91 protein-coding genes and 6 pseudogenes (2 of these 97 cut by a window edge) are annotated in these 115,343 nt (G+C 55.0%); 60 read left to right on the top strand and 37 right to left on the bottom strand.

The window, feature by feature from the left end:
- On the top strand, positions 1-729 hold the 3' portion of the coding sequence (gene kdgD / locus HB779_RS23400; RefSeq protein ID WP_188346783.1) for a 5-dehydro-4-deoxyglucarate dehydratase. The gene continues 192 nt to the left of window position 1, outside the view; the window shows 729 of its 921 coding nt (coding positions 193-921); its start codon lies beyond the left edge, outside the window; its stop codon occupies positions 727-729.
- Between the two features lie 77 nt (positions 730-806).
- Here the strand turns inward: kdgD and HB779_RS23395 are convergent, their stop codons facing one another.
- From HB779_RS23395 to HB779_RS23385, 3 genes are read right to left on the bottom strand one after another with little or no spacing between them, the layout of a single operon-like run.
- Entirely contained in the window at positions 807-1,820 is a 1,014-nt protein-coding gene (locus tag HB779_RS23395) for a hypothetical protein (protein WP_188346782.1), read from the bottom strand.
- Positions 1,817-2,176, bottom strand: coding sequence for a hypothetical protein (locus HB779_RS23390; RefSeq protein ID WP_188346781.1), 360 nt, complete (start codon positions 2,174-2,176; stop codon positions 1,817-1,819). Before HB779_RS23390 ends, HB779_RS23395 begins: the two co-directional genes overlap by 4 nt.
- 54 nt (positions 2,177-2,230) lie before the next feature.
- Positions 2,231-3,094, bottom strand: coding sequence for a rhamnan synthesis F family protein (locus tag HB779_RS23385; RefSeq protein ID WP_188346780.1), 864 nt, complete (start codon positions 3,092-3,094; stop codon positions 2,231-2,233).
- Between the two features lie 117 nt (positions 3,095-3,211).
- Between HB779_RS23385 and HB779_RS23380 the strand changes: the two genes are divergently transcribed.
- The 4 genes from HB779_RS23380 (at position 3,212) to HB779_RS23365 (ending at position 7,337) form a co-directional block, all read left to right on the top strand.
- Positions 3,212-3,376 (top strand): hypothetical protein, encoded by a 165-nt coding sequence (locus HB779_RS23380; RefSeq protein WP_188346779.1) that lies wholly within the window; start codon positions 3,212-3,214, stop codon positions 3,374-3,376.
- A 698-nt stretch (positions 3,377-4,074) separates the two neighbouring features.
- Complete coding sequence (locus HB779_RS23375) at positions 4,075-4,740, top strand: response regulator transcription factor (RefSeq protein ID WP_188346778.1); 666 nt, start codon at positions 4,075-4,077, stop codon at positions 4,738-4,740.
- Complete coding sequence (locus HB779_RS23370; RefSeq protein ID WP_188346777.1) at positions 4,737-6,104, top strand: HAMP domain-containing sensor histidine kinase; 1,368 nt, start codon at positions 4,737-4,739, stop codon at positions 6,102-6,104. Before HB779_RS23375 ends, HB779_RS23370 begins: the two co-directional genes overlap by 4 nt.
- 195 nt (positions 6,105-6,299) lie before the next feature.
- Positions 6,300-7,337 carry an ABC transporter ATP-binding protein gene (locus tag HB779_RS23365; protein ID WP_188346776.1) on the top strand — a complete coding sequence of 346 codons (1,038 nt, stop codon included), beginning with the start codon at positions 6,300-6,302 and terminating at the stop codon, positions 7,335-7,337.
- Positions 7,338-7,364: 27 nt separating this feature from the next.
- On the opposite strand, the gene HB779_RS23360 is transcribed toward HB779_RS23365, so the two are convergent.
- Positions 7,365-9,116, bottom strand: a complete 1,752-nt coding sequence (locus HB779_RS23360; RefSeq protein WP_371823973.1) for an ABC transporter permease — start codon at positions 9,114-9,116, stop codon at positions 7,365-7,367.
- A 6-nt stretch (positions 9,117-9,122) separates the two neighbouring features.
- Positions 9,123-10,097: an ABC transporter substrate-binding protein gene (locus HB779_RS23355; RefSeq protein WP_188346775.1), complete on the bottom strand. Its 975-nt coding sequence runs from the start codon at positions 10,095-10,097 to the stop codon at positions 9,123-9,125.
- Between the two features lie 322 nt (positions 10,098-10,419).
- Between HB779_RS23355 and HB779_RS23350 the strand changes: the two genes are divergently transcribed.
- The 6 genes from HB779_RS23350 (at position 10,420) to HB779_RS23325 (ending at position 16,285) form a co-directional block, all read left to right on the top strand.
- Positions 10,420-11,529 carry an ABC transporter ATP-binding protein gene (locus tag HB779_RS23350; protein ID WP_188346774.1) on the top strand — a complete coding sequence of 370 codons (1,110 nt, stop codon included), beginning with the start codon at positions 10,420-10,422 and terminating at the stop codon, positions 11,527-11,529.
- Between the two features lie 75 nt (positions 11,530-11,604).
- Positions 11,605-12,741: an extracellular solute-binding protein gene (locus HB779_RS23345; RefSeq protein WP_188346773.1), complete on the top strand. Its 1,137-nt coding sequence runs from the start codon at positions 11,605-11,607 to the stop codon at positions 12,739-12,741.
- Positions 12,742-12,803: 62 nt separating this feature from the next.
- Positions 12,804-13,625: an ABC transporter permease gene (locus HB779_RS23340; protein ID WP_188346772.1), complete on the top strand. Its 822-nt coding sequence runs from the start codon at positions 12,804-12,806 to the stop codon at positions 13,623-13,625.
- Positions 13,622-14,434, top strand: a complete 813-nt coding sequence (locus tag HB779_RS23335) for an ABC transporter permease (RefSeq protein ID WP_188346771.1) — start codon at positions 13,622-13,624, stop codon at positions 14,432-14,434. Before HB779_RS23340 ends, HB779_RS23335 begins: the two co-directional genes overlap by 4 nt.
- A 10-nt stretch (positions 14,435-14,444) precedes the next feature.
- Complete coding sequence (locus HB779_RS23330; RefSeq protein ID WP_188346770.1) at positions 14,445-15,488, top strand: LacI family DNA-binding transcriptional regulator; 1,044 nt, start codon at positions 14,445-14,447, stop codon at positions 15,486-15,488.
- 23 nt (positions 15,489-15,511) lie between these two features.
- Entirely contained in the window at positions 15,512-16,285 is a 774-nt protein-coding gene (locus HB779_RS23325; RefSeq protein ID WP_188346769.1) for a phosphodiesterase, read from the top strand.
- 32 nt (positions 16,286-16,317) lie between these two features.
- Here the strand turns inward: HB779_RS23325 and HB779_RS23320 are convergent, their stop codons facing one another.
- The 3 genes from HB779_RS23320 to HB779_RS23310 form a co-directional block, all read right to left on the bottom strand.
- A complete protein-coding gene (locus tag HB779_RS23320; RefSeq protein ID WP_188346768.1) occupies positions 16,318-17,550 on the bottom strand; it encodes a Hint domain-containing protein in 1,233 nt (410 codons plus the stop codon).
- 101 nt (positions 17,551-17,651) lie between these two features.
- A complete protein-coding gene (locus HB779_RS23315; protein WP_188346767.1) occupies positions 17,652-18,866 on the bottom strand; it encodes a Hint domain-containing protein in 1,215 nt (404 codons plus the stop codon).
- A gap of 156 nt (positions 18,867-19,022) precedes the next feature.
- Positions 19,023-19,991 carry a helix-turn-helix domain-containing protein gene (locus HB779_RS23310; RefSeq protein WP_188346766.1) on the bottom strand — a complete coding sequence of 323 codons (969 nt, stop codon included), beginning with the start codon at positions 19,989-19,991 and terminating at the stop codon, positions 19,023-19,025.
- 337 nt (positions 19,992-20,328) lie between these two features.
- Here HB779_RS23310 and HB779_RS23305 point away from each other — a divergent pair, with 337 nt between their 5' ends.
- From HB779_RS23305 to HB779_RS23295, 3 genes are all read left to right on the top strand, one after another.
- Positions 20,329-21,687 (top strand): dicarboxylate/amino acid:cation symporter, encoded by a 1,359-nt coding sequence (locus HB779_RS23305; RefSeq protein ID WP_188346765.1) that lies wholly within the window; start codon positions 20,329-20,331, stop codon positions 21,685-21,687.
- A gap of 534 nt (positions 21,688-22,221) precedes the next feature.
- Positions 22,222-22,875: a L,D-transpeptidase gene (locus HB779_RS23300; protein WP_188346896.1), complete on the top strand. Its 654-nt coding sequence runs from the start codon at positions 22,222-22,224 to the stop codon at positions 22,873-22,875.
- A gap of 715 nt (positions 22,876-23,590) precedes the next feature.
- Complete coding sequence (locus HB779_RS23295; RefSeq protein WP_188346764.1) at positions 23,591-24,739, top strand: NAD(P)/FAD-dependent oxidoreductase; 1,149 nt, start codon at positions 23,591-23,593, stop codon at positions 24,737-24,739.
- A 94-nt stretch (positions 24,740-24,833) separates the two neighbouring features.
- Here the strand turns inward: HB779_RS23295 and HB779_RS23290 are convergent, their stop codons facing one another.
- The gene (locus HB779_RS23290; protein ID WP_371823972.1) at positions 24,834-25,799 is read right to left on the bottom strand and encodes an NAD(P)H-binding protein; all 966 of its coding nucleotides are present in this window, start codon (positions 25,797-25,799) and stop codon (positions 24,834-24,836) included.
- Positions 25,800-25,891: 92 nt separating this feature from the next.
- On the opposite strand from HB779_RS23290, the gene HB779_RS23285 reads away from it, so the two are divergent.
- Complete coding sequence (locus HB779_RS23285; RefSeq protein ID WP_188346763.1) at positions 25,892-26,815, top strand: LysR family transcriptional regulator; 924 nt, start codon at positions 25,892-25,894, stop codon at positions 26,813-26,815.
- A gap of 35 nt (positions 26,816-26,850) precedes the next feature.
- On the opposite strand, the gene HB779_RS23280 is transcribed toward HB779_RS23285, so the two are convergent.
- Complete coding sequence (locus HB779_RS23280; protein WP_188346762.1) at positions 26,851-27,891, bottom strand: ABC transporter permease; 1,041 nt, start codon at positions 27,889-27,891, stop codon at positions 26,851-26,853.
- Complete coding sequence (locus tag HB779_RS23275) at positions 27,888-29,372, bottom strand: sugar ABC transporter ATP-binding protein (RefSeq protein ID WP_188346894.1); 1,485 nt, start codon at positions 29,370-29,372, stop codon at positions 27,888-27,890. Before HB779_RS23275 ends, HB779_RS23280 begins: the two co-directional genes overlap by 4 nt.
- Positions 29,373-29,765: 393 nt before the next feature.
- Between HB779_RS23275 and HB779_RS23270 the strand changes: the two genes are divergently transcribed.
- From HB779_RS23270 to HB779_RS23215, 12 genes and pseudogenes are all read left to right on the top strand, one after another.
- On the top strand, positions 29,766-30,809 hold the full coding sequence (locus HB779_RS23270; RefSeq protein WP_188346761.1) for a substrate-binding domain-containing protein: 1,044 nt from the start codon (positions 29,766-29,768) through the stop codon (positions 30,807-30,809).
- 440 nt (positions 30,810-31,249) lie between these two features.
- Positions 31,250-31,825 (top strand): FMN reductase, encoded by a 576-nt coding sequence (gene msuE, locus HB779_RS23265; protein ID WP_188346893.1) that lies wholly within the window; start codon positions 31,250-31,252, stop codon positions 31,823-31,825.
- A 27-nt stretch (positions 31,826-31,852) separates the two neighbouring features.
- A complete protein-coding gene (gene sfnG / locus HB779_RS23260; RefSeq protein ID WP_188346760.1) occupies positions 31,853-32,956 on the top strand; it encodes a dimethylsulfone monooxygenase SfnG in 1,104 nt (367 codons plus the stop codon).
- Between the two features lie 127 nt (positions 32,957-33,083).
- Entirely contained in the window at positions 33,084-33,986 is a 903-nt protein-coding gene (locus tag HB779_RS23255) for an ABC transporter ATP-binding protein (protein WP_188346759.1), read from the top strand.
- Positions 33,986-34,882 (top strand): branched-chain amino acid ABC transporter permease, encoded by an 897-nt coding sequence (locus HB779_RS23250; protein ID WP_188346758.1) that lies wholly within the window; start codon positions 33,986-33,988, stop codon positions 34,880-34,882. The genes HB779_RS23255 and HB779_RS23250 overlap by 1 nt, the downstream gene beginning before the upstream one ends.
- Before the next feature lie 2 nt (positions 34,883-34,884).
- On the top strand, positions 34,885-35,958 hold the full coding sequence (locus HB779_RS23245; RefSeq protein ID WP_188346757.1) for a branched-chain amino acid ABC transporter permease: 1,074 nt from the start codon (positions 34,885-34,887) through the stop codon (positions 35,956-35,958).
- A 65-nt stretch (positions 35,959-36,023) separates the two neighbouring features.
- Positions 36,024-37,358, top strand: a complete 1,335-nt coding sequence (locus HB779_RS23240; protein ID WP_188346756.1) for an ABC transporter substrate-binding protein — start codon at positions 36,024-36,026, stop codon at positions 37,356-37,358.
- 77 nt (positions 37,359-37,435) lie between these two features.
- Entirely contained in the window at positions 37,436-38,242 is an 807-nt protein-coding gene (locus tag HB779_RS23235) for an ABC transporter ATP-binding protein (protein ID WP_188346755.1), read from the top strand.
- A gap of 24 nt (positions 38,243-38,266) precedes the next feature.
- Positions 38,267-39,515, top strand: a pseudogene (locus tag HB779_RS23230) (SfnB family sulfur acquisition oxidoreductase).
- Positions 39,516-39,592: 77 nt separating this feature from the next.
- Complete coding sequence (locus HB779_RS23225; protein WP_188346754.1) at positions 39,593-40,495, top strand: recombinase family protein; 903 nt, start codon at positions 39,593-39,595, stop codon at positions 40,493-40,495.
- A 73-nt stretch (positions 40,496-40,568) separates the two neighbouring features.
- Positions 40,569-41,114, top strand: a complete 546-nt coding sequence (locus tag HB779_RS23220) for a hypothetical protein (protein ID WP_188346753.1) — start codon at positions 40,569-40,571, stop codon at positions 41,112-41,114.
- Between the two features lie 227 nt (positions 41,115-41,341).
- Positions 41,342-42,250, top strand: a complete 909-nt coding sequence (locus HB779_RS23215; protein ID WP_188346752.1) for an alpha/beta fold hydrolase — start codon at positions 41,342-41,344, stop codon at positions 42,248-42,250.
- A gap of 76 nt (positions 42,251-42,326) precedes the next feature.
- On the opposite strand, the gene HB779_RS23210 is transcribed toward HB779_RS23215, so the two are convergent.
- Positions 42,327-42,965, bottom strand: coding sequence for a DedA family protein (locus tag HB779_RS23210; RefSeq protein ID WP_188346751.1), 639 nt, complete (start codon positions 42,963-42,965; stop codon positions 42,327-42,329).
- A gap of 183 nt (positions 42,966-43,148) precedes the next feature.
- Here HB779_RS23210 and HB779_RS23205 point away from each other — a divergent pair, with 183 nt between their 5' ends.
- Positions 43,149-43,499, top strand: a complete 351-nt coding sequence (locus HB779_RS23205) for a CAP-Gly domain protein (RefSeq protein WP_188346750.1) — start codon at positions 43,149-43,151, stop codon at positions 43,497-43,499.
- 70 nt (positions 43,500-43,569) lie between these two features.
- Here HB779_RS23205 and HB779_RS23200 read toward each other — a convergent pair whose 3' ends face one another.
- The 4 genes and pseudogenes from HB779_RS23200 to HB779_RS23185 form a co-directional block, all read right to left on the bottom strand.
- On the bottom strand, positions 43,570-44,334 hold the full coding sequence (locus tag HB779_RS23200; protein WP_188346749.1) for an alpha/beta hydrolase: 765 nt from the start codon (positions 44,332-44,334) through the stop codon (positions 43,570-43,572).
- A 126-nt stretch (positions 44,335-44,460) separates the two neighbouring features.
- Positions 44,461-44,829 (bottom strand): response regulator transcription factor, encoded by a 369-nt coding sequence (locus tag HB779_RS23195; RefSeq protein ID WP_188346748.1) that lies wholly within the window; start codon positions 44,827-44,829, stop codon positions 44,461-44,463.
- A 108-nt stretch (positions 44,830-44,937) separates the two neighbouring features.
- Positions 44,938-45,560: pseudogene (locus tag HB779_RS23190) on the bottom strand (response regulator transcription factor).
- Positions 45,560-47,071 (bottom strand): ATP-binding protein, encoded by a 1,512-nt coding sequence (locus HB779_RS23185; RefSeq protein WP_188346747.1) that lies wholly within the window; start codon positions 47,069-47,071, stop codon positions 45,560-45,562. Before HB779_RS23185 ends, HB779_RS23190 begins: the two are co-directional and overlap by 1 nt.
- Positions 47,072-47,425: 354 nt before the next feature.
- On the opposite strand from HB779_RS23185, the gene HB779_RS23180 reads away from it, so the two are divergent.
- The 4 genes from HB779_RS23180 (at position 47,426) to HB779_RS23165 (ending at position 53,498) form a co-directional block, all read left to right on the top strand.
- Complete coding sequence (locus HB779_RS23180; protein ID WP_188346746.1) at positions 47,426-48,652, top strand: oxalate decarboxylase family bicupin; 1,227 nt, start codon at positions 47,426-47,428, stop codon at positions 48,650-48,652.
- Between the two features lie 105 nt (positions 48,653-48,757).
- Positions 48,758-49,612, top strand: coding sequence for a formate/nitrite transporter family protein (locus HB779_RS23175; RefSeq protein WP_188346745.1), 855 nt, complete (start codon positions 48,758-48,760; stop codon positions 49,610-49,612).
- A gap of 17 nt (positions 49,613-49,629) precedes the next feature.
- Positions 49,630-51,930 carry an FdhF/YdeP family oxidoreductase gene (locus HB779_RS23170; protein ID WP_188346744.1) on the top strand — a complete coding sequence of 767 codons (2,301 nt, stop codon included), beginning with the start codon at positions 49,630-49,632 and terminating at the stop codon, positions 51,928-51,930.
- A 680-nt stretch (positions 51,931-52,610) separates the two neighbouring features.
- Complete coding sequence (locus HB779_RS23165; protein ID WP_188346743.1) at positions 52,611-53,498, top strand: helix-turn-helix transcriptional regulator; 888 nt, start codon at positions 52,611-52,613, stop codon at positions 53,496-53,498.
- A 186-nt stretch (positions 53,499-53,684) separates the two neighbouring features.
- On the opposite strand, the gene HB779_RS23160 is transcribed toward HB779_RS23165, so the two are convergent.
- Positions 53,685-54,569 (bottom strand): LysR family transcriptional regulator, encoded by an 885-nt coding sequence (locus tag HB779_RS23160; RefSeq protein WP_188346742.1) that lies wholly within the window; start codon positions 54,567-54,569, stop codon positions 53,685-53,687.
- 427 nt (positions 54,570-54,996) lie between these two features.
- Positions 54,997-56,031: a GH25 family lysozyme gene (locus HB779_RS23155; protein WP_188346741.1), complete on the bottom strand. Its 1,035-nt coding sequence runs from the start codon at positions 56,029-56,031 to the stop codon at positions 54,997-54,999.
- Positions 56,032-56,560: 529 nt separating this feature from the next.
- Between HB779_RS23155 and HB779_RS23150 the strand changes: the two genes are divergently transcribed.
- From HB779_RS23150 to HB779_RS23130, 6 genes are all read left to right on the top strand, one after another.
- The gene (locus tag HB779_RS23150) at positions 56,561-57,712 is read left to right on the top strand and encodes a gamma-butyrobetaine dioxygenase (RefSeq protein ID WP_188346740.1); all 1,152 of its coding nucleotides are present in this window, start codon (positions 56,561-56,563) and stop codon (positions 57,710-57,712) included.
- A complete protein-coding gene (locus HB779_RS23145) occupies positions 57,712-58,305 on the top strand; it encodes an HD domain-containing protein (protein ID WP_188346739.1) in 594 nt (197 codons plus the stop codon). The genes HB779_RS23150 and HB779_RS23145 overlap by 1 nt, the downstream gene beginning before the upstream one ends.
- Before the next feature lie 430 nt (positions 58,306-58,735).
- The gene (locus tag HB779_RS25865) at positions 58,736-59,989 is read left to right on the top strand and encodes a caspase domain-containing protein (protein ID WP_371823971.1); all 1,254 of its coding nucleotides are present in this window, start codon (positions 58,736-58,738) and stop codon (positions 59,987-59,989) included.
- Positions 59,980-60,891 carry a hypothetical protein gene (locus HB779_RS25860; protein WP_371823970.1) on the top strand — a complete coding sequence of 304 codons (912 nt, stop codon included), beginning with the start codon at positions 59,980-59,982 and terminating at the stop codon, positions 60,889-60,891. Before HB779_RS25865 ends, HB779_RS25860 begins: the two co-directional genes overlap by 10 nt.
- Positions 60,892-61,024: 133 nt before the next feature.
- Positions 61,025-62,560 carry a DUF1800 domain-containing protein gene (locus HB779_RS23135; protein ID WP_188346738.1) on the top strand — a complete coding sequence of 512 codons (1,536 nt, stop codon included), beginning with the start codon at positions 61,025-61,027 and terminating at the stop codon, positions 62,558-62,560.
- 30 nt (positions 62,561-62,590) lie between these two features.
- Positions 62,591-63,778, top strand: a complete 1,188-nt coding sequence (locus HB779_RS23130) for a DUF1501 domain-containing protein (RefSeq protein WP_188346892.1) — start codon at positions 62,591-62,593, stop codon at positions 63,776-63,778.
- Positions 63,779-63,880: 102 nt separating this feature from the next.
- Here the strand turns inward: HB779_RS23130 and HB779_RS23125 are convergent, their stop codons facing one another.
- Both HB779_RS23125 and HB779_RS23120 read right to left on the bottom strand, forming a co-directional pair.
- Positions 63,881-65,227 (bottom strand): HAMP domain-containing sensor histidine kinase, encoded by a 1,347-nt coding sequence (locus HB779_RS23125; protein ID WP_188346737.1) that lies wholly within the window; start codon positions 65,225-65,227, stop codon positions 63,881-63,883.
- The gene (locus HB779_RS23120) at positions 65,224-65,898 is read right to left on the bottom strand and encodes a response regulator transcription factor (protein ID WP_188346736.1); all 675 of its coding nucleotides are present in this window, start codon (positions 65,896-65,898) and stop codon (positions 65,224-65,226) included. Before HB779_RS23120 ends, HB779_RS23125 begins: the two co-directional genes overlap by 4 nt.
- A 265-nt stretch (positions 65,899-66,163) precedes the next feature.
- Here HB779_RS23120 and HB779_RS23115 point away from each other — a divergent pair, with 265 nt between their 5' ends.
- Both HB779_RS23115 and HB779_RS23110 read left to right on the top strand, forming a co-directional pair.
- Entirely contained in the window at positions 66,164-66,751 is a 588-nt protein-coding gene (locus tag HB779_RS23115) for a class I SAM-dependent methyltransferase (RefSeq protein ID WP_188346735.1), read from the top strand.
- Positions 66,752-66,757: 6 nt separating this feature from the next.
- Positions 66,758-67,462 (top strand): DedA family protein, encoded by a 705-nt coding sequence (locus tag HB779_RS23110; RefSeq protein WP_188346734.1) that lies wholly within the window; start codon positions 66,758-66,760, stop codon positions 67,460-67,462.
- An 86-nt stretch (positions 67,463-67,548) separates the two neighbouring features.
- Here HB779_RS23110 and HB779_RS23105 read toward each other — a convergent pair whose 3' ends face one another.
- From HB779_RS23105 to HB779_RS23085, 5 genes are all read right to left on the bottom strand, one after another.
- Positions 67,549-68,274, bottom strand: coding sequence for a ribonuclease activity regulator RraA (locus tag HB779_RS23105; RefSeq protein ID WP_188346733.1), 726 nt, complete (start codon positions 68,272-68,274; stop codon positions 67,549-67,551).
- A gap of 13 nt (positions 68,275-68,287) precedes the next feature.
- Positions 68,288-70,024, bottom strand: a complete 1,737-nt coding sequence (gene araD / locus HB779_RS23100) for an L-arabinonate dehydratase (RefSeq protein ID WP_188346732.1) — start codon at positions 70,022-70,024, stop codon at positions 68,288-68,290.
- A gap of 42 nt (positions 70,025-70,066) precedes the next feature.
- Positions 70,067-70,936, bottom strand: a complete 870-nt coding sequence (locus HB779_RS23095; RefSeq protein WP_188346731.1) for an ABC transporter permease — start codon at positions 70,934-70,936, stop codon at positions 70,067-70,069.
- 4 nt (positions 70,937-70,940) lie between these two features.
- Positions 70,941-71,759 carry an ABC transporter ATP-binding protein gene (locus HB779_RS23090; protein ID WP_188346730.1) on the bottom strand — a complete coding sequence of 273 codons (819 nt, stop codon included), beginning with the start codon at positions 71,757-71,759 and terminating at the stop codon, positions 70,941-70,943.
- A gap of 65 nt (positions 71,760-71,824) precedes the next feature.
- The gene (locus HB779_RS23085) at positions 71,825-72,829 is read right to left on the bottom strand and encodes an ABC transporter substrate-binding protein (protein WP_188346729.1); all 1,005 of its coding nucleotides are present in this window, start codon (positions 72,827-72,829) and stop codon (positions 71,825-71,827) included.
- Between the two features lie 133 nt (positions 72,830-72,962).
- Here HB779_RS23085 and HB779_RS23080 point away from each other — a divergent pair.
- Positions 72,963-73,668, top strand: a pseudogene (locus HB779_RS23080) (GntR family transcriptional regulator).
- Positions 73,669-74,247: 579 nt separating this feature from the next.
- On the opposite strand, the gene HB779_RS23075 reads toward HB779_RS23080, so the two are convergent.
- Positions 74,248-75,468, bottom strand: a complete 1,221-nt coding sequence (locus HB779_RS23075) for an MFS transporter (protein WP_188346728.1) — start codon at positions 75,466-75,468, stop codon at positions 74,248-74,250.
- A 273-nt stretch (positions 75,469-75,741) separates the two neighbouring features.
- Between HB779_RS23075 and HB779_RS23070 the strand changes: the two genes are divergently transcribed.
- From HB779_RS23070 to HB779_RS23060, 3 genes and pseudogenes are all read left to right on the top strand, one after another.
- Complete coding sequence (locus tag HB779_RS23070) at positions 75,742-76,224, top strand: MarR family winged helix-turn-helix transcriptional regulator (protein WP_188346727.1); 483 nt, start codon at positions 75,742-75,744, stop codon at positions 76,222-76,224.
- Positions 76,217-77,026, top strand: coding sequence for an SDR family NAD(P)-dependent oxidoreductase (locus HB779_RS23065; protein WP_371823969.1), 810 nt, complete (start codon positions 76,217-76,219; stop codon positions 77,024-77,026). The genes HB779_RS23070 and HB779_RS23065 overlap by 8 nt, the downstream gene beginning before the upstream one ends.
- Positions 77,027-77,096: 70 nt before the next feature.
- Positions 77,097-77,213, top strand: a pseudogene (locus HB779_RS23060) (D-galactonate dehydratase); the annotation flags it as partial.
- A gap of 97 nt (positions 77,214-77,310) precedes the next feature.
- Here HB779_RS23060 and HB779_RS23055 read toward each other — a convergent pair.
- A complete protein-coding gene (locus tag HB779_RS23055) occupies positions 77,311-77,802 on the bottom strand; it encodes an acyl-CoA thioesterase (protein ID WP_188346725.1) in 492 nt (163 codons plus the stop codon).
- A gap of 552 nt (positions 77,803-78,354) precedes the next feature.
- On the opposite strand from HB779_RS23055, the pseudogene HB779_RS23050 reads away from it, so the two are divergent.
- The 3 genes and pseudogenes from HB779_RS23050 to HB779_RS23040 all read left to right on the top strand — a co-directional run.
- Positions 78,355-81,376, top strand: a pseudogene (locus HB779_RS23050) (M10 family metallopeptidase C-terminal domain-containing protein); the annotation flags it as partial.
- Between the two features lie 460 nt (positions 81,377-81,836).
- Positions 81,837-84,005, top strand: coding sequence for a type I secretion system permease/ATPase (locus HB779_RS23045; RefSeq protein ID WP_188346891.1), 2,169 nt, complete (start codon positions 81,837-81,839; stop codon positions 84,003-84,005).
- 86 nt (positions 84,006-84,091) lie between these two features.
- Positions 84,092-85,549: an HlyD family type I secretion periplasmic adaptor subunit gene (locus HB779_RS23040; RefSeq protein WP_188346890.1), complete on the top strand. Its 1,458-nt coding sequence runs from the start codon at positions 84,092-84,094 to the stop codon at positions 85,547-85,549.
- Between the two features lie 94 nt (positions 85,550-85,643).
- Here the strand turns inward: HB779_RS23040 and HB779_RS23035 are convergent, their stop codons facing one another.
- Positions 85,644-86,756, bottom strand: coding sequence for a hypothetical protein (locus HB779_RS23035; protein ID WP_188346724.1), 1,113 nt, complete (start codon positions 86,754-86,756; stop codon positions 85,644-85,646).
- Between the two features lie 120 nt (positions 86,757-86,876).
- On the opposite strand from HB779_RS23035, the gene HB779_RS23030 reads away from it, so the two are divergent.
- The gene (locus tag HB779_RS23030; RefSeq protein WP_244642918.1) at positions 86,877-87,860 is read left to right on the top strand and encodes a hypothetical protein; all 984 of its coding nucleotides are present in this window, start codon (positions 86,877-86,879) and stop codon (positions 87,858-87,860) included.
- A gap of 189 nt (positions 87,861-88,049) precedes the next feature.
- Here the strand turns inward: HB779_RS23030 and HB779_RS23025 are convergent, their stop codons facing one another.
- From HB779_RS23025 to HB779_RS23015, 3 genes are all read right to left on the bottom strand, one after another.
- On the bottom strand, positions 88,050-88,544 hold the full coding sequence (locus HB779_RS23025) for a hypothetical protein (RefSeq protein WP_188346723.1): 495 nt from the start codon (positions 88,542-88,544) through the stop codon (positions 88,050-88,052).
- A 284-nt stretch (positions 88,545-88,828) separates the two neighbouring features.
- Positions 88,829-90,946, bottom strand: coding sequence for an HlyD family efflux transporter periplasmic adaptor subunit (locus HB779_RS23020; protein WP_188346722.1), 2,118 nt, complete (start codon positions 90,944-90,946; stop codon positions 88,829-88,831).
- Complete coding sequence (locus HB779_RS23015; RefSeq protein ID WP_244642916.1) at positions 90,943-92,181, bottom strand: efflux RND transporter periplasmic adaptor subunit; 1,239 nt, start codon at positions 92,179-92,181, stop codon at positions 90,943-90,945. Before HB779_RS23015 ends, HB779_RS23020 begins: the two co-directional genes overlap by 4 nt.
- 39 nt (positions 92,182-92,220) lie before the next feature.
- On the opposite strand from HB779_RS23015, the pseudogene HB779_RS23010 reads away from it, so the two are divergent.
- Positions 92,221-92,571 (top strand): annotated as a pseudogene (locus HB779_RS23010) (LysR substrate-binding domain-containing protein); the annotation flags it as partial.
- A 325-nt stretch (positions 92,572-92,896) separates the two neighbouring features.
- On the opposite strand, the gene HB779_RS23005 reads toward HB779_RS23010, so the two are convergent.
- Both HB779_RS23005 and HB779_RS23000 read right to left on the bottom strand, forming a co-directional pair.
- Positions 92,897-97,135, bottom strand: a complete 4,239-nt coding sequence (locus tag HB779_RS23005) for a type III effector HrpK domain-containing protein (protein WP_188346720.1) — start codon at positions 97,133-97,135, stop codon at positions 92,897-92,899.
- Between the two features lie 460 nt (positions 97,136-97,595).
- Positions 97,596-97,823: a hypothetical protein gene (locus HB779_RS23000; RefSeq protein WP_188346719.1), complete on the bottom strand. Its 228-nt coding sequence runs from the start codon at positions 97,821-97,823 to the stop codon at positions 97,596-97,598.
- Between the two features lie 41 nt (positions 97,824-97,864).
- On the opposite strand from HB779_RS23000, the gene HB779_RS22995 reads away from it, so the two are divergent.
- Complete coding sequence (locus HB779_RS22995; RefSeq protein WP_188346718.1) at positions 97,865-98,530, top strand: TetR/AcrR family transcriptional regulator; 666 nt, start codon at positions 97,865-97,867, stop codon at positions 98,528-98,530.
- 51 nt (positions 98,531-98,581) lie between these two features.
- On the opposite strand, the gene HB779_RS22990 is transcribed toward HB779_RS22995, so the two are convergent.
- The 3 genes from HB779_RS22990 to aroQ are packed head-to-tail and all read right to left on the bottom strand — an operon-like array spanning position 98,582 to position 101,251.
- Entirely contained in the window at positions 98,582-99,877 is a 1,296-nt protein-coding gene (locus HB779_RS22990; protein ID WP_188346717.1) for an MFS transporter, read from the bottom strand.
- A gap of 40 nt (positions 99,878-99,917) precedes the next feature.
- Positions 99,918-100,799 carry a shikimate dehydrogenase gene (locus tag HB779_RS22985; protein ID WP_188346716.1) on the bottom strand — a complete coding sequence of 294 codons (882 nt, stop codon included), beginning with the start codon at positions 100,797-100,799 and terminating at the stop codon, positions 99,918-99,920.
- Complete coding sequence (gene aroQ / locus HB779_RS22980) at positions 100,796-101,251, bottom strand: type II 3-dehydroquinate dehydratase (RefSeq protein WP_188346715.1); 456 nt, start codon at positions 101,249-101,251, stop codon at positions 100,796-100,798. Before aroQ ends, HB779_RS22985 begins: the two co-directional genes overlap by 4 nt.
- Before the next feature lie 230 nt (positions 101,252-101,481).
- On the opposite strand from aroQ, the gene HB779_RS22975 reads away from it, so the two are divergent.
- Together HB779_RS22975 and HB779_RS22970 are read left to right on the top strand one after the other, a co-directional pair.
- Positions 101,482-102,324: a 3-keto-5-aminohexanoate cleavage protein gene (locus HB779_RS22975; RefSeq protein ID WP_188346714.1), complete on the top strand. Its 843-nt coding sequence runs from the start codon at positions 101,482-101,484 to the stop codon at positions 102,322-102,324.
- Positions 102,321-104,213 (top strand): bifunctional sugar phosphate isomerase/epimerase/4-hydroxyphenylpyruvate dioxygenase family protein, encoded by a 1,893-nt coding sequence (locus HB779_RS22970; protein WP_188346713.1) that lies wholly within the window; start codon positions 102,321-102,323, stop codon positions 104,211-104,213. The genes HB779_RS22975 and HB779_RS22970 overlap by 4 nt, the downstream gene beginning before the upstream one ends.
- Before the next feature lie 125 nt (positions 104,214-104,338).
- Here the strand turns inward: HB779_RS22970 and HB779_RS22965 are convergent, their stop codons facing one another.
- Positions 104,339-104,899 (bottom strand): DUF2867 domain-containing protein, encoded by a 561-nt coding sequence (locus tag HB779_RS22965; protein ID WP_188346712.1) that lies wholly within the window; start codon positions 104,897-104,899, stop codon positions 104,339-104,341.
- A gap of 428 nt (positions 104,900-105,327) precedes the next feature.
- Between HB779_RS22965 and HB779_RS22960 the strand changes: the two genes are divergently transcribed.
- The 8 genes from HB779_RS22960 to HB779_RS22925 form a co-directional block, all read left to right on the top strand.
- Positions 105,328-105,765 (top strand): DUF3617 family protein, encoded by a 438-nt coding sequence (locus HB779_RS22960; RefSeq protein WP_188346711.1) that lies wholly within the window; start codon positions 105,328-105,330, stop codon positions 105,763-105,765.
- Positions 105,766-105,767: 2 nt separating this feature from the next.
- Complete coding sequence (locus HB779_RS22955; RefSeq protein ID WP_188346710.1) at positions 105,768-106,973, top strand: acyl-CoA dehydrogenase family protein; 1,206 nt, start codon at positions 105,768-105,770, stop codon at positions 106,971-106,973.
- Between the two features lie 173 nt (positions 106,974-107,146).
- Entirely contained in the window at positions 107,147-107,362 is a 216-nt protein-coding gene (locus HB779_RS22950; RefSeq protein ID WP_188346709.1) for a hypothetical protein, read from the top strand.
- Entirely contained in the window at positions 107,359-107,973 is a 615-nt protein-coding gene (locus HB779_RS22945) for a class I SAM-dependent methyltransferase (RefSeq protein ID WP_188346708.1), read from the top strand. The genes HB779_RS22950 and HB779_RS22945 overlap by 4 nt, the downstream gene beginning before the upstream one ends.
- Positions 107,974-108,339: 366 nt before the next feature.
- A complete protein-coding gene (locus HB779_RS22940; RefSeq protein WP_188346707.1) occupies positions 108,340-108,681 on the top strand; it encodes a YciI family protein in 342 nt (113 codons plus the stop codon).
- 121 nt (positions 108,682-108,802) lie between these two features.
- On the top strand, positions 108,803-109,021 hold the full coding sequence (locus HB779_RS22935) for a hypothetical protein (RefSeq protein WP_188346706.1): 219 nt from the start codon (positions 108,803-108,805) through the stop codon (positions 109,019-109,021).
- Between the two features lie 249 nt (positions 109,022-109,270).
- Positions 109,271-110,566 carry a TIGR03032 family protein gene (locus HB779_RS22930; RefSeq protein WP_188346705.1) on the top strand — a complete coding sequence of 432 codons (1,296 nt, stop codon included), beginning with the start codon at positions 109,271-109,273 and terminating at the stop codon, positions 110,564-110,566.
- An 80-nt stretch (positions 110,567-110,646) separates the two neighbouring features.
- Positions 110,647-115,343, top strand: partial view of an autotransporter outer membrane beta-barrel domain-containing protein gene (locus HB779_RS22925; RefSeq protein ID WP_188346704.1) — the 5' portion only. 97 nt of this gene lie beyond the right edge of the window; 4,697 of the gene's 4,794 nt are visible here — the first part of the coding sequence; its start codon is at positions 110,647-110,649; its stop codon lies beyond the right edge, outside the window.

Here is a 115,343-nt window from a genome sequence, read left to right as displayed (position 1 = left end):
ATCCCGGATGTCATCCGTGCTGCCAAAGCCTCAGCCGGTAAGACGCCCATCATTTCCGGCACCGGTTACGGCACGGCGCTGGCCATTGAAATTGCTAAGTCGGCTGAAAAGGCGGGTGCTGACGGCCTTTTGCTTTTGCCGCCATATCTGATGTTTGCTGAGCAGGCGGGCCTGATCGCCCATGTCAAGGCTGTGTGTCAATCGGTCGGCATCGGCGTCATCGTATATAATCGCGACAATGCTGTTCTTACGGCGGACAGTATCGCAAGACTGTGCGATGAATGCCCAAATCTGATCGGCTTCAAGGACGGCGTTGGCGATGTCGACAAGGTCATCGAGATCACCACGAAGATCAAGGAGAGGCTTGTCTATGTCGGCGGTATGCCGACCCACGAAGTCTACGCCCAGGCCTATTTCGCCGCAGGCGTTACAACCTATTCATCAGCGGTTTTCAATTTTGTGCCGGAACTCGCCCAACAATTCTATCAGGCGCTGCGAACCGGCGACCAGAAAACCACCGATCAGATTCTGAACAATTTCTTCTTCCCGTTTGTCGCTTTGCGCAACCGCAAGAAGGGCTATGCCGTGTCGATGATCAAGGCAGGCCTTAAAATCATTGGTCAGGATGCCGGACCCGTACGGCCACCGCTGACAGACCTGACGGCAGAAGAAATGAAACTGCTTGAGCAGTTGATACAGGCAAACAATCGGGCAAAAATTGCCGCGTGAAATCCATACCGGCAGAAGGCCTATGTCGGTCTTCTGCCGATAGTCCTGTGGACGATGATCATAAGCCTGCCCTGTCGTTACTTCTGCGATTTATAAAGGGCGCTTTTACCGAGGATGTAAGACATCATCCTCGAACCGAGGCAAAGTGGCGCGGTGACGGCCCATGACCTGCTTTCCCTGATCCGATCTAAGGTTTCCTGCAAAGATTGCGTTTGTCTGCAGTACCCTTCAATGGCTTCCTTCTGAACTTTAATATCATTGCGGAAAGTCAAATTTTCTTGCCGCAACGTTTCATTCTCCCACTGGGTAGCTTGTGAGTTTTCCGCGATCTCCGCACTAGATTTTCTTACTTTCTTTATCTCACGCCGAAGAGCGGTGTTGTCGAGATCCTCAAGCGCAGGATACTGGACCACAAATTTCCCGGTGCGCTCTGACTTGTCAGGCGTGGATATTTCCGCATTTATCCTCACCTTGTCCCGGTCAAAAACCACGCGATGAGCATTCACGGCTGTGGGGTACGCAATGGATGAGGGCAAGCAATCATTCAGCGTGGAAAACAAATATGCCGGGTCTTCGGCAAATAACGGAAAAGCCAGCAAATAGACCGGAATCTGGGCTTGTGTTAAACGCTCGATGAGGTGATGAAACCCTACCGCGAGCAAGCGGGCCTGATCCAGTGGATTGAGCGAATAGATCGTTCCACCGGGTGTTGTTCCCCATGTTTCCCAGGACTTGCTCTCATCCGCGAGCAATGTGTGCGCGCGATGGATATGCTGCAGCTCCAGAACGGTCCGGCTGCTCGCCGCCTCCATCAAATTGCGAACCGGTATTATGACGCCGTCAATGGTGATATCGGGGTGTGCAAGAACTTCGTCGACAAATTCATGAAGCCAGGGTGATTTCACCACATAGGGGAGCCCTGCACCACCATGCAAAACTAGGTCCTTAAGACCGGCTTGAGCATCTTCATCCCAAAATACGGCGCCGTCAGAGGTGGTGACATGCGTATTTAAGCCAAGCTCGGCAAGATATTTGACAAGGACGCTTGTTCCGGCGCGTCCCGTTCCGGCTATGAGGAGGTGATGTTTCATTTAATGTCTTCGATCTGTTCGAGGACACTGCCGTTGTCCGCCAACTGAAGTACAACATAATGCATAGCTCCTTTGCGCCGTGCACCCAGCCTGTTTGAGTCAGGCAACCAACGTCTTGCTCTGCAACGTTCAGGAAATTTTCCCAACAGGTATAAAGGCCATTCAGGCCATTCTCTCCGTATCTTGACCCAATCACCATCGCGGCATGCGTTCAGAAAGGACAGTCCATTTGAACCGCCATGGTCAAGCGCAAAACCGATGGCTATTTTCAGGATTTCGTTGTTGTAGTTCGCTATTCTTGCTTGAGCGTCTCTTTTGGAGCGGCGCTTACTTTTGAAACCGTATAGCTGTCTCATAAAATTGGTATCCAACGGGATATGGGGCTTGGGCGGAAGGCGATGATGCGCCATCTAGATAATGCCTCTGTTGAACAGCAGGCGTTTCAGGATCGGAAGATGGTCACCCGGGCCCTTCTTTCGCATGTCGGTCAGTATTTCGTTGATGTGCATTTTTTCACCGGCATCGATCAAATGCTGCTCGATCTCGTAAATGCCAAACTGCAACCGGTAAAACAGATCGCGCTTCATCAGGGGACATTGCAGAAACTTGTTGTAGAGAAAGCCGCCGGTGTGGATTTGCGAGCGCACCGTCACCTGACCGCAAAACTCGTCAATCAAAGCGGATCTTGGAATATTCTTGAAGTCTTCCGCCGGGATGCGCAGTCCCTTGGGCAGACATGAATTCATCGACATCAGGCTCTCCGCCGGCAAGTCATTCAAACCGGCGCGCAACTTGTTCGGATTGTAAATCGTCTCGATCGAACGCGCGACGGGAACCATAGCCCGGGAGAGCCCGACCTCTCCCCGATTGATGGCCCACAACCGGGAATTGACCGGAAGATAGTCCAGCCAGAACTGGACGAACTTATCACTGTTGAAGACATGGCTGCTGACTGAAAAACAGAACGACTGGATGTGATAGTGAAATTCCCAGTTTTCGAATGAGCCGACGATATCGCTGTCGGAATCCGACAGTCTTCTCATAAGCTCAGAGAGCCCTTCTTTGAAGAAATAGACACTGTCATTAAGGTATATCGCGCGTTCAGGAGCTGCTATCCGGCGCAGAAATAACGTTGCATCCCGATACCCGCCGATATCGAAACCAGTATTGTCTCTTATCAGAACATGTGCGGACTGCGCCTTGAGTTCAGCCAGCCGATCTTCATCTAGGGAGTGATTGACGACGGCGACGACGTTGATTCCGTTCTCGCTCAATGCAGCAAGTGCATTCCTGACATACCATGGCAAGCCATTGGGTTGCCATATCAAGAAGATCGCATATTTGCCGCTAGGAAAGGCTAGATCACCACGATGCGCCTCAAGGATCGTTGCATGGCTGCTGAATTTGCGGCGGAGTTTTGCACTGAAAACGCGAGAGTCATGGTAAAAAAGCTTGGCGATCCTTATGAGTATGAGGGCCGCAAGACGACGACTGAGCCTAAGCATTGTTTGTTACGCCTATTCTTGATCAATGATACTGACGGTTGGGCTTGCTGAGGCTCTCCGTGCTTCGCGGACTGCAAGCGGAAGCGGAGATGTGATTGAATTGGTGATAATCGTGGACACTCCTCACAATGCTGAACGCAGCTTTTGGCAATAGGAAGCATGCCTAGCAGGGTCTGGCTGACAGGCCCGTGATGAACGTGTCAGCGAATTGTCAGCTTTGAGAAGGCATAATGGCCATCATGGAGATCTTACTGAAACCCCGGCTCATTTTGCTGACGGCCTTTTTCCTGTTGTCACTGACATCTGCATCTCTGGCACAAGGGCCGGGAGGCGGGGGGCCAGGAGGCGGACCGGGAGGTGGGCCCGGCGGCGGCCCTGGACATGGACCGCAAGGCGAGCGGCCAGGTGGTGGCCCGGGAGGTGTTGAAGCCGGTCCTCCAGGACCGGGCGCAGGGCTCCATGATGACAAAGGTCGCTCTGGCGGACGGGGATCGCGCCTAATTCTTCCCTGGACAGGTCAGCAGGATCAGGATGAGGCCCTCGATGCGGTTCGCTCAAACAGAGCGCTCCCACTGGAAAAAATCGTTGCCGCAGCAAGACGTTATACCCGCGGTCAAATTATCGATGCGAAGCTTGCGCGTGTTGACGGGACATTGCTTTATCGTCTTAAAATTCTGGAAGATGAGGGTTTTGTGCGGCAGTATGATTTCAATGCTCAAACCGGCCAGTTGGCCCAGCCCTGATACACCATGCGTATTCTTGTCGTAGAAGATGATCAGCGTATTGCCAATTCACTCAGCACCGCACTTGCCGCTGCGGGTTTCGTTGTGGAAACGGAACAGGATGGCGAGAATGCTTGGCATCGGGGTGATACGGAAACATTCGATACGATTTTGCTTGATCTTGGTTTGCCCTCTCTCGATGGCCTGACAATCCTCAAGCGCTGGCGCAAAGCCGGCCGGACATCCCCGGTCCTTATCCTTACTGCCCGCGGGAATTGGGATGAACGCGTGGAGGGCATCGAAGCTGGCGCCGATGATTATGTGATAAAACCATTTCGTATGGAGGAAGTCATTGCCCGTGTCAGAGCGATTATTCGCCGTACACACGGCTTTGCTTCTTCACGCATCGATATCGGCGATTTTGTTCTCGACACCAGGATCAAACAAATTACACGGCATGGCGTTCCGGTCAATTTGACACCGCAGGAATATCGCCTTGTCGCGTTTCTTGCCCATCAACGTGGACGCGTCGTCTCGCGGGCCGAGATAACCGAACATCTCTATTCTCAGGATTTTGAACGCGATTCCAATTCCATTGAAGTTCTGGTTGGACGGGTGAGGCGGCGTTTGGGGAATGATTTCATCAGAACACGTCGAGGCTACGGCTATTCGCTGGGTGGAGACCCCGTTTGAGAACGCACTCCTTAAGACTGCGCCTATTTCTGGGCGCCGCATTGTGGGTATCGCTTGCGTTGCTCGTCGCGGGCTTGTTGATCGGCTATCTCTTTACAAAAAGTGCGGAACAATCGGCCCGAACGGAACTGTCGGCCGGTCTCTCGAGGCTGATATCCCTTATCGATCCGGCGGCTGTACAGCCGGATATGGTTTCGCAATCCCTCTTCGATCCGCGATACAGCATCCCCCTGAGCGGGGTCTACTGGCAGATAGAAAATGTAACGGATCAGCAGATGTTCCGGTCCCGCTCACTATGGGATTTTGTGCTCGAGTCGAAAATTCCATCTGATGGTCGCGAGGATTTCAGAAGCATCAAAGGTCCGGACGGGCAGGTTTTGTCGTCATTGTCCCTCTCCACCAACTTTGTCACGACTGCCGGTGAAAAGAAATATCGCATCGTGATTGCTCAGGACCGTGCCATCCTGAACCAGTCCATTACCCGCTTTGCCAGGGAACTAACCATTGCGCTGGTTATACTTGGATTGGCGCTGGTTTCTGCGGCCTGGCTTCAGGTTCGCGTCGGGTTGAACCCGCTGCGAAAATTGCGCAAGGATCTTGAAGCAATCCGGCATGGGTCGTCCGATAGCGTCGCTGGGAACTATCCCTCGGAAGTCCTGCCTCTGATTGGCGAGGTCAATGAATTGCTGGCGTCACAGCAAAAGTCGCTTGAGTTTGCCCGTGCGCGCGCCGCTGATCTTGCCCATGGGTTGAAAACACCTTTGTCTGTTCTGGCTTCCATCGCGTATGGATTACGTCAGAAAGGCGAAACGGAAAACGCAGATCTCATAGATCAGCTGACCAGCGAAATGGATGGCCGAATTGATTATCAGCTTCGCCTGGCACGTTTACGGCACCGGCCAGTCAGCCATGTTCTTCATGCGTCACTGACAGACGTTTTAAGCCGTACCGTGGCGGTTCTCAAGAGAACACCTGATGGTGAATCGCTCAAATGGAATGTCGATATCGGCGACAAACTTTTCATTGATATCGACCAGAATGACTTGATTGAATTGGTCGGGGTGCTGTTGGAAAATGCCGCAAAGTGGGCCAGGTCGTCAGTAGAGGTTTCTGCAAAGCAGAAAGGAGACAATGCTGAACTATCAATAAGCGAAGATGGCCCGGGCCTCAGTCAGGCCGCCCTTCAGAAAGTCGGGACCCGCGGCCAAAGATTTGATGAAACACACTCCGGTTCGGGACTCGGCCTTGCCATTGCTTTCGAGATTATCGCGCTGAACAAGGGGACCATGACCTTTAAGAGCAGCCCGAATGGCGGCGTACTCGTTATAGCAACTTTACCTCTTGCCGCTGTGTCGCAGGATTAATTCCGGTTCCCACCGTGTTTATGAAGATGGTGAGACCCTATAGATAGATATGTGAAGGCAACCCCGCACCTCAGCGATCCGTCACATCGTTGTAACGGGTTTGGCGCATAGGCGGAGGAGAGTTTGACGCATCTCACTCTCGCAAGGCGGCTTGCATCCGCTGGCAAAGATCACAAAGCATTGTAAAAGTGGCGCATGACTGACATTCACATTCAGAACCTGACCAAGCGTTTTGGCGAGACAATTGCTCTCAACAATATCTCCATCGATTTTCCTGCGGGCTCGTTCACCTCGCTGCTGGGGCCATCCGGTTGCGGCAAGACCACTCTGCTGCGTCTGATTGCCGGGTTTGAAGCGCCCGACAATGGCGCCATCAAATTTGACGAAGAGCTGATCGCCGATGCGCACCGCCAGAAGACGCCGGAAGAGCGCGGTGTCGGTGTCGTCTTCCAGTCCTATGCACTGTGGCCGCATATGAATGCTGCAGAGAATGTCGCCTATCCCCTGAAGACCCGTAAGGTCGCCAAAGCCGAGATCGCAAGCCGCGTCGAAACTGTGCTGGACAGCGTCAGCCTTGGCGGTTTTGCCAATCGCCGGATTGAGGAACTGTCTGGCGGGCAGCGCCAGCGTGTGGCTCTCGCCCGCTGTCTGGTGGCCGATGCGAAAATCATTCTCTTCGATGAGCCGCTCGCCAATCTCGATATGCATTTGCGCGCTTCGATGATCGAGGCTTTTCGCGACATTCACCGGCGTACCCGTGCCACTATTGTCTATGTCACGCATGATCAGTCGGAAGCGCTGGCGCTGTCGGACCGTATCGCCGTCATGCATGCGGGCAACATTCTGCAGATCGCCCCGCCGGTCGATGTCTACCATTCGCCCGCTGATCAGCGTGTTGCCGGTTTCATCGGGCGCGGCACGCCGGTTTCCGGCACAGTGGTTGAACGGCACGCAGCTTCAGCGCTGGTGGATGTGGGCGGTTATCGCCTTTCGGCCCGGGGCGTGGTCAATGGCTCGAGCCATGTGCAATTGCTGCTGCGCCCGGAAGCCCTCAGCCTTGCCGACAAGGGGCTTCCCGCGAAAGTACAGGACAGCACCTATCGCGGCGCGATCTATGAAACACGGCTGAAACTGCCAAATGGTGAGCGCCTGACGCTCGACAGTGCCGCCGCATTGCCCGCAGGCACGACGGTACATATCGCCGTAACGGATGCCTGGATTATTCCGGACTGATCCAGAGCTTTCCTGTTCAAGCAGGCTCTAACGCCACGGCAAAACGCCGGGTGGCAGTTTTCTGCCAAGCCGGTCTAGGACGCCGAGCAGGGCAACGACGATGACAATCGTGGTCACGGCAATGGCCGCCGCATGGGTGCCAAGCCCCGCCTCTTCCAGACTGAACAGAACCACGCCCAGCGTTTCATGGCCACTTGACCAGAGAAGCGCTGAAACCGTCAATTCGTTGAAGGCGCTCATGAAAACCAGCAATGCACCGGCAATAGCGGCAGGCGCTGTCAACGGTCCGGTGATAGTCAACAACCGGCGCATTGGTCCGGCTCCGGATACGGCGGCAGCTTCATTGAGATCGCGCGACAACTGACCAATGGCCGTCGTGACAGGTTTCATTGCCAGGGCAAAGAAGCGCATGAGATAGGCGGCAAGAATAATCCAGGCTGTGCCATAGAGACTGCCGATCAACGGCAGCGGCCGCAGAAACAACAGTATGCAGGCAATGGCCAGCACAATGCCCGGCAAGGCATAGGGCAATTCGATGGCGCCGTGCAATATCCGTTGCGACAGGCGGGAGAAACGTTCGAGCCCGACGGCAACCGGAATGGAGCCGATGGCGAGGATCAGCGCTGCGCTGCCTGCCAGGGTTGCGGAATTCCAGAAAGCGCGGCTGGTCGAGGCTTGCCGGAACAGCACTTCCTCGAAATTGGCAAAGGTCAGGGTTGACCAGTTGAGGGGTACGCCGAATGAAGGGATCAGCGCAGTTGTGACCAGTGCCAGTACCGGCAGGATCAGCATAAATAGAATGGCGACCCAGCCAAGAATTGCCAGCGGCAGCCGGTACCCGCCAAGCGTGAACCGCGCCGGTATCCCGGCGGTGAAACGGTGGCTGACTTTCTTCAATGCCAGCCCTTGCAGAAGAACGCCAAGCAAAGCCAGCAAGGCAATCAGCACAGACAGCGCAGCTACCTGCGGCAGGACACTGGGGCCGAAACTGGCGATGCGCTGGTAGATCAGGGTGGTAAGCGTGAGATAATTGACCGGCATGCCGAGCAAGGCGGGAATGCCGAAATTGCCGACGCCGGAGACAAAGGCCAGCGCCGTTGCTGCAACCAGATGGGGCCGCACCATGGGCAAGACGATGGTCATCAGCACATGTAGCGGCGAAGAGCCGGACGAACGGGCAGCTTCGACCAGATCGCGCGGAACACGGGTGAGCCCGGCGCGCAGCGTGATGAAGACGATGGGGGCATGCTGGATCGCGTAAAGCAGGATAATGCCGTTGCGCCCCAGCAGGGGATTGGTGGTGCCGGGCGGTGGTGCAAGGCCGAATGCGCCGAGCAGGGTGCTCGATGGTCCGAACAGATGCAGCCACGACAGCGCCATGACTTGCGGCGCGATCATCAATGGCAGCAGCAGCAGAAAACCGAGGGTCTTGCGTCCCGGCAAATCGGTCATGGCGATACCGATGGCAAACGGTGCGCCGACCAAAAGCGCCAGCAGGGCACCGAAGAAAGCCGTTACCAGCGTGTTCAGTGTAGCCCGCATCACGGAGGCGCTGGAAAGCCGCTCCGCCATGGCGCCCAGATCAATTTCGCCGCCGGGCGCAATGGCTGTGACCAGCAACCGCAGCATAGGCAGGAAACTCAGGACAAAGATGATGGCCAGAACCAGCACAGCCGACAATCCGCCGTCCTGCCTGAAATAGCGCCAAACCCTGTAAAGGCGTGAGCCCGCACGGGTGGATGCGGGCCCGGCACTGGCTATGGAATGCGTGACTGCCAAGACGGCTTACTGTCCCATGACTTCGCTGAATTTCTCTTTGTTTTTCGTCTCGTTGGCGAGCGCGCCAGCCGCGTCAAATTTCATGACCTTGATCGACGCACGATCCGGGTAGCCGGCAGGCAGGGCAACATCGGCGCTTGCCGGGATATAGCCCATCTTGGCGGCGAGTTCCTGACCGTCCTTCGAGAGGAGGAAGTCGATGAAAGCTTTGGCTGCTTCAGGATTTTTTGCGGTGGAGAGGATGCCGGCAGGTTCGGTCACAGCAGAAACGCCTTCTTTCGGGAAGACGAATTCAACCGGTGCACCCTTGGCCTTCTCGCGGATCGGCATGTAGTCGACGATCATGCCGTACAGCTTGTCGCCGCCGCTGACGGCTTTGAGAATATCGCCGTTGCCGCCCGCCGCCTGCGCACCATTCTTGGCAAGCTCGGCGTAATAATCCCAACCCTGCTTGAGATTTTCAGTCAGCGTCACTGTGTGGATAAGCGCTGCACCTGAAGTCAGCGGGCTTGGCATGGTGACCAGTCCCTTGGCTTCCGGCTTCGCAAGATCGGCCCAGCTTGTCGGGACGAACGGCGCCTTGGTGTTGTAGACAATGCCTGTTGTGATCAGCTTGGTGGAAAAATAAGTGCCGTCCTTATCAACCAGGGCGGCGTCGATACCGGATGTCTTGGCATCCTTGAAAGGCAGCAGGCGGCCTTCCTTTTTCAAGCCTTCCATGGTGACCACGTCAGCGATCAGCAGCACGTCCGGCTGCGGCTGACCAGCTTCAATCTCTGCACGCAGTTTGGCAATGATCTTCGGCGTTCCGTCGCGCACCCATTCCACCTTGATACCCGGATTCTTTGCCATGAAAGCGTCGGCGGTCTGCTGCGCGTCCGTGTTGGGCTGGCTGGTATAAAGCACCAGTTTGCCATCGGCAGCGAAGACTGGCTGCAGGCCAGCGGCAAGCAAGATGGAAGCTGCGAGAAGTCGGCGCATGATAACCCCTTTTTGTCTGGACGAGACGGGCCCGCTCTGGTTTGGCGGGCTCACAATGATCGGTTACCCCTATACAAGCCGAATAACGGTTCTATGACACCATACAAAAGTTGCAGGACTTGGTCGAGTTTTCCATTGGCTGACGCCAGCAAATTGTATTGGCCTTCCGGCAATGGCACTGATCGATATGCCTCCTGAATTTCATGTTTTCACGCCGTGAATTGGTTGCGTGAAACCTGTCAAAATTTTTCACTTGTCATCCCGTTGTTATAAACAGACAGTACAAAGAAAAAAATTGCACAGCTGCGCAATGGGATGGAAAATGAACGATCAGGCCTTTCTCAAGGTCGAGAGGATGAGCGTCGGCTATGGCTCGACGACGGTTCTCGACAATCTGGACCTCGCAATTCACAAGGGTGAATTCGTCGCGCTTCTCGGCTCGTCCGGTTGTGGCAAGACCACGCTGTTGCGTACGATCGCCGGTTTTTCCAAGCCCTTCAATGGGTCCATCCACGTGGCGAACCGCGATGTCACGCAAATGCCGCCGGATAAACGCGGTATGGCACTGGTATTCCAGTCCTATGCTTTGTGGCCGCACATGACCGTGGCGCAGAATATCGGCTATGGGCTGAAGCTGCAGAAGCGCTCGAAAGATGTCATCGATGCGCGCGTCAACGAGATGCAAAACCTGCTCGGCCTGGGCGGCCTTGGTGCCCGTAAGCCGGCGCAGCTTTCCGGCGGGCAGCGTCAGCGCGTCGCGCTTGGCCGGGCATTGGCAATCGATCCTGAGATTCTGCTGCTGGATGAGCCTTTGTCCAATCTGGATGCGCGTATCCGCCTGACGGTACGCCATGAAATCCGCTCGCTGCAGAAGCGACTTGGCATCACCGCCATTCACGTCACCCATGACCGCGAGGAAGCCATGGTGATGGCTGACCGCATCGTCATCATGAATGCTGGGCGCATTGAACAGCAGGGCACCCCGGAAGAAGTCTATAACAAGCCCGCCTCGCCTTTCGTCGCGGCGTTCATGGGCGCGGAAAATCTTCTGTCCATGCAGGCACGCGTCAATGGCGACCAGATCGAACTGGCGGAGGGAGCATTCAATCCTTCGACGGTCACGGCCCGCTCCGGCCGTTCGCTTGCCAGCGGCCCGGTGCAATTGCGCTTCCGTGCGGAAGCCGCGCGTCTCGCCGGCAGCCGCGATACAGCCTCTGCCGAACCGGGTTCACTCGAATTGCGCGGACAGATCGCCAGCGTGAGCTATCCCGGCGGTCATTGGCGCCATGCGGTGCGGCTCGGCACGGACGAGATCCTTGTCGATGCGGACACCGCCTTTGCCGAAGGCGAAACGGTCAAGGTGCGTATCCCCGCGCAATCACTGTTCATTTTCAACGCGCCGCAGGGTTCTGCGGCTGCGCCTGCCCATTGAGGACAGAAGGTCAGAACAACTGGCCGCTGCCCCATAGACTGCCAAACAAACATCCATGCTCAACGGGAGTTCACGATGAAAACGTTTCTACAGGCTTCTCTTATCCTCGGGCTGGCGGCAACACCTGCCGCAGCCGGTGATCTCACAGTGTTGACCGCTGGCGACCAGAACATGGTCGATTATGTCAACGATTACCTCGCACCGATCTTCGAAAAGGAAAATCCGGGTACGAAGGTCCGCGTTGTCGGCACAGGCCCCGGCGATGCCGGTTCGCAGAAGATCGTCGAGCGTTTCGATGCGCAGTCTAAGGCCAATGTCGAAAAGTGGGACGCGGACGTAGCCGTGGTTCATGAAAAGTTCGCCGGTCCAATGGTCAAGGACGGTTATCTCGAATCCTACCGCACGAAGATCCCATCTGGCGCCTTGGTCACCAGCGATAAGGCAAAGATGGCGCTTGGCTCCAATGTTGACGGCTATGTCATGCCGATGTTTTCCAGCCAGACTGCTATCGCTTACAATCCGGCTCTGGTTCCCAATCCGCTAAAGACATATGAAGAGCTGGTCGCCTGGGCCAAGCAGAACCCCAAACAGTTCGGCTATAACGGCATCAAGGGCGGTGCATCGGGTGTGAGCTTCGTCATGGGCTGGATCTATGCTTTCGGCGACGGCGATGCCAAGACGCTGATGAATGGTCCGTTCGAGGAATCAGAAACCAAGAAGTGGGACAAGGCTTTTGCGGGTCTGAAGGATTTCACCACCAATGCGACGCTGACACCCGGCAATGCCGGCACGCTCGACATGCTGAGCCGCGGCGAGATCGCCATGGGTCCGGTCTGGGTTGATATGTTCTATTCGTGGAAAGCCGATGGCAAGCTGCCGCCCGAAATGAAGCTGTTCCTCCCGGCTCCTGGTATGCCTGGCCAGCCGATGCACTATGTCATTCCGGCCAAGAGCCCGAACACGGCGCTGGCCGAGAAGTTCGTCGCTCTTGCCACCAGCCCGAAAGTTCAGGCGGAAGGCATCGTCAAGCGCTTCAACTGGTATCCCGGTATTGACGTGAAATATGTGCAGCCGGAACTCGACAAGGCCAGCTGGGACAAGCTCTTTGTCGATATCTCCCCGGAAGATCTGGCCACCAAGGCCAAGCCCTTCCCGATTGCCAAATACAATTCGGCAATTCTCGAAGCATATGAGCGCAATGTAGCCAACTAATAGCCGAGTAGCGGGATCACCGGTTCAGGCCGGTGGTCCCTCCCCTCTTCTGGAATATCCCGATGCAAAAACGCCTTCTCGCTATTCTTCTCGTCATCCCCGCACTGGTGATGATCGTGCTGTTTTTCATCGTGCCGCTTGGCGCGTCGGTTGTGGGTGCCTTTGTCGTCGGCGACACCTACGGCCTCGGGAATTTTTCCAAATCCTTCGAACTCTATTCCAGCGACATGATTTTCACGCTGCTGATCGTTGGCGTCTCCACCCTGCTGATCGGCCTTTTCTCGATTGCCATTGGCGGCTATCTCACGCTTGGCGAAAATCAGCGCGCCGTCGCCGTGCTGCGCTGGCTCTATCGCTGGCCCATGTTCATTCCATTCATCGTTGTCGGTCAGATCCTGCGCACGTTTCTCGCCAAGAACGGCCTGATGAATAATATTCTTGTCAGCCTTGGCGTGCTGACCCCGCTGCAGACGGTCGGCTTTCTCGACTGGCGCGGCATTGTCATCGCTTTTGTCTGGAAGCAAACGCCTTTTGTAACGCTGCTGGTCGCCGGTGCGATGGCTTCGCTTGACCGCAGCACCATCGAGGCCGCGCGCAATCTCGGTGCCTCGCGCCTGCGCATCCTCATTGAGATTGTCCTGCCGCAGATCACCGGCACATTGCTCGTCGGTCTCATCCTGTCGTTCGTCACCATGATGTCGGTACTGTCGGTGCCGTTGATGATCAACGCCCAGTCTCCCACCATGCTGACGGCCGACATCGCCTTCCGCATCAATGCCCATGGCGATTACGGCGTTGCCAATGCGCTTGGCATGATTTCGCTGCTGCTGACTGCCGGTGTTGCGCTCATCTATCTGCGCCAGTCGGTAAAGGATCGCTCATGATGGCCCGGATCGATCTGTGGTGGCTGCCGCGCGCCCTTGTTCTGGGCCTGCTCGCCTTTGTCATTTTCGGCCCATTGACCAACCTGTTGCTGTGGACCGTGGCGGAGAAATGGTATTTTCCGCACATGCTGCCGCTGGAATACGGTTTCAGCTTCTGGCAGCGCGTGTTCTCACCGCGCGGCAATGCAATGGAATCGCTGATGACCAGCATTATCGTCGCTGTGCTGACGGTGATCCTCGCATTGGCGCTGGCGGTTCCTGCCGGTTATGCCCTGTCGCGTCTGAAACTGCCGTTCCGCAGCCTGATCCTTCTGGCATTCCTCATTCCGCAGGCATTTCCCAACCTGCCGGTCTATGTGAACATTGCCCGCTTCTTTTATCAGATTGGCCTGAACGGCACGATTTTGGGCGTGGTTCTCGTTCACGTCACCCACGGTCTCGTCTATGCGGTGTGGATCGCCACGGCCGCCTTCTCGTCCGTCGATATTGATCTGGAAGAAGCCGCACGTTCCATTGGTGCCGGTCCCTTGCGGGCTTTCCGTGATATCACGCTGCCCCTGGCCGCGCCGGGGCTGCTCGCCAGTGCAATTTTCGTCTTTCTGGAATCGCTGGATGAATTCACCGGCAGCTATTTTGTCGGCGCGCCCGATGTGAACACTTTGCCGCTGCTGCTGTACACGGCCGGGTCGGGTGGCAACTATCAGATTGCGTCCATCACCGCGCTCCTGCTACTCATCCCCTCTATTGGCTTTATGCTGGTGGTGGAGCGATTCTTGCGCGCCGATGTGCTGTCCAAGGTCGGGCACTAGAGGAAAGAGCATGAATTCGAAGGGCGATAAACCATCGAAGAAAACCCAGCACTATGTCAGTGCTGTGGAGGTGGCGAAGAAGGCTGGCGTTTCGCGCTCGGCGGTGTCGCGGGCATTTACCCCCGGTGCCAGCGTTTCAGCGAAGAAACGCGAGAAGATCATGGTGGCGGCGGAAGAGCTTGGCTATCAGGTCAATGATCTGGCGCGCGGATTGCTGGCGCGGACCAGCCGTCTTGTCGGTCTGGTCGTCACCAATCCGGAACTCGGCTACCGCTCGCATCTGGTTGCGGCCTTGACCAAGGCGCTGATCCATCGCGGCAGCGTCCCCATCGTCATCAATACCGGCCATACGGAAGAAGAGCTGGTCGCAGCTCAGAAAACCCTGTTCGGTTACCGTGCCGAAGCGACGATCATCCTCTCCGGTTCGCCCCCCTCCTCCTTCGTTGAGCTTGCCCGCCGCAATGGCCAGCCGCTGATCGTGCTTGGCCGTTCGGAGACGGGTGCCGATGACGTCAACATTGATAATGAAGGCGCTGGCCGTGAGGCAGCCCGGTTTTTCCTCGCCGACGGTCTCAAACGTCTGGCTTTTGCCGGGGCCCTTTCCCGTACCCCCACCACGATCGAGCGCGAGAGTGGCTTTTGCCGGGAAGCTGCATCGCACGGCGTGAACGTTGTCATCGGTCATGGCGACAACTCCAATTATGCGGGCGGACAGGAAGCGGCCCGCCAATTGTTCTCGGGCAGAGAGCGGCCGCAGGCGGTGTTCTGCGCCAATGATCTCGTTGCCTTCGGCCTTATCGACTATGTCAGACGCCACACCCAGCTTTCGATCCCGGATGACCTCGCCATCATCGGTTTTGACGATATTCCGGAGGCGGCATGGGATACTTACAATCTGACAACGTTCCGGCAGGATCCGGCAGTCATGGCTGCCCATGCAGTGGCGCTTCTCGACCGGCGGCAGGCCGAGCTTGAACATGCGCCCATGCATGACCGCTTGAGCACGAGCATTGTCCTGCGTGGCAGCACCCGTGCGTTGAAAAACAATTCCTGATTACCAACAGTCCGAGATCTCAAATGAAAATCATTCAGGTAACTGATCTGCATCTCGTCACTCCGGGTGACATTCTTTGCGACCTTGATCCGCTGCAAAATCTTCGTGCCTGTATCACCGACATCAATCACAACCATCCGGATGCGGAGCTCGTGGTATTCACAGGTGACCTCAGCGATACGGGAGGCGAAGATACCTACCGAGCGCTGGCCAAAGAGCTGGAAAATCTCGTGCCGCCCTACCGGCTATTAATGGGCAACCACGACAATCGCGATGCATTCTTACAGGTGTTCGATGCGATCAAACCGGAGGAAGGCTTTGTCCAAAGCGTTCTTGATACGGCAGAAGGCCGATTGATCTTCCTTGATACATTGGCGGAAGGCCGGGTTGATGGCTGCCTCGATGATGCAAGGCAGGCGTGGCTGAAGCGGCAATTGGTGGAAGCTGCAGATCGTCCCGTATTCTTGTTCCTGCATCATCCGCCCTTCCCGCTTTTTCTGCCATTGATTGACAGCTATTGGCTGGCGGATGCGGAAGCGCTGTACGCTCTGTTACGTGAACATGGCAATGTCAGGCATATTTTTGTTGGCCACGCACACCGGCCTGTCGCCGGAAGCTGGCGTGGTATTCCAGTCAGCGTTCTTCGGGGCACCAATCACCAGAATGCGCTGGATTTCAACCCGGACCGGATCATGACTACGCTGGAGCCACCCGCCTATGCCGTGGTCTTCATAGACCGCGATACTGTGATCGCACATTTCCATGACTTTCTCGACCGGACAGCCGCCTACCGCTGATGTTCCGGGTTGGGCGACTGTCCGGTATTGTCCTATTGCAACGCATGCGAAAACGGAAAGACATTGCTCGGGGTCCCGAGTGAATCGCGGTCCTGATGTTTGTGATAGCCAAGCTCTTCCGCGCGTTGTGCCAGAGTGTGACGGAATTCCTCCAAAATAGGCCCGGAGTAAAGCGGGGGGTAGCAATGGACAATTTTGCTTAGATCAATCGGCGCGCTGAACATGAGCGTGCCGGGCGCCAGAAACATTCCCCGATTGCCAAGATCGAGATAGCTTTCAGCATAAGCGCCATCTGCGACGAGCACCGAATGCTGTTCAAGTTCGATGTGGTAATAGGTGAAAGGCTCCAGCCTTACATCTTGCGTGATGGTTGTACCATTGATCAGAAGCTTTGCCGGGATCAGATAACCATCCAGAAACAGGCAATGGTCCGGAGACAGGTAGAGGTCTCGATGCGGCATATCTTCTTCAAGAGATCCGGGTCGAATGCGGATAGGCAGACATTCCCGTGGATTGGTCGCTTTTTTGGGAAAGATGGTGCGGTTTCCTACCCAGGTGACGGCCCGCGTTTCACCATTGAGGGTGTAGATCAGATCCCCTTTTTTCAGATACTCGACCCGAATTTCACCGCCCGGTGTCGAAATGAGGGTTCCCTCAAGAAAGCATGGTATTTCGACTGTGACGGTTCCATCAGCACTTATGCTGCTGAATTGCGCTGCGGCATCGACGTGAAAAACAGCAATGTCCCCATTGATGCCAAGGAAGTTGGGTTTCTGGAAATGCACCATACCGTCGCTGACATAATACGAAGTTGCGCCGGTAACTTCTATTTTGTCACCTTTGTGCAGATTGAGAAGTGTGGGCGATGGCCCGAGCTTGAGAGCAAATGTTGGTGGTGTGTATATGAGTGTTCCAGTACCACCGGACGGCTCGAAATCAATTGTTGTCGTATCGGCGATATCGAGGTCAATACTGCTTCCAATAATATGGAGAGGTGATTTCTCGCCGATTTCATAGGTGAAATTCTCGGCAATACCGATCTTTGCAAGCGAAGTGCCTGTCGTCAGTGTGGCTCCGTTGATCAGTTTAATTGTTGTGCTTGAAGCGACACTGGCACCAATAATGCTGTTCAGGGTGATGTTGACCCCATTGATGACAAGCGTACCGCTTTTGGCAAGGGTCAGATCAAGAAGGTCTCCATCCCTGTACTCGGTTGAATCAATGGTGTGCGTGGTATCATCGAGTGTAATGGATTTAGGGGCCATGGCCGCAGTTCCTTCAAAATAATTTGGTGATGAAATATGTCCTATGATTATGCGTTGAAGCCGGAATGGCTCAAAATGATCAGACGTCCAATCGGTTAAGGCTACGGATTAATACAGCTTGCCGGGCAAGATTGGACGGGCGGAATAGTCATTGTTTGGGCACTATCCCTGGCAATGGCCGCACGCTGTTCCAGCACATTGCGAACAGCATCCAGCACAGGTCCGGCATAGACAGGCGGAAAGCAATGTACGACTGTGCCTAGATCAACCGGCTTACAGAACATGAACATGCCGGGCTCCAGGAACATTGCTCTGTTGCCAAGGTCGAGATAACTTTCGGTGTAAGCGCCATCTGCGACCAGCACCGCATGCTGTTCAAGTTCAATATGGTAATAGGTGAAAGGCTCCAGCCTTAAATCCTGTGTGATGGTTGTGCCATTAATCAGAAACTTTGCGGGGATCAGACAGCCCGCCAAAAACAGACAATGGTCTGGAGACAGGTAAAGGTCCCGGTGCGGCATGTTTTCCGCAAGCGCGCCGGGGCGAATGTGGACCGGCAAGCACTCCCTCGGGTTGGCTGTTTGAGGAAAGATGGTGCGGTTTCCCACCCATGTAACGGCACGCGCTTCCCCATTGAGGGTGTGAACCAGATCCCCCTTTTTCAGATATTCAACCCGAATTTCACCACGTGGCGTTGAAATGAGCGTGCCTTCGAGAAAACAAGGCACCTCGATTGTAAAGCTTCCGTCTTCATTTGGCTGGCCGAGTTCAAGACCTTCCTCTACTTTGAAAGATGCGATAATGGCCCCACCTTTGCCATGAAAAAGTAACCTTTCGCCGTCTACTTCGGCAGACGTTGCACCATCAACCTGGATTTTGTCGCCCACGTGAAGATTGATGATCTTCATTGGACCAGAAAGGCGGAGGCCCACCCCACCGGGTGTGTAGTGGAAAGTTCCAGTTCCTTCGGGATCGGCGAAGTCGATTGTCTCGGAATTGAGTAACTTTACGTCAAGGAACGATTGTTTGAGATGGAGTAGCGACTGATCGCCAATTTTGTAAGTGAGGCCATTAAGAGCGTTGACGTCAAGTAGTGAACCGTCAACTGTCAGCGTTGCCCCATGAATGAGTTCGATCGTCGTGTTGGAAAGTGCCCCCACACCCAATAAGCTTTTGAGTGTTATATCGACACCGTCAATGACAAGGGTACTTCCCCCTGCCAGCTTTAAATCAAGCAGCTCGCCGCTGGAGTAATGTTCTTTATCGATGATAGTTTTACCATCATTAACAGTAGTAATCGGGGTAGGATCTGGCATTTTGTAATCCTTTTATAAAATGGCTGATACTGAAATGAATTTACAGATAACTTCTGTTATACAAACGTCTATTAAAAACGCATTTGCCAGCTTTTGTTTGGCTGATCATGAGCTTTAAGAGTTTAGAAATGCAGCAATTCGAGGCATTTCTGCTCTTTATTCGTTGCAATAGAAACGCATTACCGAGGATGGGGTTTTTCCATAAAGCTTGCGATAGATCACCGCAAAACGGCCTGCATTTGAAAACTGCAGGGCAGCCGCCAGATCAGTTACCGTTGTCGCCTGCCCGCTGATGATCGCTTCGTGCGCTTCTGCAATGCGATAGCGGAACAATATCTGGATGGGAGTAGCATCCCGGAATGACCGGAAAATACGCTGCAACGTTCTGGTGCTGCATCCGGCTGCGTTGGCGATATCCTGAATGTTGACAGCACGATAAAGATTCCGGCGCATGAATTCTTCCGCGCGGCGAAGCTGTTTTGGATGAAGTTGCTGTGGTGCTGATCGGATACCGCCGCTGAAATTATGCGGGGCAAGACTGTAGATCTGTGTGAGCAGCAGGTGTTCATAGCTTGCATCGAGCAAAGCGGAGTTTTTTGACCCCTCCCCTCTTCCGCGATTCATGCTGGCAAGTGTGTGACGAAGGGCCGTAACCGGGTGATTATGGAAATCGGGAACAATCGAAAACTGAAGCCCTGAACAGGTAAGGCTTTTTGAGCAAAATTCGAAATGCTGCTTCACCTGTTGCAAAGGCAACTGCAGTGCAAGCCATTCTGTGTTCTCGCTGAGCCTGAGGATGACTGCCGGATTGTTCACGACCGTCCCGGCATATCCCTCCAGCAGAAATTCAGACTGGCGCGTTTTCGTGTTGTAGATTTCAAACGATCCGCTCAGGACGAAGATATAGAGCAGCAAATCGGCCGCGCCGTCTGACAGCGAATGAATAATTGTTGGCGTCGTACCCTTGAGGATTTGCGCTTCCTTGAGGACGTGCGTTTTGTCCACGATGAGATTGGGGAAGCCGCTTTGGCGCGGCTGCTGCGCCGCTTGTATCTGTTCGGCTTTAATGGGCTGGTGAAGAGCATTCGCAAGGTGCAGACCACGGTCAACTGTGCCATTAAGCATTGCCTCAATCCTTGAATGAACAAATGTAAAATATGAACATTTTTAAAATCGATATGTGAAATCCACTGCGCAACTTTAAAGGGAGTTAGTATGAAGTATAATTTATGGTTGTGTTTATTAGCGCGATTGAGGAGATTTGAAAATTCGACTTTAGGCGGTCAACTATAGGCGTTGACGCAGAATATCCTTTGATCTGCGGAAAGAAATTGCGGGATAGTCAAGATGATCAGACTGTTGTGCGCTCTCGGTCTACACTCATAAGTGGTAATATTGCTGCAATCGAGCGAGTCGAAATGTTTTTGATTTCGCTCACTTGTCCCACTGCGAGACCATTGCCATGTCAAAAACATTGTCGCCCTCTGCCCCCAAACCCTTCTATCGGACCTTTGGTTTTCAAGTCATCGTCGCCATGATCATCGGACTGGCGCTTGGGTTGATTGCCCGCGACCTTGGACTGGATGCAGCCGGCAAGCCGAACTGGCTGAGCGTTACGCTTCAGACAGTCGGCTCGATTTTCGTCCAGTTGCTTCGGGCGCTCGTTCCGGCTCTGATCTTTACTGCTATCGTCGCCAGCATCAGCAATCTGCGCGCCCTGAACAATGCGGCGACGCTGGTCTGGCAGACGCTGCTTTGGTTTGCCATCACGGCACTCATAGCTGTAGCAATCGGCATTACGCTCGGGCTTGTCATCAAGCCTGGTATCAATTCTGCCGTGCTCGCGACTTCGGCCGCCGTTCCTTCTTCGACCGGGTCATGGCTGGATTTCCTCAAGGGTCTGATCCCATCCAATATGCTTGGCCTGCAGGCATCCACGAAAATGACCGACGGCGGCGCAAGCACGTCTCTCTCGTTCAACGTGCTTCAGATTGTGATCATCTCCATCGTGGTGGGTGTCGCCGCGTTGCGGGTCGGGTCCATTGCGGAACCATTCCTAGATTTCAATCGCGCGCTCTTGGCCGTGGTACGCAAAATTCTCTGGTGGGTTATCCGGTTGACGCCGATCGGCACAATCGGATTGCTTGGCACTGCCGTTGCACAATATGGCTGGGAAACGTTGGCCCAGCTCGGCTGGTTCTCTGCGGCGGTTTATATCGGCCTCGGCATCGTGCTTTTCGTTGTCTATCCCGTCGTGCTGCTCTTGCACGGGCTTAATCCGGCACGGTTCTTCGCCGGAGCCTGGCCGGCGATCCAACTTGGTTTCGTCTCGCGCTCTTCGATTGGGACATTGCCGGTGACCGAAGCCGTGACAGAAAACAATCTCGGCGTGCCGCGCGAATATGCGGCCTTCGCAGTGCCGCTGGGGGCGACGACAAAGATGGATGGTTGTGCCGCAATCTATCCGGCCATTGCTGCGATCTTCGTTGCGCAGTTTTACAATATCCCGCTCGGTCTTCAGGAATATGTTCTGATCGCATTCGTATCTGTGATCGGGTCTGCGGCAACAGCTGGTTTAACCGGCGCGATTGTTATGCTGACCTTGACCCTGTCAACCCTCGGATTGCCGCTGCAGGGTGTTGGCCTTCTGCTGGCGGTTGATCCCATTCTCGATATGGGACGCACGGCAGTGAATGTGGCCGGGCAGGCGCTGATACCAACGATCGTTGCCAAGCGTCAGGGAATACTCGATCAGGCGCAATATGACAGCACGGCAGGGATCGATGTGATTGATCCTTCGGGTGCCACTGCGACCGCCTGATATTGAATGCTGGAAGCGCGCTGGTGTGTCTCCAGCGCGCTTCCGCGGAGTTGACAGCTGTCAACTTGCTTTAGGTTCCGGGCTAGGGTGCACTCATAAAGTGTTGTTTGCGTCGATTGACGGGTATGTTGAGTTCCTCCGTTCCTCCGTTCCTCCGTTCCTCCGTTCCTCCGTTCCTCCGTTCCTTCGCGATATGCGCTTGCCCGTCGCCGATCTCCAAAAACCTGAACGATGCCGGATTGGGTCTGATTGAGCGCATCGAACGAATAGTTGAGCCATGGACGCCAAGCGAGGCTCCGGTTTGATTCAGGATCGGCTTGAGTTGACAGCTGTCAACTCGGCTCTCGGCATCGCCATTCTTGGTTAAAATGTCTCTGATGGGATTCACTCTTTATAAACCACATTTCCATAAGGTTTTAGTAATTGCCACAGTTGTAAGCGAGTACCGAGTTGTTCAAGCGTAATCAGGCAGCCATCACCAGTCTGCAAGCTCCCGCCATTTCCCGACGTCACCTGTTATTGGGCGCAGGCTCCATGGCCGTGCTCGGTGTTTCGGGTTGTTCGCAGACATTCGAACTCCCTGATATGGGGATCGATACGAATTCCACCGGCAGCATCCGCCCGCAAATCAGCATCGACAAAACAGTCACGGTTCCTGATGTGATGTACGCTGCGGTGCAGGAGGGCCCATATTCGCTTCCCGCTATTCCCTATCAGAAAGTGCCAGCACAATTCCGGCGTCAGATCGTTGTCGACCCCACCGGCGAGCAGCCCGGAACGATCGTCGTGCGCTTGCAGGAGCGTTTCCTTTATCTGGTTCAACCGGGAGGCGACGCGATCCGCTACGGTGTCGGTATCGGCAAAGCTGGCTTCCTCTGGAGCGGCCGCGCAAACATTCAGTACAAGAAGGAATGGCCGCGCTGGACGCCGCCGCGCGAAATGATCCAGCGCAAACCGGAACTCGTTCAGTATCAAAATGGCATGGAGCCCGGACCGCAGAATCCGCTCGGCGCTCGGGCCCTGTATATTTACAAGGATGGCGCGGATACCGGCTATCGCATTCACGGTTCGCCCGAATGGTGGTCAATCGGTCAATCCATGTCATCGGGTTGCGTGCGTCTGATCAATCAGGACATCATTGATCTCTACAGCCGCGTGTCGGGCAAGGCGACTGTCGTCGTCGGTTAAGTCCAACCTGCAGGATTTGGTTGGGCAATCCATCCTGAATTGAAAACACCGGAACAGGCATGCTCCGGTGTTTTTTCTTCTCATATTTCTGTCCGTACCGGTTCTGCCATATACAGGCTCTATTTTGTGGTGTTGTGTAATCCTTAAAGTTGTCGGGTATAATCTGCCTTAAGGCCGATCAGGAAAACGACAGAAGTCCGAAATGCGGAGAGGGCAGGGGCCTCTGTAATCCCGAGAGATTGGCATAGATCAATCGGCCCATTTCCAAGTGTTTTCTTGAAGGAATGCTTGGGCTATATGGGTACAGAGCAAAGTATTCGCGGTTGCAAACCCCTCCAAATGATCAAGCCAATCCATGATGAAGAAGTAATTGGCGCGATAGCTACCGTTTCGTGGAAAAAATACAATAAAAACAATATTCTCGTAGGCGTCAAGTTTTGTTGATTTACACGCCAAAACTATGAGCTCCAGAATGGATAGTGGTGGGCGGCTCTGAGTCCCAATCACAACGTGTCATTGGGCTCCTTTGGGATCTGACGTGAATTCTCCGCCACTAAAATCTTCCAAAGTCTCTTCTCCATTCCTCCACGAAGCTATTTTGATGAGCGCAGTACACGTCGCGCGAACGTCTCCGACACATTTTGTCTCGCCACTTGTATTGGTACCTATGTTTATTTATATAGCTACCTATGTATAATGCAATCAGAGAAATCCCATGAATAAATTCCCTCGCATAGCCATTATCGGTGCAGGACCAGGTGGGCTGGTGCTGGCGCGTATTCTTCATCTTGCCGGAATTCCGGCAACCATATTCGAGAGTGAAAAACACTCGCTTGAACGGCCGCAAGGTGGAACGCTTGATCTTCATACCGGATCGGGACAGCTTGCGCTCGAGCGTGCGCATCTGCACACCGAATTTCTGCACATTGCGCGTTATGAGGATCAGGGCAGCCGTCTCTATGACAAGTCCGGTGCGCTTCTTTTCGCCGATGACGCGGAAAGCGGTGATAGGCCAGAGGTCGATCGAACGGCGCTGCGCGAAATATTGATCAATTCGATACCTGCCAACACCATCCAATGGGATCATAAATTGCAGGAGGTGCGCTTGCGTGAGGACGGCAGCTATGACCTCGTCTTTGCCAGAGAAACAAAGGGGCCATTTGATCTTGTTGTCGGCGCCGATGGAGCATGGTCGCGGGTGAGACCTCTCGTCTCACACTACAAACCGCAATATACGGGGCTGACCTTTATCGAGTTTGGCATTGACGACATTGACGCGCGTTATCCCATCCTGTCGCAACTCGTTGGCCGTGGAAAAATCGATATTCAGGCAGATGGAAAGGCGATGATCCTGCAACGCAATGGCAATGCCCACGTCAGAGGCTATGCGATTTTTCGTGTGCCGCCAGATTGGGCCAATGCTACGTTTGATTTCAACGCGCCCGAGCTTGCCCGTGCGCGCCTTGCTGCGGAATTCACCGGCTGGGCCCCGGTATTTGTCGATCTCATCCATGCCAGCAATGATTGCATTGTTCCCCGGCCGCTCTACGCATTGCCGGTCGGGCATCATTGGCCGAACCGCATCGGCATAACCCTTTTGGGAGACGCGGCTCATGTCATGTCGCCCTTTGGCGGGGAAGGTGTGAACGCTGCGATGCTTGATGCAGCGGAACTGGCTCGCCAGCTTATTGAAACCGGTGATTGGAGAGAGGCTGTCAAAGCCTATGAAGTGGATATGTTCGAGCGGATTGTCGAACCGGCCCAGTATGCGGCCGAAGCTGTGGCCACTGAGTTGTCGCATGTCGGGCTTGAGCTTACCCTTCAGCATTTGCAAGCACACGCCGATATGCGGGGTCAAAATTAGAAAGTTCGGAACGATGCTCCATTGGACCGGTGAGAAACAGCGGCCACCCAGACCGCTGTCTCAAATCGGACAGGCTGACCGCTTTCGTTCCCGCTTATCGGTCCTGAAGACAGCCAAGGTCCGACAAGGTCTGCCTTACCGCCTCGTCAATGGGTGTCCGGGGTTCGGTTGGCAACACACTGAGCAATCGCTTGTTGGTCATGCGCAGAGGCTGCTTCCACAAATACCGCATCTCCTTCAGTTCGTGCATGAACGCATTGAATGGTGCAGCAACCGGTACAATCCACCAGGGGAATGAAGCAACCGGCACAGCACGGCCGACCACGCGCTGAATGGCTTCTGCCATCTGCATTCCATCGGAATCCCAGAACCCATCCATGTGATAGACAGCAAAGCTTGGAAGACTGTCGGCACGCTCCACCAGTTGCGCCATTGTCTCGGCAACGTCGGGCAGAAATGCCCATTGATGTCCAACGCCGCGCCGTGAAGGATTGCTTATGCGGGAGACTGGCTTACCCGGTGTGACCAGTCCTTGTGAAAACCAGTTGTTTGCTGCTTTCGGGCCAAAGAAATCACCTGCACGTACAATCAGCACATTCACGCCCGCTGCCGACGCATCCTTCAAATGCTGTTCCATGGCAACACGCAGCTTGCCTTTTCGAGTGATTGGATTTTGCGGACTGCTTTCATCAAGGACAGGAAATGCATCGGGTCCAAAATTGTAGACAGTGCCGGGCAGAAGCACGCGGGCAGCCGTCTGCTTTGCCGCAGCGATTGTATTGTCGAGCATCGGCAACACGAGCTTTTCCCAGTTCTGATATCGGGGCGGGTTAACCGCATGTACTATAAGACATGTGCCTTGTGCGGCGTTGCTCACATCCTGCGCATTAAGGGCGTCACCTAAGATCCAATCGAAATCACTTGCAGTGTTCCGGGCCTTGGCCAGGTCTCGTGTCAGGGCCTTGATGTGCCAGCCTCTTGCCAAAAGGTTGCGGGCCACCGCGCCACCAATGCCGCCAGTTGCACCGAGTACAAGCGCAGTTCGTTCTACAGTTTGCATGATCGTTTTCTCCATCTGGTATATCGACGAGAATGGACCAATTCTTCGATAAACAAAATTGACGAAAATCTTGGATCAGATATACATAAATAATGGAGCAGGCGCCGAACTGGGATCTCTATTGGACCTTTCTTCACGTCCTTCGCGAAGGTTCGCTTTCGGCCGCCGCGCGCGAGCTGGGTTTGACCCAGCCGACGGTCGGACGCCACATCGATACGTTGGAACAGATGATCGGTGCACAGCTTTTCACCCGCTCGCCCCACGGTCTGCTTGCCACGGATGTTGCGCTTGAACTGCAGCCCTATGCGGCGGCGATGGCTGCCAATGCCGCTGCACTGGTACGGATGGCGTCTGCACAGCATGACAAGGTTGAGGGCACCATTCGGATCGGCGCGAGTGAGGTTATTGGTGTAGAGGTACTTCCCGGTATAATCGCGCAATTACTGAACACATACCCCGCCCTGCACATTGAATTATCCGCCTCCGATACGGTCGAAGATCTTCTCAATCGCGAGGTCGATATTGCCGTCAGAATGGCTGAACCGTCACAGGATGCCCTTCTCGTACGCAATGTTGGGTCTATCCCATTGGGCCTTTATGCGCACAGTGCTTACATCGCCAGATATGGCACACCCCGCACTGTGGCGGATTTGAAGAAGCACCGGCTTATCGGCTTTGACCGGCAGACCGCGTTTGTGCGCGCCATTGAGAAGCGTTTTCCGGTGACGCAAGAGCTTAAGTTCATTTACCGCACCGACAGCAATCTTGCCCAGCTCGCAGCTATTCGAGCGGGAATTGGCATCGGGATTTGCCAGGATGGTCTGGCGCAAGACAATCCCGAGCTGATCCATCTCCTGCCCGATCAGTTTTCCATAGGTCTGCCAACGTGGATTGCCATGCACGAAAATCTGGGCTCGTCACATCGTTTTCGCCTGGTGTTCGAGACATTGATAAACGGCATGCTCGGCTACATCAAAAAAACAGCGGCGACAAAGCCGGGGCGACCCTCGGTTTGAACTGCCGAGGCTTGGCTGTCAAAGGTGGGCAAGTCTTAGGTGTGCCGGTGTCCGAGCCCGTAAGTGATTGCTAATGCACCAACCAGGACGGCACCTTTGACAAAATCCTGGGTGTAGTAGGGTATGTTGAGCATCGTCAGACCATTCAGCAATACCCCGACGAAAATGGCACCGACGAGCGTGCCGAAAACATTTGGCCGCCGCAGCCCTAAAACGGCAAATCCGATAAGAGAGGCCGCAACGGAATCCATGAGAAGAGATGCGCCGGATGATACATCGCCGCGGCCGACACGTGCTGCAATGATGATGCCGCCGAGCGAGGCGAGGATGCCGGAAATCACATAGGCCATTGTTTTAAGGCGTGCCGTTGATGCACCCGCCAGTCTCGTTGCAACTTCATTGCCGCCGGTCGCAAAAAGCAGCCGGCCAATACGGGTCTTTTCCGTCAGCACAAACGTGATGATTGCAACAATCGCCATGAGAACGACCGGGACCGGCACTATCCCGAAAAGGTTATAGCGTCCGATCAGCAGAAACAGTGGATCGTAGGCGCCCTGTGCGGTCTTGCCATCCGGCAGGATGAGCCCCGATGATATGGACCGGCCCGCAGTGGGAATGAGTTGCAGCCCGGTCAGCAGGAACATCATTGACAAGGTTGCCAACAGGTCCGGCACCCGCAATTTGACAATGAGAAAAGCATTGGCAAGGCCAACCAAAGCACCGAACGCCAGCACGATGGGCAAGGTTTCATAAACGCCCAGTCCCCAGACAATCATGGAATAGCTCGCGGCCATGACACTGGATGCCGCAACAGCACCTATGGACAGATCAAACCCGCCGACGGCCAGACTGATTGTGACACCCGCGCCGAGAATGGCCACGACGGATACCGCCTGAAGCACACTCATCAGATTGGCGAGATGAATGAAAGCGGGCTGTGCGATGGCAAAGCCGGTGACGAGAACAACAAGCAGTACGAAGATCGCCGCCCTCTGAATGATTTCGACGATCTGCGCCCATATATGTTTGCGGGACGCTCCCTGCTCAATCGCATGCGTGTTCTGGAGGCTAGTCATGAGAGTGGGGCACTCCAGTCAGGATTGGTTGCTTGGCCGGTTGATCCGGATATCAGGCTGTGATGATCGATAACGAGAATGCGGTCGGCGACTTCGAGAGCTTCTTCGGGATCGGATGTGGCAATCAGGACGGCGCGATCGGTACGGCTACGGATAGCCCGGATAATATCGCTGCGCGCACCGGTATCCACCCCTTGGAACGGCTCATCGAGCAGGAGGAGTGCACTCGGCTCAGCTTCCCAGCGGGCAAGAACCACCTTTTGCTGATTGCCACCCGACAGCGTTGAAATGGGCGCGGATGGCCCGGATGTCCTGATATGGAGACGGTGGATCGCACTTTCCGCTTCCCGCTGCTCGCGAGTGCCGAAAAGAAAACCCGAGGGAAACCATTTTGCCAGATGCGGCAGACTGATGGTTTGAGCCAGCGTACTTCCCGGCCAGTCCGCCGGCATGAGCGATGATTGATGGCGATCTTCCGCCGCCATGGCGACACCTGCTGCAATGGCGTCGCGTGGGTTCACCGGCTTGTAGGAAGTGCCGTTCAGAAACATCCTGCCTTGCACAAGTGGAGATATCCCGAAAATGGCTGACATGAGCCTGCTCTTGCCAGCCCCGAGCACACCGGTAATCGCGACGACTTCACCCTTGTGCAGCGAGAGATCAAATGGCTGTGAATCCTGTAAAAGCCTGATGTCGCGCATCTCGAACACGGGGGTTCCGGAGGCCGTGCGTGCACCCGGACGGGCATGGGAAAGCTTGCGGCCGATCATCAATTCGACAGCCTGTTCAAACTGGATCGGCCGTTCAAAGTTTCCAACCGCTTTGCCACTGCGCATAACCACCACCCGGTCGGCCAATGCCTTGAGATCGGCAATGCGGTGCGAGATATAAAGGATGGCCAATCCCTTCGCTTTGAGTTGCAAAAGAATATCGTAAAGCCGCGCCGACTCCTGTCCGGAAAGGCTGGCCGTAGGCTCATCAAGGATAAGCAGCGAGGCCCGGTTGGCGAGCGCCCGCGCGATAGCAACCAGCTGCCGGGTGGCAGCGGGCAGATCGGCGAAATCACGATCGAGGGGCAGATCAAAACCTGCACTATCCAGGATTGCCTGTGCGCGCCGTTTTACACCGGAACGGGTGAGGAAAAACGGTTCGGAACCATCGGCATAGCGATTGAGCAGGAGCACGTCGGCAACGCTCAGCCCCGGCGCACCGACACGCTGCATGGATTGGTGCACGGTCGCAATTCCCGCCGCCGCTGCCTCGGAAGGGGATTGGGGCGCAAATGGTTCATCCTTGAAACGGATGGTTCCCCCATCCGCGGGGAACACGCCGGACAAAATGTTCACCAGTGTGGATTTTCCGGCGCCGTTGGCACCCATCAATGCCACGATTTCGCCCGCCGATACCTGAAGGTCCGCATGGGCGAGCGCACGGGTGGCGCCAAAGGAGCGGGAAACGTTTTCAACCTTCAAAAGAGGCATTGTAGCGAGGTATCCGTTTGCCTGTGAAGTGCTGATAGTGAGGCCAACCATATGTCCCACATCCGGATAATGGCAGGTAGTGCGGAAGCCGGAACCGCGTTTCAAATTTCCCCCGATGCACGCAATATTGTGCCCAAGCTGCAGGGAGTGATGGCAAATCAAGCCAAAGGCGTTCGGATGGCCGATTTCTGTCCCGTGTCCAGCTTCGAAGACCTCAGGTTATTTTGTTTCGAATGAACCCTGACAAAGGAAATGCATTTTTCGCGCGCGTTCAAATTTGGAACGGCGTGATTATACAGGGAAACTGCAGGCAGTATCCTGATGCCTGTGACGGATGGTACAACGGGGTGAGCTTGTTGATCGGTTCCTGTCATCCTGAGAAGGGATACGATCATGAAATATGTCAACGGACTTGCGGCCGCCAGCGTTCTGTTTGTGGGTTTTGCCGGTTGCGCCGCCGCAGCCGGTATCGACGGGGCACCGGCGCCTTTTAACAAGGGCGGCGTGAAAGTCGCCCTGATTTCCTATATTTCCGCCGGTGACTTCTTTCAGTCCTATCAGGCGGGCGCGCAGGCTCAGGCGAGCAAACTGGGAATTGACCTGCGGATATTCCCGGGCAAACAGAATGCGGCCGAGCAGCGCGAACAGATCCAGCAAGCCATCAATCTGGGCGTTGCGGGCATTGTCGTTGATCACGGCTTGCCGGAGTCGATCGGGGATGTTGTGCAGCAGGCCGTTGATGCCGGGATCAAGGTTGTGGCCTTTGACGTCAATTTGAACAATCCGGCAGTCCCGCAGATTGAGCAAAGCGACCATGAATTGGCTCGGCTCGCCCTGGAGCAGGCAGTCAAGGAAAATGGCAGTAAATTTCAGGCCGGATATGTCTACGTGGCAGGTTTTGCACCGCTCGACCGGCGCAATGAAACCTGGGAGAAATTCAAGTCGGATAATCCTGACGTTGTTGAGAAGACCCGGTTCGGGGTTGTCAGCGACACCACGGCGACAAGCACAGCGGATCAGGCCAAGGCGGCGTTCATCGCCAATCCGGATATTAAAGTGGTGTTCGCTCCCTATGACGAGTTCGCGCGGGGTGTGAAACTGGCCGCGCGTGACCTCGGTATTGCCGACAAGATCAGGATTTACTCGGCCGATGTTTCAACCGCCGACATTCAGGAGATCACCGAGGAGGGCAGCCCATGGGCGGCGACCGCTGCGACAAATCCGGCAGTGGTCGGGGCTGTTTCGATAAGGGCAGTTGCGCTCAAGATCGCAGGGACCGACGTCCCCCGGCAAATCGTGGTGAAACCCGCCTTGTTGACGCAGGCCGCATTGCGGGAGGCCGGGGTCAAGACGATCGATGAGCTTGCTGCCAAAGTCCGGTCATTCAGCACGAGCGACGCGGTGACCGCAGATTGGATACCGGCCAACCTGTATTGAGGTCACTAGGAAGCTGAATTCTTCCTCAGTCAATTTTATAACAGATGCGGCTTGGCTGCCGCATCGAACGCCGAAATATCATGCCGTCCGATTGCATCCGGCGATGGTGGCCGCCGCGCCCTTTGGATCAATATTGGCCTGCGCTCATTCTCGTCATCATCCAATAATCCCCCAGATTAATATCCTCGCAATTCCATGTCGCATTGCCAACGGAAGGCCAAATTCGCCTGCATTTCATTCAGATTTATGAGTGTACGATCTAGGAAGCGGCATCACCCATTTAGAGACGGTGCCACTGCATTTGGCTCTTCGCATGCCGATAAACGCATCAGCAGTTTCGTTGAGAAGATCAATTTTGGAATGAGTTTCTTTTACGAACGGCAACTGATCCTCTTAGTCTTGATAGCTATCGTTGAAGAGGAAAGTGTCGCGTGGGAAGCATAAAAGTTCTTGGTTTATCGGGGAATGTCAAACAACCCTCGCGCACGGCATCCGTCGTCCGGTCTGTCGTGACCGCTGTTGAACAGCACTTTTCAATTGAGGGACGCGTCATTGAACTCGTTGATGCGGCACCGATCCTGTTTCGCGCGTTGCGGGCAGATCAGTTGGATCAAGCCGGAAGAGATATTATCGATGCGGTAGAGGCCGCTGATATTCTTGTCGTTGGATCGCCCGTCTACAGGGCGTCTTATACCGGCGCGCTGAAGCACCTCTTTGACCTCGTGGACTTTCGTGCGTTGACTGGGAAAAGGGTCATTCTCGCTGCGACGGGCGGCACGCCGCTTCATGGGTTGATGACGGAACATCAGTTGCGGCCGCTCTTTGGGTTTTTCAACGCGCTCACTGTTCCCACTGCCATTTATGCAACCGAGAGCGATTTCACCGGGCATGCGCTGACGAGCGCCGCTGTTGCCGAACGCATCAATCGCGCGGTGAGCGAACTGATCCAACTTTTCCCGAATGCTGACGTCAGCACGCGCATCGCTCACACGAACCTGCACCCTGAAACCGTATAATCACTTTTACTTTGGAGCTACAAACTGATGTCACTGAAAACAACCGAACCTGTCAAATTCGCCTATTGGGTGCCCAATGTTTCCGGCGGACTTGTGATCAGCAACATCGAACAGCGGACCGGCTGGGATATCGATTACAACCGTAAACTGGCGCAGATCGCCGAAGCCAATGGCTTTGAATATGCGTTGAGCCAGATCCGTTTCACCGCCGGTTACGGCGCTGAAAACCAGCATGAATCGGTGGCCTTCAGCCATGCCTTGCTGGCGGCGACGACCACACTGAAAGTGATCGCGGCACTACTGCCCGGACCATGGAACCCGGCACTCGCTGCCAAACAGATCGCAACGATCAGTCATCTGACCAACGGCCGCGTTGCCGTGAATGTCGTCAGCGGCTGGTTTCGCGGGGAGTTTGCGGCCATTGGCGAGTTGTGGCTCGATCATGATGAACGTTACCGCCGGTCGGAGGAATTTATCCGCGCTTTGCGGGGCATCTGGACTGAAGATAATTTCACCTTCAAGGGCGATTTCTACCGCTTCAACGACTATTCGATGAAGCCGAAGCCGGTTGATCCGCAGCCGGAAATCTTTCAGGGCGGCTCGTCCCGTGCTGCGCGCGATATGGCTGCCCGTGTTTCCGACTGGTACTTCACCAATGGGAATACGCCGGAGGAGATCCGCAAACAGGTCGATGACATCCGCACCAAGGCCGCCGCCAATGGCCATTCTGTCAAGGTTGGGGTGAACGCTTTTGCCATTGCCCGTGAAACCGAAGAGGAGGCGCGGGCCGTGCTTGACGAAATTGTCGCCAAAGCCAATCCCGAAGCGGTGCAAGGTTTCGCCGATCAGGTGAAAAATGCTGGCAAGGCATCGCCGGAAGGTGAAGGCAATTGGGCCAAGTCCTCGCTGGAAGATCTTGTGCAGTATAATGACGGATTCCGCAGCAATCTCATCGGAACGCCTGTGCAGATTGCCGAGCGCATTATCGCATTGAAGCAGGCCGGTGCCGATCTCATCCTCCTTGGTTTCCTCCACTTCCAGGAAGAGGTGGAGTTCTTCGGCAAGCATGTCATTCCGCTGGTGCGCGAACTGGAAGAGCAAAAACAGATCACTGCCGAAGCGGCGGAATAGCAGACCCGAAAAGAATATTAGACACGCCATGACCATAAACGCCGACCGATAGAACCCGGTCGGCGAACGAGACCTCGTACCCGCCGTTCTGAACTGTGCCGAACGGAAAGATTGCTGGAGAAACTGGATGAATTCGATGAACCGCGTACTCGGAGGGCCTGCCACCGCGTATTTCCCTGCCGATATCGCGGCAGAACGGCAGGGATTGGGGGAACCTGTCAAACCGCTATCTGCTGCGCAGGACACCGCTCTTGGACTTGATGGCATCAGCCTGTCCTTCGGCGGCGTTGTTGCTCTTGATAATATTGATCTTGCTGTGCGCCGCGGCGAGATCAGAGCGATTATCGGGCCCAACGGCGCGGGAAAAAGTTCCCTCATCAACATCATCAGTGGTGTTTACCGGCCTGATCGCGGCCGTATCACGATTGGTGCTGATCGATTTACCAGCGTCCCCACGCAGAAACTGGCTCGTCTGGGAATTGCACGCACGTTCCAGAACCTGGCATTGTTCAAGGGACTGAGCGTGATCGACAACGTTATTTCGGGGCGGGCATATAAAGTCCGGTCGACGTTTCTTGCACAGGTACTTGGATTGAGCGGTTCGCGCCGCGAGGAGGCCGATGCGCGCGGCCGCGCAGCGCGGATTCTGGAATTTCTCAATCTGAACCATGTCAGCAATCGCCTTGCCGGCACGTTGCCTTATGGCCTGCAAAAGCGTGTCGAGCTTGCCCGTGCGCTTGTGGCCGAACCAGCGATCCTTTTGCTTGATGAGCCGATGGCCGGGATGACCGCATCCGAGAAGGCCGAGATGGCTGAATTCATTCTCGCTGCGAACCGGGAATACAACACAACAATTGTTCTTATCGAACACGATATCGGTGTGGTCATGGAACTCTCGGATCGCATCGCTGTGCTTGATTATGGCCGGAAGATTGCTGACGGAACACCTGAAGAAATCCGTGCCGACCAAGGGGTAATCGACGCTTATCTCGGTGTGGCGGCCGAGAACATTGATGGTGGGGGAATCTGATGTCCGGGTTCGACTGGCAGTTCTTTGTTGAGGTTCTGATCGGAGGCTTGCTTTCGGGTGTCATGTACTCCCTCGTCGCGATCGGCTTTGTGTTGATCTACAAAACCTCGGGCGTTTTGAATTTCGCGCAGGGCGCGATGCTGCTTTTTGCTGCGTTGACATTTGTCAGTCTGGTGGAAAGAGGCGTGCCGTTTGCTCTGGCGCTGATCATAACCTTTGCCGTGATGGTCGTGATCGGTATTGCCATCGAACGCGTTGTTCTCAGGCCGTTGACCAACAGGTCGCCAATGACGCTGTTCATGGCAACGCTCGGCCTCTCCTATATTCTGGAAGGCGCGGCGCAGCTGATATGGGGCACGCAGGTCCATGGTCTTGACCTGGGTATTGATGATGTCCCTTTTGAAGTAGGCGGCGTTCTCATCAGTCAGTTCGATCTCTTTGCAGCTGCGATTGCCGCTGCGCTCGTGTTGTTCTTATCGGTCTTCTTCCGCTACACCCGCGTCGGTCTTGCGTTCCGGGCCGTGGCTGATGATCAATTTGCTGCCTTGGCAGTGGGGCTGCGCCTGCCGCGAATATGGGCAACTGTCTGGGCTGTCGCCGGGCTCGTTGCGCTGGTTGCCGGTTTGCTGTGGGGTGCGCGGCTGGGTGTGCAGTTCTCGTTGTCGCTGGTCGTGCTGAAGGCATTGCCGGTGCTCGTCCTTGGCGGGTTCGACTCCATACCGGGGGCAATTGTCGGCGGGCTTCTCATCGGAGCGACCGAAAAACTGGCGGAAGTCTATATCGGCGAATATTTCGGCGGCGGCACTGAAAGCTGGTTTGCCTATGTCGTTGCCCTCGCTTTCCTGCTGATACGCCCCTCCGGTATTTTCGGACAAAAGCTGGTGGAGAGGGTTTAGCGATGACCGTGGCCACATTCGAAGCTTCCGCTCCATTCCATATTCCGCGCTGGCTTGCACCCTTTGTCGTGTTGAGTTTTGCCTATATCGCCGTTCCCTTCATTGGCACGAATTATCTGTTTGAAGCAATTCTTCTGCCGTTTCTCGCGCTTAGTCTGGCGGGCGTCGGGCTTAATATTCTGACCGGATATGCCGGACAGGTATCGCTTGGCAGCGCAGCGTTTTTAGCTGTCGGCGCCTTCGCGGCGTATAATTTCAATCTTCGCATCGAGGGATTGCCGCTGATTGGCAGCATCATTCTTTCCGGTTTTGTTGCCGCAGCAATCGGCATTGTCTTTGGTTTGCCAAGCCTTCGCCTGAAGGGTTTTTATCTGGCGGTTTCGACCTTGGCCGCGCAGTTCTTCGTGCAATGGGCGCTGACCAAGTTCAGCTGGTTTTCCAATGATTCCGCTTCTGGTGTCATTGATGCACCGTCACTTTCCATTGCCGGAATTGCATTCAACGGCGCTGTCGGCCGCTATATCTTCTCTCTGACAATCGTGTCGCTTCTGACATTCTTCGCTTACCGGTTGGTGTCGTCGCAAACCGGGCGAAATTTCATTGCGGTCCGCGATAATGAAACAGCGGCACGGATTATCGGCGTACCCGTTCTGAAAACAAAACTTATAGCCTTTGCGATTTCATCGTTCATCATAGGGGTTGCCGGCGTTCTCTGGGCTTTCACCTATCTGAGAACCGTGGAACCGGCCGGCTTCAATCTCGATCGTTCATTCCAGATATTGTTCATCATCATCCTCGGCGGGCTCGCATCCATTCGCGGCGCATTTTTCGGCGCGGCGCTGCTGGTTGTTTCGCCGCTGATCCTGTCACGGCTCGGCTCGTTCCTGTTCGGTGATCTGTTCAATTCCGGTGTGCTGGATATGAGCCAGCGTATTGTTTTGGGTGCGCTGATCATCCTGTTTCTGATCCTGGAGCCGGACGGTCTGGTGTCACTCTGGGACCGGATCCGAAAGCGAAGTGTGGCCCGCCTGAACAAGCGAAAGCATGTCGGAAGAGCCGCACAGCCTACCCAATGAAACCTTAGCCTGAAATCAACATTCGGCCGGAATCTCACCGGTCAACGAGAGGAGTGTATCCAGAAATGCATCTATTCAATCAACTCAAGGCAGCGGCAGTTGCAGCCAGTCTTGTCCTGTCCGTCGCCCTTCCGGCCGCCCATGCGGACGAGCAATATTTCCCCCTGCAAAGCTATCGCGTCGGGCCCTATGCCGCTGGCGGTACCGGCTTTTTCGGTGGGTTTATCGACTACCTCAATCTGATCAATACGCGCGACGGCGGCGTCAACGGCGTCAAACTCACCTGGTCGGAAGGCGAGACACAATATGAGGTGGAACGCGGTGTCGAAGTTTACGAACGCCTGAAAAACAATCCCGGTGTGGCGGCATGGAATCCGCTTTCCGTTGGCATTGCCTATGCGATGATCGACCGGATCACGCAAGACAAAGTGCCGCTGATCACAATCAATCACGGCCGTACCGATTCCACCGATGGACGGGTGTTTCCCTATGTCTTCCCGCTGCTGCTCAACCCTTACAGCGAGACATCCGGCATCGTGAATTACATCGCGTCCAAGGAAGGCGGGCTGGAAAGCCTCAAGGGCAAGAAGATGGTCGTGCTCTACCACGGATCCCCTTACGGCAAGGAAACCATTCCGATCTACGAGCTTCTCGCCAAGAAATATGGCTTTGAACTGCAGCAGATTGAAGTTCCGCATCCCGGTAACGAGCAACAGGCACAATGGCTGACCATTCGCCGGGCGAAGCCGGATTATGTCGTGCTGCGCGGCTGGGGCGTGATGAACCCGGTTGCTCTGAAAAGCGCGGCCAAGGTTGGCTTCCCGGTTGACCATATTGTCGGCAATGTCTGGTCGAATTCGGAAGAGGATGCCATTCCGGCCGGTGATGCGGCGAAGGGTTATACGGCCATTACCACGCAGGCATCCGGTGCCGAATATCCGGTGGTCAAGGAAATCATCAAGACGCTCTATGACAACGGCAAGGGCAATCTGGAAGACAAGAACCGGATTGGTTCCGTCTACCATAATCTTGGTATCGTCAACGGCATCCTCAACGTTGAGGCTATCCGCATCGCGCAGGAAAAATTCGGCAAGCGGACGCTGACAGGTGATGAGGTTCGCTGGGGCTTCGAGCATCTGCAACTCGATCCGGCCCGTGTTGAGGCGCTTGGCGCCAAGGGCCTGTTCCATTCGATCAATGTCAGCTGGGACAATCACGAGGGCAATGGTTACGTCACGTTCCAGCAATGGGACGGCAAGAAATGGAATGTCGTATCGGACTGGATTGCGCCCGATTGGGCACTGCTGCGGCCCATTATCGAGAAATCAGCGGAAGCCTATGCCAAGGAAAAGGGCATCAAGCTGCGTACTTCCGAAGACGTAGTCACCGCCACCAACTGAAACACCTATCCGGACCGTGAAGACCGTCGCGGTCCGGATAGAAATCAGCATTTTTTCTGAACCCGGGAGACAGTCCTATGGCTGAGCATGATCTTCCCTTGCTGGTCGTCGATGGCGTGAGTGCCACATACAACCATGCAATCGCAGCCTTGCAGGGCGTGAGCTTCGCCGTCCGGCGCGGCGAAATCGTAGCTCTTCTGGGAGCCAATGGTGCGGGCAAGACGACGGCGCTCAAGGCATTGTCCAATCTGCTTCCGGCGGAGCGCGGCCAGATTACAGCAGGCTCTATCCGCTTTGACGGGCGGGATGTGACGGCGACAGCGCCGGCGGATCTGGTCCGGTCCGGTCTCGTCCAGGTTTTGGAAGGCCGGCATTGTTTCCGCAATCTGACCGTGGAAGAGAACCTCATCACGGGAGGAATCGGCCGCAGTGCCCGCCGCCCGGAAATCGCTGACGATCTGGAAAAGATTTACCTGCAGTTTCCACGCCTCAAGGCAAAGCGCCGGACGCTGGCAGGCCTGACATCGGGCGGCGAACAGCAAATGACCGCCATCGGCAGGGCGCTCATGTCGCGGCCGCGTCTGCTCGTTCTGGATGAGCCGTCGATGGGCCTTGCACCCCTTGTTGTCAGGGACATTTTTGAAACCCTGCGCAAGCTCAATCAGGAGACCGGACTTGCGATCCTGGTCGCCGAACAGAATTCGACCGTTGCGCTCAAATATGCGCATCGAGCCACCATTCTTGAAAACGGCATATCTGTCCTCAGCGATTCAACTGAAAATCTTCGCAATGGCAACGATGTGACGAAGTTTTACCTGGGTGAGAGAACCGTGCCGCTCGCCGTCGCCAAACCGGCCAATCAATTGACCGAAGCTGGAACCTGAACCCCTTAACGAGGAGATACCGGAATGACCATTTCCAAAGTGAATATCGACAATGCGTCCGAGGCGGTTCCGCCGTTCCCGCGGCCAGCCGAACCAGCCCATATTATCAGCAGTGATGCAGAGGCGATTGCAATCGCGAAGACACTGGCCGCAACATTCGTGCAGGGGTCCGCGCAGCGCGACCGCGAACGGATATGGCCGATTGTCGAGCTGGATGCCTTCTCCCAGAGCGGGCTTTGGTCGATCAATGTTCCCAAAAAGTTTGGCGGCCCGGAGGTTTCCTACGCAACCCTTGCAAAGGTCATCGAGATTATTTCGGCCGCTGACTCTTCCATCGGCCAGATTGCACAGAACCATCTTGGCGTCGTCGCCGCCATTCGCACCGTTTCGGATGAGGAGCAGCAGAAGCTTCTGTTTGCCGAAGTGCTCAAGGGTACACGTTTCGGCAATGCTTTTTCCGAATTCGGGTCAAAACGCGCGGTAGACTTTCAAACGCGGTTCACCGATGAGGGCGATCATGTTCTGGTCAATGGCCAGAAATTCTATTCCTCCGGCGCATTGCTTGCGCATCTGGTGCCGATTGTTGCCCTGGATGATGAAGGGCGCGCTTGGTACGCTGTCGCGGAGCGCGGCGCTCCGGGACTGAGTGTTATCGACGACTGGACAAGTTTTGGTCAGCGCACGACCCTGTCCGGAACCGTCATCCTCAACAACGTCAAAGTGCCGAAAACACACCTTGTGCCGGGCTATAAGGGTTACGAAACTCCCACAGCGGATGGTGCGATTTTCCAGATCATTCAAGTAGCGGTTGATACGGGTATCGCGCAGGCGGCGATTGATGAAACTGTTGATTTCGTGCGCACGAAGAGCCGGGCCTGGGTAGACAGCGGTGTTGAGAACGCATGGGACGATCCTTACACCATTCAAGCGATCGGTGATCTTACCTTGCGTTTGCATGCAGCTCAGGCGCTTCTGGAAAAAGCGGGTTACGCCATAGATCGGGCCATTGCCAACCCGGATGCTGAAACCGTTGCGGAAGCTCAAATTGTCACGGCAGAAGCAAAAATTCTGTCCACGGAGATTGCCATTGCTGCCACCAACAAGCTTTTCGAGCTGGCCGGAACCCGCTCCACACTTGCCGAACACAATCTCGACCGGCATTGGCGCAATGCGCGGACCCATACCTTGCACGATCCGGTCCGCTGGAAATACGCAATCCTCGGAAAGTATTTTCTGAATGGAGAAAAAGCCGCCCCTGCACGCCTGGAGCTGACCGGTCTATCGCTGGTTAAAGCGGCCCTTGCTGTTCCTGTCTTGTGCACTGTGGCGAGTTCCAGCACTATTTCGATTATGAAAGAGATGGACAAGAAGCAGCGGCTGATCGGCTACGCCCGCGTCTCGACAGATGAGCAGGTGAATGACGCTCAGGTCATGGAGCTAAAGCAAGCCGGATGCGCAAGCATTTTCGAAGAGCATGGATCGGGCGCATCGCGCGCCCGTCCGGTTCTTGCCAGGCTCCTGCGCGAAATCAATGGCGGTGAAGTTCTGGTCGTGGTCCGGCTTGACCGCCTCGCTCGTTCAGTCAGCCACTTGCTGACGGTGATTGAGCAACTGGCGGACAAGGGCGCGCATTTCCGTTCGCTGCACGACCCGATCGATACATCCACGCCGCAGGGCATGTTCTCCCTGCAGGTTCTGGGGGCCGTGGCCCAGTTGGAGCGCGCGCTGATTTCGGAACGCACGAAGGCGGGCATCAATGCGGCGCGGGCCAGAGGCAAACTCCCCGGCAATCCTGGTCTGCGGGAGCGGCGCCCTGAGGCGCTCGCAAAACTCTCCCGTGCACGTCAACGCGATCATCTGGCCGGTCTTGTTGCCACCATGCCCACCTGGCTGCCAACCGTGCAGCGCCTGCGCCCGGAACATCCGTGGGAGGATGTCGTGCGCAGCCTGAAACACCAAACAGGGCAGATTTGGAACGTTGATCGCTTGCGCCGCTCGGTGCGGCGGCTGGTGCGTGAGGGTCTTGCCGATGCGCATCTTGTAACCATAGCACCCCGGCGTATGCCGGAAGATCGGCTGATGATGCTGATTACCGGAATTGCCAATGCCAATCCGGATTTGACGTTGCGGGAGATTGCCAGCCAACTCGAAGCCATGCACGAACGCACACCACGCGGTTCTTCGCGCTGGGCCACCTCTTCGGTGAAGAATCTGATGGACCGTGCGCGAAAACTTGGTCTTATTACCGGTTGAATTCGGGTGAAATACGTCCGGCAGCCCATGGCTGAAATTAGGGTCAGAAGGAAGTGTATCGGGGATGAGAAAAATGCCGTTTTTGATCCGTTCCTGCCTCGGTTTGGCAATGATCATCCTCTTGCCCTCGATAACATCTGCACAGGAGACCCGCGCGTTCGCGGCGCCCGACGGCTCCTACACCTACAGATATCCGGCCGAATTCTGGATTGACACCGAGTTTGCTGACGGCAGCGGGGAACCCACGGGGGTAACCGCGTCGACAACGGGGAACGGTGATGTCGTTTTCGGTCTTTATTCCATGCCCGTGCGTGAGGTGAAGGAGGTAAGCGCCAGCACAGCGGAGGCTTATGTCGGTCAATATGTGAAAGACTTTAGCCCAAACTGGAAAATCAAATTCAAATCATACACGATGACAACAATGTTCGGCAGGCCAGCCGTCGATATGCGCTTTGACGAGCGGATTCTGCAACGGACACGTCAGCGCCGGATTATTGCAACGATTGTCGACGGGAAGGACTACTTTCTGATGTGCCTGTACAGGCATGATAAGGCGGATAAATTTGGTCCCGCCTGTGAACTCGCTGTGTCAACGGCTCGATTGGCACAAGTACAGTAAAGCCATTCGCTATGTAGGTGGCTTTTGATGAAGCACGGCGCTTGCGGGCTTTAGGGCATGATTGCGCCCATCCAAAAACAGCTTGCTCTCAATCAACGCGTGCCGGCCGTTACAATTATTTTTGGCTCGATGTCGGCATTCGTGATCCCGGTTCGTCCTCGGTACAGAACCAAAACCTGCCTGTACCGGACAATGGATCGCAGGGTATTTAAACCGAGGAGACGAATATGAAAATCCTATCAAAGCCAATTGCAGCGGCGGCTCTTTCTCTGGGTCTTGTGGCAACAGCAACGGCGGCAGAAGGGCCCAAAAGCGGTTATGTCGAAGCTGGCGGTATCAAGTATTATTACGAGATTCATGGCGAAGGCGCGCCACTTCTGCTTTTGCATGGTGGACTGGGCTCGACCGATATGTTTGCGCCGATCCTTCCCAGATTGACACAAGGACATCAGGTTATCGGTGTGGATCTGCAGGGTCATGGACGTACGGAACTCGGCAACCGGCCGATGAGTCTGGAAGCAATGGGCGATGATATAGCAACCATCCTCAAGTCGCTTGGCCACGAGAAGGTCGACGTGTTGGGGTATTCGTTCGGCGGCGGTGTTGCGTTTCGGTTTGCGGTTCAGCACCCGGAGATGATCAACCGTGTCGCCTTGGTTTCGGCCGGGTATGCGCAGGAGGGCTTCTACGCCGATATGATCAAAATGCAGGTGACATTGACCGGTGCCATGGCGGATATGATGAAAGATACTCCCATGTATAAGGGCTATAAGGCTATTGCCCCGCATCCGGAGGATTTCCCGAAACTATTGGACGCGATGGGTGAATTCATGCGCAAGCCGTATGATTATTCCAATGATGTTCCGAAGCTTAAAATGCCTGTCATGCTGGTATTTGGCGACAGCGATATGTACCGGCCGGAACACGAGTTCAAGTTCTATCAAATGCTTGGTGGTGGCTTGAAGGATGCCGGGTGGATGCGCGAAACCATGTCGCAAAACCGGCTGGCCATCATTCCAAACCGCACGCATTACGATATTTTCTTTGCGCCGGAATTGGCCAACACCGTGATGCCTTTCTTCGACCGGCAGGACAAGGTGAAGACCTGGGACGAGCAGGTGGATGCCGCCAAGTAGACGCCAGCAAACGGCCAGAAGACAATCACCGCAAGACGGTGGTTGTCTTCCGGTTTCCGATATGTTCGGTGTGACTCTAGGGCTGGATCGTATTGCGCGCTCGTAACTTCTTGCGAAGACTAAATCCAAGAATGATCGATGCCTCGACGATGAACAGGGCGATGGAGGCCCAGAACCCGACATGGACAGGATTGTAGGGACTGCCACGAAGGGCATAGCCGAGACAGAGGAAAGGCGTGTTCCACACTAGCGTTCCGATGACGATCGCAATCGTGAAAGCGCGGGGATCAAGCCGAAGAACGCCAGCGGGGAGGGCCAGATAGATCCGCACCGTTGGTATGATCTGGCCTGTCAGGGTGACCCAGAAATGATTGCGGCGGTATGAATTTGTCATCCGCTCATAGACTGCCGGTTTCAGAAATACATATTTGCCGTAACGTGCAACGATCGCTTCGGCCCTGTCAGGACCAAGCAGCCATCCGAGTGCAAACCAGCCCAATGCGCCTGTGGCCGATCCAAGCACCGTGACAAGAATCGCAAGGACGAGACCATTGCCATCGGTTACAGTCATTCCCAAAAGCATGAACAGGACATAGGAAGGCAGAATTGGAATGAACTTCTCCAAGAGTGCCAGAGAGCCAATTCCAACGAGCCCGAAACTAAGAAGTGTTGCAATCGAGCCCGAGGCTTCGACGGCAATATGAGGTGAAGGCATTCCGCACCGCGATCTTGTTCACCAGAATGGGTGAAATGTTTTATCATGTTTGCTAATACGGAACGCATGAGGCTATCCGTTGGTCGAGCAGCTTTTACGGCAAGCCAGCTGCAACTTCCAGAGTTAAATATAGTGGCAGGATCAGCGTGCTGCCAGCCAAACCGGGAATACTGAGGTAACGCGATGAATGACTTTTACGTGGGCCAGAAGGTTGTCTGCATTGATGACAAGTTCAAAAATGTCAGTATCGACCAGCTGATCCGGAAAGGCGAGATTTATACAATCCGCTGGGTCGGGTTGTACAAACACTACGTGGACGGCGAGTTTGTCGGCATCAAGGTTGAAGAAATTCATCGCGGCAATGATGACGGTCCGGAGGGCTATGGCGCGGCTGATATGCCATATCGCGCGACGCGATTCCGCCCGCTGGTGAAGGACAAGATCGGCGATCTGCGCAAATTGCTGGCGCCCAAACCCGATGTTTCAGTGGAACCGGAACCGAAAACGCCGGCAAAGAAGAAAGAAAAGGTGTGAGCTTCACACCTTAAACGCTGGTCGTATCCCGGAGGGTATCGTCCTCCGGGGCAACAGATTCCGGATGGATCTAATCAGCGGCGTGTTGCGCTGCCTGCTCGATGAGTGCCGCGACTTCCTTGGGATGTGTCTCGTAAACCGAATGGCTTGCACCTGCGATTTCAACCGTATGGCTGCCGGCCCGCTTCGCATACATGCGCTCAAGATCGGGATTGATGATCCGGTCTGCCTTGGCCACCATGTACCAGCTTGGTTTCACCTTCCATGCGGGGTTCGTGGCAGGCGTGGTGAAGACATCGGCTGCGGTCAGCATCTGGCCATGTGCTTCGAATGCAGCTTCCTTGGCTGGCAGGTCCGCGGCAAAGTCCTGATGGAAGTGGTCCGGGTCGATATAGGCAAAGCCATCAGCTGTTTTCTTCAGTGATGTATAGGCTGGCGGAATGCGTTTGCCATTTGCGGCCTCGGTTTCGCCCGCGTCCAAAGCATGGGCAGCAATATAAACAAGCCCGGCAACTTTGGGATCATTTCCGGCTTCCGTAATGATAGCGCCGCCATAGCTGTGTGCGACGAGGATGCATGGACCCTGTTGCAGCGCGAGGACACGTTCAGTTGCCGCAACATCGTTGGCCACGGAGGTCAGTGGCTGCTGCACGACTGAAACATTATATCCCTTGCGGGAGAGAATATCATAGACCGGTTTCCAGCCAGACCCATCGACAAAAGCTCCGTGAACAAGCACGACGCATTTTAGCGGTGCGCTCATCGCCGGTGTTGCCGTGCCGAGGGCAAGCAGGCCGATTGCAACGGCAGGCGCGCATAATTTTCTGAAAGACATGGTATTTCTCCGATCAGCGCATCATTGGGACGCGGTGACTGTTTGATAGATCGAAGACCGGGGCACAGATACTATACATAGGTTTTGGTTGGCCTATACAGGGATGGGGGACGGAGCGGTGCGAACCTAAGCAACCAGTGCCAGTTCAATGCAATCAATGAGGGCCTGGCTTGCAAATGGTTTGCCGAGAAACCCAATGGCGCCAGCAGCCATGACACGCTTGCGGACGCGCTCGTCGGGAAAAGCCGTGATGAATATGATGGGCGTTGTAACCCCGCCTTGGCGAAGGGTTTGAAACAGCTCGACCCCATCTATGCCATCCATCTGGATATCGGTAATCAGGCAATCAATTCTGGAGCCGGCAGTTGCCGCAAGGTAGGACTCGGCAGATGCAAATGTACGCACGCTAAGGCCGTAGGAACGGACAAGGTTTTCCGTGGCCTCGCGCACGGACATGTCGTCATCAACGATAGCGATGGATTTTGGCTCAGACACGCGCGTTCCTTTTGAGGGGCCGCTCCATACGCAGCGCCTTTCGCACCTATCAATGGGTGATCCGAAGAGAAATTGGAATCATACAGAGGTTTAGGATGGATACCTGTTTTACAGGCTGGGACGCAAAACTTCGTAGGCTTTTACCAGTTCAGCCAGCGTGCGGACGCCCATCTTTTCCATCAGGTGGCCCCGGTGAATCTTGACGGTGATTTCACTCACGCCCAATTTTCCGGCAATCTGTTTGTTCATGAGGCCCGTTGTAACCAAGGCGATGACTTCGCGCGCGCGCGGGTCAGCGTGTCATAGCGGGCTTTCAGCGTTGATACGGCGCCGTTGGCGGCGCGGTGCTCACGGTCGAGGGCGAGGGCACTGGAAACGGCATCGAGCATATCCTGATCGCGGAACGGCTTGATCAGGAAATCGAGGGCTCCGGCTTTCATGGCCCGGACCGACATCGGGATATCGCCATGGCCCGTCATGAAAATGATGGGTATCGTGTTGCCAAGCTTCGACAGCTGGTTCTGGAAATCGAGACCGCTGACACCGGGCAGACGAATATCAAGCACAAGACAGCTCTCGGCGGTGGTTATCGGACCACGGGCAAGAAATTCAGCGGGTGAGGCAAACAGTTCCACCTGCATGCCGACGGACCGGAAAAGACTGCTGAGCGCATCGCGCAGGGATGCATCATCATCGACGACAAAAACCATTGGCGATGTGGCTTGGGTCATCATGCATCCTCTTTCTGAAATGGAATGGTGAATTCGAAACTCGTACCCAGTCCCGGCTCTGATCTGGCACTGATGCGTCCGCCATGCGCGCTGACGATGGAGCGGCAGATGGATAGACCCATGCCCATCCCTTCGGGTTTTGTCGTATAAAAGGCATTAAACAGATTGGCTGCTTCGCCTGCATCAAAACCCGGTCCGGTATCATTGATGCCAACGCGTATAGAATCGTCGCCAGCCGACGATGTTACAGACAGTTGCCGCGCTTTGTGCTCGTTCGTGCCCATTGCCTGAATGGCATTGATGATCAGGTTGATGACAACCTGCTGGAGTTGCACAGGGTCGCCAAGCACCGCAGGCAGATTGCCCGCCAGCTCAAGGCGCACGCCTATACGATTATTCATGATTTCGCGTTGCACCAGTTCAATGGCTTCCTCAATGACCTCGTTGATATCCACGGGTATTGTTTGCGGGATGGCTTTGCTGGCCAAGGCGCGCAAATGCCGGATGACTTCGCTGGCGCGCTGCGCATCGGATATGATCCGGCGCAAGGAGGCTTCGACTTCGGTAAGATCCGGTTGAGGGCGCTTGAGCCAGCGCAGACCGGCTTCACCATTGGTCACGACCGCAGCAAGCGGCTGATTAACCTCGTGGGCGATCGACACCGTCAATTCGCCCAGCGTTGCAACGCGTGTCACATGGGCAAGCTCCGCTTGGGCTGCATGGAGACCGTCTTCGGCCTCCCGCCGGGCCGTTACATCCATGATGCTGATGAGAACGAGATCCAGCGCGGGGCGGTCAGCGGGCAGGGCGACATTATAAAGAATGGTGAGACGCGTGCCGTTCATGTCGTTCATGGCAGTATCGGATTCGTAGGCTGATTTGCCGTCCCATATGGCTGCGAGCAGACCCCAAATGGAACTCTCCATGTCCTGACCGACAAGATCCGGGAGTGCCGATTTGAAGGTTTCAATGTTTTTGGCCTTGAACATCGTCAAGGTTGTGTTGTTGGCGTTGGTCAATCGCATCAGTCTCACGGCCTTGCGGACAAAATCCGGATCGGATTGCGCTGCCGCCTCGGCACTCTGATAGCCGCGTGCCTTGAAGTCATCGATGGCGACCTTCAGTTCCGTAAAATCCATTTCAAGGATTGCGACGCCGGTCGCCAGAAAAATCGTCCGGTAGCGCTGTTCACTTTCGGCAAGCACGGAGATGGACGTTTTTAACCTCAAGACGAGAAACGTGGATATTCCGATAGCCGCAAGACTGACGAAGCAGCGCCCCAACGGTTCTGAGGGAAGATCAAACCCGTGTTCGATCATGTAGCTCAGCACCGTAAGTCCCATGCATGCAGCTGCAATCAGCAGCAGGCCTGTTCTGCTGGCAAAATTGAGCGAGAGCAGCACAACGGTCACATAAAGAACCGCAACGGCGATGTCATAGGTGGTCAATGTGTCGAGCAGAAAGACTGCCGCAGCAATCAATATTGCCGCGAGCTGCGAAAAACGGGACATGTGGCTCCCCATGCGGATCATGCAGAGCGGCATAGCAGATTGATCAGCCGCATACGAACACTATCGGGTGAGCGCGTTATCGCGATGTGCCGCCGGTTGGTACCTATACGCACGTATAGGGTGAGTTAAACGAACATCCAATATCGCTCTTTATCTCCCCGTCATAATTTTGGTTGTCGGGATCGGATTGAGCAATCCGGTTGCCGCACTTCACCAGCCGGGAACCTCCCGGTTTGAAGAACCAGAACCTGGTACAGACGGTGACGTTTCGAATCTGCGGATAATTTACGGCTGGGTCCGTACGTCCTGCACTTTCGCTTCTCCCGCACATCCAGGTTCAAAAGGGAGACAGAAATGACCATATTCAATCGTCGTGACGCTCTTGTAACGTTGACCGCAGGCGGTCTTGCCGCCGCAGCATCCACCTCGGCCTTCGCGCAGGAGGCTGTACCGCAACCGCGCCGTGCGGGCGCTGGTGGTGACGATCCGGGGCCGCGCAGTGTCGCGCGCGATCTTCAGAACCCGGATATTCTCAATCAGCCCATCACCGATTCCGGCACTCTGCCCAACCTGCGGTTCTCGTTTGCCGATGCGCCCACCAAGCAGTATTCCGTCGGCTGGACACGCCAGATCACCGTGCGCGAGCTTGGCATTTCGAAAATGGTTGCCGGTGTCGACATGCGTTTGAACGCTGGCGGTGTTCGCGAAATGCATTGGCACAAGGAAGGCGAATGGGCATATATGCTTTATGGCAATGCCCGGATAACGGCAGTGGATGCGGACGGGCGGAATTTTGTCGGCGACGTTGGTCCCGGTGATCTGTGGTATTTTCCATCAGGAATCCCGCATTCCATTCAGGGGCTTGGGCCTGATGGCTGCGAGTTTCTCCTCGTTTTCGATGATGGCGGTTTTGACGAAGACAGCACTTTTGTTGTGACCGACTGGTTTAAACACATCCCCAAGAGCGTCCTGGCCAAGAATTTCGGTGTCGATGCCAAAAACTTCGACAATCTGCCTTCACCCGGCGAACGCTATATTTTCAACCTGCCTATACCGGGCAGCGTGAACAGCGACAGGATTGCGGGTGCCAAGGAAGTTCCTCTCAGCCTGACACACCGTATGGCTGCGCAGGATCCCATCAAGACAAGCGGTGGTACCGTCCGGATCACCGACTCGAAAAACTTCCCCGTGTCGAAGACGATTGCCGCCGCACTTGTTGAAATCGAGCCGGGTGGTTTGCGGGAGCTGCATTGGCATCCGAATACGGACGAATGGCAGTATTATCTCGAGGGTTCCGGCCGCATGGGCGTCTTTGCAGCCAATGGCCACTCGCGTACCTTCGATTACACAGCCGGTGACGTTGGTTATGTCCCCTTCGCCATGGGACACTATATCGAGAATACTGGCGACAAGCCATTGAAGTTCCTAGAAATTTTCAAGAGCGATTACTACGCTGACGTCTCGCTTGAGCAGTGGCTGGCATTGACGCCTCCGGAAATGGTCTCCGGGCATCTGAACCTGAACAACACGGTGATGAATGCCCTGCGCAAGGAAAAGCAGCCTGTTGTGAGCGGTACCTGATCCTCCCAAACTGACGAACCGGACGGCTGCTGCGGCAGCCGTTCGGAAACACTGGAAATCAAACTGATTATTGTGATGCGGATATTTATCCGCAAGGAAAATCCCATGTACGAAGACACGATCAGCAAGCTTTCGGAAACAGGTAAAACCAAGTCTTTGGCCGTCAAACATGGCCCTCTGGCTTTCCTTACCGGCGCAGCGATGGCCGGTGCCTATATCGGCTTCGGCGATATCGTGATGTTCACGGTGGGCGCCCATGCCGATCCCGCCTGGGCGCATCTTGTCATGGGAGCGGTCTTTGCCTCCGCACTAACGATTGTCATCTTCGCAGGGTCTGAACTCTTTACCGGGATGGCTATGTACATGCCGCTGGCGCTGCTCAACAGGCAAACGAGCATTGCCGATGCGCTGCGTGTCTGGACCGTTTGCTGGCTTGGTAATCTTGCCGGCGCTCTTGCGCTCGCATTTATCTTCAAGTTGGGAGGCGGCGGCGTTCTGCTGGGCGATGGCAATTCCACCTTCATTGCCGCCGTAGCGGTCAAAATGAATGCGCCCGCAGGCCAATTGTTCGCCCGCGGATTGATCTGCAATTGGCTGGTCTGCCTGGCGATCTGGATGTCCTACCGGACCCAGAATGACGCTGCCAAGGCCATCTTGATCTTCTGGCCGATCATGATCTTTGTGGCGGCGGGTTTTGAACATTGCGTTGCGAATATGTTCGCTTTTGCATTGGCACTCTTGAGCGACCATCCAACGACCATTACGCTACAGGGCGCGCTGTATAATCTGGTGTTCGTGACATTGGGAAATCTGGCTGGCGGTGGTGTGATGGTGGCTTTGGGATACTGGGTTCAAAGTTCCGGCGCGGCGCAAAAGACCGGCTCCATTTCGGATATGCCGCATCCGCCAACACTGTTATCTGCTACAACGAAAAGCCAAATACCAGCCAATCGCAGATAGAATTTCGAGGAATTGCCATGTCGAAGAAGAGGCCTGAAGGTATCGAGACCTACAACGCTCCAGCGGGTGGCTGGGGCGCCCTGAAAGCGGTGGCAGAAAGTCTTGCCCGACAGCAGATCGTCGCTCAGGGCGCGGCGACTTTGCTGAAAGCCAATCAGCCGGATGGTTTCGATTGTCCGGGTTGCGCCTGGCCTGATCCGAAACACACGTCTTCCTTTGAGTTTTGCGAAAATGGCGCGAAGGCAGTGACGTGGGAGTCGACGGCCAAACGGCTGGAGCCGTCATTCTTTGCGTCCCATACTTTATCCGAACTGTGGGAATGGTCTGATCACGATCTTGAAGATCAGGGCCGGTTGACCGCCCCCATCATCTACGATGCGGAAAAAGATACCTATGTTGCCATTGAATGGGACCAGGCATTTCAACTGATCGGCGCCGGACTGAATGCGCTCCCCGATCCCAACATGGCTGAATTCTACACGTCCGGCCGCGCCTCCAACGAAGCCGCCTTCCTGTTCCAGCTGTTTGTGCGCGCCTATGGAACCAACAATTTCCCGGATTGTTCGAATATGTGCCATGAGGCCACGAGCGTTGGCCTGCCGCATTCGATCGGCGTCGGCAAGGGCACTGTGACGCTCGAGGACTTCGATCATGCCGATGCGATTTTCAGTTTTGGCCACAATCCCGGTACCAACCATCCGCGCATGATGGCGACGCTGCGTGAAGTGGCAAAACGCGAGGCTCCGATCATTGTTTTCAATCCTCTGAAAGAACGGGCGCTTGAACGGTTTGCTTCGCCGCAAAGTCCTGTCGAGATGGCAACGTTCTCCTCCACAGACATTGCATCGGCATATCATCAGGTGCGGATCGGCGGTGACGTCGCTGTGCTCAAAGGCATGATGAAGCGCGTGTTTGAACGGGACGCGGCGGATTTGCAGGCTGGCGGGGCCGGTGTCCTCGACCGCAATTTTATTGCCGGGCACACAACCGGTATTGACGCACTCAAGGCCGACCTTGATGCGACACGCTGGGAAGATATCGAACTGATGTCCGGACTCGCGCGGGCTGCCATCGAAAGCGCGGGCGATGTCTATGTCAAAGCCAAGAATGTCATTCTTTGCTACGGGATGGGCATTACCCAGCACCGGCATGGTACGGCCAATGTTCAGCAGATTGCGAACTTTCTGATGCTGCGCGGCAATATCGGGCGTGAAGGCGCAGGCATTTGTCCCTTGCGCGGGCACTCCAATGTTCAAGGCGACAGAACTGTCGGTATCACGGAAATTCCCAATGCCGCTTTGCTGGATGGCATGGAGCGTGCTTTCGGTTTCAGGCCTGTAGCCGAAAAGGGCCATAATGCTGTTGAGGCCATTGAAGCGATCATTGAAGGCAAATCAAAAGCCCTGATCTGTCTCGGTGGCAATCTTGCCGTGGCCATGCCGGACCCCGATGCCACATTTGCCGGCATGCGCAAGCTTGATCTTGCAGTGCATCTGACGACCAAGCTTAACCGCTCACATCTGCTCCCCGCCAAAACCACCATTGTCTTGCCGGTTCTCGGCCGCACCGATTCAGACATGCAGGCAACCGGTCCGCAGTCCGTCACGGTGGAAGACTCGATGTCGATGGTTCATGCCTCGCGTGGATTTCTGAAGCCGCCAAGCGAGAATGTCCGTTCAGAGCCGGCTGTGGTTGCCGGAATGGCCAAGGCAACGCTTGGGGACCGGTATGGCATCGAGTGGGATGCAATGGTCGGAAATTACGGCCGGATCCGCGACAAGATCGAGATTGTCTTTCCGGATTTTCACGATTTCAACGAACGCATCAGGCAACCCGGCGGTTTTTGCCTCAGCGTGCCTGCCTCGCACCGGGAATGGAAAACACCTGGCAAGAAGGCATGTTTTCTCACCGCTGAAGGGTTGAACGAAGACCCGCGCGTCGTGGAACCCAATGTGCTGACGCTGACGACGCTTCGCAGTCACGATCAATACAACACGACGATTTATGGAATGGATGACCGTTATCGCGGTGTTTTCGGACGGCGGGATGTTATCTTCCTCAATGCCGAGGATTTGGCCGAACGGGGATTGTCGGATGGAGATACGCTGGATGTTGAAGCGGCGCGCGATCCTTCAGACCCCGAGGACCGGCCCCGCCTAGTCAAACGTCTGACCGCCGTCAGATACAATATTCCACGTGGTTCGGCAGCCGGCTACTATCCCGAAATGAATGGTCTTGTTGCCTTGTCGCATCACGACAGTCGTTCGGGAACGCCAGCCTACAAATCCATACCCATACGCATCGTCAGGGCAAGCTGATCCTCAGCAGCCGTTGAATTTGGCGCGTTCTGTCCTTCCGCTTTGCGTGCAGGGCCGCTTCTCCACACTCTGTGATTGAAACCATGCCATATGGCAGTACCGGGCAGGCAAAATATCAGCCTAAGCAACAGCTAACGGGCAAAAGCCCGCAATCCGAATGGCAAAATTTCCCGTTACGGGAATATTTTTTGATGAACGACCTTTTGACACAATGATCTGTGACCTGCAAATCGCCGTTAACCAGACTTCAGCGGAAAGAAATGCGGAATGATGACGAAGCCGGCACTTTTTTCAAAGGAGTAACTGATACCGGGATTTGATAAGTGCGTTATCCCGTTGAGGTGCCTTACCAGCACCAAAATTGTTACATTTTGACATGCGCTACTTTATTCGTTTTGCAGGGGAATTTCAGGCTTTTTAAATGCTCTTTTTGAGAATGAAACTAAAATATTTTATCCGGACGTTTTGATAATATGATTGAAGAGATTGCAAACAGGCTGCACGAAGCGGCCTTTACCCCTGAACTTTGGCCTTCATTGCTCGATAGCATCTGCAACGCAACATTGTCTGGTGCCGGGTGCATTTATACGCTTGGTCACAAAGTGCGCGCAGCCCATAGCAGCATGCGCATTCTTCCGCCCGAAAGAGACAGGTGGAAGAGGGGCCAAAAGCTCGTCGATATGATGACGTGGCACGCCTATAACAAGCCAATGTCCCGTTTTGAGCGGACAAATGATTACGTCAACAAGTCCTTGCCCTATGTTCAGGTCTATATGGATGAGGACCAGAGCCACGGTGTCATCGACGAAGTCGGGACTATTCTCAAATTGCCGACCGGCGAGGTGGTTGTCGCGGCATTCGACAGGAATGCTGAACAGGGAATGTTCAATGATGCAGTCGTAGGCATCATCAATCAGCTGTATCCGGACTTTACCCGTGCGGCGCTTGTCGCTGCAAGGCTCGGCGAAAAGCAGGTGCACAACATGGTTGAAGGGATGGCATCCCTGAACTTGCCGTGCGCCGCCTTGGCCGAAAACGGCCGGGTACTGGCAACCAATGCGTTGTTTGAGTGCCAGGCCGGTTCATTTCTCAATGCCGCCGGTAACAAACTTTACATTCCCTACGCGCCAGCCAACGCTCAACTTCATATGGCCTTGTCCTGCAGATGTGCCGCCAAGGCGTCCTCGATCCGCTCGATTGCCATCCCTTCCATCCGGGATCATCCGGCGATGGTTCTGCATATTATTCCGATACAGGCTTCTGCCCACGATATTTTTACGGGTTCACATGCATTGGTTGTGGCGACGGAGGTCAACGGTAAAAACCGGGGGCCCGCGCTGGACTTGCTGCAGGCACTTTTCCATATGACACCCAAAGAAGCACACTTGTCCCATTGCCTGGCTGAAGGCCACTCATTGAAGGAAAGTGCGGCGCGGCTGGGTATCGGGTTTGGCACTGCCCGTTCGTATCTGTTGCGCATCTTCGAGAAGACAGACACGCATCATCAGACAGGTCTGGTCAATCTTCTCAACAGCGCCTCACGTGTGCTTGGAATCGCTGCCGGCTGACTGGCCCCTTCGTTCATTAAACTTAGAGCAAGTTTTGTTTATTTGAAGCCGTTCTGCCGGGTGAATTTGGGCCAATTCCTGCGGGCTTTGACATCACCCGATGGGTAAACATCGGTCTCGTCAAACCCCTTGATCTTGTCCACAAATTCCCTCCGGCAGAACGGCTTCAAATAAGCAAAACTTGCTCTAGTCAATGAGATTTGGCAGCAATTCCAATGCGCGGCGCATGATCGGATAATGGCGCGAAGCTTGCCGGTACCATGCCCCGGAAGGAAATTTCCATATCGGGATTTCCATCTTGAGGCGGCAAAGATTGGAGGCGCCTGCGATGATCTCGAGATATGCGGGTGCCAAAACCAACATATCCGATGTTGCAACGATGCGGAAAGCCGAGGACAACGGGTCAACGCGCATGACGATCCGGGGAGGAGGGAGCAGATGTTCCGCGTAGTACTCCTCCAGCTTCTGGATGGCCAGTTCATCACGTTTATAGACGATCCATTGGCGGTTCCGGAGCATGTCCGGCGCCAATATTCCGGCTGCAGCAAGCGAGTTTTCAACGCCGCAGTAGGGGGTTATTTCCGCCTTGAATATTTCGAGCGTTTCTAGTCCGTCCGGGGGAGATTTGTAGAATGCACCCAGCATAAGATCGATTTCGCCATCCAGCAGTTTTGTGGTTGAGGTAACAGCGACATCAACGGATAAAATGAAATTGGTTTCCGGAAACTCGATGCTTAACTGCTTGGTCAGGTCGGGTGCGATGGTTGCGTGATAGGCTGGTCCGGCCGAAATCTTGAACTCCTTGACCATGCCTGATCTGACAGCTTCAATTTCCTCATGGGCTTGCTGGTATTTTAATTCGATGGTTTGTGCGTAGTTGAAGAGGGTCTCGCCAACGGATGTCAGCACCATGCCGCGTGCTGTCCGTTCGAAGAGTTTCGCGCCAAAATCCCCCTCAAGCCGCCGGATGGTTTTGGTCAAAGCCGGCTGTGTAAGACCGACCATCTCCGCTGCGGAGGTGAGGTTGCCACTGCGTGCGACCGCGAGAAATACCTTCAGATTTCGTTCCATCGCGTTCCTAGTGATTATGGACCAGACGGGCCGTGCTGAGCCGTGCTTTGCAATTTATTGCCGTATGATCAGTCTTGAATATTCGGTCATTTGCCATGGCTCGTCGTTCAATAGCCATGTCGTAATGAATGAAACAAATCGCACTGAGTTGGCTGTTTAAATAGGGTTGAGCCAGGTTGGATAGGAAATGAATCCGAAATCAAAAAACGGGTTATTGTCGAAGTCCAAAAGTCGCTGTTGCCAGTATTCGTTCTGAAACACATGACTAAAGTCTATGCACATCAAGCTGATGTGAGAAATGATATTAAGTTATAACAGGAATAACTTTTTGCTGCCGCGCTGCGGTTCGGGCTGCGCCGATAGGCGTGGGCTGCAAGTGGCCAGACCATAGCCGCTTGAAGCGTGACCAGGCAGGCTGCGGGCCGGTTCAGTTGGACCGTGCCGCTACCCAGTTGTGCCATTCATCTTCGCTGCCGTGAAATACGTTCAAATCAATTCTGCCTTCAACGCCGTGCGACAGGCCAGAACCGGAATATTGCCAGAACAGCCAGCGGCGGCCGGGATAGACCTTCGAGGGATGCTCGGCAACAGCACGCAGCCAGAAGGGATAATCGGCGAATGCTTCTTTCAGGTTGTCCCGGTAAAAATCCGGGGCGGTATAGATGATCGGCCTTTGGCCGTAATAGGCCGTCAGCTTATCCATAAAGACCTGCATTTTTTCCAGCACCAGCTTGCGCGAAGGGCGACGCTTGCAGCTGGACTCGCCATTCCACTCGACATCAATTGCTGGCGGAAGAGCGCCAGCTTCCCGGGGGACATTGCGGATAAACCAGTCGGCCTGTTCACCGGCGGTGCGGCACCAATAGAAGAAGTGATAGGCGCCTCGTTTCAGACCTGCTTCTTTCGCCTTGCGCCAGTTTGTTTTAAACATCGGGTCAATGTGGTCGCCGCCGTCTGTGGCCTTGATATAAGCGAAGTTTGCTCCCTGGCTTCGCAGGTTCACCCAATCGACGTCACCCTGCCAGCGTGAAACATCGACGCCATGCACGGCAAGTTTCCTTGGGGAGGCTGAACCAAAATTGATGGGCTTTGCATCGCGGAAACGGCGGCTGTAAATCTGCATGCGCCCCTGTGGAGCTTCACGCATCATGGGAGCGGCCGGGATGGGCCGCGCGATTGCCTCTTCCGAGGGGACAGGCATAGCGACGGTTTTTGGCGCCGGGACAAACGCTGGCGGCGATGGGAGAGGTCCTGCCCATGCCAGCACTTCTTCCTGCGGCACGGGCGGTGACTCGACGGTTTCCGTATAGATGCGGGAGGCCCGATTGCTGGGCCGGACAACCGAACTCGTTGTCTCCTGCGAAGGACGCCGCACCCCTACATCATCCAGGCTCGGGCTGGATGTGCAACTTGCCAAGACAAGATATGTCGATGTGACTGCCAGCACACTCAAAAAACGCATAACCATCCATACTCAAAGCTGTCGATGGCGCGAAAGAAGCCTATCGGATTCACTGGCATGAATTGCTAACAGCAAATTACCAAGAAAGATTGAATCCAATTTTAACCATAAGGTGGCGTCGTGCAGCGGCGGCGGCATGGTTTTATGGCGCTAAGCCATAACGAATTTGATGCCATCCTATCGATATTCGTTGTTTGTGCTTATGGCGGAATGCGTGTGAAATACTGAGCATCATCAGTCACCGCCGGAGCCGGTCATGCCAGAAAAAGCTGAGATTGAATTTTTGAATGGCGGTGCAATGACGCCGGCTCTCGCCTTCAAAAATGGCGACGAGCGATTGCAGGGATGGCTGTTGCCAAACGACCCTGCTGCTTTGTCGGGTAACAACCAAATTTCCAATTCCGCTTGCGGGCGGCCCTGCCACAATTGCGAGTTCCGATTTTCCTGCGCGAGCCGGGAAGAAGAAGCAACTCTCAAGGGCTGACTGTGAAATATCGAAAACATTCCCACCTTTGCTTAGGAGCCGGACATGCCAGTAAAAACTGAAATTGAGATTATTGATGAGGGACGCGCCGTTGCGATCGTATTACCCAATGGTACGAAGCAGCGGTTTCACGCCGTCTGGTTGCGGGACAATGCGTGGGACGAAAACACCCGCGCGCCGGGCAATGGCCAGCGTCTTATCACCCTTGGCGACATTCCCGTCGATACGCGCATTTCAGCAGCGAAATCCGAGGCGGGATTGCTGCATCTGACCTTCCAGCCGGAAAATCGCACAATTACGTTCGATCCGAATTGGCTGGCAGATCACGGCTATGACAGCAACCACAGCAAGGCTTCCGGCTGGACCGGACCGGATATCAAAACATGGGACGCGAGCTTGAGTGCAGGCATTCCAATTGGCGATTTTGGTGCGGTCAGCCGCAGTGAAGAGGCCTTGCGCGACTGGCTCTATGGCGTGCGCCGTTATGGCTTCGGCAAGCTGGTGGGCGGACCGGTTGAAAGTGGCGCGTTGTTCAAGGTGGCCGATCTCTTCGGCTATGTGAGGGAAACCAATTATGGCCGTCACTTCGAGGTTCGCACCGAAGTGAACCCCTCCAATCTTGCCTTTACCGGCCTTGGCCTGCAGGCGCACACGGATAACCCCTATCGTGATCCGGTTCCGACGCTGCAAATCCTTTATTGTCTGGAGAACTCTGCTCAGGGCGGCGAGAATATGGTCGTCGATGGATTTCGCGCAGCAGAACGGCTGCGTGAGGAAAATCCACGAGGTTTTGAACTGCTGACACGTTATTGTGCGAATTTCGAATATGCCGGGAGTGCCGGTGTCCACTTGCGGTCACGCCGTCCGATGCTCGAACTCGCACCGGATGGAGAACTGATCGGCATTCGCTTCAACAACCGCTCGACCGCTGCGATCACTGATGTTCCCTATGAGGATATGGCGGATTATTACGCTGCTTATCGCCGCCTTGGCGAGATCATCGACGACACATCCATGGAAGTGACATTCAAGCTGGCTCCAGGTGAATCCTTCGTTGTCGACAACACCCGTGTTCTGCATGCCCGCAAGGGTTATTCCGGCGCCGGTTCCCGCTGGCTTCAGGGCTGTTATGCCGACAAGGATGGATTGCTTTCGACACTCAGCGCCATCGAATCGCAAAACCGGAAGGCGGCGTGATGACAAAACCCGATCCTGAAAAGCTGTCACCAGATACGATCGTCGAGTTCCTCGGTAATATATTTGAGCGTCGCGGCGGCGAAGAATATCTCGGCGAACCTGTCACCATGGCCGAGCACATGCTGCAGGGCGCTTATATGGCCGAACAGCAGGGTGAGCCGGAGATCATTATCGTCGCAGCCCTGCTGCACGATATTGGCCACTTCACCAGCGAATTCGGTACGTTTTCCATGGATGACGTGCATGACAAGCATCACGAAGAAGCGGGTGCTCAAGTTCTGGAACGCTTTTTCCCCAGCCTTGTCATTGATTGTGTGCGCTATCACGTGGCCGCCAAACGCTACATCTGCGCGACCGATCCGGCTTATTTCGGGCAACTCTCAGCCGCGTCCATTCATTCGCTCAAATTGCAGGGCGGGCCGATGAACGATGTCGAAATTGCCGAGTTTGAGAAGAACCCGAATATCAGGGAAATCGTGCGAGTCCGTCATCTTGATGATGCCGGCAAGATTGCCGATATGGCGACGCCGGGCTTCTCGCATTTCGCCCCGATGGTGCAGCGTATTGTGAATGCACATCTGTACCATCATTGATTGACAACACGTTGCAACGTGATGCGATGCGGACTGAGCCGGTGGCTTGGTCCGCATTTTCATTTGTGCGAGCAGCAAGCGCGTCTAATCACCCAGTATACGGATTTGCGTATAAACCAAAAATATACGCGAATCCGTATTGGAAGCAATGCGGCGGAACCGTTGAGCGCCATTCGCAAATTTTCGGCAAATTGCCGATCTTTCACCTAAACAGAATTTAATGAAAGCGCTCACGATTTTGCCGAAATCGTGGATCACTCCTTGCCCGGTGCCGATCTAGAACGCACGACACTCTCGGTAAAAAGAGAGACGCGCAGCACGCAAAGGACCCGAAAAGGTGATCGAGATGCGACTGATCCGGATATGTCTTGCCGTACTTCTGATGTGTGGCTCTTCATCCATTGTCACTGTGGTTAGAGCCCAGGCACCCTTGGAAAAAAGAATTGCACTTGTTATCGGCAACTCGGCCTATCAGGCCGGCGCGCTGCCAACGCCAGCCAATGACGCGGGCCTCATTGCCCAGACATTGCAGGCTGCAGGGTTCGACGTGGTGGGAGCGCGCGACCTTGATCAGGACTCGCTTCGGCACACATTCCGGGATTTTCTGGATAAAGCCAGCGCGTCCGGTCCTGACACTGTGGTCTTCGTTTATCTCGCCGGTTATGGGGTCCAGTACGAAGGCGATAATTATTTCGCCGGTGTTGATGCAAAAATCGCCCATGCAACGGATGTTCCCGTAGAAGCCATAAGGATTTCTGATTTCACGAAATCGCTCGCAGCATTACAGAACAAGGGCACCATGATGGTGCTTGATGCCGCAAGAACCAATCCGTTTGTCCGGTCGGATCAGCCATTGGCCGGCGGATTGGCTATCGTCGAGCCCGATCCCAATGTGCTGATTGGTTTCAATGCGGCGCCCGGCACGGTCGCGCCACCAGAGCCAGGTCCCTATGGTGCCTATGCACATGCACTTGCCGAAATGATGCGCATGGGCGGACTGGGACTTGATGACGTGTTTGATCGCACACGTCTGCGCGTCAGCGACGCGACAAAAGGTGGAGAATTGCCGTGGAATGTCTCTAAATTCCGCACGCCTTTCCTCTTCTTTGATCGGGGCCCCGACGCGCCGGCACAACAGACGTCCTCTCTTCAAAACAGTGCAATGCGCAGCAAAGCCATACGCGATTTCGATGCCCGGGATGCTTATCTTGCAGCGCTCGACCGCGATACGCTGCGTGGCTATGAAGATTTTCTCGCAGCTTATTCGGATGATCCAATGGCAAAACGGGTTCGGGCTATTGTTGCTGCCCGCCGCGAAGCGATCACATGGCGCCAGACCTGGATTGCCGATTCGCCAGAGGCTTATTGGTCTTATCTGAGACGCTATCCGCATGGCCCGCACGGGTGGGACGCCCGCCGCCGCCTGGAGCATTTCGAGGCATCACTCGAGCCGCCGGCATCTTTTGCGGTGATTGCTTATGATGTGCCCCCGCCACCTGAAGCGGAGATCGTCTATGTGGATCGTCTGGTTCTTTTTTCGACGATCCTGAATTTGGTTTTATGCCACCGCCCCCGCCGCCCGTCATTTTTCTGCCGCCACCACCACCGGAATTTGTGGTTCTGGCAGCGCCGCCAGAACCAGTTGATTCCTACGTTCTGCCAGTCCCGGTATTCGTGCCGGTAGCTGCGTGGGTTCTGCCGCCGCGTGATGTAGCCCCGCCGGAAAACAACGTCATCTACAACAATATCCACAACACGATCATCCACAACACCACGACGATTGTGCAAGAACCGGCCGCTTCTCCCAAACCGGGCCTAACGACCGGCCAGACATTGGCCGGGGCGGCTATCGCAGCGGGCGCCACCGCCGCCGCATTGCATGTGGCCCTACCGCCATCAGTGCAGAAAAAGGCGGTATCCGTTCAAAAGCAAAATCCAGCTGCGGTAGCCAAGTTGTCTGCATCTGCCGGTGCAGTTCCCGCTGTGATCAAGCCGCAAGATAATCATTCTTTGCCCGGTGCCAATGGCAGCAAATTACCGCTGCTCAACGGCAAGCCTGCTGTACAGAGCCCAACGCCCTCACAGGCATCAGTCCCGCAGGCCGGTTCGAAGCTGCCGGGAAAGGTGACGACCGCGACGGTTAAACCTTTGCCGGGGCGAGCGCTGCCGCCTGCGCCGATCGTACCTACCGTCAGCGGTGAATCTGCAAACGGCAATCCTAAGAACAATGCGGTGAAAAATGCCAGTCCCGCAGCGAAACGCGAGGCATTACCGAACGTTGCCATGCATGCCCAGCCGAAGGCTATCATCAATCCGCATGCCCGTAGCGTAGCGCCCATCGTTGCAAAGTCGAATGCGGGTCCGCGTCCACATAATCCGGTGGTCCTCCGCCCTATGGCTCAGAATCCACGCCAGGTGAATCAGGCTGGAAACAACGCGCAGTTGAGGAAGGCGTTTGTTGCCAAACCTCAAGCCCATGCGCAGTTGCAACCTCGCCTGCAGGTTAAAAGGCCTCCCGCAATGGCCCCGAAAAAGCCTTCCGGAAAATTGTGCGGGGAGCACGGTCTGCTAGCCTGTCCGAAATAAGGCAGAAATAGCATCTCAGACTAAGGGTCATCGCTCTATCCGCCACCGGATTGGCCGATGACCCCAGAAAGAATTGAAAGCCCAAATCGTCGCCATCGCGATGCATCAAACGTTCATTCGGCGGAGTCAGAGCATGCGCAGGGTTCGGACAGCAGCGTTTTCAATCAGTGGGCTGGTCTTGGCCGGCTTTGTCAGTGCCGGCACAGCACATGCTGAGGACGCCGGTTCTTCACAGACCGTCCGGGACCTTGCTCTGGTGGACTCGGTAAGTTGGGGCGTCAATCCTTCAACCATGGCGGTGTTTCATACGCTTGGCCGGGAAAAATGGTTGCAAATGCAACTTCATCCCACATCGAATATGTTGCCGAAAGCTGTCCAGGCGCAGATTGACGGCATGCCCGTCAGTCAGAAATCCGCGCTCGATCTCACTACGGACTTCGACACCCAGTCGCGCGCAGCGAACCAGATTGTCGACCCGGATCAGAAAGCTGCGGCGCAAAAGGCTGTTCAGGATGGCATGAACGATATGGTGAGGCAGGCCGCCACCGCCAGCATCTTGCGGGCACTCTACTCGCCCGATCAGTTGCGCGAAAGGATGACCTGGTTCTGGTTCAATCATTTCAACGTGCATCAATATAAAGCCAATCTGCGCATCCTTATGGGTGATTACGAAGACAAGGCCATTCGATCGCATGCGCTGGGGCGGTTTCGCGATCTGCTGACGGCAACACTGCGTCATCCGGCGATGATCCGCTATCTGGACAATGCCGACAATGCGGTCGGCCACATCAATGAAAACTATGCAAGGGAGATCATGGAGCTGCACACCATGGGTGTCGGCTCAGGTTATACACAAAAGGATGTCGAGGAACTTGCGCGCATCCTGACGGGTGTGAGCATCGATGCCAAACCAGACAATCCCAAGCTGAAACCGCAACAACAGCCGCTTCTGCTGCGCGACGGGCTGTTTGAGTTCAATCCGGCCCGGCATGATTTCGGAGACAAAGTTCTATTGGGTGATACCGTCAAAGGTCGAGGCTATGGAGAAGTTGAAGAGGCTATCGCTATCCTCTGCAAACAGCCGGCAACGGCCCGGCACGTGTCCCGGCAACTGGCAATTTACTTCGCCGGGGATACGCCGCCATCACCACTCGTCGATCGGATGGCACAGACCTTCATGCGCACGGACGGCGATATTGCCAGCGTGCTCGACACACTGTTCCATTCGCCCGAGTTTGTTGCTTTGTCCGGAAGCCGTTTCAAGGATCCGGTTCGTTATGTCTTTTCGGCCGTGCGCCTTGCTTATGACAGCAAAGTCATCGTCAACAGCGCGCCGATCCAGAACTGGCTTAATCGACTGGCAGAGGGACTTTACAACCATCAAACGCCCGACGGCTACGCCATGACTTCGTCAGCATGGAACGGGTCGGGTGAAATGATGACGCGGTTCGAAATTGCCCGTCAGATCGGATCCAATTCCGCCGGACTCTTTAAAGCAGCGACTGCAGATGCTGTCGATCAGCCTGCATTTCCGCTGCTTGAGAATGGACTGTATTTTTCCAGCCTGCATTTAAAGCTTTCCGCACCAACACAGACCGCATTGGACAAGGCGATTTCGCCTCAGGACTGGAACACGCTGTTCCTGTCGTCACCAGAATTCATGCAGTAAGGATGGCCTTACAAGGAGACGAAGATGCATATTAATCGCCGTGATCTCATTGGTGGACTAGCAGCATTAAGCTCCATGACCGTTGCGGGCCGAGTCTGGGCCGCGCCAAAAACTGACGCAAGGTTGCTCGTCGTGTTTCTGCGCGGCGCCTATGATGCGGCAAATGTGGTGATCCCGATCAGCAGTGACTTCTATTATGCGTCACGGCCAAATCTGGCTATCGCACGGCCGGATCCTGCGGTTGCAACTTCAGCACTTTCTCTGGACGTTAATTGGGGACTTCATCCGGCTCTACGGGATACGATCCTCCCGCTTTACCAGAAGGGGCAGGCGGCTTTTATCCCCTTTGCGGGTACCGATGATCTGACACGCAGCCACTTTGAAACCCAAGACACGATTGAGCTTGGACAAGACGTCAACGGCGTACGGGATTACCGGTCCGGGTTCATGGCGCGACTGGCAGATACACTGACCCGTGTCCGTCCCATCTCCTTCACGGATCAGATGCCGCTGACGTTCCAAGGTGGAGAACCCATCCCCAATATTGCAATCAACAGCGTGGGAAAACCGGGGATCGACAGCCGTCAAGCCAGCCTGATCGCATCCATGTATGACGGCAAATCTCTTGCTGGCTCTGTTCGAGAGGGCTTCCGTGTCCGTGATGATGTCTACAACGCCATCACAGACCACATGATGGAAGCAAGCCGTGGTGCCGTGTCGCCGAAGGGCTTCGAGCTTTCCGCCCGGCGGATTGGCCGCTTGATGCGTGAACAATTCAACCTTGGTTTCGTTGATGTCGGCGGTTGGGACACACATGTCAATCAAGGAGCGGCGAGCGGCTATCTGGCAGACAGGTTGAGTGAGCTTGGACGCGGACTGGCTGGCTTTGCTGAAGAGATCGGCCCTCAATGGCAGGAGACAGTTGTTGTCGTCGTCTCGGAATTTGGGCGCACGTTTCGTGAGAACGGCAATCGCGGCACGGATCATGGCCATGGCAGCGTTTACTGGGTGCTGGGTGGCGGCATCAAGGGCGGGCGCATTGCGGGCGAGCAGATAGCGGTAGATCAATCGCATCTGTTCCAGAACCGGGATTATCCTGTCCTGACGCATTATCGTTCGTTGTTGGGCGGATTATTCCAGCGAATGTACGGCCTGGACCAAAACGGACTGCAACGGGTATTTGCAACTGTTCAACCACGGGACCTCGGGTTGGTATGAGAGGATCGCAAGCGTGCACCCACGCGAGAACCGCTGCTGATTCCTGCCGGCTGTGGTCGCTGATTGGATGACCCTTTCGCGGGATATGGACAGGTGTTCTGGTTAGAAGTTCATTTTGAAACAAGCCCCCTTGGGACCCCTGTTGCTAACCTCGATCGTGCCGTTGTGCAATTCCATTATCTCTTTGACCAGATTGAGACCCAGACCGGTTCCTGAGCTGTTCGGACGAAGCCGATTGAACGCCTCAAAGATTTCTTGTCTGTTCTCCGGGGAAATCCCCGCGCCTTCATCCGTTACAATGATCGATTTTGTTTCCAGAACCTTTATCAAAATCATTCCTGAGCAGCCGCCATGGTCAATAGCATTCTGGACCAGATTGGTGAGCGCGCGCTCAATGGACATTTGATCGCCGTGCACCATGAGTTCACTATCGTCCGACTCAAATGACATCTCATAACCCGCCGCAAATGCCAACGGTGCCAGATCAAATACGACACGTCCGGCGATTGCTACGAGATTTACCAGCGCAAAGGCGACGGGCGAGTGGTTCAATCTCTGCAGATCGAGAAGTTGGCCGCTCAAGATTGCCAGTCTGGACGCATCCTGCAGGAGTTGCGTTTTCTCCGAGCTAGGGGACAGGGCCGCGATCCGGGTATTAAGAATGGCAATAGGTGTGCGTAGCTCATGTGCAGCTTGAGCCAAAAAACGTTCATGCGATGCATAACCCTTGTCGAGCCGGGTCAAAGCATCATTGACGGCATTCACAAACGGGCTGATTTCCTCAGGCACCTCACCTGCTGACAAGCGTACACCGCGTTGATTATAAGTGATCTGTGCTGCTTGATCCGCAGCCCTTCTAACCCCTTTCAACGCGAAGCGTACGACAAGAGGGGTGATGGCGAGAGTGGCCAAAGCTATTACCATAAAAAGCGGAATAATAGCCGTCAGCACTCCAGCCGAGATGCCGGTCATCATCCTGTTGAATGACATGCGTCCCTGTGTTCCTGTGAATATCTGTACATCCCCTATTGCCGTTTCCTGCCACTTAACAATTGCATCAGGGCGTTTCGCTCGGCCCAACTCATTGTTCAAACGAGCGTCACTGATATGATCCAGCAGACTCAACGTTTGGGCGAATTGGGAAGGAACTGTTCCTTGAGACAGCTGCTGTCCATTCCGGTCGCGAATGACGAACCACAAATTACCAACATCCGCTCGCAATTGGACTATCTCGGGGGTGTCAGCGACAATGAGCTGTCCTTCCGCGTTCCTTGACAAGGCGTCTTTGAGAACATCCAGACTGCCTCCCTCGTAATCTTCTATCAGATATCCAGACCCCCAAAGGCTGCCCATGATAATGGTCAGCACCGATAATATAATGAGGATCTCAAACAACAGCAGTCGGCTGACGAGCCGCCATTTCAGCGATCTCGCACTCCACCAACTCATGCCGTTTCCCGTAAAAGATACCCAAGACCTCGGATACCGTTGATCGTCACGCCGGCACCGGCATCCGAGAGTTTGCGCCGAACCCTCGATATATGCGTATCCAGCGCATTTGAATCGATCTCATCATTCATGCCAAAAACCGCTTCCATAAGCGTGGCGCGCTGGACCATTCGCCCCATTCTGCGCATCAATGCCTCAAGCACGAGGACTTCTCGCCTTGGCATTTCCACCCGCTCTCCTGCAACCCATGCCTCGCGATGGGCAAAATCAAACATCAGTTGGCCCATCTTTGCCACTTCCGGCACGACACTGGACGGCCGCCGCAGCAAGGCGCGAACACGAGCCAGAAGTTCTTCGAAAGCAAAAGGTTTGCCGAGGTAATCGTCGGCCCCGCTTTGCAGTCCAGCGACACGATCATTGAGATCACCACGAGCTGTCAGCACAAGAACAGGAATGTTTTGACCATTCGCACGCAATCGCGGAACCAAAGACAGTCCGTCTCCATCGGGCAGTTGGCGGTCAAGAACAAGCACATCATGTACATTGTCTTTCAACATGAATTCAGCAGCAGCGATCGTTGAAACACTGTCGACGATCATGTTCTGACGGGTGAGAACGTTGCAAAGAGCAGCGACCATTTCCTTTTCGTCCTCGACCAGCAATACCCGCATCGCAGTTCCTTGTGTGTCCGCTCGCCATTGAGATCGCGCAGAGTGGTCTTTCTACATTGAGCCTACCTTGCATCGGAAAACTGGCTGGAAGAAGCAAATTTCGTCAAGCCGCGGCGCGTGACACGCTACCTCAATCTAGAGGCCGCATCCGTCTCCTCGTCAATAACAATTCAATTCAGGAGCGAACAATGAAAGTAACTCACGATAACAGGACAACCCGTCGGGCTTTCAGCATTTATCCCGGTTTGTGAAGAAGGTTCGAAACATGCCATTTACAGATATCCTTCCTTTTCTCCGCTCCTGGATACGCAATCCGCTGCGCACTGCGGCAATTCTACCTTCGGGATCCAAGATTTCTGCGCTGATGACCGGGGAAATTGATCCTCACCGGGGCCCAGTGCTCGAACTCGGCCCGGGTACGGGTCCTTTCACGCGCTCACTTCTTCAACGAGGTGTGCCTGAGGCAAATCTTACACTTGTAGAATACAGTTCTGAATTCGCCAGCCTCTTGAGAGGTCGATATCCCAATGCCAGGATTCTCCGCATGGATGCTGCACGGATCGGCGATTTCGATTTGTTTGAACCCGGTTCTGTTGGCGCTGTTGTCAGTGGACTAGGCGTTCTCACAATGCCACCGAGACAGGTCAAAAATATTCTCAACGGAGCCTTCAAGTACCTGCGTCCGGGTGGCGCATTCTACCAAATTACCTATGGTCCGCGCTGTCCTGTATCGAAAAAGATTCTGGATGTTTTGCAACTGGAGGAGAGCTTCGTCGGTAAAACTATCCGGAACATTCCGCCCGCATCCGTCTACCGCATTAAACGGTGTTTTGAAACGGCAGGATTGAGTTGATATCCGATGGAAACACCTCATATCATTGCATGGTTGATCGGTTATGGATTTATCGGCATCACATGTCTGGCAGCCATCGAAAAGTTTGTGCCTTTATTTCCTTCTTACGTTTTGCTGATGCTGTTGGGTATGACAATACCCGATACATATAACCTCATAGCGATCATTGCCGCGACGACGTTAGGGTCAACAGCCGGTGCTTGCTGCTGGTTTGCAATTGGCCGGACATTGGGCGGCGAGCGAGTTGCGATCAAAGTAAAGCGATATGGCAAGTTCATTTTTCTGAGTACGCGGCTTTACGACCGCCTCACGAATGCATATCGCCGCAATCACTTCTGGGTCACTTTAGTAGGACAAACGATTCCGACTGCCCGCGTCTATCTGGCACTTCCGGCGGGCATACTTAAACTGGATTTTCTGCCTTTCAGTGCAGCGACATTGTTGGGAAGTCTTCTGTGGAACGCACCGTTCCTGTTCTTGGGATATCTCTTGAGAACGTCTCGGTATGACCCGTACGAAGCGGGCTTTTGGGCAGCTGTCTGCCTTCTTGGACTGGAGACCGTTATTGTCGCTGTCGCCACTATCTACAGGCGGCGCCCGCCGAGGCAGATACGCTTAGCGGATACTATAGTAAAGAACGACATGACAATGAAACAGTCGCGCGAGCCGAACAGGCAGAGTATTCCTATTCAAGGACCATCAACGTCGTGAGCGCATTGCCAACTGTTTGACATCAATCCGGGTGATTATGGCTTTTGACACCCGCGATGTCTCGATCTGCTGATTGCAGGCCTCTTCTACCGCCCGTGTTCCTTGCGCCACGCATCGTATTTCTGCTGGTGCTCTTCCTTGGTGCACGGGTAAAGGCCGATGATGGCCTCTCCGGCCTTGACCTGAATGAGCACAAAATCCTCGAAACTTTCCATGGCTGTGCACTCGTCGGCCAGTTCGTCGGCAAGGTGGGCGGGTATGACCATGACGCCGTCGCGATCACCGACCAGCACATCGCCCGGGAACACCCCGACATCGCCGCAGGAGATTGGTACGTTGATGTCAATAGCCTCGTGCAGGGTCAGGTTGGTCGGCGCCGAGGGTTTTGTATGATAGGCGGGCATGTCAAGCGCGCCGATACCGGCAGCGTCACGAAAGCCCCCATCGGTGACGACACCGGCAGCACCGCGCAGCGCCAGACGGGTGATGAGAATGGAACCGGCAGTGGCAGCTCTGGCATCCTTGCGGCTGTCCATGACGAGCACGTGGCCGGGAGGGCAGGTTTCGATGGCCACGCGTTGCGGATGGTCCGGATTGCGGAAAACGGTGATCGGATTGCGGTCCTCACGCGCCACGATGTAGCGCAGGGTGAATGCCTGACCGACCATGGTCTCGGTTTTCGGTGCCACCGGCAGCACGCCCTGGATAAACTGGTTGCGCAGGCCGCGCTTGAACAGCGCCGTGGCGATGGAAGCGGTCGATATCTTCTTGAATTTGGCGCGGGTGGCGTCGCTCAGAACGTAGTCGGACATGGTCATTCCTTTCTCAGTAAATATCCGGTTCGCCGGTTGATTTGCCAAAGCCGGTTTCCAGAAAATCGAAGTCGCAGCCTTGATCGGCCTGTGTGACATGGCGGGAGAACATCCAGCCATAGCCGCGCTGAAAGCGGGGTTCCGGTGCCTTCCATTCGGCCTTGCGGCGGGCGAGCTCGGCCGCATCGACCAGCATGTCGAGGCTGCGGTTCGGCAAGTCCAATCGGATGATGTCACCTGTCTTGAGCAACGCGAGCGGGCCGCCGATATAACTTTCCGGCGATACATGCAGCACGCAGGCACCGTAGGAGGTGCCGGACATGCGGGCGTCGGAGATACGTAGCATATCGCGGTGCCCCTGTTTGATCAGCGCTTTCGGAATGGGAAGCATACCCCATTCCGGAAAACCCGGGCCGCCCAGCGGGCCGGCATTGCGCAGCACCAGAACATGGTCCGGCGTCACGCCAAGGTTTTCGTCGTCGATCGCTTTTTTCATCTCGGGGTAACTGTCAAAGACCAAAGCCGGGCCCTGATGCACGTGGTATTTCGGATCGCAGGCGGCAGGCTTGATCACGGCGCCGTTGGGGCAGAGATTGCCGCGCACGACGGCGAGAGATCCTTCGTGATAGACCGGGTTGGAAAGCGGGCGGATGACGTCGTCATTATAGACCTGCGCGCCTTCGAGGTTTTCACCCATGGTCTTGCCGGTGACTGTCAGGGCCGAAAGCTCCAGCCGGTCGCCGAGCTGTTTCATCAGGGCCCGCAGGCCGCCTGCGTAGAAAAAATCCTCCATCAGATAGTCCTTGCCGGAGGGGCGGACATTGGCGATCAACGGGGTGACGCGACCAAGCGCATCGAGGTCGTCCAGCGTCAGGTCGACACCGGCGCGGCGGGCCATCGCGATCAGATGGACGACCGCATTGGTGGAACAGCCCGTCGCCATGGCGACGATCGCGGCGTTGCGGCAGGCAGCTTCGGTGATGATCAGGTCTGGTGTGAGGTCTTCCCAAACCATATCGACAATGCGACGGCCGCACGAGGCGGACATGCGCTGGTGGTTTGCATCGACGGCCGGGATCGATGAGGCGCCGGGCAAGGTCAGGCCCATCGCGTCGGCGATCGCGGTCATTGTCGAGGCGGTGCCCATAGTCATGCAGGTGCCGGCCGAGCGGGCGATGCCGCCTTGCACGCCCAGCCATTCGGCATCGGAAATATTGCCGGCGCGGCGTTCATCCCAATATTTCCAGGCATCCGAACCGGAGCCAAGGATCTTGCCGGCATAATTGCCGCGCAGCATTGGCCCGGCGGGGAGGTAGATCATCGGCACGCCTGCGGAAATCGCACCCATCACCAGACCGGGCGTGGTCTTGTCGCAGCCGCCCATCAGCACGACGCCGTCGAGCGGATGCGAGCGGATCATCTCCTCCGTCTCCATCGCCAGCATGTTGCGATAGAGCATCGAGGTCGGCTTGGTGAAGCTCTCGTCAACTGAAAGGGAGGGCATTTCGACGGGAAAGGCACCGGCTTGGCTGACGCCGCGTTTGACATCCTGCACCCGCTCCTTGAAGTGCGAATGGCAGGTGTTCAGCTCCGACCATGTATTGAGGATGCCAATGACCGGTTTGTCGCGAAAGTCCTCTTCCGCATAACCCAGCTGCATCATGCGGGACCGGTGACCGAACGAACGCAGATCATCGGGCGCGAACCAGCGCGCGCTTCGCAGCGTATCGGGTGTTTTTCTATCTCTCATGGGACTGACCTTCTTTGGAGCCGGGAAAAGAGCGCTCGAAGGCTACTCCTTCATGCCCCATTTCTGGATGGTGTGGCGTTCGATCGTCTGGAACACCAGGTTCTCGACGATCAGGCCGATGATGATGACGGTGAGAAGTCCGGCAAATACCGCAGGAATATCCAAGAGGTTGCGGTTCTCAAAGATGAACCAGCCGAGACCGCCCTGTCCGGACGAGACGCCAAATACGAGTTCGGCGGCGATGAGGGTGCGCCAGGCGAAGGCCCAGCCGATCTTCAGGCCGGTGAGGATGGACGGGAAAGCGGCCGGTACAAGGATACGCAGCACATAGGGAATGCCGGTCAAGCCATAGTTTGCACCGACCATGCGCAGCGTGCGCGACACGCCGAGGAAGCCGGAATGGGTGTTGAGTGCAACGGCCCAGAGCACCGAATGGATGAGTACGAAAACAAGACTTGAGGCACCAAGCCCGAACCAGATAAGCGCGAGCGGCAACAGCGAAATGGCTGGCAGCGGGTTGAACATCGCCGTCATGGTCTCGAGGAAATCGGTGCCGATGCGGGTGTTGATGGCGAGCACGGTCAGGAATGCGGCAAGTACGGTGCCGATGACATAACCCATGAACAGGACCTGCAACGTCGTCCATATACGCGCCGGCAACACTCCGTCGGCGAAGCGGTCGATCAGCGTAAGGATCGTGTCGCTGAGTGTCGGGAACAGCAGCGGATTGTCGAGGTAGGAAGCGTAGACCTGCCAGATGATCGCCAGGATCAGGATCAGCAATGTCTTGCGCAGCGCCCCGATGCCCCAGAGCGTTTCGAATGCGCTCAGCTTCTGTTCAACCGGCTTGACGTTGTCATAGGGCTTGGGCGCATCGGCATCCGGCGCAAGGATGATGTTTGGAGACAGCATGGCTTTATTCCTTGTGACCGGGTTCGTTGGAAAACAGCAGGTCGTGAATGTCGCGCTCAAGGGCAGCGGCGCTGCCGTCCCCATGGCTCACCTTGTCGACATCAACGACTTCGGCCTTCACCCGTCCCGGATGCGGCGACAGAAGCAGGATGCGGTTGGAAATCTTGATCGCCTCGGCGATCGAGTGAGTGACGAAGATGACGGTGAACTTGGTGTCTTCCCAAAGCTGCAGCAGTTCGTCCTGCATCTGCCGGCGCGTGAGGGCATCGAGCGCCGCGAACGGCTCATCCATGAGCAGGATATCCGGCTGCATGGCCATGCCACGGGCGATCGCCACGCGTTGCTTCATGCCGCCCGACAGGGTATGCGGATAGCTGTCGACGGCGCGGGTCAGCTTCACCTTGTCGATATATTCGCGGGCCAGCGCGTCGGCTTGGGCTCTGGGCAGCTTGCGGGCGACGAGAAGCGGAAACATCACGTTTTCCAGCACCGTCTTCCAAGGCATCAACTGATCAAATTCTTGAAATACCATCATCCGGTCCGGTCCCGGACATTTCACCTGACGGCCGTTGATATGGATTGTGCCGGCAGATGGTGCCATGTAGCCACCGACAGCTTTCAGAAGCGTGGACTTGCCGCAGCCGGATGGCCCAAGCAGGACAAAGCGATCGGATTCGCTCACCTTGAAACTGACATCCTCAGTGGCGGTGATCAGCAGATTGGGCGTCTTGTAGCGCAGCGTCACGTGATCGACAGAAAGCAGAGGCGCTTTTTCGGGTGCCGGGGCGTAGCGCTCGGCGGCGGCAATATTTGCCTGCATCATGGAATTCACTCCCTGGGAAAGGGCAGCGGCGGGTGTCGCCGCTGCAGCTGTCGCGACATGGCCCGTCAGTTGCCGTTCAAATAGGCGCTGTCGGGCAGATAATAGTCGGTCCAGGCTTTGGGCATGGATTTGAGCGTACCGACCTTGTGAAGGTGTTCAGCGAACTTCATCGTGCCCTGAGGATCGGTGCGCCATTCGTCCATACCGGGCTCCTTCAGCATGGCCAGCAAGTCATGGAGGCTGGTCTTGTCGCCGGAAACGGATTTGTAGGCCTCAAGCGCCGCCTTGGGATCCTTCTTGATGAAGGCGACCGCTTCTTCGGTGGCGGAGCGCAGCGCCTTGACCAGTTTTGGATTGGCATCGGCAAAAGTGGTGGTCGTGAAGAAGGTCGCCTGGGTCAACGCGCCGCCGAGAATTTCGCGCGAATCCGTTACTTTATGAACGCCGGTCTGCTTCAGCTCGACATATTGGAAGGGCGGTGCGGAGAAGTGATTCTTCACCTCATGCTGTGAATTGGCGATTGCCGCCACTGCGTCCGGGTGTCCAAGCTGCACTGTATTCGGATCAAATTTCTTGACCTGATCGTCACCATAAAGCTTGGCTGCCGCCATCTGCAGCAGGATCGCCTGAGTGGAGACGCCGACAGTCGGCACGGCAATCTTGTCACCCGCCTGGATATCCTTCAGCGACTTGATGCGCGGGTCGTTGGACACCATGATGACCGGTTGCGCCGAACTGGTGATAATACCCTTCACCTTGCCGCGGGTGCGATCCCACAGTAGCAGAAGGTTGCCTGTGCCGGTGTTGACCACATCGACATTGCCCGCGAGCAGCGCATCCGTCTGGGCGCCGCCACCGCTGAAAGTGCGCCACTCCACAGTAACGCCGGCAAGGCCTTCGGCAGCGGCTTCCTTCTCAATAAGCTTCTGGGTCTCCATCACGTGACTGGCCAGATAGAGAATACCGGGCTGACGGGTAATGGAGAGATTGGTCTTTTCCTGTGCCTGGCCCGGACAAGCAAGCCCCAGAGCAATGGCGATAGCGGTCATCCCGCCGATAAGCAGTCGCATGTTTTTCCTCCCAAGGATGCGCGGCCTTTACGGTCCGCCCGCTTCACTCCCAAAGCGGATAAATGCATTGAAGCACTAAAACATCAGTGCATCAACCCTGATTGTGTGTTTTAGTGTTTGGACAGGAAGATGGATGGATAAGCGCATGAATGGAATAATCAGGGGCAGGCAGTTGGACCGGTCGCGGCAGGTGGCGCTGCAAGTGCACGAGATTCTGCGGGAGCGGATTCTCAAGGTAGAGCTGGTGCCGGGTACGATTCTGTCGCGCGCTTCGCTGCAACTGGAATTTGGTATCAGCCAGACGCCGGTGCGCGATGCCCTGATGCGGCTGCAGGAGGAGGGGATCGTCGACGTCTATCCGCAATATGCGACGGTGGTCGCCAAGATTGATATCAACCACGCTAGGCAGGCGCAATTCCTGCGGCTTTCTATCGAACTCGAAGCAGTTCGGCGGCTGACTGAAGAGGCGTCGGCCGAGACGGCGGCCGAGCTGGGAGCAATCCTTGCCCGGCAAAAAGCCGTCACCACGCCCGAAGCCTATGACACGTTCGACAGCATCGACCGCGAGTTCCATCAAAAACTCTATGAGAAGACCGGCATTCTGCAGCTGTGGGAGAACGTGCGGCGCCAGAGTGTGCATCTCGACCGGCTGCGGCGCCCTCAACCTGCCGATGCCCGGCAAGATGAAGACCGTACTTGCCGACCATGAGGCAATCGTCGCGGGGATTGCCTCCGGCAAACCGGACGCAGCGACCGCCGCGCTTCGCAAACATCTGTCCGGTACACTGTCGATCATCGACCTGATCAGCGCCGAATTTCCCGATTATATATCTGCGTAAAAGTTCAATTGGGGCGGATATCGAGTAATCGGCGCATCACGACGTGCGTGCAAGGCATTTGAAGCTGGCGCTGTGATAAAGCCCGGTTTTCGTCGCAGCTCACATCAACCCCAGTCGATCACAGCGGCGAGAATAACGGATATAACGACCACAAGACCGAAGGTGGATGTGGCAATTCGGATAAGCCTTGGATGCCGGCGAAGGGGAAAATATGCCATCCAGCACAGGGCAATGAGCAGCGCACATACAAACAATGCCCCGACAACGAACCCGCCAACATCGATTTTATTCAGTGCAGGATTTGGCGTCGCCCCAAGATATACGACCGATAATCCAATGGTGATCAGAATTGCGAAAACGAAGCTGGAGGCAAAATACGTTATCCGTAATATCGAACTTAACGGTTTTTGCTCAATCATAATGCCCCCAGCAGTTGTTCCGTAAAAGGCATCATGCCTGCAACACCACTACCATGTAGCACGGCATTTATCCCGGGATGGATCGTTTTGCCCTTCTCTCCACAGGTAGGCGCCACGTCTAAGTCGCGCCAAGGAAGAATCGTGAAGGGCATGCGCCGCGCTACCCGGCGCCTGCTGGCGCAGCGGATCGCATGGCTGGAGTTGCGAAGGGCGGGAATGCAAGCGCGATGGCTACAGCACCAAGTCCGACTGCGGCCGAACCGAGATAGAGCCAGGCGTAGCTGCCTGACGTATCGAATATCCAGCCTCCAACCAATGGACCAAAGGCCATGCCGATGCTCGACAGCATGGTCGCTGCTCCAAAGACTGTGCCGATGATACGGGGGCCGAAATATTCCCGGGCAAGGACCGCGTAAAGCGGCATCACGCCGCCATAAGCGGATCCGAAGATGAGAGCAAGCGCGTAGAATTCTTCCAGCCGGCTGACAAGCACATAGGTCGCAATGGCAAAGGCCTGAATGAACAGGCCAGCGACCAGAACGCGTTTTACGCCAAGCCTGTCTGCGAGCGTTCCATAGATCAATCGTCCGAACAGGCCTGCAAGGCCTTCGACGCTGTAAATGCTGACCGCTGCCATAGGTCCAACGCCGCAAATCGTTGCATAGCTCACCATGTGAAAGATCGGGCCCGAATGCGCCGCACAACAGGCAAAGAATGTGCCGCCGAGAACGATAAACTGCTTCGACCGGAATACCCGCGCGAGGGAAATATCGGCGCGGTCTGCGATTGTATCGGGAGCGTTCTCATCTTGAGTCGATATCGGAGGGCGCCGGACCAAAAGCGCTGCCGGTATCAGCAGTATCCACGAGAGAATGCCGATAACGAACATTGCTGTTTGCCAGTCATAGGCCAATATGAGCCAGCGGGCGAATGGCGATACCGTCATCGGCGCTACGCCCATACCAGCTGAAACGAGAGAGACGGCGAGGCTGCGGTTCGTTTCGAACCAGCCGGTGGTGGTCGCAATCATCGGGGCAAAAAAGGCACTGGCAGCAACGCCAACGAGTATGCCGTAGGTCAGCTGAAACTCAATCAGGGAGGTTGCCCGGCTTGCCAGAACCAGAGCGAGACCGAGAAGTACCGCCCCGATCAGCACAACTGGCCGGGCGCCAAAGCGGTCGCTGATAAAGCCCCAGAAGAAACCGCCCAAACCCATGACAAGGAAGTTCAGCGTCATGGCGCTGGAAATACCCGCCCGTGACCAGTGGGTGCTCAGGGCCATCGGCTCCAGGAAAATAGCCAGCGAAAACATTGCACCGAGGGCGACACAGGTCATCAATGCGCCAGCCCCGACGATTACCCAACGATAGGAAAGGTTCATGTCTGCGTGCTCCTCATTGCAGAGACTGATTTCCAACGCCGCAGGTGATTTTGACCGCCTGCAGCGTGGCTTACAATTCTAAGACGATCAAGCCCGGCTCAATCCGACATGCGAAACGCATTTTTGGAAAAAATATCACAAACCTCTTGGATGCCGACCGGTATCGGCTGCGATAGGTCGGTCGGCCATAAGCAATATTATCCCGTTCAGACATCTTTCGTTTCCGCGAAAGTCCTATATAGTTGTATGGAGCAACTATATAGGACTCGCTTGATGCCTGCCTTTGAGGATGAATCCCACATTGCCCAAATCCGCGATGCCTCGCGACGGCTTGTGCGGGAGTTGGGTTTTCTGCGCCCTACGCTGGCGGAAACCGATCTGCCGCCTTCCGCAGTGCATGCGCTGGTTGAGATAGGTGCACGTGGCTCCATGACGGCCGCAGAACTTTGCAATGTCCTCATTCTGGAAAAGTCGACCGTCAGCCGAATGATTGGCAAGCTCATCAAGGCAGGTGAATTGATCGAGGGGACAAGCAGTCAGGATGCGCGGGTAAAACCGTTATCCCTCAGCCTCAAGGGGCAGGCGACCTTGCAGCGGGTTGATGATTTTGCACGAAGTCAGGTCATCGAAGCGCTCAAGCGGATGGGCGCTGAAACGGGTCGCGACTTGCCGCGAAGTCTCGACTCCTATGCCCGGGCGCTTGAGGTAAGCCGCTCTGAACAGAAAACCAGAGATGAGGAGAATGGCAATGAGTGAAACCAATCCTGTGGCTCTGGCAGGTCCCGTCCCTGCATGGGAACCGGGCAATAAGCTGGCGGACAAAATATGTCTGGTTACCGGCGGCGCTACCGGCATTGGCCGCGCAACGGCGCTTCGCATGGCTCGGGAAGGGGCATCTGCCGTTATCATTGCCGGACGCAGACAGGCCGTCGGCGAGAACGTTGTGGCCGAGCTTGGCGAGGCTGGAACCGAGGCTCTTTTTATTGCCACTGACGTAGCCCATGAAGCGGACGTGGAGAAACTGGTTGGGACGGTACTGCATCGTTTCGGCCGCCTGGACGCAGTTTTCAACAATGCCGGCTTTCAGGAAAAACGCGCTTCGCTGACGCAGCAGACGGATGCCGTCTATACACAAGTCTTCGACACCAATGTGCGCGCGATGGTCCATTGTCTGCGCCATCAAATTCCGGCACTTTTGCTGGGCGGTGGCGGAACGATCGTCAACAACACCAGTGTGAGCGGATTGCGCAATCCCAATCCCGGCTTGTCCCTCTATTCGGCATCCAAGGCTGCTGCCATCTCTTTGACGCGTTCTGCCGCCATGGAATATGCCCCGCAGAATGTACGGATCAATGCTGTCGCTCCGGGACGCGTGGTCACGGATATGATGCTGAATTCGGGTATAGCCGACATGAGCCAGGTCGCCGCCGGATTGCCATTGCGGCGTATGGGGCATCCGGAGGAAGTGGCGGCTGCGGTTTGCTGGCTGCTGTCCGGCGAGGCCGGTTATATCGTCGGCCACGTTCTGTGCGCCGATGGCGGGTTTCTGGCGGGATAAATTTCGGCCTCAAGCGTGTTGCAGCACGCTCAAGCCGCCATCAATCGTCAGACATGTCGTATTCATGAAGGGGCCGGGCCTCGGTATCGAGGTTGACGAAGCCTATGTCATCGAACGCGCCAAAGAAGGTCATCGCTGGCGCAACCCGATCTGGCGTCATGCGGATGGCAGTTTCGCCGAATGGTGAGATCGACATGCCGTACCGCATGCGGGTGACGGCCGAAAGTCACCTTGACTGACATCGTAAAAGGAATTGCGCTCGTTCACCTGAGCGCAGTTTTGTTTCAGCTTGTGGAAGAACTGGCCGCACGGAAACGCGTCTCAAACTCCCGGCGCAGGCTGCGTCTGACTTCCGCGGCACGCAAGCGGCGCAGGGCTATTTCTGTTACCGGTTTATATGGGGGAACTTCAGTGGGGCGGCCGTCAGCGTCCACAGCCACCATGGTAAAATAGCAGGAGTTTGTGTGCCGGCGTGCGCCGGACCGGATATCTTCAGCCTCCACACGGATACCGATTTCCATGGAGGTGCGGCCTGCATGGTTGATGGAGGCGCGAAAGGTGACCAATTCACCGACATTGATGGGTTGGCGGAACACCACCTGATCGACGGACAGGGTCACAGCATATTGCTTCGAATACCGCGAGGCACAGGAAAAGGCGACGCGGTCCAAAAGATTGAGCAAAGCGCCGCCATGCACCTTGCCACTGAAATTGGCCATGTCGGGAGTCATCAAAACCACCATTTCTATGCGGCTCGTGTCGGTACCGTCATCCATCTATTCTCATCCGTTGACTATTGGTGTTGTTTGTAAATCGCACATTAGTGTGACTTTGGCAGGCCCTGCAATGAATACCCTTACAGCGTGATTGTTTGGCCGCAGAAGTGTGGTCCTGCGGACAGATGCGGCATCGATTCTCTCGGCTGAATGGAGTGGGAACATTTGTTCCGCCATATAGATCATATGTGTAATCTTCTTAAATTTGGTCCAGACTTCAAACTATAGATTTCAAATTTACTTCAAAATTTGAAATGAATTTTATTTGGCAAGTTAAAACAGCTTATGGCAATTGACATGTTCTCTTTATGTCTTGCCGCCTCAGGCGGTTTTGGCGCTATGCAATTTTATATTATTAAAAATAGTTACAATTAGTGGGTTGCACTGGTGTTGACTATTAAAATTTTTCAACCCGAATTGGCCGTCGGGTGATCTCACCTCGAGCGGCGGACTGTCTGTTTCCGTCTGTTCACGACTTGATTGAATGATTGCAAAGCGTGCTCCAATTGAAACAGGGGAATCGTTACAATGTGCATTTTGTGTCAAAATGGTATGCCTCAAAAACATGCAAATGGCTCACAGCAGTTTTCTGCTACTGACGCGACTGGCAGCGCCGCTGTGGTGCCTGCGGGACAGGACTGGCGCAACATCGACCAGACTCCGGCCAATCCATTCGGCAAGAGTACCGACTACGAAGCATTTCTCGACTATCTCGGCGCGCTGCAGCGCCCGCTGACGCCCGGTATGGCTCAGGAACCGATCAAGGTGAATCTTGAAGAGCTCAACAATCATCCGGACTACAAGCAAGCAGCGATAGGAGCGCTGCAGCAATGGTCGGCAGTTACTCCGCTCAAATTCGAGTTCGTTACATCAGGTGAATATCTGAAAGTCGTGAGCCCCGAAATTGGGGAGAAAGACGACGGCAGCGCCTATTCAAGCGGCAAATATGTCAGCGTCGGTCAACGGTTTCACGATACAGAACCGGACAAGACTGCTCCGGGCGGCTATATTTTCAATACATTCATCCATGAATTCGGCCATGAATGGGGCTTGAATCACCCCGGTATCTACAATTACGGCGGACCGGGCGGCGAACAGATCACCTATCTTGCCGGCGCAACCTGGGTCTATGACCAGCAGCGCTACAGCGTCATGTCCTATTTCGATGGCATTGATGTTGGCGAAACGACGGCATGGTCGGCGACAACCCCGATGATTGGCGACATCGAAGCCGTCATCCGGCACTATTACTCGACTGTTACAGATGGTGTGAGAACCTATCAGGATGTCCAGCTGAATACCGGCAACAACACCTACGGTTTTGGCAGCACGCAGTTGGGCTATACCCTGACCTCATCAGGCACAACGCACGATATCGGTTTTGTCATCCATGATACGGGCGGATTCGACACGGTTGATTTCTCCGGTTCAACAGCCGGTTCGATCCTTGATCTGCGCGCTGGCCGCTGGTCCAGTGTCAATGGCCATAACAACAACGTTGTTATCTATCAGGGTCACAATGCGGATGCGACGGACTACTACATCGAAAAGGGTGTTGGCAGTGCGTATAATGACATCATCCTCGGCAACGATGGCAATAACGAGCTGCTTGGCGGTGCCGGTGATGACAAGATTGCAGGTTTTGCCGGCAATGACCGTCTGTTTGGTGAAGCTGGAAACGATGAACTCGACGGTGGTGCCGGCGATGATACATTGATCGGTGGTGCCGGTAACGACAAGCTGGATGGCGGCGACGGCGCGGATGCGATCCGTGGCGGCAATGGTGATGATTTCATTCGGGGTGGCCGCGATTCCCTGGCCAGCCGTGACATCAACAACACTATTCCGATCTCGGAGCTGGAAGACAAAACCGAGAGCCTGGATGGCAATGACCGGCTGTATGGTGAGGGCGGCAACGACATCATCGAAGGTGGTCAGGGCGACGATATTCTGGACGGCGGGGCAGGCGACGATATCCTGCGCGGTCAGGACGGTGTGGATGTCTTCATCGGCGGTGCGGGTTCCGACACTGTTGATTACAGCCATGAAAGCCCGTTCCAGCTGCTGGTCAATCTGGAAACCAATGTTGCCAGTGGCGGCACGGCCTCAGGCGACACGTTCTACAGCATTGAAAACCTGATCGGTTCGGATGACCGTATCGATAGGTTTATCGGTAACAGCGCAGACAATCATTTCCAGGGTCTTGGCGGCGGCGACGTCTTCAACGGCGGCGCTGGCAATGACATTCTCGACGGTGCGCGCGATGCGGATATTCTCTACGGCGATGACGGTGACGATACTCTGATCGGCGGTGCCGGATCTCGACTATCTCAACGGCGGTGCCGGCAACGACACGGCAGTTTATACGATCGGTGCCGATTCTCGCAGCAAGCAGGGCGTTACCGTCAATCTTGCCACCGGGGTAGCCAGTGGCGGCGACGCTGAAGGCAATACGACGGCAGGCGTCAAGGGAGACATACTCGTTTCCATCGAGAACCTTGTTGGTTCTGCCTATGACGATAATCTCTTTGGTGATGGCGGCGTGAACAAGCTCTATGGCGGTGGCGGCAATGACACCATCGGCGGCGGTGCCGGGAAGGACTATATCGATGGCGGCGAAGGCCAGGATATGGTGGCCTTTTACGACAGTACAGCAGGCGTCAATATCAATCTCGCATCAAACACCGGCGAAGATACACTGGTGTCGATCGAGGGTATTGCCGGTTCGAGCTTCAATGACACTTTGACCGGCGATGCGGGTGACAATCGTCTGGTCGGACAGGGTGGCAATGACACGCTGAATGGCGGTGCGGGCAATGATACGCTTGACGGCGACTTCGAGCCGTTCCCGGTATCGGGGGTTGGTTTGGGTGAGAGCTATGCCACGCTGGCGGCGGATGCGACAAACTCGTCCTTTGCTGGTGCCTATGATCTGACCAACCGCTTCTCGACATTGGCGGATGGCGACATTGCCAATGCCGAAACCCGGACGCACTCCACTGTGAATGCAACCGGTAATGGTTCGGGCGGCTACTACAAGGTGACGCTGAATGCCGGTTCGGTCATCACGCTTGATATCGACCACACGGTGGGTGCTTTCGACAGCTATATCCGGTTGATGCAAGACAATGGCGGCGCAGGTATCGAATTGGCGGCCAATGATGATGGTGGCGGCGATGCCGGATCAGTCAACCGTACTGACTCGGCACTGACCTACACGGTTGCCACGACTGGCACATATTACATCGTTGTTGGCGGCTACGAGGACCCGAACACTGTTCCGGCACAGACACCATATGAACTGAATGTGTCGGTGGCGCCACCTGCTCCCAGCATGCCGCATATTGGCGTTGCCGGTAACGACAACCTCAATGGCGGACTGGGCAACGATACGCTGTTTGGCCGGGACGGGAATGACAGGCTCGATGGCGGTGCTGGCAATGACACGCTGACCGGAGGTTACGGCAACGACACCTTCGATTTCAACGCTGTCGGTTTCGGCAACGATGTCATCAGCGACTTCAACATCTATGCTGGTGAACAGGATGTGCTTGAGTTTGACACATCCATCTTCGGCAATCTTGATGAAGTATTGAACAGTGCCGTGCTTCAGAATGGCAATGTTACGCTCAACGACAATAACAGCAGCATCACTCTGGCTGGCTGGACAAGTGTTGACGCGTTCAAAGACTTTGCCAACTCGCACACACAAAGCTTCACATTCACCAACAGCGGACCTTCACAGTCGCGTGTTGCGTGATCTGATGGGGTGACAATTGGCCGGGGCCCGGAAATGCGCTGGCATTTTCGGGCCCAGTTAGACTATGGGAACAATTTCCGCTACGACAACATTGCAATTAGGATGGTGAGGCGTATCGCGGATTGCTGAGGGGGAAGGCCATATGCTTTTGCGTGTTGGCCAAAGCTTGCATGATATTGCGGGCAAGGGCCGGCGAGGCCATGAGGTTTTAGCTGAATGACAATTTTTATCACGTCGATAAGCCGTTGCTGCCATGGATAATCTTTCATCCGAGATGGAGCCGAATGGCGGCAAACAGAATACTGGTTCGAGCGGGAAAGTGCCCGACCCCGGCTTATCTGCCTTATGTGCGATAGCGGGTTATTACCGGATTGCGTCGCGGCCGGAGACATTGGCGCGGGAATATGCGCTGAAGGGTGCTGCGGGGGCGGATGATGTCTTGCGGGCGGCCGGATCGATCGGGCTGAAGGCACGCAAGATTGTGGCGCGCGATGGCAAGCGGCTGGCATCGCTGCCGGTCCCGGCAATTGCCTGCCTGTCGGATGGCTCGTTTGCAATCTTCGGCGGGGCAACGCCGGAAGGCATGTGCCGGGTGGTGAACCCGCTGGATTTCCGCTCGCGTGAAGTGCCGGTTGCCGAACTGCTGCAGCTCACCGGCGGAACATTCATTTTGATACAGCGGCGTTTCGGCGGGGCGGGTGCCTCGCGTGACACGTTCGGCTTCAAATGGTTCCTGCCATCGTTGTGGCGCTACCGGCGCGCGCTCGGCCATGTGCTTCTGGCGTCGCTGTTCGTCCAGCTGTTTGCGCTGGTCACACCGCTGTTCTTTCAGGTGGTGGTCGACAAGGTTCTGGCACACCGCAGCTATTCGACCCTGATCGTGCTGGTGGTCGGGCTTGCCGCCATCGGGCTCTTCGATGTGGTGCTGCAATATTTGCGCACCTATGCGCTGTCGCACACGACCAACCGCATCGATGTGGAACTGGGGCGGCGGCTGTTCCGGCACCTGCTCAACCTGCCGCTGAGTTACTTTGAGACCCGGGCGGCGGGCCAGACGGTGGCGCGGGTGCGCGAGCTTGAAACCATCCGCAACTTTCTGACCGGGCAGGGACTGTTTTCCGGGCTCGACTTTGTCTTCACCATCATCTTTATCTTCGTGCTGTTTGCCTATTCGGCGAAGCTCGCCTGGATCGTGGTTGCCTCCATTCCGTTCTACCTCGCCATCGGCTTTCTGATCCGGCCGTTTTTGAAAGAACGCATCGACGAGAAGTTTGATCGTGGTGCCTATAGCCAGCAATTGCTGGTGGAGACGGTTGTCGGCGTGCAGACGCTGAAAGCCGCCGCCGTGGAACCGGTTGTCTCGGCGCAGTGGGAGGAGCGGCTTGCCGCCTATGTGCACTCGTCCTTTGCCGCCACGATGCTGGCGGCCAAGGGGCAGAACGCCATTCAATATGTCAGCAAGGTCACCAGTGCCGCCCTGCTGCTGTTCGGCGCGCAGGCGGTGATCAATGGCGAATTGACAGTTGGCGCGCTTGTCGCCTTCAACATGATTGCGGGGCAAGTGGCGCAGCCGATCCTGCGCCTGTCGCAGCTGTGGCAGGATTTTCAGCAGGTGCAGGTGTCTGTCTCGCGGCTTGCCGATATTTTGAACGCACCGCAGGAGCCGCGCCCGGCCATTGCCGTCTCGCTGCCTGCACCCAAAGGGGCATTGACATTCAAGTCCGTCACCTTCCGCTATTCGCCCGATGCGCAGGATGTGCTGAAGGATATCAATCTCACCGTCAGGCCCGGCGAAGTCATCGGCATTGTCGGACCATCGGGCTCAGGCAAATCCACCCTGACCAAGCTGGTGCAGCGTTTTTATATTCCGGGCAATGGTCAGGTGTTCATGGACGGGCAGGATATTGCCCAGGTTGATCCAGCATGGCTGCGCTCGAATATTGGCGTGGTGCTGCAGGAGAACATGCTGTTCAATCGCACCATTCATGACAATATCGTTCTGGCCAATCCATCCATGTCCCGCGAAGGCGCGATGCGCATGGCAAAACTGTCGGGGGCCGATGAGTTCATCTCCAAACTGCCGCGCGGCTATGACTCGCTGATCGAGGAGCGCGGTGCCAACCTTTCCGGCGGCCAGCGCCAGCGGCTGGCGATCGCCCGGGCGCTTGCCACCAATCCGCCCATTCTCATTCTTGATGAAGCCACCAGTGCGCTCGACTATGAGAGCGAGCGGATCATCCTTGCCAATATGCGCGAGATCGTGCGCGGCCGAACCGTAATCATCATCGCCCACCGGCTGGCGACGGTGCGTTACTGCAACCGCATTATCGGCATGAAGGATGGACGCATTGTCGAAGAGGGGACGCACGATACGCTCGTTGCCAAAAAGGATGGGCTTTATGCGCATCTGTGGCAATTGCAGTCAGGGAGCAACAACGGATGAAGCCTCTAGAGGCCGCCCCTGTTCATCCTGAGCAGGTCAACCCCAATCAATCCACAATCAAGCAGGTAAAACCGCAGCCGGAAAAAATGACGCCAAAGGCATTGCGGGCGATCAAACGGCAACGCGCCGATAATCAATTCCTGCCGGCAGCACTGGAGATCCTGGAAACCCCGGCGTCGCCCATCCGCACGGCGTTCATCTGGTTCATCTGCATTCTGGCAACGGCGGCACTGTTGTGGAGCTATTTTGGCACATTCGACATCGTGGCGACGGCACAGGGCAAGGTGCAGCCGACAGGCCGGGTGAAGATTGTCCAGTCGATCGAGATGGGCCGCACGAAGACTGTTCCGGTCAGCAATGGCATGGCGGTCAAGGCCGGAGACGTTCTGGTCGAGCTTGACGATACCGAGATCAAATCGGAAGAGACGGCGCTGGCTGTCAGCCTACAGGCATTCCGGGCCGAAGTGGCGCGGCGTGAGGCAGTGTTGACCACGGTTGCCGAATGGCAGGAAAAGGGCTTGAGCAATGCGGCGCCCGCCAATGATCAGTCTGTCAATTTTCGGGACGGTATCTCCGATGCGATCCGCCGCCGCGAACAGCTGATCTACCGGGCCGATACATCGCAGCTCCGCTCCTCGCTCAACAATCTGGCGGCCACTGCCAAACAGCGCCAGACCGAGATCGACAGCCTCAACGAGACCATCACCGCCCAGAAGGCTCTGGTCAAAACCCTGACCGAGCGTGTGTCCATGCGCAATGAGCTGATCCCGACAGCGGCAGGCTCGCGCGCGCAGGTCATCGATGCACTGCAATCGCAGCAGGAAGCGGAAGCCAGCCTCGTCACCCAGACGGGCCAGCTTGCCGCCGCGCGCGCCGCCTTCACCGTTGCCATCAGCGAGGCGGCCAAGCTTGTCGACAGTTTCCTGTCCGACAATGTGCAAAAGCTGTCAGATGCCTCGCGCCGCGTCGATGATATCGAACAGCAGCTGATCAAGGCGAGCAAGCGCTCCTCGTCCATGACCATTCTCAGCCCGATTGACGGCACGGTGCAGGCATCGGCCGTTACCACTGTCGGGCAGGTGGTCAGCGCCGGCAGCGAACTGATGCGTATTGTGCCGGAGAATGCGTCGCTCGAAATCGAGGCCTATCTTCCCAACCGCGATATCGGCTTTGTCCAGGCCGGGCAGACAGCCGTCGTCAAGGTCGAGGCGTTTCCGTTCACCCGCTACGGCATCATTGCCGGCAAGGTGACCCGCGTTGCTACCGATGCCATTCCCGAACCCGATGCACAGGCGCAGGAAGGCGCAGCGGCCAAGGAATTGCAGAGCATCATCCCGACAGGCAATGCCCAGCGCATGCAGAACCTGGTCTTTGCCGTCACTATTCTGCCCGACGCCACCCTGATCAATGTGGACGGCAAATCCATGCCGCTGTCGCCCGGCATGGCGGTGACTGTTGAAGTCAAAACCGGCAAACGCCGCATCCTCGAATATCTCTTTTCACCGCTCGCCGAAATATCATCCCAAGCCATGCAGGAAAGGTGAGGGGAAGCAGGCTTTGGTGACGTGAGGTCTGTTGAATATGTGTCGATCTCTTACCACCGTCTGGTCCCGGTGCGTCCCCAGCCAGCTCTTACGCTCATTTCCAGCTCGTATAATCGTCTGCGACACAACCAAACGGAGCACGGTCCTGACCGAAGCGCTTTTTCAGTTGATCGCATCCCCATTTATTAAGGGGAGCAGGCATGAGGTTGTTGATATCCATGCCGGGCGACTGGAACTGGGTCGAAGAGCTCGTCACGTACCAAAGCCAGAACCCAAACAAACCTACGACGATTAAAAGCAACGTGCCGACGAAGACCCGGAGCAGCTTCCAGATGGAGACGGTCTTTTTCGGTTCTTCGACGAGAAGCGGCACATTTTGATCGCCCTTATACTGGCGGGTGAAAGGTACAAGAGCTTTTGTGCGTTCATCTTCGGTCAGCCCGATGCGCTGCAGCCCACTGTCCAGAAGCACGGGCAGTGCAGTATTGCCGTGCCTGACAGCCAATCCCACGGCCTTGCCATTGGCTTCGCCGATGATCATGGGCTCCTGCCCGTCTTTCATCCGCGTGTAAGCCGATCGGCCAGTCTTATCATTCGCAATCTTGTCATTATACGTGATCGAAAGGAGGCCGCGTCTGCGGTCAAATGCCGTGATTTCAACAGGGACAGGTATCAGCTTGGCAGGCTGTCGCAGCTGGCGATTGACACGCCAAATGCGCAGACCGAGAAACAATATTGCCAGGCTCATACCGCCCAGCAGGATGACAAAGACAGTGAGTGTGACGATCCGGTTCCAGAGCATGTCGAGACCAAGGCTCATCGTCGCCAGCTCCGGATGATCGGCCGAGATCACCAAGCCAGTCTCATAATCCCCGCTGTGAAAATCGATGAACATAATATCGACGGAGGTATCGTAGTTCTGTCCCTTGTAAGCGTATACAAGACGCGCTTCGCAATTGGTGAAGATGGCTTTACGTGTTGTACAACGCCCGTCCTGCACGTTGCCATTTTCAAGCACCAAAGGATTTTGGCTGATCTGGAAATCGCGGATCACGCCTGGCGCCTCCCACACGAGCAGAAGTATAGCGAATGCCAGGATAATTGGTGTCGCCCAGAAGTAGGCTCTTGGCGTGGAGATGACCTTCGGCGCTAAAGAGAGCTGGCGATCGGGAAGAATAAGCGAAGGCAGCGGCATGAAATCCCTCATATTTGACAGTACAGCGCATAGACGTAGCTCATATAAACCTTCATTCTATCTTGATTGGCCGTTGTCAATCGCAGATAGAAATTGGGTCAATTGGCGTCGCAAATCAACAGAGGGCCTCTCATGGAAACGAGAACACATCTGCCAATGAACAACGCGGCTGCTTCACGCGCATCAGACTTCACGCTGGCCGATTTTCTCAGCACCTATCGCTATTGGGCGCTCTTCTTTGCTTCACTTTTTGCAGCTGTCGGTTCAGGAGGGCTGATTACATTCTTACCGCTGATTTCTCAAACGGCCGGAAACACCACTCAAACTCTGGCTGTCTTCTATCTCGGCTCCACTCTTGGTTGGGTTGTCGCCGCCTTCCTGGCGTTTATCGTTGCTGCGCGCAATGGTCGGGCCGCTCTGGTTTCACCAATCGTCGTCTGCGGTATTGTCGCCGTTGGTTTTCTGGCGATGCCAGGGGCATTGGGATACTCCCCGTTCCTATTTCTATTTGGATTGGCAGCGGGGACAGTGCGGGCCGTTTTCCCTCTCGCCATCGCGATATTTCTGGTAAGCGGGCGGCCGGATAAAATCGACTTTGCCTGCGCTCTCACTCTGTTATCGACGACAATATTGATATCAGCACTCGCTCCAGCGGGCGCGGCAATGTTGTTCGCCCTCGATCAAAGTGGCTCGTCTGTTATCTGGGGTTTCCTAGCCTGCCTATTCCTTGCAATACTGGTTCTGCTGCCAGCTCGGCGCCTCGACTTCGATGAAACTCCACGCCAACGCCACAAGCCGTTACCGCAAATTCAGCGATCTCCCATCTTGGTTTGTATTATTTTGTTAGGGCTGCCGATCGTGCTCCTTCTGACAGGACTTAGCGCCAATTTCTTTCAGGTGAATGCATTCAAAAATCCTATCTTCGTCGTCCCCCCTGCTCGGCATTGCCGTGGGTGCTTTTATCTATTTTGCCTATTGGGTTTATCATATCCATGGAGAATTGGCGGGTGCGGCAGCCTCACAACGACTGCTCACGCCTCTTGCTGCCACCCTCATCGCGATCATGGTGCCGCTCGGATTGCCAATCCTGGTGATGACCCTTGGCGATCTTCTTAACGATCGCGCACGCGACGGGGGGCAGGGGTCTTCGATCTCGATTACCTGGCTCGCTATCTGGAGCGTTTTTCTGCCACCCCTCGCCATTGCCATGATACAAAATGCGGCAAACAAGAGCTATGCCACAGCTTAGCCGACGAAGCGGTGACGAGCGAGGAAAGTAGAAGGGCAGGTCGCACCAAGGCCACACTATTCATAACAAGTGAAGCCAAGCGTAGCCGATGCCGATGCAGAGCCTGCGCCCCCCGCCATGAGATTTGCTTTGAGCGCCACCGGCATGCACCCTACGTCTGGCAGCCAGAAACCGACATAGGTCGTTCTGTTCCAGGCGGACGAAGGAAGGGCCACGGTACTGTCCAGCAGTTTGCGCAACTTGACGCGCGGGGAGCCGGTTGCCTTGCTGGCTGATGTTTCCTTCGCCACGAGCCGCAGCCTGGCATTCGTTGGGAGTGGGGCCGTCGCATCGATGCGTATGATCACAATGGCCGAAGACGATGCCTTTTCGCCGATGATGACATTGCCAAGGCCAGCCGCGTTCGGCGCCAGCCTGTCTTCGGAAAACGTGCCTGTCGGGCTTTCGAACAGCCGTGCCTCAATTTTCAATACCGGCTTTGCATCCTGTGCAAAACCAGGCGATGCGGCGAAGACGACAAGGGCGAAAAGGCAAGCGACCAGGGTTCTCAAAGTTCAATCCTCGGTGAAGGCGTGCGATTGCTGGTAGATTTTGGATTTGGCAATCGTCGCATGAATGACATTCGGATTAAAATTTAATATCGCGTCGCTACTCCGAGAGACAAGCAGTACAAATGGCCGCATTCCATCCGGGAACTATTTGCAAGAGGACATATACATGAGTTGACCGAGGAACCTGGTTGAAACCATAGAATCATATTCATACAACAACAAAAACGAATATGATGCTGAACGTTGCCAAGCCATATCACGCGTCATCACGGTGCCTCTGATTTCTAAGCACCGGACTCTCGAACGAGTACTGTCAGGACGCGGCGCCAGCCGCGGGCCAACAGGCTTTCTGCCTTCCCGTCAATCAACAGAATGCCGCTGCGGGTCTGGTTCAGCTCAGGAGCGGTTTCTGTTACATTGGCAGTAACTGCGTATTGCGCCGATACAGGAACAAGGCGGCTATTGGAAGCGGGATGAACCGCCAATTTGCCGCCAAATTGTGATGTCAGCTGTGGTATCTCGATCTGCCTTGCGCCGGAGATGGCAAAGCCTGTCAATGACACCTTCAACTTGGTTTGCGTCACGTCATCGGGAATGAACCAGCCCTTGGCGCCTGCCTCGACCCGGGCGCGGTCTTCGCCGTAGACATAGCCGCGTACCACCGCGGCTCCAGTGCCGGACAGATAGGCAAATTGTTCCTTGCGCGATACCCATTGGCCGGGAACAATTTCCGAATTCAGATCGGCGATATGGCCGTCAAACGGCGCTCGAACGACCAGCTTCTGTTCGCGCGCCGCTAACCCCTCCCGTTTGGCATTCAGCCGCCGAAGCTCGTTTTCGACAACACCCTTCTGGATAAGGTCTTCGGAATTGGCGCCGATGCGTGCCAGACGGCGTTCCGCCAGGGCGATCTCGATATCGGCAAGTTTGCGGTCCTGTACAAGAGTCGGCGATGCAATCACAAACAGAACATCGCCCTTGCTGACGGTCTGGCCACGTTTGACATTGATCTGTTCGATACGGCCCGGTTCTTCAGAGTAAAGGCGCACGAATGTCTCAGGCAACAGGAGTGCCGGAGCACTAACGCGCGTCGACAGTGGCATTGCCAGCAAGGTAATGCCACCCAGCAAAATTGCCGCTGTCAGATAGGTGCGGCGGCTTCGCAAAATATCCTGTCGCATTGTCCACCATTCCTTGAGTTCGGACCAGACGGGGCGGATCATGAAGAAGCCGACCTCCACTGCAAAGAGCAAGATTCCAACCAGCTTGATTGTGAAATGATACACCAGCAGTGCAATGCCGACATACAGCAGCAGCCGGTAAATCGTCGTGCATATGGCATAGAATGTAACGATGGCATCGAGGCGCGGCGGAAAGGGCTCAGGTGGTGGATAGCCAACCCCGAACAGCAATTCGCGTAAACGCCAGCGCATGTGGCGGAACGCACGGGGTTGAAGGTTTTCCACACCCAGAAAGTCTGCCAGAATGTAATAGCCATCGAAACGCATGAATGGGTTGGTGTTGACCAGCAGGCTCAATATCCAGCCGACGGCAGCAAGCACGAACACGGCACTGCGCAACGGACCATCGGGGATGAAAGCCCAGAGAAACAATGCGAAGGCAGCAACGCAAAGTTCCGTGACCACACCGGCGCAATCAATCATGATCCGGGATTTACGGGATTTCAGACGCCAGGCGTCGGAAACATCCGTATAGAGCAGCGGCACCATGACCATGAACGCGACGCCCATCGTCGGTATGCGGCAGCGAAACATGTGTGCGACATAGGCGTGGCCAAGTTCGTGCATCGACTTGATCAGGACCACAGACAGAACAGATATGGCCGCACCCTCAAGCGAGAAGACATAAGGAAATGTCCCGACGAATTCATTCCATTGACGGGATACGAGATAGAGTCCGGCGAGGCCTACAAGCGCAGCAAAAAGCAGGAAAGCGCGTGTGAACAAAAATGTGACGTAGGGCCAGCTCTGGCGGATGAATCTCTCCGGTCTGACCAACGGTATACGGAAAAACAGATAATTGTGAATAAGCTGCATGAACAGCGAGTGCCGCCGTGTCGCGTTCTCGTATAATCCGCGCCATGTACCTGATAACGGTTGGGCCAAGAAGAAATTGGCATCGAGCATACGCATGACCATGCCGATTTCTTCAGGATCAGTTTCGCGGCCAAATCGCAGCCGTAGCGCGTGGTTCAATTCGTTGAGACTGCGGCTGCGGTTCCAGAGCGACAGCAATTGGAACATCTCATAGGTGACGCGAAAGAAGCGGTTGCGTATGGGGTCGAGGACGACCCAGACAGGTGCGCCGGAATAGCTCGTGCCGCCTCGAAGAATCTGCAGATCCTCACGCAGAGGCGGAAGAGGCAGTTCAGCTGGGTTCATAGCCCAAGCCGCTGCCTGATTGCCGCAATGGGGCGGCGGAACAAGTAGTAGGCCAACGGTACTTTGTCACCGGATATCTGTGCCGTGCCGCGAATGCCGAGCCGCATGCCGGCCTGGTTTTCGGCAAGCGATGCATAAATACGATAGGCGAGGATGTTGCCTTCGATCATCTGAGGCTCAAACGAGACGGCGCGCACTGTTGCCTTCATTGGCCGAAGCGGATCTGAATCAAGGAACGCGCGGACATTGGCTCCGGCTTTCACGGCAATGGCATCGGCAACGGGAACATCGACCCGGATCTGAATTCTGCCGGGATCAGCGACTTCCATCAACCGTTCACCGGTCGAAACGGGACGCCCGACCCAATCGCGTTTGTCAGTGTAGATAACGACACCCGCTTCCGGCGCTGTGACTTGCGTGCGCGCCAGCAAATCCCGGGCGTAATCGCGTTTAGCCGTGGCAAGCGATAATTCCGTGCCGGCAACGGCCAGATCGCCGCGCATCTTTGGATCGGCGATGGCGCCTTGCGTGACCTGTTTGAGCTTTGCCTCGGCAACATTGACCTCCTGCTCAGCGACCGCCAGTTCGTTGCGAAGCGCCGTATCGGACATGCGCAGCAGCAACTGACCATTGCTAACGTTCACATTCGGATCAACTTCGATCGATTCAATCACACCGTCTATAGGTGCTGCGACGATACGCGGATCGATAGGGACGATTTCAGTCGGCGCCAAAACTGTCAGAGGGACCGGTATGAACCCGGCAGCTGCGATAACGATCAGAGCGCCAAGTAATAGCGGCTTGAGGCGAATACGGCGTTTGAGTTTACGTTCACCCGTCAGCGCCGACCAGGCATGGCTGTAGGTTTCAGCAAGGCGGGATACGACGACGATATCGGTTTCATTCCACGGCACTTCACGTGCAAGAAGCATTCCCGCGAACACGTGGCCATCGCGCAGCTTAAGCGGAAACCATGCAAGGAACCGGTACGGGAACGTCTTGTGTTCCTCATCATCGGGCGCGCAATAGGCAGGCAGAGTAAACTCCCGCATTTCGCCAAGCCCGGCGTCTTTTGCAAGCGCCGCAATAATGCTCTCGATCCAGCGGATGCGAGGCGAGTCCCGCTCGACCTTCCCGACGGCCGAGACTGCGCCGACGCGCTGGTGTCCACCCTTGTCGGTAAACACGAAGACCTGCCGGGCGCGGCTGATCCTCGGTGTTTCGTTGGCAATCAAGAACGTTAGTTCACCAACGTTTTCAGCACGTCTTGTATCGCCTGGTTGTTTTCCAACGGTGCGGATGAAGTCGCCGTGCGGGTTGCTCCGCGTCTCGTTGTTAACAATGCCGTTGCAGTTCATCGCGCGGTACTTGCCGGTTCCGGCATCGCGATTCTTTCCCATATCCTTGCCGTTCCTGATATCGAGGCAGGCCGATTGATCAATCTGGTGCCAGACTTCCTGCCGGCCCGCCTGCCGATTAATCTGGTCTACTCCTCTCGGCGCAACATGCCGTTTCGCGTAAGAACCATCATCGAATATCTCGTGGCAGCGATGCGGGAGGATCCATTCATGGTCTCGTGGTCCGCTGCCGGGCCAAATGAATCTGCCCCCGAGGCCGAACTATAAGTAGCTGATGATCATGCGGATCGGCGCAGTATCGCGCGATGTGGCAATGCATCGTGAAAGTCTTGAACCAACGTCTGGTGACCAATCTTTCGAAGATCGAGATTCCATATGAAAGCGACAATCGCACTGAAAGATAGGCCGACATTCCGACAACCCGAAGTGCCGTCGTCCCGGTCGCTGTGATTGGCTTTGCGACACAATCCTCAACGCCAGGACCCAGGCCAGCTGTATTGGGCGGGTATTCCCGCAAATACGAGCTGGCATTCATTAAACGTCGGCACCGAAACTCTGCGGATCGCCTATGTTGAATAATCGATCTGCCACATCAAGCGCTGTCATCCGCTTTGCCGTCGATCTTATATTTCTTCAGATAATCTCCCAAAAGATCTCCATAATCGTTCTGGAGAGACGACGCCTTGCTTTCATTAATAGCTGCGAAAATGAACACTGATGCCAAGCTGAGGACGCCACCTGCGACGCCAAATCCTGCACCCAGCCCTTGGATCAAACGCGGAACCACAAGACCCGCGACGCCCATTCCACCTTCCACAGTAACCGCAGCACCGCCGAGGAGACCAATGGAACCAGTCGCGATACTCACGCCGCCGGTCGCTACATCGCCGTTTCTGATAGCCTTTACGCCATCGAAGATGCTGTAGGCCCCGAGTGCAAGATTGGCTAATCCCCCACCAAGCCCCCTGAATCCAAATTCGAACCTGCTTGCATTCTTTTGCAAGTATTCGTTGAACGTCTTCGGATCGTCGATTTTCTTTGGATCGATCCCCGCATTCTTCAGGTATTCGCGGTAGTTCTTCACCCCACCCTCAGCGAAAATGGCGGCCGTCTGGACGGAGCCAATTGCAATATCGGCCTTCTGGCGATCCGTCAGATTGCCGTTCGCACCGATGCCTCTGGCAATGGTGATACCACTCAGCAGCAGTCCGCTCACACCATGCTGGATACCTTTGTCAAAGAGCTGTTTGGCCGAGTTGTTAGCATCGATCACACCATATGCCCCAAGCCCTTTGGTACCTTGCCGCAGCAGCTCCCATTGCCCTCGGAAGGCGGCCAGAATCTGATCCGGTTTTGCAGGTTCACCATTTGCATTGACAAGAGATTCAGGATTCGTTTTGCCGATCTCCTCAATCATCTTCTCGACTTGCTTTTCATCCAGCTCATCGCCGCCATTGACACCAAACGCCTTCTTGAGGTCGTCAAACGACGCATTCTTGAATGCGCCGTCCTCAGCAATGGAGGTGAAATTCTCATTGAGTTTCTTATCGTACTTGCCCGTAAATTCAGGATCCAAAGCAGCGTTGTAGAGAGCGGCTTCCAGGCTGAAAGTGCTTATTGCTTCTTCGGCGGAGTGGTCTTTCAGCAATTCCTTCAAGCGATCGCCGGAGACCATCGATTTCTCGTAAAACTCCTGGAGTTCGCCATTGTGCTTGGAGTTTTTGACGGCGCCCTGCAAAGCTTTGGTGTCGTTAATTCCCAAAGCGCCCTGGTACATCTTCCCCATCTGGAAGAAGTTCGCAAGATTCTCTGTTGGCCCAATGGCTTTTCCGTCGTCGGACTTTGACTTCCACGACTTGTCGAGTTCTGCGCCGGTCTTGATGTCCTTGTCGTAGATTCCCATCAATGCGCTCTTGAGGTCTTTATCACTGTCGACAAAGTCCTTCAGTGTTTTCTCGCCTGTTTCATTCAGGAATTTGACAACCTCTGGATCCTTCTGGAGAGTTGTAATGCGTTCCTGGATTTCTTTCAGGACAGCTTCGGGGTCTCCGCCAACTCCGGCCCGGTCACCGAGTTTCTTTATGATGTAGTCCTTGTCCCACATGCCGGCCTGTTTGCCCATTCCGACGAGATCATATGCTTTCTGCAGATCGCGTACGACGGCAGCCTTTTCCTTAGGGCTGTATTTTTCCGGGTTCTTGAAAATCTCGTCGTCAAATTTCTCTACCTGCACATCTGATACGGCATTGCCGTCAGCAGCGCGTACAGCAAACTCAATTGCGCCTTTTGCATCCTTCGGTGCGTCATTGCTCAACCAATCCGATATGTCCGTTTTGGAAAGTTTTCCGTCGGAGCCGTTTCGCAGTTTGTCGTGGCTGGTCTCAAGAATATCAAAGCTGCCAGGCTTACTCCAGAAATCGAGTGCCTTCTTCAGGTCGTCGCTCATCAGCTTGGGGTTCTCGTCCTTGAATTTCTGAAGATCCTTGATCGTCAGATGATCCCCGGCACCCGTGGCATCTTTGATGGAGTCGAAATTCTCGTAAAGAGCAGAGCCATATTTCGCGATTAGCTTAGAGGCATCGTCGGCATCCCCATTCTTTTTCAGATAGTCGCCATACTTGTCACTGACTCCCGCCAGACTTGAGAAGCCGAACTTGCCAAAATCCTGCAAGCGTCCAGCTTCCGTTCCATGCTTGGCTTCGCCGCTCGGGGAGAAACCGTCGATCTTGTGATTGCCGACATCATCGCCGGAAAGCATTTTTCCTTCGGCGTCATATTTTTCGATACGCTCAAGTACCTGTACGGCGCGATAGGCAGCATCACGATCATGTTCGAAGTCGCCAACGCGATCCTTCAGCATGTCTTTTACGCCGCTCTGATTGCCGAGATTCTTGAGGAGCGGACTATCGTCAATAATTTGCCCGGCATCGCGCTTGTCATATTTCGGCAGGTCCCACTTGATGCCCAGCGCTTCCGCTTGCTTGCGAGCCTCCTCGTTCTTACCTGACTCAGATCGCTCGGGAAACTTGCCCTTCAGGTTTTCAAATCCGTATTTGCCAAAATCCTTCAGTCGTCCGGCTTCGGTCCCGTGACGGACTTCATCGGAATCAGTAATCCCATCGATCTTGTCATTCCCCACATCTTTGCCGGAATTGATCTTCCCGTCGGAATCGAATTTCTCGATATGCTTTAGAACTTGTGCGGCCCGGTAGGCCGCATCGGCATCATTTTCGTAATCGCCGACCCGTTTCTTCAAATCCTCCTTCATATTGTCGATATCCGGACGATTTTTACTGCCTTTCCTGTCAATCAGGTCGCTCAGCATGGGAGTGTCCTTGATGATGGATTTGGCTGAACGGTCATCATCTTTCGGGCGTTTCCACTCGATACCCAGAGCTTCGGCCTGTTCGTGTGCCTTCTTCTCGTCGATAATCTCGCCTGATCCGGGTTTGCCGTCCGCCGGTGGTTCCTTACCGGGCGCTGTTGGAGGAGCATCGTTCTTTGCGGGTACCTCATGCAGGTTGCCTTTCAGGTTCCGAAAGCCATACTTTCCGAAATCCTGCAGTCGGCCAGCTTCCGTACCGTGTTTGGCCTCGTTGCTGCTGGTGTAGCCATCGATTTTTTCGTTGCCGACCTTCTTGTCGTCCAGAAGTTTGCCGTCGCCGTCAAATTTCTCAACATGTTTGAGAACCTGTGCCGCACGGAATGCCGCATCAGCATCCCGATCGAAATCGCCGACACGCTCCTTCAGCATATCCTTTGCATTGCCGTGGTTCTGGAGGTTCTTCAGCAGGGGATTGTCGTCGATAATCTCTTTGGCTGATCGTTGGTCGCCTTCCGGCCGAACCCACTCGATACCAAGCGCCTCTGCTTCCTTGCGCGCTTCCTTATTGTCCTTCGGATCGAGCTGATCCGGCAACTCGCCCTTCAGATTTTCAAAACCGTATTTGCCAAAATCTTGAAGACGGCCTGCTTCTGTCCCGTGTTCCGCTTCACCGCTCTTGGTAAAGCCATTGATTTCATCATTACCGACGTTCTTGCCGTCCTGAATCTTGCCGTCATCGTCGAACTTCTCAATATGCTCAAGAACCTGTACGGCACGATAGGCTGCGTCGCGATCATGTTCGAAGTCGCCGACGCGATCCTTCAGCTTATCCTTCACACCGCTCTGGTTGCCGAGGTTTTTGAGAAGGGGATTGTCGTTGATGATGTCCTCAGCTGACCGGTTATCGCCCTCGGGAGTAACCCACTTTATACCGAGGCGCGCCGCATCCTCACGGGCTTTCTGATCACCCCAGAATGTGTTCGACTTTATGAGATCACCCTTCAGGTGTTCAAATCCATACTTGGCCAGATCTTTCAGCCGGCCAGCTTCCGTTCCGTGCTCTACCTGGTCGGAATCAGTGATCCCATCGATCTTGCCATTCCCGACATCTTTGCCAGAAATAAGGTTCCCGTCACTGTCGAATTTTTCAATGTGCTCAAGCACTTGGTCCGCCCTGAACGCGGCATCAGAGTCATTCTCGTAGTCGCCAACAAGTTTCTTCAGACCATCCTTGATGTCACCAACGTCTGGGCGGCCCTTGCCTCCATTTTCGTGATCAATCAGGTCTTTCAGCATGGGAGAGTTTTCAATGATGTACTTGGCAGAACGGTTGTCGCCCTTGGGCCGCTCCCATTCAATGCCCAAAGCCTCGGCTTGGTTGCGCGTGCTGTCGTCCGACGTTTCCTTTGTCGCAACAGAAATAATAGCATTCCACTTGGAAGCATCAAAGGATACCGGTGCTTCATTGGTATTGGCTTTTTGTGACTTCACTGTCGGTAAGGTCATTGAAGATTCCTCCATTCTTCACAGCAAATTGAAATCAATCAAAGTATCAATCACTTGGAATCGTTAACAGGCGACATTACGGAACCTGTGAGCGTTCGCGGTTCAGTAACATGGCTTCTCCTCCATCATATGAGCTTTACTGTGATGGAGCCCATCAGCCAGTCTCCCAAGCTCAGTTACAAGGACGGCTCAATTTGTCCTCGGACTTATACCGTAGCAAACTCCATGCCAGTCGCTTAAAACTTTATAACATATTGTAGTTGCGCTATTTTTTCCAAATGACGTTTTTTGAGTGCGTGTAGTTATGTGCGTATCTCCGCGCAAATTCTGAAAAGATGTGCGGATACTCACACATTATAACAAGAATGATAATATGAATTTTTTTGTGAGGGAAGGGAAGTATGGAATGGGTCAATCGCTGATTGGTCCAGGCACACATACGATTTGATGCGTCTGGAACTCAGAATAAAACCGCCCACAATGGATTGATCCAAACGATTAAATACCCGCGATCATGAAAGGTGAAGAACAATGAAAAGACTGGCAATTGTTCTTTTGTCGCTGGCTCAGCGCCGTGGATATTTTCGCCGGCAATTTGGATTACCGTGATATCGCGGGAAAACACGCTATCGCAGAAAATTACCGAAGACCCACGTTGGTATTGCGTTGGACGTATAGGTTCGTCCATTATGACGTATCGTTCATTGCAGCAGACAGATAGATTCAGGCATGCCAAACCAAACGCCTTCGCGAAAACGTTCAGCACCTGAGCGAAGCCGAACGAATGATCCGGACCGGACAAAAGCGGATATTCTTGCAGTCGCCACCGAAGAGTTTGCTACTTACGGCCTAAGCGGTGCACGCGTTGATGCAATTGCCGAGCGAACCCAAACCTCCAAGCGCATGATCTATTACTATTTTGGCGGCAAGGACGGGCTCTATCTTGCTGTGCTTGAAAAAGCTTACGCCGATATCAGAGCCATTGAATCTGCACTTGAACTTGATCTGCTTGATCCTGTGGAGGCTCTGCGCCGCGTCATCGACCAGACATTCGAGAATGATGACAGCCACACAGATTTCGTGCGCCTTGTGACCATCGAGAACATCAATCAAGGCAAGCACCTTGCCGAAGCAACATCAATCCGGGAAATCAACCTGCGGATTATCCAGATCATCAGCGCCATATTGGAACGAGGCCGCGCCAAGGGGCTGTTTCGCAGTGATCTTGAGCCCGTCGACATCCATATGATGATCAGCGCTTTCTGTTTCTTCCGCGTTGCGAACCGCCATACCTTTGGTGCGATCCACCGCATTGATTTGTCAGAGCCTGGCCGCAGGCAGAAACACAAGCAGATGATTGCCGATGCCGTGATCGGGCTGCTCCAGCAACAATAATAGGCGGAGTATTACCCCGCCCATTATGGTGATTTGCGCTGTCGTCCCGGTTTATTTTTTGCCGAGATCTTCCATCGGGGTTCGGTAAGTCTCCGAGGCGGTTGCAGCCGAAATCGCGGCGATCACGGCAGTTGCCGTTGTGAACGCTGCCACAGGGACCCAGCCATTTGGTCCGGTCCCAAGCAGCGCTGCACTGATGGTTGGTGCAAAGCCTCCCAAAGCAAAGCCGATTTGTGTGCCGATTGCCATGCCCGAAAGCCGGACCCGCGTATCGAACATCTCGCCGTAAAGAGCGGGCCACACCCCATTAGAGGCACTGTAGACCACTCCGGACAAAAGGATGCCGAGAACAAAGATCAGCGTCAGGTTTCCTTGGCTGATCGCCCATATGTAAGGCCAGATCAGTACTGCGCAACCAAGGGCACCGAAGATGAAGACCGGCTTGCGTCCTATGCGGTCTGCAAGAATGGCCCATGCGGGAATGGCACCAAGGGCAACAATGTTGGCCAGCACAAGAACAGTCAGCATCGTCGAGCGGTCGATATGCATTGTGTTGACCGCATAGGAGAGGGTGAACACGCTGAATATCGTACTGACGACGGAAATCAGCGCGGCGAAAACAATGCGCAACACGTCAGTCCAGTTGTTTTTGAACAGGACTATGAACGGCAGTTTTGATGCCTCGTGTTTCTTGGCCTCTTCGATGAATACCGGAGTTTCCGGTAGAGTACGACGCACCCAGAACCCGACAATGACCACAACAAGGCTGAGAAAGAATGGAATGCGCCATGCCCACGATAGCAGATCTGCCTCAGGCAGCTTTGCAATGGGTATAAAGACGAGTGTTGCCAGAATAAGTCCGGCTTGCGTCCCACTCAGCGTAAAGCTTGTAAAAAAGGCGCGGCGGTCAGGCGGCGCGTGCTCAAGGGTCATCGAGTTTGCCCCGGCCTGCTCGCCTGCTGCCGAAATGCCTTGTAAGAGGCGCGCGATGACAAGCAGGATCGGCGCGAGAATACCGACATGGTCATAGGTTGGCAGGCATCCAATGATGAAGGTCGAGAAACCCATCAGCAGCAGTGTAAATGTAAGGACCTTTTTGCGGCCGAACTTATCGCCGATGTGACCAAGGATGACGGCTCCGAAGGGCCGTGCAATATACGCTACGCCAAAGGTTGCGAACGAGGCAATGGTTGCCGCTTGAGGGTCTGCGGCGGAGAAAAAGATCTTTGGAAAGATCAACGCCGCCGCAGTCCCGTAAATGAAGAAATCATAATATTCGACGGCACTGCCGATCCAGCTGGCAAGTGCCGCTTTCCTGGGTGCTTTGACACCTGTTGGTTGATGCATGGAAGTCTCCTCCTCCTAAAGGCTTTCATTGGTGCCCGGCTCAGGCTGCGGCCTCCTTCGCTCCGGAGCCGAGTTGGATAAAATGGCGCATCATGCGCTCGTGATCGGGCCTCACCCCTGTAAAAAGACGGAAAGCTTCCACTGCCTGAAAGACCGCCATGCCGCCGCCATCAAGCGTGCGGCAGCCGAGATGGCGCGCTGCGCGAAGAAGAGCCGTTTCAAGCGGAAAATAGACAATCTCTGCTACCCAGAGTTTTGGGTGAAGCCATTCAACGGGCAGGGGCGTGCCGGGGTATTTGTCCATTCCAGTCGGCGTGCAATGAACCAGTCCGTCAGCTGCCGCGATATCGGTTGCGAGGTCTTTGGAGACGCGAATGCGGCTGGCGCCAAAATGCTCATTGAGCGCAGCAGCGGTCTCTTCAGCACGTGACTGGTCTTTGTCCGTCAGAACGAGTTCGCGAACACCCAGTGTCAGAAGGGCATGAGCAACCGCTGCACCGGCACCCCCAGCGCCGAGTTGCACGACTGAGGACAGGCGGGCACCGGGCAGGCCGCGCTTGAAGCTTTCGGAAAAACCCCACCAGTCTGTATTGTGACCGATGCGGCGCCCTCCCTGCAGCACGACGGTGTTGACTGCTCCAAGGGCGGCGGCGTCGGGGGAGAGTTCATCCAGATGGGGAATGATGGCCTGTTTGCAGGGATGAGTCACATTCAATCCGGCAAAGCCCATTCGTTCGGCCGCGATCAACAGGTCCGGGAGTGCTTCAGGCCCAATGCCGAGCCGTTCAAGGTCAATGGTCTGGTAGAGGAGCCGAAGGCCCTGCTCATCTCCTTCCCGCTCATGCATGGCGGGTGTACGTGATTTTTGAATGCCTGCACCGACGAGGCCAAGGAGAAAATGATCAGATGTAGACTTGGTCATCGGATAACCTTTTCGAGGAGTGCGGCAAGGTGATGTAAGGCGAGGATGTAGCCTTGCGTGCCACAACCGCAGATGACGCCGGTCGCAACATTCGATATGTAGCTGTGATGCCGAAATGCCTCACGCCGATGGATGTTGGAGATGTGGACCTCGATGATGGGGCAGGAGCATGCGGCCAATGCATCCATGATCGCGACTGATGTGTGGGAATACCCGGCAGGATTGATGACGACGCCCGAGACAGTTTCCCGTGCCTCGTGAATCCAAGTGATCAGTTCATGTTCGGCATTGCTTTGCCGGAAATCGATTGAAAACCCGAGTTCTGCCGCTAGATGCGCACATTGCGCCTCGACATCTGCAAGCGTCTCCTTGCCGTAAATTTCCGGTTGGCGCTTTCCAAGCAGGTTCAGGTTGGGTCCGTTAAGGACCAGAATTTTGTGAGCAATCGTCATTTTGCCGTCGCCCGATGCAACGGCTGACAAAGCGGCGCACCCGCACTGTTCGGCTGCATATGTCCTCCCATCTTCTCCCCCATCGCAACGTCACACTGCTGGTTCAGTCCGCGATTGACGCATAATGAACGAACTGGTACGTTCATGTCAAGGGCGTGCAAAGCCGCTGTTTGATCGGGTGCAAAAGCGGTCTTGTGCGATGTTTCAATACGGCCAAGGGAGGGGCCCGAATGAACCCAGTCATCATAGCAGTTGCGATCACCGGATCGGTACCGCGCAAGGCGGACAATCCAGCTCTACCGGTCAATCCATCCGAGCAGATCGAATCTGCGCACGAGGCCTATGAGGCAGGCGCATCCCTGGTGCACATCCATGTGCGCAACCATGACGAGAGCCCTTCCTCATCACCGGAAAAATTTGCTGAAGTGCAGGATGGTATCGTCAAATATTGTCCGGGCATGATTGTGCAATTTTCCACAGGGGGACGCGGACGTGATCCGGGTTTGCGCGGTTCGGCACTTTATCTCAAGCCGGATATGGCCTCGCTATCGACGGGATCTGTCAACTTCCCGAATATCGTCTACGAAAATCATACAACGCTTGTGAACGATCTCGCCAGCCGGATGAAACACAATGCTATCCGGCCTGAGATCGAGATATTTGACCTGTCGCATTTGCACAGCGCGCGGCGGCTGGTTGAAACCGGACTGATGGATGACCGCCCGCATGTGCAGTTTGTCATGGGGGTGGAGAATGCGTTGCCTGCCGATGAACATCTGCTCGATCTCCTGCTGGGTGAATTGCGGCGCCTTTTGCCAAAAGCTACATGGACGGCAGCCGGAATTGGGCGCCATCAGGCAGCTGTCATGGAATGGGCATTGCTCCGCGAGGCAGACGCTGTGCGGACAGGCCTCGAAGACAACATTCGCATAACCAGGGAGCGATTGGCCCGCAGCAACGCCGAGTTGGTGGAGATCGCTGCGGACACAATCTCGCGCCACAGGCGTCGTGTAGCGAGCTGTGCGGAGGCGCGTGCAATGCTGTCGGCGCCGCAACATGGAGATGCCGCATGAAAACATCCATTGCAACCGTCTCGCTCAGCGGCGAATTGCCGGAAAAACTGAACGCGATAGCCAAGGCCGGTTTCGACGGAGTCGAAATATTCGAGAATGATTTCCTCGCCTTCGATGGCAGCGCGCGTGATGTGGGCAGGATGGTCCGGGATCACGGGTTGGAAATTACGCTCTTTCAGCCTTTTCGCGATTTTGAAGGCATGCCGGAACCGCAGCGGTCGCGAACCTTCGATCGGGCAGAGCGCAAATTTGACGTGATGCAGGAACTAGGAACGGATTTGGTTCTGGTGTGTTCCAATGTTTCCCCGATCGCTCTTGGCGGCCTTGACCGTGCGGCTGCGGATTTCCATGAATTGGGCCAACGTGCGGCCAAACGCGGTCTGCGTGTCGGATACGAGGCACTGGCATGGGGACGGCACATCAACGACCACCGTGATGCGTGGGAAATCGTGCGGCGTGCCGATCACGCCAATATCGGTCTTATCCTTGACAGTTTCCACACGCTGGCGCGCAAGATCGATGTCAGCTCGATCCGCTCCATCCCGAAGGAGAAAATCTTCATCATTCAACTGGCGGATGCGCCGCTTATCAATATGGACCTTCTCTATTGGAGCCGTCACTACAGGAACATGCCAGGAGAGGGGGATCTTCCCGTTCTGGACTTCATGCGTTCGGTGGCAGCGACTGGCTACGACGGATATCTCTCCCTTGAAATCTTCAATGACCAGTTTCGGGGTGGTTCTTCAAAATCGATTGCGGTAGACGGACACCGCTCGCTTATCTATCTGGGTGATCAGGTAGTCCGGAATGAACCGGATGTCGCGATGACTGTCCCCGCAATGCCCAACGTGGTTGAAGTGAACGGGGTTGAATTTGTGGAATTTGCCGCCAGCGCCGAGGAGGCGAAGGAACTTGCCTCCCTTTTGCGGGTTCTTGGCTTTCGTAAGACCGGAAAGCACAAAACCAAAAGTGTTGTTCGCTACAGCCAGGGCAATATCAACCTTGTGATCAATACCGAGCGTCAGGGTTTTGCCCATTCATCCTATGCGGTCCATGGTACGTCAGCCTATGCGCTTGGTCTTAACGTGGCTGATGCGCATGCGGCCTCTGAGCGGGCTCTGGCACTTGGCGCCGAACCTTTCGAGCAGCCGACGGGGCCAGCCGAGATGATAATACCTGCTGTTCGCGGTATCGGCGGGGATGTGCTCTACTTCATTGATGACAAGCCTGAATTTGTGAACATCTGGGAACAGGAGTTCGAGCCTGTCACCGAAAATGAGACAACACAGGATGCGGGGTTGCTGCGATTTGATCATGTCGCGCAAACCATGAATTTCGACGAAATGCTCACATGGCTGCTCTTTTACACCTCTATTCTAAAGGTAAAGAAGACACCGATGGTTGATATCATCGATCCCTCAGGGATTGTTCGCAGCCAGGTTGTCGAGAATGATGCGGGCTCATTGCGCATCACGATGAACGGTGCTGAAAACCGTCGCACGCTCGCGGGTCATTTCCTTGCAGAGAAATTTGGATCAAGCATCCAGCACCTTGCATTCGAAACGGATGACATCTTCAAGACAGTTGAGGCGTTGAAGGCGAACGGATTCATTCCTCTGGAAATTTCGGCCAACTATTATGATGATGTAGAAGCCCGGTTTGGTCTTGATCCTGATTTGTCCGACAGGCTGAAAAAGGCAAATATTCTCTATGACCGCGATGAAAGTGGGGAGTATTTTCAACTCTATAGCCCGAACTATGGCGAGGGCTTCTTCTTTGAGATTGTTGAACGGCGAGGCTATAATGGATACGGCGCGCCCAATGCCATCTTTCGTATAGCTGCGCAGAAGCGATATATTCGCCCGCATGGCATGCCAAAACAGCACTGATCTTATGCCGGCGGCCATACCTTTGACGGTGCTTTTGCGCTGCTCCAAGCAGCCTTTCGGAAAAGTGATTAATCTGCCGGGCCAACTACCACTGAAAATACTCATCAACGAAATAGGTGGCCGAATTACACCTGTACGAAGGAAGTTCCTGTTGATCTGGGCCAGCCCATGCGAGCAGCGCGGCGTAGGCTTGCTTGCACGACCAGACGATGAAACGGCGCGATTAGAAAAATATAAATACGCCCTAAGCGGTTGTGACAGTGAACAACAGAGGTAAAGATCAGACTTTGCTCCTCTTGCGTTGCCACCGGGCTGGCGCAAAGGACAGACAGACGAAAGTCTAAATGTTTATCATCCTCTCCAAACACGATTTCAAGGCCGCTTTTGCCATAGATCTTGAATATTCCAAGGCGATTCGTCTGGTCGCGCTCACCAAGGGATTTGAGATGACGGGCTGTCTTAAGACCCAATCCAGCAACGAGAGCATCTCGCATTTTGATGAGGCGGCCGATCCAAGGTGGTTGCTGGGAAAAGATGAATCTGGCCAGCAGCTCCGGGTCTGTGAGGGTGCCATTTGGAAGTTGAACCGAGTACGCGTCAGCTAAGTGTACCAATTCGTAGGTATGGCCTATCGTTGCCTCTGCAGGTATGGGCACAGATGTGACACGTTCGTATTTTGTTGGCATCATGTTTACCCTAATTATTCTGCGACTTTCTGCCAATTGGGATCGTCTCAAAAAACAGAAAAACCATACGCTAAGCGCCGGAGAGCGGTCTGAACTTCCCCGCTTCGGCCTTGGCGCAACCGCGCCAGAGGCAGCCGCGATCCAATCAATGTGCTCGTAACTCCATGAAGTTGCAAGCGCTCGCTAGATGGGATTTTTCGTCCGCTTCAGAAATTGATCAAGCCTCTGGCCATTGATGAGATCTGACGGGTCTCGGGACATACCGCGTAAATTACTCCTGTATCCATCCTGACAGAGCCTCATTCAATGATCGGCATATGCCAGCAGAACGGGGAATTGAGTTCTGTTAGTCATGGTTTGCGAAGCTAGATGCACCATTGGTGGGCGTTAAGTTACGGGCCGAATTCGCGGAAAATAGAGGAGCGAATATGAAGGTAAGGCGGCAAATTATTTGGGCAGCGGCAATTCTGGCCGCTCAGAGCGCCGCAGCGTTAGCCGACGATATTCCGCAACGCAAAGCGGGATTATGGGAAACGACGATAGAAGTGAATGGCAAGAGTGTTACGACGCGCCAATGTGTGAGTGATGCCACCGATGCGCTTATTATATCAGCCCAAGCTCCCGCCGATGCCTCATGTTCTAAACGTCTCGTCACCAAAACGTCGGACGGTTATCTGTCGGAATACAACTGCAAGATCGGTTCTGTTGTCTTGGAAGGGAGAACGGTGGTGACGGGCGATCTAAACTCGGAGTTCAAGCTGGAAAGCAACAGCGTCAGGTCAGGCATGCCCAACCGGCCGGACGGGATCTCTCGCACGATCTTGGCCGTAGCTCGTTGGTTAAGCCCTTGTGAGCCGGGAAAGTAGTTATGCACTCAAACATTCTTCCCTCCTTGGAGAAAAAAGCGGATCGAACGGAATTTTCTGTACTTATTGACAGAGTACGCGAACTCAAGCCGATCCTCAGTGCATCGGCGCGTGAAACCGAAAACAACCGCCGGGTTTCCCAAACAACGATGAAATTGCTGATAGATGCCGAACTCACTCGGATGCTTCGTCCGGCGGCATTTGGCGGCTTTGAATATGGCCCAAGTGAACTTAGTCTGATTGCATATGAATTGGGTCAAGCCTGCGGCAGTACCGCGTGGTGCGGGGCTTTGGCTATTGCTTATCCGTGGCTGGTGTCACACTTTTCATTGGAAGCCCAACGGGACGTCTTGAGCGACCCAGATTGCGTCTTAGCCAGTTCTTTATTTCCCAGCAAATGCGTGGAAATTGTACCGGGAGGCATAAAGATCGCTGGACTTTGGCGAAACGCCAGTAACTGCGACAACAGTCAGTGGCTCATTCTGGGAACTCTCGTTCCTCAATCGGTGGGAAATCCAGAGTTCATGTGGGCTCTCGTTCCAACTGCCCAAACCACAATAGATCAAGATTCATGGCTGACCTGCGGTCTTCAAGGTACCGGTAGCAAGACCGTTCGCATTGACGCACCCATCTTTGTTCCAGATTACAGGCTCCTGCGTTTCGCCGATATTACGACGGGCACGGCTCCAGGCAGGCTGCTTCACGGCAATAGGATGAGCCTCTATCAGTTTACCACCTTCATTGCTGTCGCTCTGGCATCACCGATCCTGGGTATGGCGCAGGGTGCGCTAGACGCATTTGTTCAAACGTCTCAGACAAGGACCCGTTTTGCTCCAACGTTTACAATACTCCCTCTGGCTGGTTCTCCAATCATCCAAGCCACGATAGGAACAGCTTCAGCGATGATAGAATCCGCGCTCGCGTTGCTTCACAATAGTCTGGTCGCGGCGGAAGAAAAGATACGTCTGGGAATTGCTTTGGAACCCAAAGAACGTATTGCCCTTCGCCGCAATCAGAGTTTCGCCGCAAGGCAGTCTATTTCTGTGGTCAACGATTTGTTTTCCAAACAAGGTGCGTCGGGTAACGATCTCGCTGGTCCGGTTCAGCGCTTTTGGCGGGACGCCAATGCAGGCGCATTACACATATATCTCGATTGGGATGCCGTCGGGGCCATGTATGACAACAAAGGCTTGGTCTGCCACCGGTAGGATTTTTTTAAGAATGCTTTTGGTCGCGCTTACAGAAATTGGAGTGCAGCCGGAACAAAGTATGTTGCCCAACAGAATCTATCATGTGTTCAGAAATTGTATGCATATGCCGACTGTCTGCAACGCGTGGCTTTCGTAAACTGACTCTCAAATCGCAAAAGGGTCACAGCTTCATGAACATAATGAAACACGTTGAGCAATCCACGCCTTACCTGACAAAAGAGATCAATGTCCCTGAGAGCAAAATGATCCTCCTGCGACCTTTGATGGATAGCCGTGAGGCAAAAATTGTGGTTGATGACAGCTCCCGCAAAATCACTACATTTCAGATAAGCCGCATCCCCAATACCTTTGCCAAAGCATGCAAACTTGGAGTGGAAGTCCGATGAGCCGCCCCCGCTTCATTGCCCGGCAATTTGCACGCCCTTCGGGTTTTCTGGGTCGTTTTATTGCTATGGCAATGAACTACGGCAACGCGTCAATGAATGCGTTTGCGGTAGAAAAGTTAGAAGCCGATGCGACGGATAGAATACTTGAAGTCGGTTTCGGTGGCGGAGTAACTCTGCCATCCCTTCTTGAAAAAGCTGGTTTTGTTGCAGGTGTTGATCGCTCCCCGGACATGGTGGCCCGCGCCAAGAAAATGTTTGCTGGAGCGATCGCTTCCAAACGCGCTGAATTTCATGAAGGCAATGTAGAAACATTGCCGTTTCTGTCCGAAACCTTCACCAAGGTGTGCACTGTCAACACGGTTTATTTCTGGCCCTCACTCGATGTTGGTTTTGAAGAAATTTATCGTGTGCTTGCCTCGGGTGGCCGACTGGTCATTGGCTTTCTTCCGAAAGAGCGCATGGATCTTATGCAACTCCCAACAGATGTATTTACGGCGCGCACAGTTGAAGAGATTGTTGCATCATTGACGAGAACTGGTTTCGGCAATGTGCGCGTCGAACGTCCAGAATCCACAACGGCTTGGTGTGTTGTTGTAGGGATGCGCCAGTAAATCGCCAATACATTTCATTGCAGGCATTATTGGGACGAAACACGCGTTTTGATCAATGTCAGGCAAAATCGCCTCTTCACGCACGCATTGCGATTGATGGAAAATCAACGTCTTTGCAAGACCTCGGTTATTGAGAAGTTCTTCCTACACTGGGCACAATCTAATCTGCTCTATTGCTTTCTATTTTTATCTGAATTTGAAACTGCACAGCTGCCTCCAAGTCAAAATTATACTTGATATTGGATCATGTCTCCGGCCTCGAATACCGTCAAATGCCGATAGAACGCGCCGCCTTATCTTTGTTAGGCATGTCTAACCTCTCAAATGAATGTGGACATGTGATCCAACAATGGTGGTGTTCAAAGAATGTTCTTAGTGACTTTGACATATTTGGCTTCCCCTGAGGTCATCAATGGAGGTTTGCGCGAGCACGTTGCCTTTTTGGAAAGACATCATGTGACGGGTATGTTTTTGGCATTTGGTGCGAAGATTCCCCGAAATGGCGAAGTTATTTTGGTTCGTCCAACCACTCAGCAGGAGTTGTGGAAGATATTGCGGGAAGATCCCTTCAGCCAAGGGCATCTTGCATGTTATGAATCGCAAGAATTCCTGGCGTCGAATATTCAGCCGGATCTCTTCAAACTGCTCCATCAAGGTTGTACGGACTCCGGTGCAGCGGTGGCACTTTCATCCAGGCCATCTCGATGATCGCGGCAACTCCCACTTGCACTCACGTAGGGCTAATACCCGTCAAATCTCCAAAGAATTGCACGCAAGACCCGTGGCGAGCTCGGGAAGTGTTCCCAACATACCCCCAAGGAGTCGCATGATGGATTCATCAGATATCGCGCCAAAAATCGCGACCAAAGCATCGCAACGCTGGCAATCTTACTATGCCTGGTTACCCGTATGGACTTGTGATGATACCGGCATATTTTGGCTTGAGACCGTTTGGCGTGCGCGCGACGAGCATAACAAATGGCAATATAAATCCCGGCGAACCGAAGATGAAAAGAATGAAGATCTGATCACCAGGGTCTACTTTTGAATGCCTGACACGAGTGATCGGTGCGGGGCCATGCGATTCTTTATCCGCTTTCCGCGCATGCTTGATATTTGCCAATGTGCCCAATTCTACCTTGTCCTGTAGCCCAAACTTTGCGGCAAAACGGCAACAAATACGTATTTCTTCGCAAAAGTCCATCCGGTATGGCCTCGTTTGCTGGCATATGCCGACTATTCACGATGAGACGCGCTCGTAAAACTGACCCAAGATTTTTGAGAGGGTTGGAACTTTATGGGCGCTATAAAACAAGCCGGGAATTCGACTGAAGCGTCGCTGGGCGAGATAGATGTTCTGGGGGCTGACATCGCACTCCTGCAGACGTCAACCGGCGCGCATGATGCGGACGATGCAGTTGCTGGCCACCATGCAAAACCGCTCCGTCAAGAAGAACCGACCCCATCAGACATAGGGACTGTTACTTATTCCGCTTCACCGGGTTTTGTCAGTCTTCTGGTGCGGCTGGATGTTTCGGTAGCAGTCTCGTCCTATCAGTCGGGAAAGTTTTATCTGCTGGGTCACAATCCCAATGGCGGGCTGATGATCAACGAGCGGTTGTTCCTCAAGGCCATGGGCATTGCCGCGCACGGCGATACGTTGCTGCTGGCAACGCAGTTCCAAATTCAGCGGTTCGAGAATGTGCTGGAGCCGGGTGAGCTGGTCAACAGCACGTTCGATGCGTGCTATGTGCCGCGCATCACCTACACAACCGGCGCGCTTGATGCTCACGATATCGGCTTTCTCGCCGATGGCTCGATCATCTTTGTCAACACCCGCTACAATTGTCTGGCGAAACTTTCACACAAACGCAGCTTTACGCCAATATGGAAGCCGCCGTTCATTTCGGCGATTGTCGATGAGGACCGCTGCCATCTCAACGGCCTTGCCATGGAAAATGGCATGCCGCGCTATGTGACAGCTGTCAGCCGTTCCGACACGATCGACGGCTGGCGCGATCGCCGTGCGAATGGCGGCATGGTGATGGACGTGGCGAGCGGCGAAATCATCTGCGATGGACTGTCGATGCCGCATTCGCCGCGTCTTTATAAAGACAGGCTGTGGGTGCTGAATTCCGGTGCGGGTGAGCTTGGCTGGATCGATCGTGAGACAGGCAAATTCCATTGTCTTGCCTTCTGTCCGGGTTTCCTGCGCGGTCTGGCATTCCACGGACGCTATGCTTTCGTTGGTTTGTCCAAGCCGCGCTATGCCCGCTTTGAAGGTTTGGCACTGGATGAACGACTGACTGCCGCCGATTCAGAAGCCTGGTGCGGCATACAGGTGATCGATCTTGAGACGGGAACCTGTGTCGAATGGTTCCGCATTGATGGTGATGTCGCGGAAATCTACGACGTGGCTACCTTGGCGGGCATTTCCTGCCCGATGTCGCTGGGCTTTGCCAACAGCGAGATCGAGACGCTCATTACCCACGATCCTCTCGTCATACCGCATCAGCCGCCACCGCAAGATCATGCGGCTCCCCGCTGCGATGGTTCGAGCTCCGGTCAAGCGTCCGTTGAGGCTGCCGCCTGAGCCAAACTCCGACGCAGAACCGCACCACTGGCAAGACAATGAATGCGAGGCCGATTGGTCATCCGCCTCAAGAAAGATGAATGAAGATGGATAAGACACTGAAGAACCGGCTGCTGCTGACAACGGCCATGATTGGAACAGCACTGTTCAGCTATGGCCGGGGTGCCTACGCCGCCTGTACAGTGACAACAGGAAATATGTACACCTGTTCGGGTGCCAATACGACCGGACAGGAAATCTCTGCACCCGATGCGAATGTCACCACAGCACCGGGATTCAGCGTGCTCACGAATGATGCGGCGGCGGTGAAGATCAGTGGCAATGGAGACCTCGTTTATACAGACACGAATGCCGGATCTTTAGAGTCAACAAATAATGGTGGTGTCGGCACTGGCTTGTTTGTTCAATCCAATTCGCCCGCTTCGACGCAAGGCTCGGTAACGATCAACACCAATGGCAATATCAAAGGTGTGTATAGCGGAATCCATACGGCCAATAGTGGCACCGGCAGCACCAGCATCACCGCGACTGGCGATATAACAGCAACAAATGGTGTCGGCATTGGTGCCTTTAATTCAGCAGGTAGTGGCCTGACCATCAATGCGGTCAACGTCACTGGTAGCAATACTGCTATTCGTGCGGTGAATAGCGGCACTGGTGGAGTGATCATCAACACAACAGGTGATGTGATCGGTGGGGTTGCCGGAATATATGTTCTTAACTCCGCGCACGACTTGATAATCAATTCCGGCAAGGTGAGCAGTGGTGGAGATGGTATTTACGCTTCAAATTTGGGCGGCAACACGAAGATCACAACGACTGGCGACGTCAGCGGTGCAACCAACGGCATTCGCGCTTTTAACGGCGGCACCGGTGATACTACAATTGTGGCAACCGGCGGCGTGGTCGGAGGGGGCGATGGTATTTCGGGCCGCAATGCATTAAGCGCCCACGACCTGACCATCCGTGCAGCAAACGTTGCAGGTTACGATACCGGCATCCGTGCGTATAATGCCGGAACGGGAAGCACGACCATTGTGGCTACCGGGAATGTAACTGCTTCGTTGAATACAGGTATTAGAGCCGAAGATCTTTCGGACGGCACAGGTGCCCTCACAATTCAAGCCAATGGCGTAAAGGGTAGAAATTACGGCATTTTTGTCTTTCATCGGGCTGCCGGAGAATTAAACATTACCGCCACAGGTGATGTGGAGGGGGAAAAAGGCTCCGGTATAGTCGTAGACAATTCGCAAAATGCCACCGATCTGAAGATCACAGCTGCCAAAGTCACGGGTGATAATTACGGTATCGTCGCTAAAAACTTTGGTACGGGCGATGCAAACATCACGACGACGGGTGATGTGCAAGGAGGCAAAGACGGCATTAACGTCCTCAACGGGTCACCCGCTCGCAATCTGACCATCAACTCAGCAAAAGTCAGTGGCGGTAGTTACGGCATCTTTGCTATAAACCGAGGCACTGCGGACACGGCAATCACAGCGACCGGAGATGTGACCGGGTTATCACAAGCTGGCATCGGCGCGTACAATGACACAACCGCGAGAAACTTGAATATCACGGCCACCAATGTCAACGGTTCTGGTTACGGAATCTCTGCTCGGAATGCCGGCACGGGAGACACAACGATCACCGCGTCCGGCGATGTGGTCGGAGGGGGCGATGGTATTTCGGGCCGCAATGCATTAAGCGCCCACGACCTGACCATCCGTGCAGCAAACGTTGCAGGTAACGATACCGGCATCCGTGCGTATAATGCCGGAACGGGAAGCACGACCATTGTTGCTACCGGGAATGTAACCGCCTTGTCGGGCAAAGGTATTAGAGCCGAAGATCTTTCGGACGGCACAGGTGCCCTCACAATTCAAGCCAATGGCGTAAAGGGTGGGAAGTACGGTATTTTTGTCTTTCATCGGGCTGCCGGAGAATTAAACATTACCGCCACAGGTGATGTACAGGGGGAAAAAGGCTTCGGAATTTTCGCAAATAGTTCGCAAAATGCCACTGATCTTAAGGTCAATGCCGTTAAGGTCACGGGTGGTGCTTACGGTATCTACGCTAGAAACTTTGGCACGGGCGATACGAACATCACGACGACGGGTGATGTGCAAGGAGGCAAGAATGGCACTGATGTGAGTAATGCGGCCAGTGCGGGAAATATGACGGTCGAGGCTACCAATATTTCTGGCGGTTTTGCTGGTGTTCATGCTGAAAACGGCGGCGTTGGTGATACCCGTATCACTACTACTGGCCATGTTACAGGTGCCACAAGCAATGGCGTTCAAGCCTACAATGGTGGGGGTACAAGAAATTTAATTATCAATGCAGCCAGCGTCACAGGCGGTTATGATGGCATCCAAGCCAAAAACAACGGTATGGGCGACACCAGCATCGCTTCGACCGGAGATGTGGCTGGCGCAGGCCATGTTGGTATTTATGCGCTCAACAGTATCCATGCGAAAAATCTGACAATCACTTCAGCCAAAGTTACGGGTGGTGTTTATGGCATCTCTGTTCAAAACATTGGAACCGGTTCAACCAGTATTTCGTCCACTGGCGATGTGACGGCACAGACGAAGGCGGGTATCCGGGCCACCAATGAAGATTCCGCTGGTGATCTCAATATCAGTGCAACGAATGTCAAAGGTGGCACGCAGGGTATTCTTTCGACCAATCGGGGTGCGGGTAATACCACGATAGCTGTGACCGGTGATATCAATGGCGGCGTCTATGGGGGTATTTATGCGCTTAACGCGCATAATGCCGTCAATCTTGATATCAAAGCGCATAATGTGAGCGGTGGTACTGAAGGGGTCTATGCCGTCAATTATGGTTCAGGCGATGCGAAGATCACCACAACGGGCGATGTGATCGGCACCGGATCAAAGGGACTGGCTATTTTCAATGCCTTCAGCAGCCAGAATGCAATCATTGACGCAGAAGGATCCACGCGGGGTACAACCGCTATCGGGATCAGAAATGATGGTTCCGGAGGCAGCACCATCGTCAATAATGGCGATGCCGTAGGAACAACGAAATCCGGTATCGACGCTTTCAACTCAGGCCGCACAAAAGGCAATATTGATATCACGATCGGATCATTGGGCTCGGTGCGCGGTGCGCTGAGTGGTATTCAGGTACAGAACGAAGGCTCCGGTGGCACATTCATCACTAACAATGGCCTGATCAGCAATCTGAATGGAGCTTCGACAGGTCTGGCGATTGCAGTCACCGGCAAGGCACCTGTCACCATCACCAATACCGGAGTAATCACCGGCACAATTGACCTCTCCGGCGGCAAATATCCAACCAATGCCGACAGCACGTTCAACAACAATGGTACGTGGAACACGGCCAGCGGTACCAACGAATTCGGCGGTGGCAATGACACGCTGATTAACACCAGTGCCAAGACATTGATCGCCGCCAGCAATGCGGCGATTGCCGAGCTGACACAGTTCAATGGACTGGAGACTTTCATTAACCGGGCACCGGGCGTTCTCACGCTTGCCGATGGCGGCACGGGCGACGTCACACGTTTTTCCGGCAATTTTGCCGGCGAGGGCGGCTCGGTGCGGCTTGATGCGAAGCTCGGTGGCGATAATTCCGCAACCGACATGATTGTGGTTGGCGGCAACGTCTCGGGCAGCTCGCTTCTGTTCGTCAACAATGTTGGCGGCACCGGTGCCCGCACGCAAAATGGCATCAAGCTGATTGATGTTGCGGGAACATCGACTGCATCGGCTTTCATGCTCGGTGCGCCGGTCGATGCCGGGGCCTATGGCTACCGGGTACTGCAGAAGCCGACCGATCAGGGCTTCTATCTGTCCTCGGTCAATGCGGATGGCAGCACGATCTATTCCTCCGGCGTGCCGATTTATGAGAACCTGCCAAAGGCCATGCAGCTGTTGAACCAGCCGGGGACTTTGCAGCAGCGTGTGGGCAACCGTTACTGGCAGCGTCCGAATGCGGCAGATACGGCCGACGCCAATGCATCGGGTGCAAAGCCGGTGATGGATGGCAATGGTATTTGGGCAAGGATCGAAGGTGCACACAATGTCAGCAAGCCTGACATCTCGACAGCATCAACCCAATTTGATGCGGATACGTGGAAGCTGCAATCGGGAGCTGACTTCCAGCTGGCCGATACGGCTGACGGCCGGCTGATCGGCGGTGTCTTTGCCAGTTACGGTCAGGTCTCGGCCAATATCACATCGCCCTTTGGCGGCGGCAAGATCGACGTGGACGGTTACGGCATTGGTACCAGCCTGACCTGGTATGGCGATACCGGTTTTTATGCCGACGCGCTTGCCCAGTATAGCTGGTTTGACACCAGCCTCGCCTCGAGCCTGCCGGGTGGGCGTGGCACCGATGGAATCGATGGTACCGGCTATGCGCTGTCTATTGAGGCGGGCAAGCGGTTCGAGATGGCCAATGGCTTCATCATTACCCCGCAGGCGCAGCTTATCTATTCCTCCGTCGACTTTGACAGCTTTACCGACAAAGCCAATGCCGCTGTCTCTCTCAAACAGGGCGACAGCTTCCGGGGTCGTCTTGGCATCAATGTCGAGCATCAGGACACATTTGTCTCCAGCAACGGCACGGTGAGCCGGACATCAGTCTATGGCATTGCCAATCTCTATTACGAGTTCCTCAACGGCTCGAAGGTGAGTGTTGCGGGACTGGACTTTGCCAACCGCGATGACCGGCTATGGGGCGGGCTTGGCATCGGTGGTTCCTATAACTGGCACAATGACAA

It is taken from the genome of Phyllobacterium sp. 628, assembly GCF_014189505.1.
Classification (GTDB): Bacteria; Pseudomonadota; Alphaproteobacteria; order Rhizobiales; family Rhizobiaceae; genus Phyllobacterium.
Note: the sequence above shows the minus strand (reverse complement) of the source record. Positions and strands in the feature narration are given on the sequence as shown.

Coding starts and splice junctions, on each gene's coding strand:
- HB779_RS23165 (WP_188346743.1), top strand. CDS start 52,611: ATGATGACGTGGCACGCCTATAACAAGCCAATGTCCCGTTTTGAGCGG.
- HB779_RS23065 (WP_371823969.1), top strand. CDS start 76,217: ATGAGTGAAACCAATCCTGTGGCTCTGGCAGGTCCCGTCCCTGCATGG.
- HB779_RS22930 (WP_188346705.1), top strand. CDS start 109,271: ATGGGCGCTATAAAACAAGCCGGGAATTCGACTGAAGCGTCGCTGGGC.
- HB779_RS23300 (WP_188346896.1), top strand. CDS start 22,222: ATGGCCGTGCTCGGTGTTTCGGGTTGTTCGCAGACATTCGAACTCCCT.
- HB779_RS22960 (WP_188346711.1), top strand. CDS start 105,328: ATGAAGGTAAGGCGGCAAATTATTTGGGCAGCGGCAATTCTGGCCGCT.
- HB779_RS23345 (WP_188346773.1), top strand. CDS start 11,605: ATGAAAACGTTTCTACAGGCTTCTCTTATCCTCGGGCTGGCGGCAACA.
- HB779_RS22945 (WP_188346708.1), top strand. CDS start 107,359: ATGAGCCGCCCCCGCTTCATTGCCCGGCAATTTGCACGCCCTTCGGGT.
- HB779_RS23245 (WP_188346757.1), top strand. CDS start 34,885: ATGACCGTGGCCACATTCGAAGCTTCCGCTCCATTCCATATTCCGCGC.
- HB779_RS22940 (WP_188346707.1), top strand. CDS start 108,340: ATGTTCTTAGTGACTTTGACATATTTGGCTTCCCCTGAGGTCATCAAT.
- HB779_RS23185 (WP_188346747.1), bottom strand. CDS start 47,071: ATGTCCCGTTTTTCGCAGCTCGCGGCAATATTGATTGCTGCGGCAGTC.
- HB779_RS23145 (WP_188346739.1), top strand. CDS start 57,712: ATGACAAAACCCGATCCTGAAAAGCTGTCACCAGATACGATCGTCGAG.
- HB779_RS23210 (WP_188346751.1), bottom strand. CDS start 42,965: ATGCCTTCACCTCATATTGCCGTCGAAGCCTCGGGCTCGATTGCAACA.
- araD (WP_188346732.1), bottom strand. CDS start 70,024: ATGAGAGATAGAAAAACACCCGATACGCTGCGAAGCGCGCGCTGGTTC.
- HB779_RS23240 (WP_188346756.1), top strand. CDS start 36,024: ATGCATCTATTCAATCAACTCAAGGCAGCGGCAGTTGCAGCCAGTCTT.
- HB779_RS23355 (WP_188346775.1), bottom strand. CDS start 10,097: ATGCGCCGACTTCTCGCAGCTTCCATCTTGCTTGCCGCTGGCCTGCAG.
- HB779_RS23365 (WP_188346776.1), top strand. CDS start 6,300: ATGACTGACATTCACATTCAGAACCTGACCAAGCGTTTTGGCGAGACA.
- HB779_RS23200 (WP_188346749.1), bottom strand. CDS start 44,334: ATGTCTTTCAGAAAATTATGCGCGCCTGCCGTTGCAATCGGCCTGCTT.
- HB779_RS23040 (WP_188346890.1), top strand. CDS start 84,092: ATGACGCCAAAGGCATTGCGGGCGATCAAACGGCAACGCGCCGATAAT.
- HB779_RS23340 (WP_188346772.1), top strand. CDS start 12,804: ATGCAAAAACGCCTTCTCGCTATTCTTCTCGTCATCCCCGCACTGGTG.
- HB779_RS23270 (WP_188346761.1), top strand. CDS start 29,766: ATGAAATATGTCAACGGACTTGCGGCCGCCAGCGTTCTGTTTGTGGGT.
- HB779_RS23160 (WP_188346742.1), bottom strand. CDS start 54,569: ATGGAACGAAATCTGAAGGTATTTCTCGCGGTCGCACGCAGTGGCAAC.
- HB779_RS22970 (WP_188346713.1), top strand. CDS start 102,321: ATGAAAACATCCATTGCAACCGTCTCGCTCAGCGGCGAATTGCCGGAA.
- HB779_RS22975 (WP_188346714.1), top strand. CDS start 101,482: ATGAACCCAGTCATCATAGCAGTTGCGATCACCGGATCGGTACCGCGC.
- HB779_RS23330 (WP_188346770.1), top strand. CDS start 14,445: ATGAATTCGAAGGGCGATAAACCATCGAAGAAAACCCAGCACTATGTC.
- HB779_RS23395 (WP_188346782.1), bottom strand. CDS start 1,820: ATGAAACATCACCTCCTCATAGCCGGAACGGGACGCGCCGGAACAAGC.
- HB779_RS23220 (WP_188346753.1), top strand. CDS start 40,569: ATGCCGTTTTTGATCCGTTCCTGCCTCGGTTTGGCAATGATCATCCTC.
- HB779_RS23170 (WP_188346744.1), top strand. CDS start 49,630: ATGTCGAAGAAGAGGCCTGAAGGTATCGAGACCTACAACGCTCCAGCG.
- HB779_RS22965 (WP_188346712.1), bottom strand. CDS start 104,899: ATGCCAACAAAATACGAACGTGTCACATCTGTGCCCATACCTGCAGAG.
- HB779_RS23275 (WP_188346894.1), bottom strand. CDS start 29,372: ATGCCTCTTTTGAAGGTTGAAAACGTTTCCCGCTCCTTTGGCGCCACC.
- aroQ (WP_188346715.1), bottom strand. CDS start 101,251: ATGACGATTGCTCACAAAATTCTGGTCCTTAACGGACCCAACCTGAAC.
- HB779_RS23110 (WP_188346734.1), top strand. CDS start 66,758: ATGGAAACACCTCATATCATTGCATGGTTGATCGGTTATGGATTTATC.
- HB779_RS23045 (WP_188346891.1), top strand. CDS start 81,837: ATGGAGCCGAATGGCGGCAAACAGAATACTGGTTCGAGCGGGAAAGTG.
- HB779_RS23055 (WP_188346725.1), bottom strand. CDS start 77,802: ATGGATGACGGTACCGACACGAGCCGCATAGAAATGGTGGTTTTGATG.
- HB779_RS23000 (WP_188346719.1), bottom strand. CDS start 97,823: ATGGACGAACCTATACGTCCAACGCAATACCAACGTGGGTCTTCGGTA.
- HB779_RS23030 (WP_244642918.1), top strand. CDS start 86,877: ATGGAAACGAGAACACATCTGCCAATGAACAACGCGGCTGCTTCACGC.
- HB779_RS23005 (WP_188346720.1), bottom strand. CDS start 97,135: ATGACCTTACCGACAGTGAAGTCACAAAAAGCCAATACCAATGAAGCA.
- HB779_RS22935 (WP_188346706.1), top strand. CDS start 108,803: ATGGATTCATCAGATATCGCGCCAAAAATCGCGACCAAAGCATCGCAA.
- HB779_RS23235 (WP_188346755.1), top strand. CDS start 37,436: ATGGCTGAGCATGATCTTCCCTTGCTGGTCGTCGATGGCGTGAGTGCC.
- HB779_RS23285 (WP_188346763.1), top strand. CDS start 25,892: ATGGAGCAGGCGCCGAACTGGGATCTCTATTGGACCTTTCTTCACGTC.
- HB779_RS22955 (WP_188346710.1), top strand. CDS start 105,768: ATGCACTCAAACATTCTTCCCTCCTTGGAGAAAAAAGCGGATCGAACG.
- HB779_RS23115 (WP_188346735.1), top strand. CDS start 66,164: ATGCCATTTACAGATATCCTTCCTTTTCTCCGCTCCTGGATACGCAAT.
- HB779_RS23350 (WP_188346774.1), top strand. CDS start 10,420: ATGAACGATCAGGCCTTTCTCAAGGTCGAGAGGATGAGCGTCGGCTAT.
- HB779_RS23120 (WP_188346736.1), bottom strand. CDS start 65,898: ATGCGGGTATTGCTGGTCGAGGACGAAAAGGAAATGGTCGCTGCTCTT.
- HB779_RS23305 (WP_188346765.1), top strand. CDS start 20,329: ATGTCAAAAACATTGTCGCCCTCTGCCCCCAAACCCTTCTATCGGACC.
- HB779_RS23105 (WP_188346733.1), bottom strand. CDS start 68,274: ATGTCCGACTACGTTCTGAGCGACGCCACCCGCGCCAAATTCAAGAAG.
- HB779_RS23125 (WP_188346737.1), bottom strand. CDS start 65,227: ATGAGTTGGTGGAGTGCGAGATCGCTGAAATGGCGGCTCGTCAGCCGA.
- HB779_RS23155 (WP_188346741.1), bottom strand. CDS start 56,031: ATGCGTTTTTTGAGTGTGCTGGCAGTCACATCGACATATCTTGTCTTG.
- HB779_RS23335 (WP_188346771.1), top strand. CDS start 13,622: ATGATGGCCCGGATCGATCTGTGGTGGCTGCCGCGCGCCCTTGTTCTG.
- HB779_RS22985 (WP_188346716.1), bottom strand. CDS start 100,799: ATGACCAAGTCTACATCTGATCATTTTCTCCTTGGCCTCGTCGGTGCA.
- HB779_RS23390 (WP_188346781.1), bottom strand. CDS start 2,176: ATGAGACAGCTATACGGTTTCAAAAGTAAGCGCCGCTCCAAAAGAGAC.
- HB779_RS23315 (WP_188346767.1), bottom strand. CDS start 18,866: ATGCCAGATCCTACCCCGATTACTACTGTTAATGATGGTAAAACTATC.
- HB779_RS23205 (WP_188346750.1), top strand. CDS start 43,149: ATGAATGACTTTTACGTGGGCCAGAAGGTTGTCTGCATTGATGACAAG.
- HB779_RS22950 (WP_188346709.1), top strand. CDS start 107,147: ATGAACATAATGAAACACGTTGAGCAATCCACGCCTTACCTGACAAAA.
- HB779_RS23035 (WP_188346724.1), bottom strand. CDS start 86,756: ATGAGGGATTTCATGCCGCTGCCTTCGCTTATTCTTCCCGATCGCCAG.
- HB779_RS23075 (WP_188346728.1), bottom strand. CDS start 75,468: ATGAACCTTTCCTATCGTTGGGTAATCGTCGGGGCTGGCGCATTGATG.
- HB779_RS23310 (WP_188346766.1), bottom strand. CDS start 19,991: ATGCTTAATGGCACAGTTGACCGTGGTCTGCACCTTGCGAATGCTCTT.
- HB779_RS23215 (WP_188346752.1), top strand. CDS start 41,342: ATGAAAATCCTATCAAAGCCAATTGCAGCGGCGGCTCTTTCTCTGGGT.
- HB779_RS23180 (WP_188346746.1), top strand. CDS start 47,426: ATGACCATATTCAATCGTCGTGACGCTCTTGTAACGTTGACCGCAGGC.
- HB779_RS23380 (WP_188346779.1), top strand. CDS start 3,212: ATGGCTGCTGAATTTGCGGCGGAGTTTTGCACTGAAAACGCGAGAGTC.
- HB779_RS23325 (WP_188346769.1), top strand. CDS start 15,512: ATGAAAATCATTCAGGTAACTGATCTGCATCTCGTCACTCCGGGTGAC.
- HB779_RS23070 (WP_188346727.1), top strand. CDS start 75,742: ATGCCTGCCTTTGAGGATGAATCCCACATTGCCCAAATCCGCGATGCC.
- HB779_RS23150 (WP_188346740.1), top strand. CDS start 56,561: ATGCCAGTAAAAACTGAAATTGAGATTATTGATGAGGGACGCGCCGTT.
- HB779_RS23225 (WP_188346754.1), top strand. CDS start 39,593: ATGAAAGAGATGGACAAGAAGCAGCGGCTGATCGGCTACGCCCGCGTC.
- HB779_RS23295 (WP_188346764.1), top strand. CDS start 23,591: ATGAATAAATTCCCTCGCATAGCCATTATCGGTGCAGGACCAGGTGGG.
- sfnG (WP_188346760.1), top strand. CDS start 31,853: ATGTCACTGAAAACAACCGAACCTGTCAAATTCGCCTATTGGGTGCCC.
- HB779_RS23255 (WP_188346759.1), top strand. CDS start 33,084: ATGAATTCGATGAACCGCGTACTCGGAGGGCCTGCCACCGCGTATTTC.
- HB779_RS23375 (WP_188346778.1), top strand. CDS start 4,075: ATGCGTATTCTTGTCGTAGAAGATGATCAGCGTATTGCCAATTCACTC.
- HB779_RS23090 (WP_188346730.1), bottom strand. CDS start 71,759: ATGATGCAGGCAAATATTGCCGCCGCCGAGCGCTACGCCCCGGCACCC.
- HB779_RS23250 (WP_188346758.1), top strand. CDS start 33,986: ATGTCCGGGTTCGACTGGCAGTTCTTTGTTGAGGTTCTGATCGGAGGC.
- HB779_RS23085 (WP_188346729.1), bottom strand. CDS start 72,829: ATGCGACTGCTTATCGGCGGGATGACCGCTATCGCCATTGCTCTGGGG.
- HB779_RS23290 (WP_371823972.1), bottom strand. CDS start 25,799: ATGCAAACTGTAGAACGAACTGCGCTTGTACTCGGTGCAACTGGCGGC.
- HB779_RS23095 (WP_188346731.1), bottom strand. CDS start 70,936: ATGCTGTCTCCAAACATCATCCTTGCGCCGGATGCCGATGCGCCCAAG.
- HB779_RS23020 (WP_188346722.1), bottom strand. CDS start 90,946: ATGAACCCAGCTGAACTGCCTCTTCCGCCTCTGCGTGAGGATCTGCAG.
- HB779_RS23280 (WP_188346762.1), bottom strand. CDS start 27,891: ATGACTAGCCTCCAGAACACGCATGCGATTGAGCAGGGAGCGTCCCGC.
- HB779_RS22990 (WP_188346717.1), bottom strand. CDS start 99,877: ATGCATCAACCAACAGGTGTCAAAGCACCCAGGAAAGCGGCACTTGCC.
- HB779_RS23175 (WP_188346745.1), top strand. CDS start 48,758: ATGTACGAAGACACGATCAGCAAGCTTTCGGAAACAGGTAAAACCAAG.
- HB779_RS23320 (WP_188346768.1), bottom strand. CDS start 17,550: ATGGCCCCTAAATCCATTACACTCGATGATACCACGCACACCATTGAT.
- HB779_RS23135 (WP_188346738.1), top strand. CDS start 61,025: ATGCGCAGGGTTCGGACAGCAGCGTTTTCAATCAGTGGGCTGGTCTTG.
- HB779_RS22995 (WP_188346718.1), top strand. CDS start 97,865: ATGCCAAACCAAACGCCTTCGCGAAAACGTTCAGCACCTGAGCGAAGC.